Origin of the sequence: Kitasatospora azatica KCTC 9699, assembly GCF_000744785.1 — a bacterium.
Taxonomy (GTDB): Bacteria; Actinomycetota; Actinomycetes; order Streptomycetales; family Streptomycetaceae; genus Kitasatospora; species Kitasatospora azatica.
The window spans coordinates 3,996,381-4,111,723 of the sequence record NZ_JQMO01000003.1; the positions used below are offsets into that span (position 1 = coordinate 3,996,381).

94 protein-coding genes, 4 tRNA genes, 3 rRNA genes and 1 pseudogene (2 of these 102 cut by a window edge) are annotated in these 115,343 nt (G+C 71.1%); 79 read left to right on the forward strand and 23 right to left on the reverse strand.

The features are described 5' to 3' along the window. Positions 1 to 302, reverse strand: partial view of an ATP-grasp domain-containing protein gene (locus tag BR98_RS28430; RefSeq protein WP_035849075.1) — the start only. 634 nt of this gene lie to the left of the window's left edge; the window shows 302 of its 936 coding nt (coding positions 1–302); it begins with the start codon at positions 300 to 302; the stop codon falls past the left edge of the window. 185 nt (positions 303 to 487) lie between these two features. Between BR98_RS28430 and BR98_RS28435 the strand changes: the two genes are divergently transcribed. Continuing rightward, positions 488 to 997: an NUDIX hydrolase gene (locus BR98_RS28435; protein ID WP_035849078.1), complete on the forward strand. Its 510-nt coding sequence runs from the start codon at positions 488 to 490 to the stop codon at positions 995 to 997. Positions 998 to 1,035: 38 nt separating this feature from the next. Here the strand turns inward: BR98_RS28435 and BR98_RS28440 are convergent, their stop codons facing one another. Further along, positions 1,036 to 2,061: a hypothetical protein gene (locus tag BR98_RS28440; protein WP_157537964.1), complete on the reverse strand. Its 1,026-nt coding sequence runs from the start codon at positions 2,059 to 2,061 to the stop codon at positions 1,036 to 1,038. 122 nt (positions 2,062 to 2,183) lie between these two features. On the opposite strand from BR98_RS28440, the gene BR98_RS28445 reads away from it, so the two are divergent. From BR98_RS28445 to BR98_RS28505, 13 genes are all read left to right on the forward strand, one after another. Beyond that, complete coding sequence (locus BR98_RS28445) at positions 2,184 to 3,125, forward strand: S66 peptidase family protein (RefSeq protein ID WP_035849084.1); 942 nt, start codon at positions 2,184 to 2,186, stop codon at positions 3,123 to 3,125. Positions 3,126 to 3,202: 77 nt separating this feature from the next. Beyond that, positions 3,203 to 3,934, forward strand: a complete 732-nt coding sequence (locus BR98_RS28450; RefSeq protein WP_083977081.1) for a nucleoside/nucleotide kinase family protein — start codon at positions 3,203 to 3,205, stop codon at positions 3,932 to 3,934. A 524-nt stretch (positions 3,935 to 4,458) separates the two neighbouring features. After that, positions 4,459 to 5,980: ribosomal RNA gene (locus tag BR98_RS28455) — 16S ribosomal RNA — on the forward strand. A gap of 279 nt (positions 5,981 to 6,259) precedes the next feature. Continuing rightward, positions 6,260 to 9,379, forward strand: a 23S ribosomal RNA gene (locus BR98_RS28460). An 86-nt stretch (positions 9,380 to 9,465) separates the two neighbouring features. Then, positions 9,466 to 9,582 (forward strand): 5S ribosomal RNA (gene rrf / locus BR98_RS28465). Together the 16S, 23S and 5S rRNA genes form the textbook arrangement of a ribosomal RNA operon. A 176-nt stretch (positions 9,583 to 9,758) precedes the next feature. Then, a complete protein-coding gene (locus BR98_RS28470; protein WP_051970290.1) occupies positions 9,759 to 10,463 on the forward strand; it encodes an ABC transporter ATP-binding protein in 705 nt (234 codons plus the stop codon). A 199-nt stretch (positions 10,464 to 10,662) separates the two neighbouring features. Beyond that, positions 10,663 to 11,277 carry an LppU/SCO3897 family protein gene (locus BR98_RS39710; protein WP_157537965.1) on the forward strand — a complete coding sequence of 205 codons (615 nt, stop codon included), beginning with the start codon at positions 10,663 to 10,665 and terminating at the stop codon, positions 11,275 to 11,277. A gap of 496 nt (positions 11,278 to 11,773) precedes the next feature. Next, positions 11,774 to 12,784: an ABC transporter substrate-binding protein gene (locus BR98_RS28480; RefSeq protein ID WP_035849087.1), complete on the forward strand. Its 1,011-nt coding sequence runs from the start codon at positions 11,774 to 11,776 to the stop codon at positions 12,782 to 12,784. Continuing rightward, positions 12,781 to 13,635 carry an ABC transporter ATP-binding protein gene (locus BR98_RS28485; RefSeq protein WP_035849089.1) on the forward strand — a complete coding sequence of 285 codons (855 nt, stop codon included), beginning with the start codon at positions 12,781 to 12,783 and terminating at the stop codon, positions 13,633 to 13,635. Before BR98_RS28480 ends, BR98_RS28485 begins: the two co-directional genes overlap by 4 nt. Next, positions 13,632 to 14,519 carry an ABC transporter permease gene (locus tag BR98_RS28490; protein WP_035849091.1) on the forward strand — a complete coding sequence of 296 codons (888 nt, stop codon included), beginning with the start codon at positions 13,632 to 13,634 and terminating at the stop codon, positions 14,517 to 14,519. The genes BR98_RS28485 and BR98_RS28490 overlap by 4 nt, the downstream gene beginning before the upstream one ends. A gap of 14 nt (positions 14,520 to 14,533) precedes the next feature. After that, positions 14,534 to 15,649, forward strand: coding sequence for an FAD-dependent oxidoreductase (locus tag BR98_RS28495; protein WP_035849093.1), 1,116 nt, complete (start codon positions 14,534 to 14,536; stop codon positions 15,647 to 15,649). Next, complete coding sequence (locus BR98_RS28500) at positions 15,646 to 15,993, forward strand: 4Fe-4S dicluster domain-containing protein (RefSeq protein ID WP_035849095.1); 348 nt, start codon at positions 15,646 to 15,648, stop codon at positions 15,991 to 15,993. Before BR98_RS28495 ends, BR98_RS28500 begins: the two co-directional genes overlap by 4 nt. A gap of 20 nt (positions 15,994 to 16,013) precedes the next feature. Then, on the forward strand, positions 16,014 to 16,898 hold the full coding sequence (locus tag BR98_RS28505; RefSeq protein ID WP_035849097.1) for a TauD/TfdA dioxygenase family protein: 885 nt from the start codon (positions 16,014 to 16,016) through the stop codon (positions 16,896 to 16,898). 56 nt (positions 16,899 to 16,954) lie between these two features. Here the strand turns inward: BR98_RS28505 and BR98_RS28510 are convergent, their stop codons facing one another. Together BR98_RS28510 and BR98_RS28515 are read right to left on the reverse strand one after the other, a co-directional pair. Then, a complete protein-coding gene (locus tag BR98_RS28510; RefSeq protein WP_035849100.1) occupies positions 16,955 to 18,265 on the reverse strand; it encodes an LLM class flavin-dependent oxidoreductase in 1,311 nt (436 codons plus the stop codon). A 123-nt stretch (positions 18,266 to 18,388) separates the two neighbouring features. Continuing rightward, on the reverse strand, positions 18,389 to 19,606 hold the full coding sequence (locus tag BR98_RS28515) for an ROK family transcriptional regulator (protein ID WP_157537966.1): 1,218 nt from the start codon (positions 19,604 to 19,606) through the stop codon (positions 18,389 to 18,391). Between the two features lie 222 nt (positions 19,607 to 19,828). On the opposite strand from BR98_RS28515, the gene BR98_RS28520 reads away from it, so the two are divergent. The 4 genes from BR98_RS28520 to BR98_RS28535 are packed head-to-tail and all read left to right on the forward strand — an operon-like array spanning position 19,829 to position 24,350. Then, positions 19,829 to 22,423, forward strand: a complete 2,595-nt coding sequence (locus BR98_RS28520) for a sensor histidine kinase (RefSeq protein WP_035849102.1) — start codon at positions 19,829 to 19,831, stop codon at positions 22,421 to 22,423. Next, a complete protein-coding gene (locus BR98_RS28525) occupies positions 22,420 to 23,100 on the forward strand; it encodes a response regulator (RefSeq protein ID WP_035849105.1) in 681 nt (226 codons plus the stop codon). Before BR98_RS28520 ends, BR98_RS28525 begins: the two co-directional genes overlap by 4 nt. A 54-nt stretch (positions 23,101 to 23,154) precedes the next feature. Beyond that, complete coding sequence (locus BR98_RS28530) at positions 23,155 to 23,562, forward strand: OB-fold nucleic acid binding domain-containing protein (RefSeq protein WP_035849109.1); 408 nt, start codon at positions 23,155 to 23,157, stop codon at positions 23,560 to 23,562. Continuing rightward, the gene (locus BR98_RS28535; RefSeq protein ID WP_232247654.1) at positions 23,559 to 24,350 is read left to right on the forward strand and encodes a DUF3159 domain-containing protein; all 792 of its coding nucleotides are present in this window, start codon (positions 23,559 to 23,561) and stop codon (positions 24,348 to 24,350) included. The genes BR98_RS28530 and BR98_RS28535 overlap by 4 nt, the downstream gene beginning before the upstream one ends. Before the next feature lie 50 nt (positions 24,351 to 24,400). Here the strand turns inward: BR98_RS28535 and BR98_RS28540 are convergent, their stop codons facing one another. Both BR98_RS28540 and BR98_RS28545 read right to left on the reverse strand, forming a co-directional pair. Further along, a complete protein-coding gene (locus BR98_RS28540; protein WP_035849112.1) occupies positions 24,401 to 25,072 on the reverse strand; it encodes a potassium channel family protein in 672 nt (223 codons plus the stop codon). Then, complete coding sequence (locus tag BR98_RS28545; protein ID WP_035849114.1) at positions 25,072 to 25,737, reverse strand: potassium channel family protein; 666 nt, start codon at positions 25,735 to 25,737, stop codon at positions 25,072 to 25,074. The genes BR98_RS28540 and BR98_RS28545 overlap by 1 nt, the downstream gene beginning before the upstream one ends. Positions 25,738 to 25,979: 242 nt before the next feature. Here BR98_RS28545 and BR98_RS28550 point away from each other — a divergent pair, with 242 nt between their 5' ends. Both BR98_RS28550 and BR98_RS28555 read left to right on the forward strand, forming a co-directional pair. Continuing rightward, positions 25,980 to 28,049, forward strand: a complete 2,070-nt coding sequence (locus BR98_RS28550) for an APC family permease (protein ID WP_051970292.1) — start codon at positions 25,980 to 25,982, stop codon at positions 28,047 to 28,049. A gap of 404 nt (positions 28,050 to 28,453) precedes the next feature. Beyond that, entirely contained in the window at positions 28,454 to 29,755 is a 1,302-nt protein-coding gene (locus BR98_RS28555; RefSeq protein WP_035854196.1) for a class I SAM-dependent RNA methyltransferase, read from the forward strand. 7 nt (positions 29,756 to 29,762) lie between these two features. Here BR98_RS28555 and BR98_RS28560 read toward each other — a convergent pair whose 3' ends face one another. Beyond that, positions 29,763 to 30,419, reverse strand: coding sequence for a sirohydrochlorin chelatase (locus tag BR98_RS28560; RefSeq protein WP_198042296.1), 657 nt, complete (start codon positions 30,417 to 30,419; stop codon positions 29,763 to 29,765). An 11-nt stretch (positions 30,420 to 30,430) separates the two neighbouring features. Then, positions 30,431 to 31,558 (reverse strand): uroporphyrinogen-III synthase, encoded by a 1,128-nt coding sequence (locus tag BR98_RS28565; protein ID WP_035849116.1) that lies wholly within the window; start codon positions 31,556 to 31,558, stop codon positions 30,431 to 30,433. A gap of 192 nt (positions 31,559 to 31,750) precedes the next feature. On the opposite strand from BR98_RS28565, the gene BR98_RS28570 reads away from it, so the two are divergent. From BR98_RS28570 to BR98_RS42665, 11 genes and pseudogenes are all read left to right on the forward strand, one after another. Then, a complete protein-coding gene (locus tag BR98_RS28570; RefSeq protein ID WP_035849119.1) occupies positions 31,751 to 33,832 on the forward strand; it encodes a molybdopterin oxidoreductase family protein in 2,082 nt (693 codons plus the stop codon). Then, positions 33,829 to 35,034: an NAD(P)/FAD-dependent oxidoreductase gene (locus BR98_RS28575; RefSeq protein ID WP_198042297.1), complete on the forward strand. Its 1,206-nt coding sequence runs from the start codon at positions 33,829 to 33,831 to the stop codon at positions 35,032 to 35,034. The genes BR98_RS28570 and BR98_RS28575 overlap by 4 nt, the downstream gene beginning before the upstream one ends. Further along, a complete protein-coding gene (gene nirB, locus BR98_RS28580; protein WP_035849122.1) occupies positions 35,031 to 37,592 on the forward strand; it encodes a nitrite reductase large subunit NirB in 2,562 nt (853 codons plus the stop codon). The genes BR98_RS28575 and nirB overlap by 4 nt, the downstream gene beginning before the upstream one ends. Continuing rightward, complete coding sequence (gene nirD / locus BR98_RS28585; protein ID WP_035849124.1) at positions 37,589 to 37,954, forward strand: nitrite reductase small subunit NirD; 366 nt, start codon at positions 37,589 to 37,591, stop codon at positions 37,952 to 37,954. The genes nirB and nirD overlap by 4 nt, the downstream gene beginning before the upstream one ends. Further along, positions 37,954 to 39,306, forward strand: a complete 1,353-nt coding sequence (locus BR98_RS28590) for an MFS transporter (RefSeq protein ID WP_035849127.1) — start codon at positions 37,954 to 37,956, stop codon at positions 39,304 to 39,306. Before nirD ends, BR98_RS28590 begins: the two co-directional genes overlap by 1 nt. Before the next feature lie 101 nt (positions 39,307 to 39,407). Then, complete coding sequence (locus BR98_RS28595) at positions 39,408 to 39,653, forward strand: toxin-antitoxin system HicB family antitoxin (RefSeq protein WP_035854203.1); 246 nt, start codon at positions 39,408 to 39,410, stop codon at positions 39,651 to 39,653. Continuing rightward, positions 39,650 to 40,078, forward strand: coding sequence for a hypothetical protein (locus BR98_RS28600; protein WP_035849129.1), 429 nt, complete (start codon positions 39,650 to 39,652; stop codon positions 40,076 to 40,078). The genes BR98_RS28595 and BR98_RS28600 overlap by 4 nt, the downstream gene beginning before the upstream one ends. 26 nt (positions 40,079 to 40,104) lie before the next feature. After that, on the forward strand, positions 40,105 to 41,004 hold the full coding sequence (locus tag BR98_RS28605; RefSeq protein ID WP_083977083.1) for a putative RNA methyltransferase: 900 nt from the start codon (positions 40,105 to 40,107) through the stop codon (positions 41,002 to 41,004). Positions 41,005 to 41,088: 84 nt separating this feature from the next. After that, positions 41,089 to 42,507 (forward strand): AAA family ATPase, encoded by a 1,419-nt coding sequence (locus BR98_RS28610; RefSeq protein ID WP_051970294.1) that lies wholly within the window; start codon positions 41,089 to 41,091, stop codon positions 42,505 to 42,507. Further along, on the forward strand, positions 42,504 to 42,848 hold the full coding sequence (locus BR98_RS28615) for a nucleotide pyrophosphohydrolase (RefSeq protein WP_051970295.1): 345 nt from the start codon (positions 42,504 to 42,506) through the stop codon (positions 42,846 to 42,848). Before BR98_RS28610 ends, BR98_RS28615 begins: the two co-directional genes overlap by 4 nt. 176 nt (positions 42,849 to 43,024) lie before the next feature. Beyond that, positions 43,025 to 43,453, forward strand: a pseudogene (locus BR98_RS42665) (DUF6099 family protein); the annotation flags it as partial. A 230-nt stretch (positions 43,454 to 43,683) separates the two neighbouring features. On the opposite strand, the gene BR98_RS28625 reads toward BR98_RS42665, so the two are convergent. Then, positions 43,684 to 43,893: a hypothetical protein gene (locus tag BR98_RS28625; protein WP_035849145.1), complete on the reverse strand. Its 210-nt coding sequence runs from the start codon at positions 43,891 to 43,893 to the stop codon at positions 43,684 to 43,686. Between the two features lie 316 nt (positions 43,894 to 44,209). Then, the gene (dapD, locus tag BR98_RS28630) at positions 44,210 to 45,199 is read right to left on the reverse strand and encodes a 2,3,4,5-tetrahydropyridine-2,6-dicarboxylate N-succinyltransferase (protein WP_035854213.1); all 990 of its coding nucleotides are present in this window, start codon (positions 45,197 to 45,199) and stop codon (positions 44,210 to 44,212) included. A gap of 135 nt (positions 45,200 to 45,334) precedes the next feature. Here dapD and BR98_RS28635 point away from each other — a divergent pair, with 135 nt between their 5' ends. The 3 genes from BR98_RS28635 to argF all read left to right on the forward strand — a co-directional run bounded on the left by BR98_RS28635 (position 45,335) and on the right by argF (position 50,762). Beyond that, on the forward strand, positions 45,335 to 46,888 hold the full coding sequence (locus BR98_RS28635) for a 3' terminal RNA ribose 2'-O-methyltransferase Hen1 (protein WP_035849147.1): 1,554 nt from the start codon (positions 45,335 to 45,337) through the stop codon (positions 46,886 to 46,888). After that, the gene (locus BR98_RS28640; RefSeq protein WP_035849149.1) at positions 46,885 to 49,503 is read left to right on the forward strand and encodes a polynucleotide kinase-phosphatase; all 2,619 of its coding nucleotides are present in this window, start codon (positions 46,885 to 46,887) and stop codon (positions 49,501 to 49,503) included. Before BR98_RS28635 ends, BR98_RS28640 begins: the two co-directional genes overlap by 4 nt. Positions 49,504 to 49,760: 257 nt before the next feature. Further along, positions 49,761 to 50,762: an ornithine carbamoyltransferase gene (argF, locus tag BR98_RS28645; RefSeq protein ID WP_035849151.1), complete on the forward strand. Its 1,002-nt coding sequence runs from the start codon at positions 49,761 to 49,763 to the stop codon at positions 50,760 to 50,762. A 5-nt stretch (positions 50,763 to 50,767) separates the two neighbouring features. Here the strand turns inward: argF and BR98_RS28650 are convergent, their stop codons facing one another. Further along, positions 50,768 to 51,325 (reverse strand): superoxide dismutase family protein, encoded by a 558-nt coding sequence (locus BR98_RS28650; protein ID WP_035849153.1) that lies wholly within the window; start codon positions 51,323 to 51,325, stop codon positions 50,768 to 50,770. A 331-nt stretch (positions 51,326 to 51,656) separates the two neighbouring features. On the opposite strand from BR98_RS28650, the gene acnA reads away from it, so the two are divergent. The 6 genes from acnA to BR98_RS28680 all read left to right on the forward strand — a co-directional run bounded on the left by acnA (position 51,657) and on the right by BR98_RS28680 (position 60,294). Next, positions 51,657 to 54,317, forward strand: a complete 2,661-nt coding sequence (acnA, locus tag BR98_RS28655) for an aconitate hydratase AcnA (protein WP_035849155.1) — start codon at positions 51,657 to 51,659, stop codon at positions 54,315 to 54,317. A gap of 67 nt (positions 54,318 to 54,384) precedes the next feature. After that, positions 54,385 to 55,023: a maleylpyruvate isomerase family mycothiol-dependent enzyme gene (locus BR98_RS28660; RefSeq protein WP_035849158.1), complete on the forward strand. Its 639-nt coding sequence runs from the start codon at positions 54,385 to 54,387 to the stop codon at positions 55,021 to 55,023. A gap of 95 nt (positions 55,024 to 55,118) precedes the next feature. Then, positions 55,119 to 56,444: a glycoside hydrolase family 18 protein gene (locus tag BR98_RS28665; protein WP_051970296.1), complete on the forward strand. Its 1,326-nt coding sequence runs from the start codon at positions 55,119 to 55,121 to the stop codon at positions 56,442 to 56,444. 411 nt (positions 56,445 to 56,855) lie between these two features. Beyond that, the gene (gene ngcE / locus BR98_RS28670) at positions 56,856 to 58,253 is read left to right on the forward strand and encodes an N-acetylglucosamine/diacetylchitobiose ABC transporter substrate-binding protein (protein ID WP_035849160.1); all 1,398 of its coding nucleotides are present in this window, start codon (positions 56,856 to 56,858) and stop codon (positions 58,251 to 58,253) included. A 140-nt stretch (positions 58,254 to 58,393) separates the two neighbouring features. Beyond that, positions 58,394 to 59,326, forward strand: a complete 933-nt coding sequence (locus tag BR98_RS28675) for a carbohydrate ABC transporter permease (protein WP_035849163.1) — start codon at positions 58,394 to 58,396, stop codon at positions 59,324 to 59,326. Positions 59,327 to 59,340: 14 nt separating this feature from the next. Continuing rightward, positions 59,341 to 60,294: a carbohydrate ABC transporter permease gene (locus BR98_RS28680; protein ID WP_035849166.1), complete on the forward strand. Its 954-nt coding sequence runs from the start codon at positions 59,341 to 59,343 to the stop codon at positions 60,292 to 60,294. Positions 60,295 to 60,392: 98 nt separating this feature from the next. Here the strand turns inward: BR98_RS28680 and pepN are convergent, their stop codons facing one another. Beyond that, a complete protein-coding gene (gene pepN / locus BR98_RS28685) occupies positions 60,393 to 62,990 on the reverse strand; it encodes an aminopeptidase N (protein ID WP_035849169.1) in 2,598 nt (865 codons plus the stop codon). 74 nt (positions 62,991 to 63,064) lie between these two features. Further along, the gene (locus tag BR98_RS28690) at positions 63,065 to 64,456 is read right to left on the reverse strand and encodes an amino acid permease (protein ID WP_035854215.1); all 1,392 of its coding nucleotides are present in this window, start codon (positions 64,454 to 64,456) and stop codon (positions 63,065 to 63,067) included. Positions 64,457 to 64,727: 271 nt separating this feature from the next. Here BR98_RS28690 and BR98_RS28695 point away from each other — a divergent pair, with 271 nt between their 5' ends. Beyond that, positions 64,728 to 65,327: a biotin transporter BioY gene (locus tag BR98_RS28695; RefSeq protein WP_035849171.1), complete on the forward strand. Its 600-nt coding sequence runs from the start codon at positions 64,728 to 64,730 to the stop codon at positions 65,325 to 65,327. A 54-nt stretch (positions 65,328 to 65,381) separates the two neighbouring features. Beyond that, positions 65,382 to 65,870 carry a ribose-5-phosphate isomerase gene (locus BR98_RS28700; protein ID WP_035849175.1) on the forward strand — a complete coding sequence of 163 codons (489 nt, stop codon included), beginning with the start codon at positions 65,382 to 65,384 and terminating at the stop codon, positions 65,868 to 65,870. 61 nt (positions 65,871 to 65,931) lie between these two features. Here the strand turns inward: BR98_RS28700 and BR98_RS28705 are convergent, their stop codons facing one another. Continuing rightward, positions 65,932 to 67,170 carry a GNAT family N-acetyltransferase gene (locus BR98_RS28705; protein ID WP_232247655.1) on the reverse strand — a complete coding sequence of 413 codons (1,239 nt, stop codon included), beginning with the start codon at positions 67,168 to 67,170 and terminating at the stop codon, positions 65,932 to 65,934. Between the two features lie 262 nt (positions 67,171 to 67,432). On the opposite strand from BR98_RS28705, the gene BR98_RS28710 reads away from it, so the two are divergent. Further along, positions 67,433 to 68,665 carry a SpoIIE family protein phosphatase gene (locus BR98_RS28710; protein WP_083977087.1) on the forward strand — a complete coding sequence of 411 codons (1,233 nt, stop codon included), beginning with the start codon at positions 67,433 to 67,435 and terminating at the stop codon, positions 68,663 to 68,665. Positions 68,666 to 69,087: 422 nt separating this feature from the next. Next, positions 69,088 to 69,282, forward strand: a complete 195-nt coding sequence (locus BR98_RS28715) for a hypothetical protein (protein ID WP_035849179.1) — start codon at positions 69,088 to 69,090, stop codon at positions 69,280 to 69,282. 7 nt (positions 69,283 to 69,289) lie between these two features. Here the strand turns inward: BR98_RS28715 and BR98_RS28720 are convergent, their stop codons facing one another. Further along, positions 69,290 to 70,087: a DUF6348 family protein gene (locus BR98_RS28720; RefSeq protein ID WP_035849181.1), complete on the reverse strand. Its 798-nt coding sequence runs from the start codon at positions 70,085 to 70,087 to the stop codon at positions 69,290 to 69,292. 107 nt (positions 70,088 to 70,194) lie between these two features. Next, a tRNA-Gly gene (locus BR98_RS28725) sits at positions 70,195 to 70,268 on the reverse strand. 102 nt (positions 70,269 to 70,370) lie between these two features. On the opposite strand from BR98_RS28725, the gene BR98_RS28730 reads away from it, so the two are divergent. The 5 genes from BR98_RS28730 to clpX all read left to right on the forward strand — a co-directional run bounded on the left by BR98_RS28730 (position 70,371) and on the right by clpX (position 75,183). Then, a tRNA-Pro gene (locus BR98_RS28730) sits at positions 70,371 to 70,447 on the forward strand. A 238-nt stretch (positions 70,448 to 70,685) separates the two neighbouring features. After that, the gene (gene tig / locus BR98_RS28735) at positions 70,686 to 72,086 is read left to right on the forward strand and encodes a trigger factor (protein WP_035849183.1); all 1,401 of its coding nucleotides are present in this window, start codon (positions 70,686 to 70,688) and stop codon (positions 72,084 to 72,086) included. 214 nt (positions 72,087 to 72,300) lie between these two features. Continuing rightward, entirely contained in the window at positions 72,301 to 72,918 is a 618-nt protein-coding gene (locus tag BR98_RS28740; protein ID WP_035854219.1) for an ATP-dependent Clp protease proteolytic subunit, read from the forward strand. Positions 72,919 to 72,972: 54 nt separating this feature from the next. Then, the gene (locus tag BR98_RS28745) at positions 72,973 to 73,629 is read left to right on the forward strand and encodes an ATP-dependent Clp protease proteolytic subunit (RefSeq protein WP_035849186.1); all 657 of its coding nucleotides are present in this window, start codon (positions 72,973 to 72,975) and stop codon (positions 73,627 to 73,629) included. Positions 73,630 to 73,893: 264 nt separating this feature from the next. Further along, complete coding sequence (gene clpX, locus BR98_RS28750; RefSeq protein ID WP_035849188.1) at positions 73,894 to 75,183, forward strand: ATP-dependent Clp protease ATP-binding subunit ClpX; 1,290 nt, start codon at positions 73,894 to 73,896, stop codon at positions 75,181 to 75,183. A 79-nt stretch (positions 75,184 to 75,262) separates the two neighbouring features. Here the strand turns inward: clpX and BR98_RS36705 are convergent, their stop codons facing one another. Beyond that, positions 75,263 to 76,102, reverse strand: coding sequence for a hypothetical protein (locus BR98_RS36705; protein ID WP_051970298.1), 840 nt, complete (start codon positions 76,100 to 76,102; stop codon positions 75,263 to 75,265). A 142-nt stretch (positions 76,103 to 76,244) separates the two neighbouring features. Between BR98_RS36705 and BR98_RS28760 the strand changes: the two genes are divergently transcribed. The 11 genes from BR98_RS28760 (at position 76,245) to BR98_RS28810 (ending at position 90,365) form a co-directional block, all read left to right on the forward strand. Next, positions 76,245 to 78,875 carry a valine--tRNA ligase gene (locus BR98_RS28760; RefSeq protein ID WP_051971206.1) on the forward strand — a complete coding sequence of 877 codons (2,631 nt, stop codon included), beginning with the start codon at positions 76,245 to 76,247 and terminating at the stop codon, positions 78,873 to 78,875. A gap of 330 nt (positions 78,876 to 79,205) precedes the next feature. After that, entirely contained in the window at positions 79,206 to 79,712 is a 507-nt protein-coding gene (locus tag BR98_RS28765) for a hypothetical protein (RefSeq protein WP_157537967.1), read from the forward strand. Between the two features lie 79 nt (positions 79,713 to 79,791). Next, complete coding sequence (folC, locus tag BR98_RS28770) at positions 79,792 to 81,192, forward strand: bifunctional tetrahydrofolate synthase/dihydrofolate synthase (RefSeq protein ID WP_083977089.1); 1,401 nt, start codon at positions 79,792 to 79,794, stop codon at positions 81,190 to 81,192. 2 nt (positions 81,193 to 81,194) lie between these two features. Next, positions 81,195 to 81,533 (forward strand): DUF4233 domain-containing protein, encoded by a 339-nt coding sequence (locus BR98_RS28775; protein WP_035849198.1) that lies wholly within the window; start codon positions 81,195 to 81,197, stop codon positions 81,531 to 81,533. 89 nt (positions 81,534 to 81,622) lie between these two features. Then, on the forward strand, positions 81,623 to 82,036 hold the full coding sequence (gene ndk / locus BR98_RS28780) for a nucleoside-diphosphate kinase (RefSeq protein WP_035849201.1): 414 nt from the start codon (positions 81,623 to 81,625) through the stop codon (positions 82,034 to 82,036). 315 nt (positions 82,037 to 82,351) lie between these two features. Then, the gene (locus BR98_RS28785) at positions 82,352 to 83,377 is read left to right on the forward strand and encodes a rod shape-determining protein (protein WP_035854224.1); all 1,026 of its coding nucleotides are present in this window, start codon (positions 82,352 to 82,354) and stop codon (positions 83,375 to 83,377) included. 48 nt (positions 83,378 to 83,425) lie between these two features. Then, positions 83,426 to 84,313 (forward strand): rod shape-determining protein MreC, encoded by an 888-nt coding sequence (mreC, locus tag BR98_RS28790; RefSeq protein WP_051970299.1) that lies wholly within the window; start codon positions 83,426 to 83,428, stop codon positions 84,311 to 84,313. Between the two features lie 3 nt (positions 84,314 to 84,316). Further along, entirely contained in the window at positions 84,317 to 84,937 is a 621-nt protein-coding gene (gene mreD / locus BR98_RS28795) for a rod shape-determining protein MreD (RefSeq protein ID WP_035849206.1), read from the forward strand. 27 nt (positions 84,938 to 84,964) lie between these two features. After that, positions 84,965 to 87,160, forward strand: a complete 2,196-nt coding sequence (gene mrdA / locus BR98_RS28800) for a penicillin-binding protein 2 (protein ID WP_051970300.1) — start codon at positions 84,965 to 84,967, stop codon at positions 87,158 to 87,160. Further along, on the forward strand, positions 87,157 to 88,359 hold the full coding sequence (rodA, locus tag BR98_RS28805; protein ID WP_035849210.1) for a rod shape-determining protein RodA: 1,203 nt from the start codon (positions 87,157 to 87,159) through the stop codon (positions 88,357 to 88,359). Before mrdA ends, rodA begins: the two co-directional genes overlap by 4 nt. A 68-nt stretch (positions 88,360 to 88,427) precedes the next feature. Beyond that, a complete protein-coding gene (locus tag BR98_RS28810; RefSeq protein ID WP_035849214.1) occupies positions 88,428 to 90,365 on the forward strand; it encodes a TIGR03960 family B12-binding radical SAM protein in 1,938 nt (645 codons plus the stop codon). Positions 90,366 to 90,480: 115 nt separating this feature from the next. Here the strand turns inward: BR98_RS28810 and BR98_RS28815 are convergent, their stop codons facing one another. Then, positions 90,481 to 91,500 (reverse strand): hypothetical protein, encoded by a 1,020-nt coding sequence (locus BR98_RS28815; RefSeq protein ID WP_051970301.1) that lies wholly within the window; start codon positions 91,498 to 91,500, stop codon positions 90,481 to 90,483. A gap of 341 nt (positions 91,501 to 91,841) precedes the next feature. On the opposite strand from BR98_RS28815, the gene BR98_RS28820 reads away from it, so the two are divergent. The 10 genes from BR98_RS28820 (at position 91,842) to BR98_RS28865 (ending at position 103,890) form a co-directional block, all read left to right on the forward strand. After that, on the forward strand, positions 91,842 to 92,645 hold the full coding sequence (locus BR98_RS28820) for a TIGR03936 family radical SAM-associated protein (protein WP_035849218.1): 804 nt from the start codon (positions 91,842 to 91,844) through the stop codon (positions 92,643 to 92,645). Between the two features lie 380 nt (positions 92,646 to 93,025). Further along, positions 93,026 to 96,496: an Rne/Rng family ribonuclease gene (locus BR98_RS28825; protein ID WP_035849221.1), complete on the forward strand. Its 3,471-nt coding sequence runs from the start codon at positions 93,026 to 93,028 to the stop codon at positions 96,494 to 96,496. Between the two features lie 224 nt (positions 96,497 to 96,720). Continuing rightward, positions 96,721 to 97,035, forward strand: a complete 315-nt coding sequence (rplU, locus tag BR98_RS28830) for a 50S ribosomal protein L21 (RefSeq protein ID WP_035849223.1) — start codon at positions 96,721 to 96,723, stop codon at positions 97,033 to 97,035. Between the two features lie 16 nt (positions 97,036 to 97,051). Continuing rightward, a complete protein-coding gene (rpmA, locus tag BR98_RS28835) occupies positions 97,052 to 97,309 on the forward strand; it encodes a 50S ribosomal protein L27 (protein ID WP_030309712.1) in 258 nt (85 codons plus the stop codon). Positions 97,310 to 97,404: 95 nt separating this feature from the next. Then, positions 97,405 to 98,886 carry a GTPase ObgE gene (obgE, locus tag BR98_RS28840; RefSeq protein WP_035849227.1) on the forward strand — a complete coding sequence of 494 codons (1,482 nt, stop codon included), beginning with the start codon at positions 97,405 to 97,407 and terminating at the stop codon, positions 98,884 to 98,886. A gap of 88 nt (positions 98,887 to 98,974) precedes the next feature. Further along, positions 98,975 to 100,111 (forward strand): glutamate 5-kinase, encoded by a 1,137-nt coding sequence (gene proB / locus BR98_RS28845; RefSeq protein WP_035849229.1) that lies wholly within the window; start codon positions 98,975 to 98,977, stop codon positions 100,109 to 100,111. A gap of 101 nt (positions 100,112 to 100,212) precedes the next feature. Beyond that, positions 100,213 to 100,704 (forward strand): hypothetical protein, encoded by a 492-nt coding sequence (locus tag BR98_RS28850; RefSeq protein ID WP_157537968.1) that lies wholly within the window; start codon positions 100,213 to 100,215, stop codon positions 100,702 to 100,704. 64 nt (positions 100,705 to 100,768) lie between these two features. After that, positions 100,769 to 102,061: a glutamate-5-semialdehyde dehydrogenase gene (locus tag BR98_RS28855; protein ID WP_035849231.1), complete on the forward strand. Its 1,293-nt coding sequence runs from the start codon at positions 100,769 to 100,771 to the stop codon at positions 102,059 to 102,061. Positions 102,062 to 102,145: 84 nt separating this feature from the next. Beyond that, positions 102,146 to 102,736 carry an SCO2584 family spore wall biosynthesis protein gene (locus BR98_RS39715; RefSeq protein WP_157537969.1) on the forward strand — a complete coding sequence of 197 codons (591 nt, stop codon included), beginning with the start codon at positions 102,146 to 102,148 and terminating at the stop codon, positions 102,734 to 102,736. Positions 102,737 to 102,819: 83 nt separating this feature from the next. Beyond that, the gene (locus BR98_RS28865) at positions 102,820 to 103,890 is read left to right on the forward strand and encodes an SCO2583 family membrane protein (RefSeq protein ID WP_051970303.1); all 1,071 of its coding nucleotides are present in this window, start codon (positions 102,820 to 102,822) and stop codon (positions 103,888 to 103,890) included. Here the strand turns inward: BR98_RS28865 and BR98_RS28870 are convergent. Together BR98_RS28870 and BR98_RS28875 are read right to left on the reverse strand one after the other, a co-directional pair. Next, positions 103,868 to 105,307, reverse strand: coding sequence for a sensor histidine kinase (locus BR98_RS28870; protein WP_035849233.1), 1,440 nt, complete (start codon positions 105,305 to 105,307; stop codon positions 103,868 to 103,870). The two genes, BR98_RS28865 and BR98_RS28870, sit on opposite strands and share 23 nt — an antisense overlap. A gap of 34 nt (positions 105,308 to 105,341) precedes the next feature. Further along, complete coding sequence (locus BR98_RS28875) at positions 105,342 to 106,019, reverse strand: response regulator transcription factor (protein ID WP_083977091.1); 678 nt, start codon at positions 106,017 to 106,019, stop codon at positions 105,342 to 105,344. A gap of 160 nt (positions 106,020 to 106,179) precedes the next feature. Between BR98_RS28875 and BR98_RS28880 the strand changes: the two genes are divergently transcribed. After that, positions 106,180 to 107,508 (forward strand): DUF2079 domain-containing protein, encoded by a 1,329-nt coding sequence (locus BR98_RS28880; protein ID WP_035849237.1) that lies wholly within the window; start codon positions 106,180 to 106,182, stop codon positions 107,506 to 107,508. Between the two features lie 33 nt (positions 107,509 to 107,541). On the opposite strand, the gene BR98_RS28885 is transcribed toward BR98_RS28880, so the two are convergent. Next, entirely contained in the window at positions 107,542 to 109,026 is a 1,485-nt protein-coding gene (locus BR98_RS28885; RefSeq protein WP_035854243.1) for a sensor histidine kinase, read from the reverse strand. 127 nt (positions 109,027 to 109,153) lie between these two features. Next, the gene (locus tag BR98_RS28890) at positions 109,154 to 110,206 is read right to left on the reverse strand and encodes a M48 family metallopeptidase (RefSeq protein ID WP_051970305.1); all 1,053 of its coding nucleotides are present in this window, start codon (positions 110,204 to 110,206) and stop codon (positions 109,154 to 109,156) included. 194 nt (positions 110,207 to 110,400) lie between these two features. Here BR98_RS28890 and BR98_RS40560 point away from each other — a divergent pair, with 194 nt between their 5' ends. The 8 genes from BR98_RS40560 (at position 110,401) to BR98_RS28925 (ending at position 114,876) form a co-directional block, all read left to right on the forward strand. Beyond that, entirely contained in the window at positions 110,401 to 110,547 is a 147-nt protein-coding gene (locus BR98_RS40560; protein ID WP_198042300.1) for a hypothetical protein, read from the forward strand. 141 nt (positions 110,548 to 110,688) lie between these two features. Continuing rightward, positions 110,689 to 110,835, forward strand: coding sequence for a hypothetical protein (locus tag BR98_RS40565; RefSeq protein ID WP_198042301.1), 147 nt, complete (start codon positions 110,689 to 110,691; stop codon positions 110,833 to 110,835). A gap of 103 nt (positions 110,836 to 110,938) precedes the next feature. Next, positions 110,939 to 111,547, forward strand: coding sequence for a nicotinate-nucleotide adenylyltransferase (nadD, locus tag BR98_RS28900; protein ID WP_035849242.1), 609 nt, complete (start codon positions 110,939 to 110,941; stop codon positions 111,545 to 111,547). 32 nt (positions 111,548 to 111,579) lie between these two features. After that, a complete protein-coding gene (locus BR98_RS28905) occupies positions 111,580 to 113,415 on the forward strand; it encodes a LytR C-terminal domain-containing protein (RefSeq protein ID WP_051970310.1) in 1,836 nt (611 codons plus the stop codon). Positions 113,416 to 113,493: 78 nt separating this feature from the next. Next, on the forward strand, positions 113,494 to 113,937 hold the full coding sequence (rsfS, locus tag BR98_RS28910) for a ribosome silencing factor (RefSeq protein ID WP_035854247.1): 444 nt from the start codon (positions 113,494 to 113,496) through the stop codon (positions 113,935 to 113,937). Continuing rightward, a complete protein-coding gene (locus BR98_RS28915) occupies positions 113,934 to 114,581 on the forward strand; it encodes a histidine phosphatase family protein (protein WP_035849244.1) in 648 nt (215 codons plus the stop codon). The genes rsfS and BR98_RS28915 overlap by 4 nt, the downstream gene beginning before the upstream one ends. 112 nt (positions 114,582 to 114,693) lie before the next feature. Beyond that, positions 114,694 to 114,766: transfer RNA gene (locus tag BR98_RS28920), tRNA-Ala, on the forward strand. 37 nt (positions 114,767 to 114,803) lie between these two features. After that, positions 114,804 to 114,876, forward strand: a tRNA-Ala gene (locus BR98_RS28925). Positions 114,877 to 114,966: 90 nt separating this feature from the next. On the opposite strand, the gene BR98_RS28930 is transcribed toward BR98_RS28925, so the two are convergent. Further along, positions 114,967 to 115,343, reverse strand: partial view of a helix-turn-helix transcriptional regulator gene (locus tag BR98_RS28930; protein WP_051970312.1) — the end only. It continues 529 nt past the right edge of the window; 377 of the gene's 906 nt are visible here — the last part of the coding sequence; its start codon lies beyond the right edge, outside the window; the stop codon is at positions 114,967 to 114,969.

A 115,343-nucleotide genomic window follows, 5' to 3' on the forward strand; every position in this document is an offset into this window, starting at 1 on the left:
TCATGGGCCGTGGCATAGGCGGCTGCACTGGTGAGCAGGTGGCAGCCGCGATCGGCGAGGGCCTGGACGAAGGCCGTGTAGGCGGCCACCGGCAGCATCCAGCCCCGGTACCAGGCCGGGCCGGTGCCGGTCGGCACCCGGCGGACCGCCTCGGCGGCGTCCCCCGCGAGCAGCGCGTCGTGGTCCACCAGCGCGGTCTCGCCGCCCAGCCCACGGACCAACTGGGCCTCGTAGGAGTAGTGCGGGTCGACCCGGCGCGGGTTCAGCGGATCCTGTGGCAGCAGGATGGTCGGGGCTGGCATGGCCCACAGGTTAGCGGCGCGAGGGCGGCGGGGCGCGCGCTTTGCCGGCCTCGCGCGTCGGGCGTGCACGGCGACCGGTGCGCTGTGGCGCGCGTCGGGAGCACTTGGCGGCGCGAAGTCCGCAGGACGGGGCGCACAACGGACCGCTGTCGACACCGGCGGCGCCCGGCTGGCAGGCTGACGGCATGCGAACTCCTCGGCAGGCGGCCAGAACCGTGGTGCTCGACCCGGACGGTGCGGTCTTCCTGGTCCGCTCCGAGAACATCGAGGTCGGCGTGCACTGGAACCCGCCCGGCGGTGGCCTGGACGGCGGGGAGAGCCCGCTGCAGGCCGCGAGCCGTGAGCTGCGCGAGGAGACCGGCTGGCACGACCTGCGACCCGAGACCCTGCTCTGCACCTGGGAGCACGACTTCACCTGGCACGGCATTCCGGTGCGCCAGCACGAGCACATCTATCTCGCCCACGGGCCGAGGCGCGGCCCGGAAGGGGACGTCAGCGGCGCCCACGCCGCCGACGGGATCCTCGGCTGGCGCTGGTGGACCCCGGCGGAACTGGCCGACCCGAAGGCCGACCCGCTCTGGCCGCCGATCCTGCCCGCGTTGCTCGACGCCGTGCGCACCGCCCGGGCAGCTGGACAGCCCGGCCCTGCGCCGATGGACCTCGGGTACGTCCCGAACCAAAGGCCCACACGCTGACGGACGGACCGTCAGTCCTGTCAGCCCCGGCAGGCCCGTCAGACGGCGCGGCGCCAGTTCGGCGAGACCTGCCAGTCGCGCGGACGCAACTCCCGGTCGTGCAGCGCCTCCGTGTTGATCACCACGGTCAACTCGGCGTGCCTGAGCTCCTCGTAGCTCAGCCCCGTGGCGCCGAGCAGCAGCTCCGTCGGGACCGAGACGGCGATCGAGGAACGCCAGGACGGCAGTACGGCGAGTGTGGTGCCCCGGCCTGCCTTGACCACCTGGGCGTCGACCCGGCGATAGCGCTGCTCGTCCGGCCGAGGGCTCGGCGCGACCGGCTGCCGGGGGCTGCCGATCAGTACGCCGAGCGGCGGCGCGGGCCGAGCCGCCGCCGGGTCCGGATGCTGCTCCGCCAGGCCCTGGCCCGGCTCCGCCGAGCCGGCCGACGGCGCCGGGGCGGTCGGTGCAACGGGTGAAGCGGGCACCGACGGCGCTGCGGCCGGCTGCTCCTGGCCTCGCTCCGCCGCCGCCCCGGGGGTCCCCGGCGCGGTGAAGCCCGCCTTGGGCAGACGTCGTTGCGGCGCCTGCCGGCGGATCCGCGGCCGGGGGCGACCTGTGCTCGACACCCAGCCGCCCGGCGAGCCGTCCTTGGGTGCCTCACCCGGCAGACCCTCCGCCGCACCGTCACGCTGCAGCGGAACCGTCCCGCCCACGCCGACCCGGCCCACCGGGCGCTCCGCACTCGGATCGACCCCGGCGAGCGCCAACAACTCCCGCACTTCGGCCACCGACTGATGGCTCGCCACGGCAAGGTCGTCCAGCCTGGCGCCCTGCTCGTAGGCGGTACGCAGGCGCGAGGCCAGGCCGGTCAGCAGGTTCGCGGTGGTTGCCGCGCCCGCGTCGGGACGGTCGACCGACGGTGTGTCGGACGGTTCCTGGCCCAATCCGGCCGTCCCCGAGAGCGGTCCGTCGCCCGCCGGTTGGCTCGGCACGGCCGGTGGGCAGACCTGGGGCAGCTCGGCCGCGGCCCCTGCGGTCGAGGGCTGGTTAGGTGTGTCCATCGGTATGAACGACGAGCTCATCGGTGAGGTCCTCCGGTGTACAGTCCGCCCGAATCCTGCCGTACCGGAGGGGGAACGTCCATGGGACCCCGGGCGAACCGGACACGACGAACAGACGGCCACTCAGAAGGGACGATTGGTACATGACTGATTCAACCGTCACCGGCCTGACCCGCCCGCGCCGACTGGTCCCCGGCGACCGAGTGGCCCTGGTCGCCCCCAGCGGACAGGTCGACCCGCGCCGCCTGGACGCCGGCTGTGCCCTGCTGCGCTCCTGGGGTCTGGAACCGGTGGTCGGCCGACACGTCCTCGGTTCCCACCCCCGCCTGCGCCACTTCGCCGGAACCGACGCCGACCGCACCGCCGATTTCCAGGAAGCCTGGCTCGACCCCGACATCGCCGCCGTCATCTGTGCCCGTGGCGGCTACGGTGCGCAACGCGTCATCGACCTGCTCGACTGGGACGCGCTGCACACCGCCCCACCCAAGGTGCTGGTCGGCTTCAGCGACGTCACCGTGCTGCACGAGCAACTCGCCCAGCGCCTGGGCCTGGCCTCGCTGTACGGCCCGATGGGCGCCGGCGCGTCCTTCATCAGTGACCCGCCGACCGCCGAACACCTGCGCCGCACCCTCTTCGAGCCGGCCACCGTCCAGACCCTCACCGGCCCCGAGGCGGCACCGCTGGTCCCCGGCCGCGCCCACGGCATCACCGCCGGTGGCTGCGCGGCCGTCCTCGCGGCCGAGCGCGGCACACCCGGCGCCCGCGCCTCCTTCGCCGGAGCGATCCTGCTGCTGGAGGACGTCAACGAGCACCCCTACCAACTGGACCGGATCATCACCCACCTGCTGCGCTCCGGCGCACTGGACGGTGTTCGTGGGGTGGCGCTCGGTTCCTGGGAGGGCTGCGGCGACCCGGAGCGGGTGCGCGCGGTGATGCTGGAACGGCTCGGACCGCTCGGCGTCCCCGTGCTCTGGGAGCTCGGCTTCGGCCACGGCCCCTCCACCCTCACCGTCCCGCTCGGCCTCCCCGCCGTACTGGATGCCGATGCCGGCACGCTCACCCTGGACCTTCCGGCGCTCCTCTAGGGTGCGGTTAAGGTGCAGTGATGAGCGCGAGCCGAGCCGGAGCCCACTCTTCCACTGACGCCACTGACGCCACGGGCATGACTGGCATCAGTGAGGTCACTGATGCCACTCATGCCCGTCATGCCGCTCGTGCCAGTAATAGGGTGCAGCCGGCCGAGCTGGTGGCGGAGCTGCTCGGGAGCCTCAGCGCTGCACGTCACGGTGGTCGAACGCTGCTCGGTGTGACCGGTGCCCCCGGCGCGGGCAAATCGACGCTGGCCCGTCACCTGGTCAGCGAGGTCAACCGCGCCGCCGGCCCCGGCACCGCCGCCTACGTCCCGATGGACGGCTTCCACCTCTCCAACGTCCAGCTGGACCGGCTCGGCCTGCGCGACCGCAAGGGCTCGCCACCGAGCTTCGACGTCCACGGCTACGTAGCCCTCCTGCAGCGGCTGGCCGCCGACCGCTTCCAGGACATCTACGTCCCCGACTTCGACCGCGAGCTCGACGAGCCGGTGGCCGCCCGCCACCTGGTCACCCCCAGCACCCGCCTGGTCGTCACCGAGGGCAACTACCTCGCCGCGGAGGCCCCGGGCTGGTCCGCCGCTCGCGTGCTGCTGCGCGAGGTCTGGTACCTGGAGGCGGACGACGAGATCCGCGCCGAGCGTCTGATCAGCCGTCAGTTGAACGGAGGGCGCGACCGGCGCGGGGCGGTGGCCTGGGTAGACAGCAACGACCAGCCGAACGGTGAGTACGTGAAGCTCAGCCGGGAGCGGTGCACGCGCATCATCCAGCTGGCCGAGTTTGCCGCTGCCGCCGACGAGGAGTAAGGTTCACTAGTCGCTCGGCAGGGAGCACCGGACACGTGTCTACGCGGACGGTCCCGGGGCGGCCAATCCTTTGAACCACCACTTCTGATCTGTACTGGGTCGCGCTTTGTCGCGGGTCGGTGTCTATTTGGCGTGCACGTTTATATGGATTGTGGCTGGATTCGCCTTTCGGGGCGGGGATCGGCTAAAGTTCAACACGTCGGACGGGCCGTCAGGTCGCGGAAGACGAAAGCGAAGTCGGGAAAGAGCACAGACTCGGATCTGATAAGCTTTGCGAAGTAAGAACGAAGCACCCGGAGAGCTCGCTGGAAGGCAGCTTGAAGGAAGTGTCCGTTCCTTGAGAACTCAACAGCGTGCCAAAAGTCAACGCCAGATATGTTGACATCCCCGGCCTTGATCGCTTGATCGGGGTTGGAGATTCCTTTTGAAGTAAAACACTAGCGAGGACGCAGTGCACGGGGTCGGCCTATTCCGCTGATTGTCGTGCCGCTCTGCGCGGGTGTCGACCCGATTACGGGAAAACATTCACGGAGAGTTTGATCCTGGCTCAGGACGAACGCTGGCGGCGTGCTTAACACATGCAAGTCGAACGGTGAAGCCCTTCGGGGTGGATCAGTGGCGAACGGGTGAGTAACACGTGGGCAATCTGCCCTGCACTCTGGGACAAGCCCTGGAAACGGGGTCTAATACCGGATATGACCTGGGACCGCATGGTTCTGGGTGTAAAGCTCCGGCGGTGCAGGATGAGCCCGCGGCCTATCAGCTTGTTGGTGGGGTAATGGCCTACCAAGGCGACGACGGGTAGCCGGCCTGAGAGGGCGACCGGCCACACTGGGACTGAGACACGGCCCAGACTCCTACGGGAGGCAGCAGTGGGGAATATTGCACAATGGGCGAAAGCCTGATGCAGCGACGCCGCGTGAGGGATGACGGCCTTCGGGTTGTAAACCTCTTTCAGCAGGGAAGAAGCGCAAGTGACGGTACCTGCAGAAGAAGCACCGGCTAACTACGTGCCAGCAGCCGCGGTAATACGTAGGGTGCGAGCGTTGTCCGGAATTATTGGGCGTAAAGAGCTCGTAGGCGGCCTGTCGCGTCGGATGTGAAAGCCCGGGGCTTAACCCCGGGTCTGCATTCGATACGGGCAGGCTAGAGTGTGGTAGGGGAGATCGGAATTCCTGGTGTAGCGGTGAAATGCGCAGATATCAGGAGGAACACCGGTGGCGAAGGCGGATCTCTGGGCCATTACTGACGCTGAGGAGCGAAAGCGTGGGGAGCGAACAGGATTAGATACCCTGGTAGTCCACGCCGTAAACGTTGGGAACTAGGTGTTGGCGACATTCCACGTCGTCGGTGCCGCAGCTAACGCATTAAGTTCCCCGCCTGGGGAGTACGGCCGCAAGGCTAAAACTCAAAGGAATTGACGGGGGCCCGCACAAGCAGCGGAGCATGTGGCTTAATTCGACGCAACGCGAAGAACCTTACCAAGGCTTGACATATATCGGAAACGGCTAGAGATAGTCGCCCCCTTGTGGTCGGTATACAGGTGGTGCATGGTTGTCGTCAGCTCGTGTCGTGAGATGTTGGGTTAAGTCCCGCAACGAGCGCAACCCTTGTTCTGTGTTGCCAGCACGCCTTTCGGGGTGGTGGGGACTCACAGGAGACTGCCGGGGTCAACTCGGAGGAAGGTGGGGACGACGTCAAATCATCATGCCCCTTATGTCTTGGGCTGCACACGTGCTACAATGGTCGGTACAAAGGGCTGCGATGCCGCGAGGCGGAGCGAATCCCAAAAAGCCGGCCTCAGTTCGGATTGGGGTCTGCAACTCGACCCCATGAAGTTGGAGTTGCTAGTAATCGCAGATCAGCATGCTGCGGTGAATACGTTCCCGGGCCTTGTACACACCGCCCGTCACGTCACGAAAGTCGGTAACACCCGAAGCCGGTGGCCTAACCCTTGGGAGGGAGCCGTCGAAGGTGGGACCAGCGATTGGGACGAAGTCGTAACAAGGTAGCCGTACCGGAAGGTGCGGCTGGATCACCTCCTTTCTAAGGAGCACATAGCCGGTTGCGAGCGAATGTCTCGCACGGTTGCTCATGGGTGGAACGTTGACTATTCGGCACACTGGGTGATGGTTCGTGAGTACTGCTTCGGCGTGGAAAGCGTTCTTGAGTCTGGTGTGTCGGGCACGTTGTTGGGTCCTGAGGGAACGGCCGTATGGTCTGAACCTCGAGGATGCCGGTCCCACGGACAGTACTCGTTTTCGGGTGGTGTAGGTGGGTGTCTGGTCGTTGTTTGAGAACTGCACAGTGGACGCGAGCATCTGTGGCCAAGTTTTTAAGGGCGCACGGTGGATGCCTTGGCACCAGGAACCGATGAAGGACGTGGGAGGCCGCGATAGGCCCCGGGGAGCTGTCAACCGAGCTTTGATCCGGGGGTGTCCGAATGGGGAAACCCGGCAGTCGTCATGGGCTGTCACCCGCACCTGAACACATAGGGTGCGTGGAGGGAACGCGGGGAAGTGAAACATCTCAGTACCCGCAGGAAGAGAAAACAACCGTGATTCCGGGAGTAGTGGCGAGCGAAACCGGATGAGGCTAAACCGTATTGGTGTGAGACCCGGCAGGGGTTGCCGATACGGGGTCGTGGGAAAGTTCTTCAGTCGTCTGCCGGCGGCTGGGTGAGTCAGAAACCGTTGGTGTAGTCGAAGGACATGCGAAAGGTCCGGCGTAGAGGGTAAGACCCCCGTAGACGAAACATTAGCGGCTCACTTGAGCTTCTCCCAAGTAGCACGGAGCCCGAGAAATTCCGTGTGAATCTGGCGGGACCACCCGCTAAGCCTAAATATTCCCTGGTGACCGATAGCGGATAGTACCGTGAGGGAATGGTGAAAAGTACCGCGGGAGCGGAGTGAAATAGTACCTGAAACCGTGTGCCTACAAGCCGTGGGAGCGTCGTTCGCCAGCTTGCTGGTGGGCCGTGACTGCGTGCCTTTTGAAGAATGAGCCTGCGAGTTTGCGGTGTGTAGCGAGGTTAACCCGTGTGGGGTAGCCGTAGCGAAAGCGAGTCCGAATAGGGCGTTTGAGTTGCATGCCCAAGACCCGAAGCGGAGTGATCTAGCCATGGGCAGGTTGAAGCGCGGGTAAGACCGTGTGGAGGACCGAACCCACCAGGGTTGAAAACCTGGGGGATGACCTGTGGTTAGGGGTGAAAGGCCAATCAAACTCCGTGATAGCTGGTTCTCCCCGAAATGCATTTAGGTGCAGCGTCACGTGTTTCTTGCCGGAGGTAGAGCACTGGATAGGCGATGGGCCTCACCGGGTTACTGACCTTAGCCAAACTCCGAATGCCGGTAAGTGAGAGCGTGGCAGTGAGACTGTGGGGGATAAGCTCCATGGTCGAGAGGGAAACAGCCCAGAACACCGACTAAGGTCCCTAAGCGTGTGCTAAGTGGGAAAGGATGTGGAGTCGCAGAGACAACCAGGAGGTTGGCTTAGAAGCAGCCACCCTTGAAAGAGTGCGTAATAGCTCACTGGTCAAGTGATTCCGCGCCGACAATGTAGCGGGGCTCAAGCACACCACCGAAGTCGTGTCATTCACAGAATACGTCCAACGACGCTGTGGATGGGTAGGGGAGCGTCGTGTTCCGGGTGAAGCGGCCGAGGAATCGAGTCGTGGACGGGATACGAGTGAGAATGCAGGCATGAGTAGCGATACAAGAGTGGGAAACTCTTGCGCCGATTGACCAAGGGTTCCTGGGTCAAGCTGATCTGCCCAGGGTAAGTCGGGACCTAAGGCGAGGCCGACAGGCGTAGTCGATGGACAACGGGTTGATATTCCCGTACCCGCTTTGAAGCGCCAACGCTGAACCTCTGAATGCTAAGGCCGTGAAGCCGGCCCGGAGTCTTCGGACAAAGGGACGTGGTGGAGCCGCTGATCCGACAGGGTATTAGGTGAGCGATGGGGTGACGCAGGAAGGTAGTCCAGCCCGGGCGGTGGTTGTCCCGGGGTAAGGGTGTAGGCCGAGTGGTAGGCAAATCCGCCACTCTTTAAGGCTGAGACCTGATGCCGAGCCGATTGTGGTGAAGTGGATGATCCTATGCTGTCGAGAAAAGCCTCTAGCGAGTTTCATGGCGGCCCGTACCCCAAACCGACTCAGGTGGTCAGGTAGAGAATACCGAGGCGTTCGGGTGAACTATGGTTAAGGAACTCGGCAAAATGCCCCCGTAACTTCGGGAGAAGGGGGGCCGGAACTGGTGGAGGCACTTGCTGCCCGAGCTGGGGCCGGCCGCAGAGACCAGCGAGAAGCGACTGTTTACTAAAAACACAGGTCCGTGCGAAGCCGTAAGGCGATGTATACGGACTGACGCCTGCCCGGTGCTGGAACGTTAAGGGGACCGGTTAGCTTGGATTCGTCCGGGCGAAGCTGAGAACTTAAGCGCCAGTAAACGGCGGTGGTAACTATAACCATCCTAAGGTAGCGAAATTCCTTGTCGGGTAAGTTCCGACCTGCACGAATGGCGTAACGACTTCTCGACTGTCTCAACCATAGGCCCGGTGAAATTGCATTACGAGTAAAGATGCTCGTTTCGCGCAGCAGGACGGAAAGACCCCGGGACCTTTACTATAGCTTGATATTGGTGTTCGGTTCGGCTTGTGTAGGATAGGTGGGAGACTTTGAAGCCTTGACGCCAGTCTTGGTGGAGTCGTCGTTGAAATACCACTCTGGTCGTGCTGGATGTCTAACCTGGGTCCGTGATCCGGATCAGGGACAGTGTCTGGTGGGTAGTTTAACTGGGGCGGTTGCCTCCTAAAGGGTAACGGAGGCGCCCAAAGGTTCCCTCAGCCTGGTTGGCAATCAGGTGTTGAGTGTAAGTGCACAAGGGAGCTTGACTGTGAGACCGACGGGTCGAGCAGGTGCGAAAGCAGGGACTAGTGATCCGGCGGTGGCTTGTGGAAGCGCCGTCGCTCAACGGATAAAAGGTACCCCGGGGATAACAGGCTGATCTTCCCCAAGAGTCCATATCGACGGGATGGTTTGGCACCTCGATGTCGGCTCGTCGCATCCTGGGGCTGGAGTAGGTCCCAAGGGTTGGGCTGTTCGCCCATTAAAGCGGTACGCGAGCTGGGTTTAGAACGTCGTGAGACAGTTCGGTCCCTATCCGCTGTGCGCGTAGGAGTGTTGAGAAGGGCTGTCCCTAGTACGAGAGGACCGGGACGGACGAACCTCTGGTGTGCCAGTTGTCCTGCCAAGGGCATGGCTGGTTGGCTACGTTCGGGAGGGATAACCGCTGAAAGCATCTAAGCGGGAAGCCTGCTTCGAGATGAGCACTCCCACCTCCTTGAGAGGGTAAGGCTCCCAGTAGACGACTGGGTTGATAGGCCGGATGTGGAAGCCCAGTAATGGGTGGAGCTGACCGGTACTAATAGGCCGAGGGCTTGTCCTCAGTTGCTCGCGTCCACTGTGTTGTTCTGAAACAACGACCCCATCCCGTTTGGTCACGGGGATGGTGCGGCGACAGTTTCATAGTGTTTCGGTGGTCATAGCGTGAGGGAAACGCCCGGTTACATTCCGAACCCGGAAGCTAAGCCTTACAGCGCCGATGGTACTGCAGGGGGGACCCTGTGGGAGAGTAGGACGCCGCCGAACAATCATTCAGAAGAAGCCCCCACCATACTGTGTTTAATTAAACGCAGTATGGTGGGGGCTTCTTCGCGTTGGGCCTCGGTTTGGAAACCTTCGCCACCATGAGGGCGCAAACCGCGGACTCGGGGTTACCGTACTGGGGGTCCGGCCGCACGGCCGGTTGGAGGGGGGACTAGGGAATGAGCGAGCAACGGAGCACCAGCACCACTCTGGCGCCCATGGTCGAGGTCGAGGACGTCTGGCGCACCTTCGGGGGCGGCGCCACTGCCGTGCACGCGTTGCGCGGGGTCTCCTTCACCGCCCGGCGCGGCGAACTGACCGCGCTGCGCGGCCGGTCGGGCTCGGGCAAGACCACTCTGCTCAACCTGGTCGGCGGCCTGGACGCGCCCAGCTCGGGCCGGATCACCCTGGACGGCGCCGACCTGGCCGGGATGGACGAGGCGGACCGGCTGGCGCTGCGTAGGGACCGGATCGGCTTCGTCTTCCAGTCCTTCGGCCTGATCCCGATCCTGAGCGCCGCGGAGAACGTCGGGGTGCCGATGCGGCTGCGCAAGGTGCCGGCGGCCGTGCGCGAGGAGCGGGTCGCCACCCTGTTGGCGCTGGTCGGTCTGGCCGAGCACGCCGAGCAGCGGCCGACCGAGCTCTCCGGTGGGCAGCAGCAACGGGTGGCGATCGCCCGGGCGTTGGCCAACGAGCCTGCGCTGATCATTGCGGACGAGCCGACCGGGCAGCTGGACTCGGAGACCGGGCGCTCGGTGATGGAGCTGCTGCGTGCGGTGGTGCGCAGCGAGGGGGTGACGGTCCTGGTCGCCACCCACGACCAGCAGTTGATGGAGCTGGCGGACCGGGTGGTGGAGCTGCGCGACGGGCACATCGTCGACTGAGCGATCGATCGATCGAGCGACCGGTCGGCGGGCTGACGGGTGCCCAGCTGACATCCGGTCACAGCTCGGACACTGTTCGGCGACGGTGGCTTGTTGAGGGCCCATCCGGCTTTCGGCCGACGCCGTGCCCCCGATAGTCTCGCGGTTTGGCCGTGTCGTTCGGCCGTTCCTTGACGTCACCTCATCACGGGGGATCCGCTTGTCCACTCCGCCGCCGCCCCAGGGGCCGTACCCGCCGCAGGGCCCCGCCGGCCAGCCGCCGCAGGGTGGCTTCGGCCCGCCGCCCGCAGCATTCGGCCCGCCCGCCGGTGGGCCCGCGCCCGCCTACGGCGCTCCGACGCCCCCGCCGCAGCAGGGCTATGCCCCGCCCGCGCAGGGTTATGCACAGCCGCAGCCGGGCTACGCCCAGCCGGGTCAGGCTCCGTACGCCCAGCAGCCGCAGGGCTGGGGGGCGCCGCCGCCGCAGCCGAAGCGCCGCGGGAAGGTGATCCTGTTCGCCATCGTCGTGCCGGTGGTGGTGATCGCGGTCGTCCTCGCGGCGATCTACGGGTTCAAGCACGACCCGAAGTACGCCTCGGTCGGCGACTGCGTGCACAACAAGGGTGGTGCGGTGGCCGCCGGTGCCACCGACGACCACCCGGACGTCACGGTGATCGCCTGCTCGGACGCCTCGGCCGACGCCAAGGTGGTCGGCAAGGAGAAGGGCGCCTCGATGCCGGAGGAGACCTGCAAGAAGTACTCCGACGCTGACGGCTACTACACCGAGCAGCAGGGCTCCGACGCGATCACGCTCTGCCTGCACTTCTTGAAGTAAGCGCAGCTTGAAGTAAGCACGGCTTGAAGCAGGCCCAGCCTGAAGTAGGCCCAGCCTGAACCAAGCCCCGGTGCCGGGCCGCCCCTCGATGGGCGGCCCGGCACCGGCGTTTGCGCACCACCCCCCCCGTGCGGGTTTCTTCCGGCGGGGGAACATTCGTTGTACCGGCCCCGGCCACGCTGGGAACCTTGCACTCGTGAGCCACCGAGCCCTTGCCCTGGTCGCTCGCCTGCACGTCGATCTGCGACGGCACGCGAGCGCGCTCTGTGCTGTCTGCCGCTGAGCCCTCCGCTCTGCTCGGCCGGCCCCTCGCCGCTGCCCCCTTACGGGCACCCCTTGCAGCTGCCCCGCGCAGGCACCCCCGCCGCCCGCTCCGAGCTCGCGCCGCCGGCCCCTCGCCTCGCGTCACCCGCCCGCCCGTCCTCCCTCGGTACGCGTCGCCGTACGGCTGGATCTGACGGATCGTCAGCATGCTTGCACGCAAAGGACCACTGCCATGCCCAGAACCACCAGACGTCAGCTCCTCGTCCTCGCCGGCCTGGCCGCCGCGGCCGCCGCCTGCGGTCGGGCCACCGCCGAGGCAGGCAGCGGCCAGGAGACCAGGAAGCTCCGCTACCAGGGCTGGGCCGGCCAGGTCACACTGCCCGAACTCGCCCAGGACCTCGGCTACTTCGGTGATGTGACGCTGGAGTGGGTGGGCAACACGATCAGCGGCCCGCAGGACATCCAGTCGGCCGCCACCGGCCAGGTCGACTTCGGCGGCGCCTTCAACGGTGCGGTGGTCAAGCTGATCGCGGCCGGCGCCCCGGTCAAGGCGGTGATCAGCTACTACGGCGTCGACCAGCAGGTCTTCAACGGGTTCTACGTGCTCAACGACAGCCCGATCCAGTCCGCCCGCGACCTGATCGGCAAGAAGGTCGGGATGAACACCCTCGGTGCGCACAGCGAGGCGATGCTCGACATCTACCTGCAGCGCAACGGCCTCACCCCCGCCGAGATCGCCAAGGTGGAGCCGTTGGTGATCCCGCCGGTCAACACCGAGCAGGCGCTGCGGCAGAAGCAGATCGACGTGGCGGTGCTCGGCGGAGTGCTGCTGGACAAGGCGCTGGCCGGCGGCGGCATCCGGCAGGTGTTCAGCGACTTCCAGCTGCTTGGTGCGTTCAGCGCGGGCACCTTCGTGGTCACCGAGCGCTTCCTGAAGGCGAACCCGACCACCGCGAGGACCTTCGTCACCGGCGTGGCCAAGGCCATCGAGTGGGCCCGCAGCACGCCGCGCGAGCAGGTGATCGCCCGCAGCGTCGAGATCGTCAAGAAGCGCGGGCGCAACGAGGACGTCGCCGCCCTGCAGTACTGGAAGTCCACCGGGGTGGCCGAGACCGGCGGCCGGATCTCGGATGCGGAGTTCCAGCTCTGGATCGACTGGTTGGTCTCCCACGGTGACATCAAGTCCGGTCAGGTCAGGCCGGGTTCGCTCTACACCAACGACTTCAACGCGGGCCCGCGATGAGCGCCGCGATCAGCTTCCGTGGCGTGACCAAGAGCTTTCCGGTACGCGGCGGCTCGGCGATCACCGCCGTCGACGGGATCGATCTGGAGGTCGCCGCAGGCGAGTTCGTGGTCCTGGTCGGGCCCAGCGGCTGCGGCAAGTCCACCCTGCTCGACCTGCTCGGTGGGCTGACCACGCCGACCTCCGGCGAGATCCTGCTCGGCGGCAAGCCGGTCACCGGTCCCGGCCTGGACCGCAGCACGGTCTTCCAGCAGTACGCGCTGCTGCCCTGGCGCACCGCGCAGGGCAACGTCGAGTTCGGCCTGGAGCGCCTGGGTCTGCCGCGCCGCGAGCGCACCGCCCGGGCCCGCGAGTACCTCGCGCTGGTGGGCCTGACCGGCTTCGAGGACCGCCATCCGCATGAGCTGTCCGGCGGTATGAAGCAGCGGGTGGCGATCGCCCGCAGCCTCGCCTACGACCCCGAAGTGCTGCTGATGGACGAGCCGTTCGCCGCGCTGGACGCGCAGACCCGGGAGTCGCTGCAGGACGAGCTGCTGCGGATCTGGCAGCGCACCGGCAAGACGGTGGTCTTCATCACCCATGGGATCGACGAGGCGGTCTACCTCGGCCAACGCGTCGCGGTGCTCACCTCCCGGCCGGGCCGGGTCAAGGAGGTGGTCCCGATCGAACTCGGCGATCGATTCGGCGATCGGTTGGGTGACCGGCTCGGCGATCGGCCGGGTGACCGGCTGACTGTCCAGGACTTGCGCTCCAGTCCGGAGTTCGCCGAGCACCGGCACCGGATCTGGCGCCTGCTGCACGACGAGGTGTCCCGGGCCCAGCAGTTGGAGAAGGAGGCCGTCCCGTCATGAGCACCGACCTCAGGACCTCACCCGCGCCCGCACCGTCGGTGCGCGACCAAGCACCGCCGTCCCCGACCAGGCAGCGCCCGCCGTCGCGCCTTCCCCGCCTTCGCCGGCCGTGGCGCCTCCGTCGGCTGCTGCTGACCGGCCTGACCAAGTCCGTCGCGATCCTCGCCCTGCTCGCGCTGTGGGAGACCGCCCCGCGGGCCGGCCTGGTGGACGCCACCTTCCTGCCGCCGTTCTCCCAGGTCGCCCAGGCCTGGTGGCAGCTGCTGGGCAACGGCCAGCTCGCCACCAACACCGAGGCCAGTCTGACCCGTTCGCTCACCGGCTTCGGCCTGGCGGTGCTGATCGGGGTGCCGCTGGGCCTGTTGATCGGCTGGTACCGGCCGGTCGCCAACCTGCTCAGCCCGCTGCTCGAACTGTTCCGCAACACCGCAGCCTTGGCCCTGCTGCCGGTCTTCACGCTGATCCTCGGGATCGGCGAGACCTCGAAGATCTCGATCGTGCTGTACGCCTGCCTGTGGCCGATCCTGCTCAACACGATCAGCGCGGTGCGCACCGTGGACCCGACCCTGCTGCGGCTGGCCCGCTCGCTGGACCTGTCGCCGCTGCGGCTCTTCCAGAAGGTGATCCTGCCCGCCTCCGTCCCGGTGGTCTTCACCGGCATCCGGCTGGCCGGGGCGGTCTCGATCCTGGTCCTGGTGGCCGCCGAGATGGTCGGCGCCAAGGCGGGCCTGGGCTATCTGGTGAACGCCGCGCAGTTCAACTTCGCGATCCCGCAGATGTACGCGGGCATCGTGACGATCTCCGTCATCGGTGTGCTCTTCAACCAGCTGCTGGTGGCCCTGGAGCGTCGCTTCACCGGATGGCGTGCCCCGCTCAACGGCTGAGGGAGTAAACAGAGATGACTGATCGTCAGATAGTGGATGCGGATGTGGTGGTGGTCGGCGGCGGCCCCGCCGCCAGCTGGGCGGCGCTGACCGCGGCCAGGTCCGGCGCCGAGGTGGTGCTCGCCGACAAGGGCTACTGCGGCACCAGCGGTGCCACCGCTGCCGGCGGCACCGGGGTCTGGTACGTGCAGCCCGATCCGGCCGCCCGGGAGGCCGCGATGGCCTCTCGCGAAGCCCTCGGCGGCTACCTGGCCGACCGCCGCTGGATGGCCCGGGTCCTCGACCAGACCTACGCCAACATGAACGAGCTGGCCGAACGGGGCCGTTACCCCTTCCCCACCGGCCCCGACGGGCGCCAGCTGCGCAACGGACTGCAAGGCCCGGAGTACATGCGCCGGATGCGGATCGCGGTCCGCCGGGCCGGCGTGCGGATCCTGGACCACAGCCCGGTCACCGAACTGCTCACCACCCCCGACGGATCGGTGGCCGGGGCGGCCGGCCACCGGCGCCAGCAGGGCGTCGACTACCTGGTCCGCGCGGGCGCGGTGGTCCTCGCCACCGGCGGCTGCGCCTTCCTCAGCAAGGCGCTCGGCACGGACACCAACACCGGCGACGGTGCGCTGTTCGCGGCCGAGGTCGGCGCGGAACTGTCCGGCATGGAGTTCTCCAACGCCTACGGCATCGCGCCCGAGCACACCTCGGTGACCAAGACCGCCTTCTACTCCTTCGCCACCTTCTACCGCGCGGACGGCAGCGAGCTGGAGGGTGCGGGCAGCCAGGTCGGTCGCTCGGTGATCGCCCGCACGCTGCTCAGCGAGAAGGTGTACTGCCGAAACTACCTGCGCCACGGTGAGCGCCTCAGCGCGGCGTTGACCGTGCTGGACGCCGCCTGGGAGTCCGTCAGGTCCGGCCTGCACGGCACCGGCGCGCAGGCGCTCCGTACCCGGCAGGCGGCCGCGCTGGCCGCCCACGCCCGCTGGATGTACCGCTCCGCGCTGGCCCGCACCGAGACCCGGGGCATGGCCAAGCGCCTGGACCACCCCGAGCAGGACCCGGCCCAGCACCACCGGATCGCCACCGGCGGCCTGGACCAGGTCTGGACCCGGACGCTGACCGGGGCCGCCGCGTGATCGAACTGGTCTCCGCGGCCCGCTGCATCGGCTGCGACAAGTGCGTCAAGGTCTGCCCGACCGACGTCTTCGACCGCGGTCCGGACGGTATCCCGCTGATCGCCCGGCAGGAGGACTGCCAGACCTGCTTCCAGTGCGAAGCCAACTGCCCGGTCGACGCGCTCTTCGTCGCCCCCTACACCCACCCCCGCCCCGCCGACCCGGTCGTGCACGACGAGACCGCGTTGGCCGGCGCCGGACTGCTCGGCAGCTACCGCGAGCAGATCGGCTGGGGCCACGGCCGCACTCCGGGCGCCGCCCGGGCCGTCGGCCCCGCCTTCGGACCCTCGCCCATCACCTCGTGAGTTCCTGGAAGGACAACACCATGACCCTGGAGATCCGCAAGGTCGGCGGCCGGATCGGCGCCGAGGTGCTCGGCCTCGACCTGGCCGGCGCCCTCGACCCGCAGACCGTCACCGAGCTCAACACCGCGCTGCTCGCCCACAAGGCGCTCTTCTTCCGCGGCCAGCAGCTGGACGACGCGGCGCAGACCCGGTTCGCCGCCCACTTCGGCCCGCTCACCACCGCCCACCCGACGGTTCCCCCGCTGGACGGCCAGCCCAATGTGCTGCCGGTGGACAGCGCCGACGGCGGCCGGGCCAACCACTGGCACACCGACGTCACCTTCGTCCGCACCCCGCCCAAGGCCAGCACGCTGCGCAGCCTGGTGGTCCCGCCCTACGGCGGCAACACCCTGATCGCCAACACCCAGACCGCGTACCAGGACATGCCGCCCACACTGCGCGAACTGGCCGACCGGCTCTGGGCGGTGCACACCAACGACTACGACTACGCACAGGGCCGGGAGCTGGACGAGAAGGAGGCCGAGCGGCGCGCCGTCTTCACCTCCCGCACGTACCGCACCGCGCACCCGGTGGTGCGGGTGCACCCGGAGAGCGGCGAACGCGGCCTGTTCATCGGCGGCTTCGCGCAGCGCATCCTCGGCCTGCCCGGCCACGAGTCGCACGACCTGCTGCGCAGCCTGCAGGCCTACGTGACCCGGCCGGAGAACGTGGTCCGCTGGCGCTGGGCCGAGGGCGACCTGGTGCTCTTCGACAACCGTGCCACCCAGCACTACGCCCCGGACGACTACGACGACCTGCCGCGCCGACTGCACCGGGTGACGGTGGCGGGCGACGTCCCGGTCGGCGTCTCGGGCGAGCCGAGCTACCTGATCGAGGGTGACGAGGCCGCGCACTACACCGGCTGACCGCCGCACGCCTGAAGGGGGAGCGCCGGCCGGCGCTCCCCCTTCAGGCGTTCTGCTCAGCGTCGCGGCAGCCCGTAGTGGTCGCGAAGCGTCGTCCCCTCGTAGCCCTCGCGGAACAGGCCGCGCTTGCGCAGCAGCGGCACCACCTGGTCGACGAAGTCGGTGAGTACGGCCGGCAGCAGCGGCGGCATGATGTTGAAGCCGTCCGCCGCGCCCTGGGTGAACCAGGTCTCGATGTGGTCGGCCAGCTGCTCGGGGGTGCCGACCACCACCTGGTGCCCGCGCCCGCCGCCGAGCCGCCCGACCAGCTGACGCAGGGTCAGCCGGTCCCGCTCGGCCAGGTCCCGGATCAGCTCGAACCGGCTCTTCGCGCCGTTGATCTCGGCCAGCGGGGGCAGCGGCGGCAGCGGCTGGTCCAGCGGGTGGTCCGTCAGGTCCACCCCGAGCACGCTGGAGAGCACCGCCACCGACCGCTCCGGGGTGATCAGTTCGGTCAGCTCCTGGTCCAGCGCCCGGGCCTCGGCCTCGGTCGAGCCCAGCACCGGCACCACGCCGGGCAGCACCTTGATCCCGCGCGGGTCGCGCCCGGCCTCGGCGGTGCGGCGCTTCAGGTCGGCGTAGAAGGCCTGTCCCTCGGCCAGCGTCTGCTGCGCGGTGAAGACCGCCTCGGCCCAGCGGGCCGCGAAGCCCTTGCCGTCCTGCGAGGAGCCGGCCTGCACCAGCAGCGGGTAACCCTGCGGGCTGCGCGGGATGTTCAGCGGTCCGCGGACCTGGAAGTGCTCGCCGACGTGCCCGATCTCGTGCACCTTCTGCTGGTCGGCGTAGGTGCCGTCGGCCCGGTCGAGCAGCAGCGCGCCGTCCTCCCAGCTGTCCCAGAGCGCGGTGACCACCTGCAGGAACTCGTCGGCCCGCTGGTAGCGCACCTCGTGGCGCTGGTTGGCGGTGCGGTTGAAGTTCTGCGCGGACCGCTCTCCGGCCGAGGTGACGATGTTCCAGCCGGCCCGGCCGTGGCTGAGGTGGTCCAGCGAGGCGAACTGGCGGGCCAGGTTGTACGGCTCGGTGAAACCGGTGGAGACGGTGCCGATCAGGCCGATCCGCTCGGTCACCGCGGCCAGCGCGGCCAGCAGGGTGAACGGCTCGAAGTGGCTGACCAGGCCCCAGCCGCCGTCGGTGCGGGCCTCCACGCCGTCGGCCAGGAAGACCGAGTCGAAGGCGGCCGCCTCGGCGGCCTGGGCCAGGCGTTGGAAGTGTCCGATGTCGGCCGCCTGGGCGGGGTCGGTGCGCGGATGGCGCCAGGCCGCCTCATGGTGGCCGACACCCATCAGGAAGAGGTTGAGGTGCAACTGCCGCTGGTTGTCGCCGGGCATGGCAAAGCCTCCAAAAACCGTGGCTGAACTGGGATTACTTCGATTCTCCGACCGGTCGCGGGCCGCCACAACGATTCCTGACGGGGTGGAAGAAACCCCCGTCCCGCCTTTCCTGACCTTCCGTCAGCCGGCGGCGGCGCGCACCGTGCGCAGCTCCATCGGCCGCCGGTAGGCGGCGTCCAGCACGCCGGCGCAGGCGGCCACCGCCAGCACCTCGCGGCCGAACGCGGAGGCGGTCACCAGCTGCGAGGGCTCCGGCCGGACGCCGACCTGGTGCGCGAAGTACTCGGCCAGTCCCGGTACCAGCAGCAGCCCCAGCTCGTTCACGGCCAGCACCTCGGGGTTGAGCATGTCCAGCAGCAGCGCGGCGGCCGGGGCGACCAGCCGCAGCCGCTCCTCGAAGAGCCGTACCGCGCCGGGGTGGCCGGCGGCGGCCAGCGCCGAGAGCAACTCGATGTCGGGTCGGGCGATCAGCCCCTGCTGGTGGGCCCGCCGGGCCACCGTCCGTTCCGACACCGTGGCCTGCAGGCAGCCGGTCCGTCCGCACGGGCAGGCCTCGGTGGAGCCCCGCACCGGCAGGTGGGCGATCTCGCCGGCCCGCGAGCGGCGCCCGCGCAGCACCGTGCCGCCGGTGGCGATCGCCGCGTCCACCACGTTCCCGACGAACAGTTGCACCAGCTCGGTGGCCCCGGCGGCGGCCCCGAACAGCAGCTCCGCCTGGGCCAGCGCCCGGGCATGGCTGTCCACGTGCACCGGCAGCCGGCCCCTGGACGGGCCCAGCGCGCCGGCCAGCGGCTCGCGCAGCGGCACGTCCCGCCAGCCCAGCGCCGCGTTTTCGACCACGCTGCCGCGCTCGCTGTCCACCCAACCGCCGGTGACCACGCCCAGGCCGAGCAGCGAGCGCCCGGCGGCCCGGCGGGCGGTGAAGCCGGGCAGGTGGGCCCGGACCGTGGCGAGCACGGTCGACGCGTCGCCGGTGCGCGGCAGCCGTTCGTGCGCCACCACCCGCCCGCGCAGGTCCATCAGCGCGAAGGTCAGCCAGGGCACTCCGATGTGCACGCCCAGCGCCAGGTGGCGGCTGGTGTCGATGTCCAGCGGCAGCTGCGGCCGACCGGCCCGCGGCGGACCCGCCACCGGCGGCAGCTCACGCAGCAGCCCGATCCCGATCAGGTCCGAGGTGTGCCGGGAGACCGCCGCCGGACTCAGCCCGGTGGCTCGGCCGACGGCCGACCGGGCCATCGGGCCGCCGGCCAGCACCGCCCGCAGCACCGCGCCGGCCCCGCCGCCCGCGATCGGTGCGGGTTCGGGGCCGACCATCGGTGCGGCAACCAGTGAGAGCATGCGGACGAGTCTGACCGTGGCGTGTTGCACCACGGTGGCGGGGGCATGAAGCGGCTGTCCGAGTGAGCGTGGCGACTCGTCAAGATGCCGCTAAATCTGTCGTCCGACCAGTCTGATCGAAGGCGAACAGGCAGGTACCCCGTAGTCTCGACTGCGCGAACAACTGCGCGAACAGGTGTCCGGGAATGGTCCCGGGGCCGGGCTCGATCAAGAATGGGACGCATGGCACGCGGACGGCTGCGGATCTACCTCGGGGCAGCTCCCGGCGTGGGCAAGACCTACGCGATGCTCTGCGAGGCGCACCGCCGGCTGGCCCGCGGCACCGATGTGGTGGTCGGTTTCGTCGAGACCCACAACCGGGCCAACACCGCCGAGCTGCTGCACGGTCTGGAGGCGGTGCCGCGCCGCACCATGGAGCACCGCGGCGCCGAGTTCACCGAGCTGGACCTGGACGCGCTGCTGGCCCGCCGCCCGCAGGTGGCGCTGGTCGACGAGCTCGCCCACACCAATGTGCCCGGCTGCCGCAACGCCAAGCGCTGGCAGGACGTCGAGGAGCTGCTGGCCGCCGGGATCGATGTGATCTCCACCGTCAACATCCAGCACCTGGAGTCACTCGGCGACGTGGTGGAGGGCATCACCGGGGTGCGCCAGCGCGAGACGGTGCCGGACGAGGTGGTCCGCCGGGCCGACCAGATCGAACTGGTCGACATGTCGCCACAGGCGCTGCGCCGCCGGATGGCGCACGGCAACGTCTACGCGCCGGAGAAGGTCGACGCGGCGCTGTCCAACTACTTCCGCCCCGGCAACCTCACCGCGCTGCGCGAGCTGGCGCTGCTGTGGACCGCCGACCGGGTGGACGAGTACCTGCAGACCTACCGCGCCGAGCAGGGCATAGCCGACACCTGGCAGGCCCGGGAGCGGATCGTGGTCGGCCTGACCGGCGGCCCCGAGGGCGCCACCCTGATCCGTCGAGCCGCCCGGATCGCCGCCAAGGGCTCCGGCAGCGAGCTGCTGGCGGTGCACATCTCCAGCTCCGACGGGCTGGCCGGCGGCTCCCCGCAGGCGCTGATCGAGCAGCGGGCCCTGGTGGAGAGCCTGGGCGGCAGCTTCCACACCGTGCTCGGCGACGACCCGGCGGCGGCCCTGCTGGACTTCGCGCGCGGGGTGAACGCCACCCAGATCGTGCTCGGCTCCAGCCGCCGCAAGGCCTGGCAGTACATCTACGGCCCGGGGGTCGGCTCCACGGTGGCCCGTGACTCGGGCGACATCGACGTGCACATCGTCACCCACGAGCACGCCGCGCACGGACGCGGCCGGATCCCGATCCGCAAGGTCACCGACCTGGGCCGGCCGCGGGCGATCGCCGGCTGGCTGATCGGGGTGGCCGGGCCGCCGCTGCTGGCGCTGCTGCTGACCCATGTGCACGGCCCGGGGCTGCCCACCGACATGCTGCTCTTCCTGTCGGTGACGGTCTGCGCGGCGCTGGTCGGCGGCCTCTTCCCGGCGATCGCCTCCGCGCTGGTCGGCTCCACCGCGCTGAACTACTACTTCACCCCGCCGATCCACACCCTGACGATCAGCGACTCGCAGAACATCGTGGCCGTGGCGATCTTCACCGCGGTCGGGATCTCGGTGGCCACCGTGGTCGACGTCGCCGCCCGGCGGACCAACGAGGCGGCCCGTGCCCAGGCCGAGGCACAGACCCTGAGCGCGCTGGCCGGCACCGTGCTGCGCGGCGCACCCACCGGGGACGGGGTGCTCACCGCCCTGCTCGACCAGGTCAGGGAGACCTTCCAGGTGGACTCGGTCGCGCTGCTGGAACGCCGGCACGAGTTCGACCCCTGGCACGCCATCGCGGTCAGCGGCCCGAACCCGCCCGAGCACCCGGAGGACGGCCAGGTGGACGTCCCGGCCGGCAAGACCCTCGCGCTGGTGCTCTGCGGGCGGGTGCTGCCCGCCGCCGACCGGCGCCTGCTCGGGGCCTTCGCCGCCCAGGCCGCGGTGCTGGCCGAGCGCGAGCAGCTGGCCCGCGAAGCCGCCGCCGCCCGCCGCCAGGCCGAGGGCAACCGGATCCGCACCGCGCTGCTGGCCGCCGTCTCGCACGACCTGCGCACCCCGCTGGCCGGCATCAAGGCGGCCGTCTCCTCGCTGCGCGCCGAGGACGTCGAGTGGGACCCGGCGGACGAGGCCGAGCTGCTGGCCGGCATCGAGGCGGGCGCCGACCGCCTCGACCACCTGATCAACAACCTGCTGGACATGAGCCGTCTGCAGACCGGCACCGTCACCCCGCTGATCCAGCCGGTGGACCTGGACGAGGTGGTCCCGTACGCCCTCGGCGGGGTCCAGCTGGACTCGGTGCGCCTCGACATCCCGGAGTCGCTGCCGATGGTCCCGGCGGACGCCGGACTGCTGGAGCGGGCCCTGGCCAACCTGATCGAGAACGCCGTCAAGTACAGCCCGACCGGACAGAAGGTGCTGGTCAAGGCCGATGCGCTGGCGCCGACGACCGGTGGCGGCCGGGTCGAGCTGCGGGTGGTCGACCGGGGGCCCGGGGTCCCCGAAGAGGCCAAGGAGAAGATCTTCGCCCCGTTCCAGCGCTACGGCGACGCCCCGCGCGGCGCGGGCGTGGGGCTCGGCCTCGCGGTGGCCCGCGGCTTCGTCGAGGCGATGGGCGGCACCCTGACCGCCGAGGACACCCCGGGCGGCGGGCTGACCATGGTGGTCTCGCTGCCCGCCGTCGGGCAGCCGCCCGAGCCCGTTCCCGTCGAGCCCTCCCCGTTGACCTCCCTCGCCCCCCGAAAGGCGGAGCTCGCATGACCCGGGTCCTCGTCGTGGACGACGAACCACAGATCGTCCGCGCCCTGGTGATCAACCTCAAGGCCCGCAAGTACGAGGTGGACGCCGCCCATGACGGGGCCGGCGCGCTCGAGCTGGCCGCGGCCCGCCACCCCGACGTGGTGGTGCTCGACCTCGGCCTGCCCGACATGGACGGCGTCGAGGTGATCCGCGGCCTGCGCGGCTGGACCCGGGTGCCGATCATCGTGCTGTCGGCCCGGCACGCCTCCGACGAGAAGGTCGAGGCGCTGGACGCGGGCGCCGACGACTACGTGACCAAGCCGTTCGGCATGGACGAGCTGCTGGCCCGGATGCGCGCCGCGGTGCGCCGGGCCGAGCCGGTCGCCGGCGAGGACGACTCGCTGGTCACCACCGAGGCGTTCACCGTCGACCTGGCGGCGAAGAAGGTCAACCGGGACGGCGTGGACGTCCGCCTCACCCCGACTGAGTGGCACCTGCTGGAGGTGCTGGTGCGCAACGCGGGCCGACTGGTCAGCCAGACCCAGCTGCTGCAGGAGGTCTGGGGCCCGGCCTACCGCACCGAGACCAACTACCTGCGGGTCTACCTCGCCCAGCTGCGCCGCAAGCTGGAGACCGACCCCTCGCACCCGCGCCACTTCATCACCGAGGCGGGTATGGGCTACCGCTTCGAGCCGTGATCCGGCGCCGCCACGGCAGCCCACCGGAAGGGTCCCAGCCGGTACCCTTCCGGCATGAGTGGTAACAGCAGCGAGCAGCCGCAGGGCCGCCTGCGCCGGATGTTCAGCCGGCTCACCTCCAGCTCGGAGGAGCTCCAGGCCGCGGAACTGCGCCAGGACGCCGCGGTGTCCGGCTGCACGCCGATCGCCCTGGCCGGCGACCGCGAGGTGGTCACCGTCTCCGGCACCCTGCGCACCGTGACCCTGCGTCCCCGGGCCGGGGTGCCCGCGCTGGAGGCCGAGCTCTTCGACGGCTCGGACGCGCTGGACGTGGTCTGGCTGGGACGCCGCTCGATCTCGGGCATAGAGCCGGGCCGCCGGCTCACGGCCAGCGGCCGGATCAGCCACGCACGCGGGCGCCGCGTGCTCTTCAACCCTCGCTACGAGCTGCGTCCGGTGGGACAGGGGAGCGAATCAGCGTGACCAACCTTCCCGGCGGCGAGCACGCCGCCCGTACGGCCGACAACCTCGACGCCGACGTCGAACACACCCTCAACGAGGCGGTGGTCGACGTGGCCACCGAGCAGTTGGAGGCTGCGGAGGCGGCTCGCCGGAAGGCGGAGGAGGACGCGGCCGCCTCACGGGCGGCAGCCGACAGCGTCATGGAGGCCTTCGGCGGGGTCCGAGGCCTGATCGACACGACCGTGCCCGGACTGGCCTTCATCGCCACCTTCACCGTGACCCACAAGGTCTCGGCCGCCGCATGGGCCGCGGTGGGCCTGTGTGTGGTGTTCGTGGTGGTCCGTCTGCTTAGGCGGGAGACCCTCAAGCACGCCTTCTCCGGTGTTTTCGGCGTGGCGATCGGTGCCTTCTTCGCGATGAGGACCGGCAAGGCCCAGAACTTCTACCTGCCAGGCCTGCTCTACAGCGTCGGCTACTGTGTCGCGCTGGCCGTCTCGGCCCTGGCTCGCTGGCCCCTGATCGGCGTCATGCTCGGCCCGATCACTGGCGAGATGTTCACCTGGCGCACCAAGAACCCGGGCCGGCTGGCCGCCTACACCAAGGCCACCTGGGCATGGGTGGCGATCATGGGTATCAAGCCGTTGGTCCTGTTTCCGCTGTACTTCACGGGTGACGTCAATCTGCTGGGCTGGCTGAAGGTGGCCCTCGCCTATCCGCCGCTGCTGCTGGCGATGTACGTGACGTGGCAGATCCTGGTCAAGGCGCCGCCGCCGATCAAGGCCGAGGTCCCGCAGGACGAGGACGCCTGAGCTTGTGAAGGCCCGCCCCCCAACGGGAGCGGGCCTTCACGCATCGTGGCTTACTGCGCGCCGGCGTCCGCCGACAGCAGGGTCTCCAGCTCCTCCTCGCGCTCCTGCGCGGCCACGAAGAGCAGCTCGTCGCCGCCCTCCAGGGTGTCGTCCCGGGCCGGCACCAGCACCCGGCCCTCGCGGATGATGGTCACCAGCGCGGTGTCGGTCGGCCAGGCCACGTCGCCCACCCGGGTGCCGACCAGCTCGGCGTCCTCGGCGAGGGTGAGCTCCACCAGGTTGGCGTTGCCCTGGCTGAAGCGCATCAGCCGGACCAGGTCCCCGACGCTCACCGCCTCCTCGACCAGCGCCGACATCAGGCGCGGGGTGGAGACCGCGACATCCACGCCCCAGGACTCGTTGAAGAGCCACTCGTTCTTCGGGTTGTTCACCCGGGCGACCACCCGCGGCACGCCGTACTCGGTCTTCGCCAGCAGCGAGACCACCAGGTTGACCTTGTCGTCACCGGTCGCGGCGATCACCACGTGGCAGCGCTGCAGTGCGGCCTCGTCCAGCGAGGTGATCTCGCAGGCGTCGGCCAGCAGCCACTCCGCCATCGGCACCCGCTCCACCGAGATGGAGTTCGGGTTCTTGTCCACGAGCAGCACCTCGTGGCCGTTCTCCAGCAGCTCACCGGCGATCGAACGGCCGACCGCGCCCGCTCCCGCAATCGCTACCCGCATCAGTGACTCTCCTTCGGGCCGTTCGCGAACACGGCCTCGACCGCGGCCAGGTCGGCCCGACGCAGCATCACCTGCACCAGGTCGCCCTCCTGCACCACCATCTGCGGGGTGGGCAGCACGCCCTCGCCGAGCCGGGTGATGAAGGCCACCCGGGCACCGGAGGCCTCCTCCAGGGCGGACACCCGCTGGCCGACCCAGTGCGGGGAGAAGGCGACCTCGGCCAGCTGCACGGTGCCGCTCGGGTCCTGCCAGAGCGGCTCGGCGCCGCTGGGCAGCAGCCGGCGCAGCATCTGGTCGGCGGTCCACCGCACGGTGGCCACCGTCGGGATGCCCAGGCGCTGGTAGACCTCGGCGCGGCGGGGGTCGTAGATCCGGGCCGCGACGTGCTCGACGCCGAAGGTCTCCCGGGCCACCCGGGCCGCGATGATGTTCGAGTTGTCGCCGCTGCTGACCGCGGCGAAGGCGCCGGCCTCCTCGATGCCGGCCTCGCGCAGGGTGTCCTGGTCGAAGCCGACGCCGTTCACCCGGCGGCCGTTGAAGCCGGCCCCGAGCCGGCGGAAGGCGGTGGGGTCCTGATCGACCACGGCCACCGAGTGGCCCTGCTTCTCCAGGGCTCTGGCGAGCGCGGAGCCCACCCGTCCGCAACCCATGATCACGATGTGCACGGTGCTGTTACCTTACCCGGCTCGTTGGGCTCTTGACCTGCGCAAACACCGTTCGATCATCCTTCCGTGCCCGCCGGTCGGCGGGGCGATCTGCGCCGCCCCCGTCACTCGGGTGCGGCTCGGTAACGGGAGTGTTGCCCGTCAGCTGGTGCTCCGACACTATCCGGTCCGTAGAACAAGGTCTCGACGAACTGACGCACTGGTGGTAGCCGCAAAAGCAAGAGCCCCTACGATTCCTTAACGTGCCCAATCTGACCGACGTCCCTAAACGGATCCTGATCGGCCGCGCGCTGCAGAGCGACAAGCTCGGCGAGACGCTGCTGCCCAAGCGGATCGCGCTGCCGGTGTTCGCCTCCGACGCCCTGTCGTCCGTGGCCTACGCCCCGGAGGAGATCCTCCTCACCCTGTCGCTCGCCGGTGTCTCGGCGATCCACTTCTCATGGCAGATCGGCGTCGTGGTCGCCGTCGTCATGCTCGCGGTGGTTGCCTCCTACCGGCAGAACGTGCATGCCTACCCGAGCGGTGGTGGTGACTACGAGGTCGCCACCGTCAACCACGGACCGAAGTCCGGTCTGGTGGTGGCCAGCGCCCTGATGGTCGACTACGTGCTCACCGTGGCGGTCTCCACCACCTCGGGCGTGGCCAACGTGGTCTCGGCCGTTCCGGCGCTGCGCGGGCACGAGATGGGCCTGAGCGTCCTGCTGGTGCTGCTGCTGATGGGCATGAACCTGCGCGGTGTGCGCGAGTCCGGCTCGGCCTTCGCGGTGCCCACCTACGCCTTCATGATCGGCGTCATAGGCATGGTGGGCTACGGGTTGATCCGGCACCTGGTCTTCGGCAGCACCATGCACGCCGAGAGCGCCGGCTTCCACCTGCAGCCCACCCCCGGCAACGAGGCGGTGACCGGCTTCGCGCTGGTCTTCCTGCTGCTCAAGGCCTTCTCCTCGGGCTGTGCGGCGCTCACCGGCGTCGAGGCGATCAGCAACGGCGTGCCGGCCTTCCGCAAGCCGAAGAGCAAGAACGCGGCCACCACGCTGCTGCTGATGGCCTCGATCGCCGTCGCCATGTTCATGGGCATCATCTACCTGGCCCACCTGACCGGGACCCAGATGGCCGAGAACCCGGTCGAGCAGCTCGGCGGCGCCCCGGCGGACTACCACCAGAAGACGGCGCTCGCGCAGATCAGCGAGGCGGTGTTCTCCAACTTCACCCCGGGCTTCTACTTCATCGCCGCCGTCACCGGCCTGATCCTGGTGCTGGCCGCCAACACCGCCTTCAACGGCTTCCCGGTGCTCGGCTCGATCCTCGCCCAGGACCGCTACCTGCCGCGCCAGCTGCACACCCGCGGTGACCGGCTGGCCTTCTCCAACGGCATCATCCTGCTGGCGGGCGTGGCGATCGTCTTCATCGTGGCCTTCGGCGCCGACCCGAACCGGCTGATCCAGCTGTACATCGTCGGCGTCTTCGTCTCGTTCAACATGAGCCAGTCCGGCATGATCCGGCACTGGACCCGGCACCTGCGCACCGAGACCGACCCCAAGGCGCGGCGCCGGATGCAGCGCTCCCGGGCGATCAACACCTTCGGTCTGGTGATGACCGCGGCGGTGCTGATCGTGGTTCTGGTCACCAAGATCGGCCATGCCTGGATCGCGATCGCCACCATGTGCGTGCTCTTCGTGATGATGAAGGCGATCCGCCGGCACTACGACCGGGTCTCCCAGGAGCTGGCCCCGGCCGAGGACGCCGAGGACCTGGCGCTGCCCACCCGGGTGCACGCCATCGTGTTGGTCTCCAAGCTGCACAAGCCGGCCCTGCGGGCACTGGCCTACGCCCAGCTGGCCCGGGCGCACACGCTGGAGGCGATCACCGTCAACGTCGACCCGGCCGACACCGCCGCGCTGCGCGGCGAGTGGGACGAGCGCGGGATCGACGTGCCGCTCAAGGTGCTGGACTCGCCGTACCGCGAGATCACCGGGCCGGTGCTGGACTACGTCAAGAACCTGCGCCGCTCCTCGCCGCGCGACGTGGTCAGCGTCTACATCCCCGAGTACGTGGTCGGCCACTGGTACGAGCACCTGCTGCACAACCAGAGCGCGCTGCGGCTCAAGGGACGGCTGCTCTTCAAGCCCGGGGTGATGGTGACCTCGGTGCCCTGGCAGCTGGAGTCCTCGGAGCGGCGCAGCACGGTACGGGTCTACTCGGCCCCCGGCGACGTACGACGCGGCGAACCGCGGCGGCGCACGGTACCGTCGGGTTCCGTCGACAACCCGACCGCCGGGAACCCCGAAGCCAGCAAGGACGCCGTTACGTGAGTCGCAACACCCCGCCCCGCTCCTCCTCGGGCCAGCCTCGCAAGGGGGCGAAGGCCGGCAAGGTCGGTCAGGTCGCCAAGCCGCGCTGGTCGGCCAAGCCGGCCCGGCCGGCCGCCACCGACCGGGACGGCTACACGGCGCAGACCGCGCCGCTGGCCCCGGGGGAGCGGGCGGGGGAGGCCGCCGCCGAGCAGCAGTCGGCCGCCAAGGCCCCCCGCACGCCGCGTGAGCCGCGCGCCCCGCGGACGCCTCGCACGCCCCGGACGCCTCGCACCGCTCCTTCGGAGCGGGCGGAGCGTGCGGCGCAGGCGGGGCGCCCGGAGCGCAAGGAACGTCCCGAGCGCAAGGAACGTCCGGCCAAGGCCGCCGCCGCGCAGCAGGTCAAGGGCCCCGGCGGCGACCCGCTGGTCGGTGAGCGGTACGAGGTCGAGGTGGGCCCGGTCGCGCACGGCGGCGGCCACTGCGTGGCCCGGCACGAGGGCCGGGTGCTCTTCGTCCGGCACGCGCTGCCCGGCGAGCGGGTGATCGCCCAGGTCACCGAGGGCACCACCAAGTCCCGTTTCCTGCGGGCCGACGCGGTGGAGATCCTGGAGGCCGCCAAGGACCGGATCGAGGCGCCCTGCCCGTTCGCCGGCCCCGGCAAGTGCGGCGGCTGCGACTGGCAGCACGTCAGCCCCGGCGGGCAGCGCAAGCTCAAGGTCGCGGTGCTCACCGAGCAGTTGGCCAAGCTGGCCGGCCTGACCCCGGCCGAGGCCGGCTGGGACGGCAGCGTGGAGCCGGTCGGCGGCAAGCTGCCGGCCGGCCAGGTGCCCGCCTGGCGCACCCGGGTGCAGTACACGGTGGACGGCGAGAGCGGGCGGGTCGGCCTGCGCAAGCACCGCTCGCACGAGGTGCAGCTGATCGACCGCTGCCTGATCGCCGCCGAGGGCGTCACCGAGCTGGGCATCGAGGAGCGGGACTGGACCGGGCTGGCCTCGGTGGAGGCGATCGCCGCCAGCGGGTCCTCGGACCGCCAGCTGATCCTGCGCCCGCTGCCCGGCGAGCAACTGCCGCTGGTCGAGCTGGACAAGCCGGTGTCGATCTCCCGGATCGACGAGCAGGACCTCTTCCACCGGGTGCACGGGCGCACCTTCGTGCGTGAGCGGGCCGACGGGCGGACCTGGCGGGTCAGCAACGGCGGCTTCTGGCAGATCCACCCCGAGGCGCCGCAGACCCTGGTCGACGCGGTGCTCGACGGGCTCGACCCGCAGTGGGGCGAGAACGCGCTGGACCTGTACTGCGGCGTCGGCCTGTTCGCCGGCGCGCTGGCCGAGCGGGTCGGCGAGGACGGCGCGGTGCTGGGCATCGAGTCCGGCAAGCAGGCGGTGCTGGACGCCCGGCACAACCTGGCCGAGCTGGAGCAGGTGCGGATCGAGTGCGACAAGGTCGAGACCCTGCTGCCGCGCACCGGGATCACCGCCACCGACCTGATCGTGCTGGACCCGCCGCGGGCCGGTGCGGGCCGCGAGACGGTGCGCCACCTGGCCTCGCTGGCCGCCCGGCGGATCGCCTACGTGGCCTGCGACCCGGCCGCGCTCGCCCGTGACCTGGCGTTCTTCGCCGAGGGCGGCTACCGCCCGGTCTCGCTGCGGGCCTTCGACCTGTTCCCGATGACCCACCACTTCGAGTGCGTGGCGATCCTGGAGCCGGTCGAGCCGCGCGACTGACGCAGGATCAGCCGTCGAGGGCCTGGTCGTAGCGGGCCAGCACCAGCCGGGCCAGCTCGGCGTGCGCGCCGAGCGGGGCGGCGGTTACGCAGCCGCCGCTGCGCTCGGCCCGGCGGGCGAAGTAGCCCGGGGCCATCAGGTACGGCGCGACCGCTATCCGGCGGTGCCCGGCCGCGCGCAGGGCGGCGACCGCCTCGGCGGGGGTCGGCGCGGCCGCGCACAGGTAGCCGGGCGCGACCGGGCGTCCCAGCCGCGCGGCCAGCAGCTCGGCCATCCGCGCGGTGTCGGCGTTGCCCGCCGGGTCGGTGGAGCCGGCGGCGGCCAGCACCACCGCGTCGCCCGGCCCGCCCGCCTCGGTCAGCCGGGACTCCAGCGCGTCGGCCAGCAGTGGGTGCGGGCCGAGCGCCGGGGCGATGCGGGTCCGCAGGTGCGGCGCGGCGGCGGCCACGGCGGGCAGGTCGACCTGCAGGTGGAAGCCGGTGCTCAGCAGCAGCGGCACCAGCACCACCGTGCCGCGCAGCCCGGCCAGCAGCTCGGCCGGCCCCGGCTCGGCGTGGTCGAGGAAGGCCAGCTCGACGCGTGTCCCGGGGCGTTGCGCGCGCACCTCGGCCAGCAGCTGGTAGTAGCTGGCCACCCCCTGCGGATCGCGGGTCCCGTGCGCCACCGCGACCAGGGTCACAGCGCCGCCACCAGGCTGTAGCCCCGCTTCGGTACGGTCCGCACCAGCCGGGAGTGTTCGCCGAGGGCGGCGCGCAGGCGGGCGACGGCGGCCTCCACCGCGTGCTCGTCGGCGTGCGTGCCGACCCAGACCCGGCGCAGCAGTTCGGCCCGGCTGAGCACCCGGCCCGGCTGCTCGGCCAGTGCCCGCAGCACCGCCGCGAGCAGCGGGGGCAACTGCACGGGGGGTCCGTCGTCGATCAGCACGGCGTTGCCCTGCAGCGCCAACCGGTTGGCGCCCGAACGCAGTTCGCGCCGGTTGCGGGCGGGCAGCACGGACTCGATGGTGCGCACCATCGCGCCCAGGCGCCCGCGGTCCGGGCAGTGCGGGGTGATCCCGGCCTCCTCCAGCGGGCGGGCACAGACCGGCCCGACGCAGACCGGCAGCACATCGGTCCGCAGCCCGGCCAGCACCTCCTCGCGCAGCCCGAGTTCGTCGGCGGTGGCGAGGAAGGCGGTGATCGCGGGCGCGCTGGTGAAGGTCACCGCGTGTACCTCGCGGCGCGCTGTCTGCTCCACCAGCCGGCGCAGCGGCAGCGGGTCCTCGGGCGGGGCCCAGCGGTAGACCGGCACCACGATCACCTCGGCGCCGCGCTCCCGCAGGGCGGCCGAGAACTCGTCCAGCGGCGCGCCGTGCTCCTGCACCGCCACCCGGCGCCCGCGCAGCTCGCGGCCGAGCAGCCAGCCGAGCAGTTCCTCGTTGGCCTCGGTGGCCGGGGACCAGGTCTCGCTCAGCCCGCCGGCCCGGACCGCACCGGTGGCCTTGGGGCCACGGGTGAGCACCACGGCGTCGCGGCAGACCTCGGCCAGCCGGGCGCCGTACCCCCAGCCGTCGGCGGCGCTCAGCCAGCCGCGCCAGCCGACGCCGGTGGTGGCCACCACGTAGTCCAGTGGGGCGGTCAGGCAGAGCTCGGTGGCCCGGCGCAGCGCGGCGTCGTCGTCCAGCGGCATGATCCGCAGCGCCGGCGCCTCGACTACTCGGGCGCCGCGTCGGCGCAGCAGCGCGACGAGCTCCTCGCGGCGGCGCGCGGCGGTCACGCCGATGGTGTAGCCGACCAGGGGGCTCGAAGGCTGAAGTGCTGTCATGCCGTGCAGGGTCCGGCAGCGCTGTTTCCTTCCCGTTGCCGACCCATCACGTGGCGGTAAGCGGAATGGCGTCCGACGTTACGGCAGGTTTCCACCGCGTCACCTTGTACGGGTCGGTCGGTGAGGGGGACGTACCCTCGCCGCAACAATGGCGACCCGGACGCGAAACAGCCCTGGCGCACGCTCATCGGCATGACGACGACCGACACCCACTGCCCGTACTGCTCGCTGCAGTGCGGCATGCGCCTCGCCGCGCCGGCTGTGCCGGGCGGCGCGCCGCGGGTGCTGGAACGTCCCGACTTCCCGGTCAACCGCGGCGCGCTGTGCGGCAAGGGGCAGTCGGCCACCGTCCTGCTGGGCGAGGGCCACCGGCTCAGCTCGCCGCTGGTGCGCGACACCCGGGGCGGCGCGCTGCGCGGCGCGTCCTGGCAGGAGGCGCTGGACCGGGTCGCCGACGGGCTGCGCGGCGCCGCCGAGCGGCACGGCCGGGAGGCGGTCGCGGTCTTCGGCGGCGGCGGGCTGACCAACGAGAAGGCCTATCTGCTCGGCAAGTTCGCCCGGGTGGTGCTGCGCACGCCGAACATCGACTACAACGGCCGGTTCTGCATGTCCTCGGCGGCCGCCGCGCACCGGATCGCGTTCGGTCTGGACCGCGGGCTGCCGTTCCCGCTGGCCGACATCGCCGCTGCCGACTGCGTGATCCTGGTCGGCGGCAACCCGGCCGAGACGATGCCGCCGGCCCTCCGCTACTTCCGCGAACTTCGCGAGCGGGGCGGGACGTTGATCGTGGTCGACCCGCGTCGCACGCGCACCGCCGAGCAGGCCGACCTGCACCTGCAGCCGGTCCCCGGCACCGATCTGGCGCTCGCCCTGGGCCTGCTGCACCTGGCGGTGGCAGACGGGCGGGTGGACCAGGACTTCGTGGCCGAGCGCACCACCGGCTTCGAGGCGGCCCGCGCCGCCGCCATGGCGCACTGGCCGGAGCGGGTGGAGCGGATCACCGGCGTCCCGGCATCCCGACTCCGCGAGACGCTGGACCTCTTCGCCGATGCGTCGCGGGCGATCGTGCTCACCGCCCGCGGCCCCGAGCAGCAGAGCAAGGGGACCGACACCGTCGGAGCCTGGATCAACCTGTGCCTGGCGCTCGGCAAGGCCGGCCGGGAGGGCTCCGGCTACGGCTGCCTGACCGGCCAGGGCAACGGGCAGGGCGGGCGCGAGCACGGCCAGAAGGCCGACCAGCTGCCCGGCTACCGCTCGATCGAGGACCCGGCCGCCCGCGCGCACCTCGCAGCGGTCTGGGAGGTCGACCCCGCCGACCTTCCGGGCGCCGGCCGCTCGGCCTACGAGCTGCTCGACACCCTCGGTACCGAGGGCGGTGCCCGGGCGATGCTCCTGATGGGCTCCAACCCGGTGGTCTCCGCGCCGCGCGCCGCGCACATCACCGAGCGGCTGCGCGCGCTGGACTTCCTCGCGGTCAGCGATCTGGTGCTCTCCGAGACCGCCCAGCTGGCGGACGTGGTGCTGCCGGCCGCGCAGTGGGCCGAGGAGACCGGGACGCTGACCAACCTGGAGGGCCGGGTGATCCTGCGGCAGGCCGCCTTCGCCCCGCCGCCCGGAGTGCGCAGCGACCTCCACGTGTTGCGCGAGCTGGCGGATCGGCTGGGGGTGGCGAAGGGGTTTCCGGAGGACCCCGAGGAGGTCTTCGAGGAGCTGCGCCGGGCCTCCAGCGGCGGCCAGGCCGACTACGCGGGCATCAGCTACGACCGGATCCGCGCCGAGGACGGCGTCCACTGGCCCTGCCCCACCGAGGACCACCCCGGCACGCCGCGGCTCTTCCTGGACCGCTTCGCCACCCCGGACGGCCGGGCCCGCTTCGCCCCCGTCTCCTACCGCCCGGCCGCCGAGGAGCCGGACGCCGACTACCCGCTCTACCTGACCACCGGCCGGGTGCTGGCGCAGTACCAGAGCGGCGCGCAGACCCGCCGGGTGCCGGAACTGGCCAAGGCCGCACCGGGCCCGTTCGTCGAGCTGCACTCGCAGCTGGCCGAGCGGCTCGGGGTGGCCGAGGGCGAGGCGCTGACGGTGACCAGCCGGCGCGGCCGGGCCGTGGCCCCCGCCCGGGTGACCGACTCGATCCGGCCCGACACCGTGTTCATGCCCTTCCACTGGGCCGGGGCCGGCCGGGCCAACACCCTGACCAACCCCGCGCTCGACCCGGTCTCCCGGATGCCGGAGTTCAAGGTCTGCGCCGTCCGAGTGGAGCGGGTGCGATGAGGATCGCGGTGGTGGGAGCGGGACTCGCGGGCGCGCGGTTCGCCCAGCAGTACCGGGCGCTCGGCGGGCAGGGCGAACTGACCGTCTACGGCGCCGAGGAGCGCGTGCCGTACAACCGGGTGCTGCTCGCCGAGGTGCTCTCGGGGCGCTACGACCCCGAGGCGATCGCACTGCCGTACGGCCCCGGGGTCGCGCTTCGGACCGGCTGCGAGGTACTGGCCGTCGACCCGTCCGCCCGACGACTGTCGCTGGCCGGTGGCGAGTCGGCCGACTACGACGAGCTGGTGCTGGCCACCGGCGCCAACCCGGTGCTGCCACCGCTGCGCGGACTGCGCGGCTCCGACGGGCTCAAGGCGGGCGTGCACGCCTTCCGCACCCTGGCCGACTGCGCGCGCCTCGCCGAGGACGCCGCCACCGCCAAGCGGGCCGTGGTGATCGGCGGCGGAGTGCTCGGCGTGAGCGCCGCCCGGGCGCTGGCCGCGCTCGGCATGCCGGTGGAAATCGTGCACCAGGCACCGCATCTGATCGAGCGTCAACTCGACGAGCGGGCCGCCGAGGCGCTGCGGCTCGCGCTCGCCCGGCTCGGTGTGGAGAGCTACCTCGGCAACCGGGCCCGCGCGCTGCAGGGCGAGGACCGGGTGACCGGGGTCGAACTGGCCAGCGGCTACCTGCTGGACGCCGACCTGGTGGTGCTCGCCTGCGGGGTCCGCCCGCGCACCGGCCTGGCGCACGCCGCCGGCCTGGCGGTGCGCAGCGGCGTCCTGGTGGACGACCGGCTGCGGGCGAGTGCGCCCGGCAGCCACGCGATCGGCGACTGCGCCGAGCACCGCGGCAGCGTCCACGGCCTGGCCGAACCCGCCTACCAGCAGGCCGACCTGCTGGCCGCGCGGCTCTCCGGTGCCGACCCGACCGCCCGCTACACCGGCTCGCGCCCACTGGCCCGGCTGACCGCGGGGCCGCTGGAGTACGCCGCGTTCGGCGACACGGCCGAGGACCAGCCCGGCACCGACGTGCTTCGGCTGGCCGACCCGACCCGAGGCTCCTACAAGAAGCTCGTGCTGCGCGGCGACCGGCTCGTCGGCGGCATCCTGCTGGGCGACCTGGCCACGGTCGGCGCCCTGACCCGGGCGTACGAGCGGGACGACCCGCTGCCCCCGGACCCGTTGCCCTTGCTCACTACCCACCGAGGAGTCCGCCCATGATCTCGAAGGACCTGGTGCTGGTCGGCCACGGCATGGTCGGACAGCGTTTCCTGGAAGCCCTGTTCGAGCAGCCGACGACCGGGCAGTCGCACCGCTGGCGGGTCACCGTGCTCGCCGAGGAGCCCCGCCCGGCCTACGACCGGGTGCACCTGACCTCCTGGTTCTCCGGCACCACCGCCGAGGAACTCTCGCTCTGCTCGGCCGAGTTCGTCGAGCAGCACGGCATCGACCTGCGGCTCGGCGACCCGGCCACCGCGATCGACCGCGAAGCCCGCACCGTGACCACCCGATCGGGTTCGGTGCTCAGCTACGACGCGCTGGTGCTGGCCACCGGCTCCTACCCGTTCGTGCCGCCGGTGCCGGGCCACGACGCCCAGGGCTGCCACGTCTACCGGACCATCGAGGACCTGGAGGCGATCACCGCCGGCGCCGCGGGCGCGACGGTCGGCGCGGTGGTGGGCGGCGGCCTGCTCGGACTGGAGGCCGCCGGCGCGCTGCGCGCCATGGGACTGCAGACCCATGTGGTGGAGTTCGCCCCCCGGTTGATGGCGCTGCAGGTGGACGATGGCGGTGGCGCGGTGCTGCGCCGCAAGATCGAGGACCTCGGGGTGCAGGTGCACACCGGCGCCGGCACCCAGCGGATCGAGGCCGGCCCGGACGGCCAGGTCCGCAGCATGGCGCTCTCCGACGGTTCCGAACTCGCCGTCGACCTGGTGGTCTTCTCGGCCGGCGTGCGCCCGCGTGACCAACTGGCCCGCGACTGCGGCCTGTCGGTCGGCGAGCGCGGCGGCATCGCGGTGGACCGGCACTGCCGCACCTCGGACCCGCAGATCTGGGCGATCGGCGAATGCGCGCTGGCGGTCGACGGCCGGGTCTACGGCCTGGTCGCCCCCGGCTATGCGATGGCCGATACGGTGGCCCGCGAACTGACCGGATCCAGCGCCGAGTTCACCGGCGCCGACATGTCCACCAAGCTCAAGCTGCTGGGTGTGGACGTGGCCAGCTTCGGCGACGCGCTGGGCGCGACCGAGGGCTCGGTCGAGGTGCTCTACGCCGACAGTCGGGCCGGCGTGTACAAGAAGCTGGTGGTCAGCGCGGACGGCCGACTGCTCGGCGGTGTGCTGGTCGGCGACGCTGACTCCTATGCGACACTGCGCCCGCTCGCCATCAGCCGGGCCGAACTTCCCGCGCCGGCCGAGCAGTTGCTGCTCCCGGCGGCGGCCGGCTCGGGTGGCCCGCTGGTGCTGCCGGACGAGGCGGTGGTCTGTTCATGCCATAATGTCACCAAGGGCAGCATCCGGGCGGCGGTCTCCGAGCAGGGTCTGCACACCGTCCCGGAGGTCAAGAAGTGCACCAAGGCCGGTACCGGCTGCGGCAGTTGCATCAAGCTGCTGGACTCGATCGTGGCTGAGGAGCTGGCCGCCGGCGGCATCGAGACGGCCCGCGGGCTGTGCGAGCACTTCGTCCACACCCGCGCCGAGCTCTACGAGATCATCCGGGTCAAGGGCATCACCAGCTTCTCCCGGCTGATCGACGAGCACGGCACCGGCGAGGGCTGCGACACCTGCAAGCCGACGGTCGCCTCGATCCTGGCCAGCCTCGGCAACGGCCATGTGCTGGACGGCGAGCAGGCCGCCCTGCAGGACACCAACGACCACTTCCTGGCCAACCTGCAGCGCAACGGCTCCTACTCGGTGGTGCCCCGGGTGCCCGGCGGCGAGATCACCGCCGACGGCCTGATCACCATCGGCGAGATCGCCCGCGACTTCGGCCTCTACACCAAGATCACCGGTGGTCAGCGGATCGACCTGTTCGGTGCCACCGTCGACCAGTTGCCCGAGATCTGGCGCCGCCTGGTGGACGCCGGCTTCGAGTCCGGGCATGCCTACGGCAAGGCCCTGCGCACCGTGAAGTCCTGTGTCGGACAGACCTGGTGCCGCTTCGGGGTGCAGGACTCGGTGGCCCTGGCGATCGAACTCGAGCTGCGCTACCGGGGTCTGCGGGCGCCGCACAAGCTCAAGTCCGCGGTCTCCGGCTGCGCCCGCGAGTGCGCCGAGGCGCAGAGCAAGGACTTCGGCGTGATCGCCACCGCCGAGGGCTGGAACCTCTACGTGGGCGGCAACGGCGGCATGACACCCCGGCACGCCGACCTGCTGGCCACCGATCTGGACCACGACACGCTGCTCCGCACGATCGACCGGTTCCTGATGTTCTACATCCGCACCGCCGACCGGCTGGAGCGCACCGCGTCCTGGCTGGACCGGCTGGAGGGCGGTCTCGACCACCTGCGCGCCGTGCTGCTGGACGACTCGCTCGGCATCTGCGACGAGCTGGACGAGCTGATGGCCCGCCACGTCGAGACCTACCAGGACGAGTGGGCGGCCACCCTGGCCGACCCTGAGCGGGTGCGCCGCTTCGTCTCCTTCGCCAACGCCCCGGGGACCCCCGACCCCACAGTGCGCTTCGTTCCCGAGCGCGACCAGATCCGCCCCGCCCGTCCCGACGAGGACGGCCGCATCCTGATCAGCAGCCCCACCCTGGAGGTGCGTAGCCGATGAACACGGTAGAAGTCGACGACGGCCAGAACTGGACCCGAGTCTGCGAGTTCGACGACCTGATCCCCGGCCGCGGCGTCGCCGCGCTGCTGGCGGACGGCACCCAGGTGGCGGTCTTCCGCACCCGCGGCGGCGAGTTGTACGCGCTGTCCAACCGTGACCCGTTCAGCGGCGCCTACGTCATGTCGCGCGGCCTGACCGGCAGTCGCGGCGGGCTGCCGGTGCTGGTCTCGCCGATGCTCAAGCAGGTCTTCGACCTGCGCACCGGGCACTGCCTGGACGAGGAGATTACGCCGGACGGCAACTCGGCCCACTTGCGGGTCTGGCCGGTCCGGGTGGCTAGCGACGAGATGGCGGTGTGTTGATGAGCACGACGACGGCAACCAGACCGGACACCCGCCGGATCGAGGACTGGCAACCCGAGGACAGCGCCTTCTGGGAGCAGGCCGGCGCCCGGATCGCCCGGCGCAACCTGGTCTTCTCGGTGCTCTCCGAGCACATCGGCTTCTCGGTCTGGAGCCTCTGGTCGGTCCTGGTGCTCTTCCTCGGACCCAAGTACCACATCGACGCCGCCGGGAAGTTCACCCTCACCGCGCTGCCCACCGCGCTCGGCGCGGTGCTGCGGATCCCGTACACCTTCGCGGTGGCCGTCTTCGGCGGTCGCACCTGGACGGTGATCAGCGCGCTGCTGCTGCTGGTGCCGACCGTGCTGGCGGGGATCGTGCTCAAGCCCGGCGTCTCGTACAGCACGCTGCTGCTGGTGGCGGCCCTGGCCGGGGTCGGCGGCGGCAACTTCGCCTCCTCGATGGCCAACATCAACGCCTTCTACCCGCAGCGGCTCAAGGGCTGGGCACTCGGCATCAACGCGGGTGGCGGCAACCTGGGCGTCCCCGTGGTGCAGCTGCTCGGACTGCTGGTGCTGGCCACCGCCGGCGCGGCCCACCCGCGACTGCTGCCGCTGATCTACCTGCCGCTGATCATCCTGGCGGCGCTCGGCGCCGCGCTGCGGATGGACAACCTCGCCTCGCTGCGCAACGACCGGCGGGCGATGCGGGAGGTGGCCCGGGAGCCGCACACCTGGGTGGTCTCGCTGCTCTACATCGGCACCTTCGGCTCCTTCATCGGCTTCGGCTTCGCCTTCGGGCAGGTCCTCCAGGTGCAGTTCCACCACCAGTTCGACACCGCCGTGAAGGCCGCCTACCTGACCTTCCTCGGCCCGCTGCTCGGTTCGCTGGTCCGTCCGCTCGGCGGCCTGCTGGCCGACCGCTTCGGCGGCGCCAAGGTCACCTGCTGGACCTTCGTGGCGATGGCGGCGGGCGCCGCCCTGGTGCTCGAGGCCTCCAAGCAGCACTCGCTGGGGCTCTTCCTGGCCGGCTTCATCGCGCTCTTCGTGCTCAGCGGCCTCGGCAACGGCTCGACCTACAAGATGATCCCGGCGATCTTCCGGGCCAGGGCCGCCGCCTCGGTCGCGGCCGGCACCGATCCGGAGACCGCCGAGCGCACCGCCAGGCGCCGCTCCGCCGCGCTGATCGGCCTGGCCGGTGCGATCGGCGCCTTCGGCGGGGTGCTGGTCAACGTCGCCTTCCGCCAGTCCTTCCTCTCCTCGCACAACGGCGACGCCGCGTACCTGGCCTTCCTCGCCTACTACGCGCTCTGCCTGCTGCTCACCTGGGCGGTCTACCTGCGCCGCTCGCCGAACCGCCTGCCGGGGGTGTGACGGGCAGCTGTCCCCTGAGCATCCGGGGCGTGAACAGGGGCGTGCAAGCGCCCCCGTTCACGCCCTTGTCGTGCTAGCAGATGCGCGCTAGCTTCGATGGCATGGGTAAGAAGCAGCTCAACGTGCGGGTGGACGCCACCACCGCCGAGATGGCCCGCGAGCGGGCGGAGCAGCAGGGGATCAGCATGAACCAGTACATCGAAAGGCTCGTCCAGCAGGACATGGGCGAGACCGGGCTACGTTTCGTGGACGCGGCCGCGCAGTTCATGAAGGAGTACGAGAGCGAGTTCCTCTCGGAGTTCGGCGAGCGCGTTCCGGCCGACGACCGGCAGGGCGGACGCCGTTGAACCTGGAGGTCGACCTCTCCTGGCTGTTGATGACAGCCGAGCAGTACACCCCCGGCGACCCCCAGGTGACCGACTACGGCTCGTTGCTCGGCGCGATCGCCCGGCACCAGGCCGAGATCTTCGACATCGCCGTCTACCCCGAGCCGCAGGACCGGGCTGCCGCCCTGATGCACCAGCTGATCCGGGTGCCGGCCCTGGAACGCACCAACGAACTCTTCGCCACCGCCGTCGCCTACGCCTATCTGGTGGCCAGCGGCTGCCACGTCGCCACCACCGCCCGCGAGGTCCGCAGCCTGGCCCGCGCGATCCGGGAGGGCAAACTCGGCGTGGACGGGGTCGCCGAGCGGCTCAACGGCTGGATCGTGGACGAGGCCGAGGGGGAGGGGGTCGCGGGGGAGGACGGACCGGACTCCGACTCGGACTGAGACGGTCCGGCGGTCTAAGGTTTGGTGTGCTCCGGGACATCGCGCGGTACCTGACCTGCCCCCACTGTGCGCACGGCCTCGCCCTCGACGCGGCCGGGCGCACCCTGCGCTGCCCCGAGGGGCATGCCTTCGACGTCGCCAAGCAGGGGTACGTCAGCCTGCTGCCGGGTGACGCGCACACCGGGACCGGGGACACCGCCGAGATGGTGGCGGCCCGCGCCGACTTCCTGGCCGCCGGGCACTACGCGCCGATCGCCGCAGCGCTCGCCTCGGCGGCCGCCGGGTCCCAGGGCCTGGTGGTGGACCTGGGCGCCGGCACCGGGTACTACCTGGCCCGGGTCCTGGACGCCCTGGAGAACGGGGTCGGCGCCGCCCTGGACATCTCCAAATTCGCGCTGCGCCGCGCCGCCAAGGCACACCCGCGGGCCGGCGCGGTGGTCTGCGACGCCTGGCGCCCGCTGCCGCTCGCCGACGGCTGCGCCGACCTGGTGCTCAACGTCTTCGCGCCGCGCAACGGCCCCGAGATCCACCGGGTGCTGCGCCCGGGCGGCCGACTGCTGCTGGTCTCCCCGACCACCCGTCACCTGCGGGAACTGGTCGATGAGTTGGGCTTGCTGGCGGTGGACGAGGAGAAGGACCGGCGGATCGAGCAGAAGCTCAGCCCCTGGCTCACCCCGGTCGGGCGCGAGGAGGTCGAGTTCGAGCTGCGGCTGACGCACCGGGACGCGGCCGCCGTGGTCGGGATGGGGCCGAACGCCTGGCACACCGAGCCGGGCAGGCTGGCCGCCGCGCTGGCGGCGCTGCCGGAACCGGTGACGGTGACCGGGTCGGTGCGGGTGGCGGTGTACCAGCGATCGGACGAGGGGTCGGACGAGCGGGCGGACGAAAGGGCGGACGAGGGGTCGGCCGCGCCGGACCGGGGATGAGCCGCGCCCCGATGGGGTGAATCGTCGGACGAAGGCACGTTTCTCCTGGTCACGGGCTGATACCTGGTCAGTAGCGTCGGCTCAGTGACCAGCGAAGTCGTTCCGCGTCCTGCCCCCGCGCCCGCCTCCCCGGGTGAAGCCGACCTCCGCCCCGCGCTTCGGCCCACCGTCGAGGAAGTCCGCCTCACCTCGTTCAAGTCCTTCCGCCGCGCCACCCTGCCGCTCGCCCCGCTCACCGTGCTTCACGGGCCGTCCGGCGTCGGCAAGTCGAACGCGCTGGACGCCCTCGCGGTGCTCTCCCGGCTGGCCCTCGGCGAGGAGATCGGCCCCTCGCTGGACGGCATCGGCGGCATCTCCGGGCCGCTGGCCGCACCGGTGCGCGGCGGGCTGCAGGGCTGCGTGCCGCACGGGCGCAACGCGATCATCCTGGGCTGCACGGTCCGCTCCTGCGCCGGGCCGATCCGGCTGGAGCTGGTGATTCGCACCGACGGGCGGGTCCGGGTGGCCCGGGAGTGGCTGGTCTGCGACGGGCAGACCCTGGTGGAGACCGGCGAGCAGGACGTCGCGGGCGGCCGGGTCAACGTCAGTTGGCACAACGACACCCGTCAGGGGGACATCCGCGCGCCGTTCCCCAGTGGCAGCCTGATCACCACTCAGCTCCCGCTCCGGGTGGCCGGCTCCTCCCCGGGCGAGCGCAAGGTGCTGGCCGCCGTCGAACAGCTGCTCACCGCGCTGCGCGAGGTGTTCCCGGTACACCCGGTGCCCGCGCTGATGCGCGGCTGGGTCCGGCCGGACCCGCAGGCCCGACTGCTGCCCACCGCCGCCAACATGTCCGCCGTGCTGGCCCGGCTGCAGGGCGAGTGCCAACGACGCTACGGCCGCCTGCTCAAGGCCGTCCAGGCGGCCGCCCCGCACCCGCTGCTCGGCCTGGACGTGGACCGGCGCGGCAGCCGGGCCCAGGAGCGGCTGCTCGCCGTCTTCGACGAGGGCGTGCTCGGCCGCACCGGCGCCGACCAGGCCTCGGACGGCATGCTGCGGCTGCTCGCGCTCGCCGCCGTGCTGCTCACCGGCGCCGGCGTGCTGGAAATCGAACCGGCCGCTGAGATCCCTTGGGCACAGCGGCAGTTGACCGTGCTCGCCGAGGACCTGGGCGCCGGGCTGGCGGACGAGCAGACCGCCGCGCTGCTGCGGCTGGCGCGCGAGATGTGCGACAAGGAGCACCTGCGGCTGCTGGCGGCGCTGCAGGACCCGGGGCCGGCCCGGCTGGTGGAGGGGGTGCGGCTGGTGGAGTGCCGGCGGGACCCGGTGAGCGGGCACAGCGTGCTGGGGGCGGCGGCGCCGCGGGTGCCGGTCCAGCCCGCGCGGGATCGCGGGGTCGGTGCGGGTGGTGTTGGTGGTGCGGGTGGTGTAAGTAGGGCCGGTGCCGGTGCCGGTGCGGGTGCGGCCGGTGCGGCTGGGGCCGGTGCCGGTGGGTCCGGGGATGCGGTAGACCTGGAGCGGTGACCGAACAGCCCGAGCACCAGCTCACCCTCGACGACCTGGCCCAGCGCCTGTCCGACTTCGCCGCGGCGCGGCGCTGGCAGCCCTTCCACACGCCGAAGAACCTGGCCGCCGCGCTCACCGTGGAGGCCGGTGAACTGCTGGAGATCTTCCAGTGGTTGACCCCGGACCAGGCCACTGCGGTGATGGCCGACCCCGAGCGCGCGCACCGGGTCCGGGACGAGGTGGCGGATGTGCTGGCCTACCTGGTGCAGTTCTGCACGGTGCTCGGGATCGACCCGCTGGCGGCGCTGGCGGCCAAGATCGACCGCAACGAGCTGCGCTTCCCGGTGCCGGAGGAGTAGCCGCGGCAGTATGACTGTCGGACTCATGCTCGGCGGCTTTTCCACACCCCCGGGGTTGTCCACAGGTTCCGAACCAGCGCGTGCACGGGCCTCGCCAGTGGCGCACTCTCCTGCTGACGGGCCGGTCGCCGGACCGGCCCGAGGACCAGTCAGCACAGGAGAGGGGAGTCCCGGGCATGGACGCACTCCGTTTGATCAAGACCTCCCGGCACGCGCTCGCCGAGGCCAGGACGGTGCCGGACCTGCTGTCCGAGGCCTGGCAGACCGCGGCACTCACCGAGGCCGTGGCCGCCTGGCTGAGCGACCATCAGGACGGTGAGGTGGCCGCCGTCGCCCAGCTGCTCGCCGCAGCCGGGGCGCATGCCGCCGACCGACTGGAGGACGCGGTCGACCGACCCGAGCAGTGGGACTGGCCGGCGGCGGGCCGGGCGGCCCGGCTCAGCGAGGTGGGCGAGCCGGAACCGGCTCTGCAGCAGCTGCGCCAGCTGCTCTCCGAATCGGCGCAGGCGCTGATCGCCATCGGCCACACCGCCAAGACCATGGGCGTCTACTGGGTGGCCAACGACGGGTTGGACGCCCATGCCGAGTGCCGGGACCTGGTGGTGGAGTTGCTCCGGATCCTCCGCCGCCGGGCCGGCAGGACGTCGCCGGGGAGTGACTGGCCCGACGGCTGCGGCGAGGACGGCGAGGACGGTTACGACGCCGATCCGGCCGAGCCCGAGCTGCGCCTGGTGGTGGCGCTCAGCCCGCCGCCCGGGCTACCCGAACTGCCCGGGCTACCTGAACGGCCCGGGCAGTCCCCGGGCCGGCAGTCCCCGGTGCGGCAGCCGTCGGTTCACCGGGCCCCGGCACCGCTGGGCGTCTCCGGGACACCGTTGCGGTCCACCGCGCGGGCGCCGGACGCCTCCAGGTCCGAGCCCAGATCGGCCAGGTCCGCGTTGACCGAGGCGAGCAGCTCCTGCATCTGGTCCAACAGGCTCTTGGGGGCGGGTGCGGCAGGCTGCTGCGGGGGTGCGACGGGTGCCTCGTACCTGGGCTCGGACATGAGGGGGACCCTCCAGCTCGGGAGCGCGATGTGCTGCGTTCGGACGGTGGCGCCACTCGTCCAGTGGACGCCACAGGACCCAGACGGCCCCGTCGTCCCAACGACCTCCCGTGCTTCCGGTCACCACCGACCACTCGATGAGGTCCAACCACCGCCACCCCTCAGCCCCCCGAGTCACCCCGCATTTGCCGCCGCCTCGCCCCCTGGGCTACGGACGCCGGGCTACGCACGCCCGGGCACCGCCCCGCGGACGGCAAGGGCCCGGGTCGCGCGGGGAGCGCCACCGGGGCCCGAGGAGCCGCTGTTCGACAGGAGGTCAGTTGTGCGCGTGCAGCTCGGCGTTCAGGCCGCCCCAGGAACCGGAGCGGGCGATCACCTCGACTGCGCCCGACTGCGAGTTGCGGCGGAACAGCAGGTTGTCCTGGCCGGACAGCTCGACCGCCTTGGCGACGGCGCCGTCCGGGGTGGTGACCCGGGTGCCCGCGGTGACGTACAGGCCGGCCTCGACCACGCAGTCGTTCCCCAGCGAGATCCCGATGCCCGCGTTGGCGCCCAGCAGGCAGCGCTCGCCCACCGAGACGACCTGCTTGCCGCCGCCCGACAGGGTGCCCATGATCGAGGCGCCGCCACCGATGTCGCTGTGGTCGCCGACCAGCACACCGGCGCTGATCCGGCCCTCGATCATCGAGGTGCCCAGCGTCCCGGCGTTGAAGTTGACGAAGCCCTCGTGCATCACGGTGGTGCCGACGGCCAGGTGCGCGCCGAGCCGGACCCGGTCCGCGTGCGCGATCCGCACCCCGCTCGGGGCCACGTAGTCGGTCATCCGCGGGAACTTGTCGATCCCGTAGACGGCCAGCTGGCCGCCCTCGGCGCGGACCGCCAGCCGGGCCTGCTCGACCAGCTCCACCGGCACCGGACCGATGCTGGTCCACGCCACGTTCGCCAGCAGGCCGAAGATGCCGTCCAGGCTCAGCCCGTGCGGCTGGACCAGCCGGTGGCTCAGCAGGTGCAGACGCAGGTAGCCGTCGTGGGCGTCCAGCGGCTTCTCGTCCAGCGAGCCGATCGTGGTCCGCACCGCGACGACCTCCACCCCGCGGCGGGCGTCGGTGCGCAGCGCCTTGGCGGCGCCGGCCCCGAGCTCGGCCTCGGCCTGCTCGGCCGACAGCCGCACGGTGCCGGACGGGCCGGCCGCGTCGGTCAGGGCGGGGGCGGGGAACCAGGTGTCGAGAACGGTGCCGTCGGCGGCGATGGTCGCGAGACCGGCGGCGACAGCGCCACGGGCGAGGGAGGAGGTCGTTTCAGTCACATCGAGCACGGTAACCAATTCCGGCTCGACCTGCCGAAACGGCTCAGGGTGCGGACGCCCCGGCGGTTGCCGGCCGTGCTCGCGGTGGCCAAAACCAGGTGCTCAGCGGCCGGCAGAGCCGGGATACTCGCTCGGGTGTTCATCTCGATCTCCACCACAGGAACGGCCGAGCAGCCGGCCACCGACCTGGGCTTCCTGCTGCACAAGCACCCGGCGAAGGCGCAGCGCTTCAGCACCTCGCACGGTGAGGCGCACGTCTTCTACCCGGAGGCGGGCGAGCAGCGCTGCACGGCCGCGCTGCTGCTGGACGTCGACCCGATCGCGCTGGTTCGGCGCGGCCGGGGCCGGGGTCGCGCGGGTTCTCCGACAGCATCGACAGGAGCCGGCGCCCTCTCGCAGTACGTCAACGACCGGCCGTACGCGGCCTCCTCGCTGCTCGCGGTGGCCCTGCGCACGGTCTTCCGGACGGCGATGAAGGGCGTCTGCGAGCAGCGGCCCGGTCTGGCCGAGCAGCCGCGCCCGCTGACGGTCCGGCTGCCCGCCGTGGCGACCGGCGATGGTGAGCAGCGCTCGCCCGAGGAAACGCCGCTGGTCAACCGGCTCTTCGAGCCGCTCGGCTGGCAGGTGAGCAGCACCGCGATCCCGCTGGACGAGACCTTCCCGGCCTGGGGCGACTCGCGCTACCTCAGCCTGGAGCTGACCGGCACACTGCGGCTGGCCGACGCGCTGCAGCAGCTCTACGTGCTGCTCCCGGTGCTGGACGGCGCCAAGCACTACTGGGTGGCGCCGGACGAGGTGGACAAGCTGCTGGACGCGGGGGAGGGCTGGCTGGCCGACCACCCGGACCGGGCCCTGATCATCCGCCGCTACCTGCACCGTCGCTGGTCGCTGGCGAACGAGGCGATGCGCCGGCTGGAGCTGGCCCGCCTCGCCGAGGCCGACGACAGCGAGCCCGAGGAGCTGGACAACGCCGTCACCCCGGAACCCGAGACCGGCGCCGAAACAGCCGCCGACGAGGCCGCTGCCAAGGCAGAGGCCGAACCGGAGGCCGAGCCCAAGCCCCCGTCCCTGGCCCAGCAGCGCCGCGAGGCCATCCTCGCCCTGCTGCGCGAGCACGGCGCCGCCCGGGTGCTGGACCTCGGCTGCGGCCAGGGCGAGCTGGTGGCCGCGCTGCTCAAGGAGAAGCAGGTCATTGAGATCCTGGGGGTCGACGTCTCGGCCAACGCCCTCGCCACGGCCGCGCGCAAGCTCCGGCTGGACCGGCTGTCGGAGCGTCAGGCGAGCCGGGTGCGGCTGGTGCAGGGCGCGCTGACCTACACCGACAGCCGGCTCAAGGGCTATGACGCGGCCGTCCTGTGCGAGGTGATCGAGCACCTGGACCTGCCCAGGCTGCCGGCGTTGGAACACGCGGTGTTCGGCGCCGCCCGCCCGCGCACGGTGATCGTCACCACGCCCAACGCCGAGTACAACGTCCGCTGGGAGACCCTCCCGGCGGGCCACCACCGGCACGCCGACCACCGCTTCGAGTGGGACCGCGCGCAGTTCCGGGCCTGGGCCGAGCGGGTCGCGGGGCTCTACGGGTACGCCGTGGACCTGCGGCCGGTCGGCCCGGACGATCCGGAGGTCGGCTCACCCAGCCAGCTGGCCGTCTTCCACCTGACCACGTCCTCCGAAGGGAGCTCTCGATGACCGACCTCACCCCGACCGACCGGACCCAGGCTCCCCGTAGCCTGCCCGTCACCGATCTCTCCCTGGTCGTCCTGGTCGGCACCAGCGGCGCGGGCAAGTCCTCGTTCGCCCGCAAGCACTTCGCCCCCACCCAGGTGATCTCCTCGGACTTCTGCCGTGGCCTGGTCTCGGACGACGAGAACGACCAGTCCGCCTCCGCCGCGGCCTTCGAGCTGCTGCACTACATCGTCGGCAAGCGGCTGGCGGCCGGCCGGCTCACCGTGGTCGACGCCACCAACGTGCAGCCCGGCGCGCGCAAGCAACTGGTCGCCCTGGCCCGGGCCCATGACGTGCTGCCGATCGCGATCGTGCTGGACGTGCCGCCGAGCGTCTGCGCCGAGCGCAACCGGACCCGCCCCGACCGGGACTTCGGCGCCCATGTGATCCCACGTCAGCACCGCGAGCTGCGCCGCTCGCTGGCCGGCCTGGAGCGCGAGGGCTTCCGCAAGGTCCACCACCTGCGCGGGGTGGCCGAGGTGGACGCCGCCGAGATCGTGCTGGAGAAGCGCTGGAACGACCTGCGCGACCGCACCGGCCCGTTCGACATCATCGGCGACATCCACGGCTGCCGCGCCGAGCTGGAGACCCTGCTCACCCGGCTCGGCTACCAGCTGGTCCGGGACGAGCTGGGCCGCCCGGTGGACGCCGTACCGCCGGCCGACCGCACCGCGGTCTTCGTCGGCGACCTGGTCGACCGCGGCCCGGACACCCCGGGCGTGCTGCGCCTGGTGATGGGCATGGTGGCCGCCGGCCACGCGCTCTGCGTGCCCGGGAACCACGAGAACAAGCTGGGCCGGGCGCTGAGCGGCCGCCAGGTGACGGTCTCGCACGGCCTGCAGGAGTCGCTGGACCAGCTGGCCGCCGAGCCCGCAGAGTTCGTCGCCGAGGTCCGGGCCTTCATCCGCGGCCTGGTCAGCCACTACCTGCTGGACGGCGGCCGGCTGGTGGTCTGCCACGCGGGTCTGCCGGAGAAGTACCAGGGCCGCAACTCCGGCCGGGTCCGCTCGCACGCCCTCTACGGCGACACCACCGGTGAGACCGACGAGTACGGCCTGCCGGTCCGCTACCCGTGGGCCGAGGAGTACCGGGGCAAGGCACTGGTGGTCTACGGCCACACCCCGGTCCCGGTGGCGAGCTTCCTCAACAACACCATCTGCCTGGACACCGGAGCCGTCTTCGGCGGCAGCCTGACCGCGCTGCGCTACCCCGAGCGCGAGCTGGTCGGCATCCCGGCCGAGCAGGAGTGGTACGCCCCCGTCCGTCCCGTGATCACCGACGCGCCGGGCGCCCGCGAGGGCCGTCCGCTGGACCTGGCCGACGTGGCCGGGCGCCGGGTGGTGGAGACCACGCTGCACGGCCGGATCGCGGTCCGGGAGGAGAACGCCGCCGCCGCGCTGGAGGTGATGAGCCGTTTCGCGCTGGACCCGCGGCTGCTCGCCTACCTGCCGCCGACCATGGCCCCCAGCGCCACCTCCCGCCGCGAGGGCTACCTCGAACACCCCGAGGAAGCCTTCTTCGCCTACCGCGCCGACGGTGTGCGCCAGGTGATCTGCGAGGAGAAGCACATGGGCTCGCGGGCCGTGGTGCTGGTCGCCCGGGACTCGGCCGCGCTGGAGCGCCGGTTCGGCCTGGCCGGGCCCGGTGCGATCTGGACCAGGACGGGCCGCGCCTTCCTCGGCGACGAGGAGCTGACCGCCGCCCTGCTCGACCGGGTGAGCGCGGCGGCCGAGGGCGCCGGCCTCTTCACCGAGCTGGCCACCGACTGGCTGCTGCTCGACGCCGAGCTGCTGCCCTGGTCGCTCAAGGCGCTCGACCTGCTGCGCCGGCAGTACGCGGCCGTGGGCGCCGCGGCCCGCACCGCGCTGCCCGAGGTGCTCGCGGCCCTGGAGCAGGCGAGCGGCCGCGGCATCGAGGGCCTGGCCGAGCTGACTGAGCGTCACCGGCGCCGGACGGCCGACGCCGAGGCGTTCACCGCCGCCTACCGGAAGTACTGCTGGCCCACCGAGGGCCTGAACGGCATCCGGCTGGCCCCCTTCCAGCTGCTCGCCGCCGAGGGTGCCAACCTCGCCGTGCGCCCGCACGACGAGCACCTGGCCTGGCTCGACCGGCTGGTCGCGGCCGATCAGGCGGCGCTCACCGGATCGGGCGCGGAGCCGCTGCTGCGGGCCACCGGCCGACTGGTCGTCGACACCGAGGACGAGGAGTCGATCAAGGCCGGCATCGCCTGGTGGGAGGAGCTCACCGCCGACGGCGGCGAGGGCATGGTGGTCAAGCCGCTGGCCTCACTGGTGCGCGGCGCACCGGGGGAGGGGCGCCCGGGCGGGCTGGTCCAGCCGGGTCTGAAGGTCCGCGGCCGGGAGTACCTGCGGATCATCTACGGCCCGGACTACACCGAGCACCTCGGTGTGCTGCGCCAGCGGGCGCTGGGCCACAAGCGCTCGCTCGCGCTGCGCGAGTACGCGCTCGGGATGGAGGCGCTGGACCGGCTGGCCGGCGGTGAGCCGCTCTGGCGGGTGCACGAACCGGTCTTCGCCGTGCTCGCGCTGGAGTCGGAGCCGGTGGACCCGCGGCTCTGAGCCCCAGCGGTCCGGGCAGTGACCCGGGCAGCGGTGCGGTCCGGCCTGTACACGCAGGCCGGACCGCACCGGGCTGGCGACAGATCGGGTTGCAGTCGCCGCCCCCGCCTCCGCCGCCCCCGCCACCGCCGCCCCCGCCACCGGGGCCGGCGCCGGGGTGGCCGTTGGCGGAGCTCACTGATATGAAGCCATGCATATAAATTCTGCATCGCGTATACTATTGCCGTCCCCGCATCCCGTCACCCCAGGAGCCCGGCATGGCCTTCAACCTCCGGAACCGGCACTTCCTCAAGGAGCTCGACTTCTCGGCTCAGGAGTTCCGCTTCCTGATCGACCTCGCCGCGCAGCTCAAGGCCGCCAAGTACGCGGGCACCGAGCAGCCCCGGCTGCGCGGCAAGAACATCGCGTTGATCTTCGAGAAGACCTCCACCCGGACCCGCTGCGCCTTCGAGGTGGCCGCCCACGACCAGGGTGCCGCCACCACGTACCTGGAGCCCTCGGCCTCGCAGATCGGCCACAAGGAGTCGGTGAAGGACACCGCCCGGGTGCTCGGCCGGATGTTCGACGGGATCGAGTACCGAGGGCACGGCCAGGCCGTCGTCGAGGAGCTGGCCGCCCACGCCGGCGTGCCGGTCTTCAACGGGCTGACCGACGAGTGGCACCCGACCCAGATGCTCGCCGACATGCTGACCATCCAGGAGCACAGCAGCAAGCCGCTGACCGAGGTCTCCCTCGCCTACCTGGGCGACGCCCGCTTCAACATGGGCAACTCGCTGCTGATCACCGGCGCGCTGCTCGGCCTGGACATCCGGATCGTGGCGCCCGAGGCGTACTGGCCGGGCAAGGAGGTCCGGGAGTCGGCCGAGCAGCTCGCGGCGGTCAGCGGCGCCCGGATCACCCTCACCGAGGACGTGGCCGAGGGCGTGGCCGGCGTGGACTTCCTCTACACCGACGTCTGGGTCTCGATGGGCGAGCCCAAGGAGGTCTGGGTGGAGCGGATCGAGCAGCTGAAGGCCTATCAGGTCTCCATGGACACGGTCCGGGCCACCGGCAACCCGCAGGTCAAGTTCCTGCACTGCCTGCCGGCCTTCCACGACCTGGGCACCGCCCTGGGTCGGCAGCTCTTCGAGAGCACCGGCATGGCCGAATTGGAATGCACCGACGAGCTCTTCGAGTCGGCGCACTCCATCGTCTTCGACCAGGCGGAGAACCGCCTGCACACCATCAAGGCCGTCCTGGTCGCCACCCTCGGTAGCTGACCGGCTCAGAACGGCACGTTCAGGCACGCCACCCGCTCGCCGGCGGCGTGCTGCCCGGCCGCGCTCCCCGCGTGCAGCACCACCGAGTTCGCCTCGCCCGGCCGGAAGGTCCAGTCGACGTCCGCCACCGCCTCACCGTTCCCGTCCTGGTCCGTGCTCAGCAGCAGGTGCAGCTCGTTGCGCTCGTTGGCGTAGCCGGGGTCGGTGGACGGCTGCACCGGGTCGACCCGGTCCTGGTAGTGCGGTCCCGAAGCGGTCGGCACCGCGTCGCAGGCCCTGGTGTGCACATGGGCGGGGAAGCTGTGTCCGGGAGCCAGGCCGGTGGCCGTCAGCCGCACCCGCGTGTGACCGTCCACCTGGAGGACCACCGCCCGCAGGGTCGACCCGTACGGGACCAGGTCCGGTGCAAAGCTCACCGCGGCCGGCGGCACGAACGCCGAAGCGGGGGCGAACCGTTCGCTCACCACGGTGAAGGGACCGGCCGCCCCGGCCCCGGGCGCGCTCAGCGCGACCAGGGCCAGGGCGGCCGTGAACGAGGAACCGGCGAGCAGGGGAGCACGCATGGCAGGGCCTTTCCGGAGCGGCTGACACTCCCGCCAACTGTCCCGCCCCCGGCCCGCCCCACCTGCCGGGCATGCCGAGCGCGCCGCAGCGTCACCCGTTCGGGAGCCGGATGCGGGGGCGGGTGCGCGCCCGAGAATGCCTGGCGCGCCAGGGGGTGCCCGAGAGCACTCCCAGTCCGCCCATGCACTATGGTTTATCTCGACATCGAGATAACTCGACGCTATGATTTATCTCGACATCAAGATACTTGCCGAGAGGCGATCCCCGGGCTTCCTCGTGTGGTCCACCCAAACCCCACGTACCGCACGAAGCACCTAGAAGGAGTCAGTCGTGTCCGCGAACAGCTTCGACGCCCGCAGCTCGCTGCAGGTGGGCGACGAGTCGTACGAGATCTTCAAGCTCTCCGCCGTCGAGGGTTCCGAGCGGCTGCCGTACAGCCTCAAGGTGCTGCTGGAGAACCTGCTCCGCACGGAGGACGGCGCGAACATCACCGCCGACCACATCCGCGCCCTCGGCAGCTGGGACGAGAACGCCCAGCCGAGCCAGGAGATCCAGTTCACGCCGGCCCGCGTGATCATGCAGGACTTCACCGGCGTGCCGTGCGTGGTCGACCTCGCCACCATGCGTGAGGCCGTCAAGGAGCTGGGCGGCGACCCGGCCAAGATCAACCCGCTGGCCCCGGCCGAGCTGGTCATCGACCACTCCGTCATCGCCGACAAGTTCGGCACCCCGGACGCCTTCGTCCAGAACGTCGAGATCGAGTACGGCCGCAACAAGGAGCGCTACCAGTTCCTGCGTTGGGGCCAGACCGCCTTCGACGAGTTCAAGGTGGTCCCGCCGGGCACCGGCATCGTGCACCAGGTCAACATCGAGCACCTGGCCCGCACCGTGATGGTCCGGGGCGGCCAGGCCTACCCGGACACCTGCGTCGGCACCGACTCGCACACCACCATGGTCAACGGCCTGGGCGTGCTGGGCTGGGGCGTCGGTGGCATCGAGGCCGAGGCGGCCATGCTCGGCCAGCCGGTCTCCATGCTGATCCCGCGGGTGGTCGGCTTCAAGCTCAACGGCCAGCTGCCGGCCGGTGCCACCGCCACCGACCTGGTGCTCACCATCACCGAGATGCTGCGCAAGCACGGTGTGGTCGGCAAGTTCGTCGAGTTCTACGGCGCCGGCGTCACCGCGATCCCGCTGGCCAACCGCGCCACCATCGGCAACATGTCGCCGGAGTTCGGCTCCACCTGCGCGATCTTCCCGATCGACGACGAGACCCTGCACTACCTCCGGCTCACCGGCCGCGACGAGCAGCAGCTCGCCCTGGTCGAGGCGTACGCCAAGGAGCAGGGCCTGTGGCACGACCCGTCGGTCGAGCCGGTCTACTCCGAGTACCTGGAGCTGGACCTGGCCACCGTCGTCCCGTCGATCGCCGGCCCGAAGCGCCCGCAGGACCGCGTGATCCTGGCCGAGTCGGCCGCCAAGTTCGCCGAGGTGCTGCCGTCCTACGCCGCCGAGGCCAGCAAGCCGACCCCGGTCAGCGCGCCTGACGGCACCTCGTACGAGATCGACAACGGCGCGGTCGTGATCGCCTCGATCACCTCCTGCACCAACACCTCCAACCCCTCCGTCATGCTGGGCGCGGCCCTGCTGGCGAAGAAGGCCGTGGAGAAGGGCCTGCACGTCAAGCCCTGGGTCAAGACCACCCTGGCCCCCGGGTCCAAGGTCGTCATGGACTACTACGAGAAGGCCGGCCTGCTCCCGTACATGGAGAAGCTGGGCTTCAACCTGGTCGGCTACGGCTGCGTGACCTGCATCGGCAACTCGGGCCCGCTGCCCGAGGAGGTCTCGGCCGCGGTCAACGAGGCGGACCTCGCCGTGGTGTCGGTGCTCTCCGGCAACCGCAACTTCGAGGGCCGGATCAACCCGGACGTCAAGATGAACTACCTGGCCTCCCCGCCGCTGGTGGTCGCCTACGCCCTGGCCGGCAACATGAAGGTCGACATCACCCGCGACGCCCTGGGTCAGGACGCCGACGGCAACGACGTCTTCCTCGCCGACATCTGGCCGTCGGAGCAGGAGGTGGCCGACGTGGTCGCCAACTCCATCGACCAGGCCATGTTCACCAAGGACTACGCGGACGTCTTCGCCGGCGACCACCGCTGGCAGTCGCTGCCGGTCCCGACCGGCAACACCTTCGAGTGGGACGCCGAGTCCACCTACGTCCGCAAGCCCCCGTACTTCGAGGGCATGGCCAAGACCCCGAGCCCGGTGACCGACATCGCCGGCGCCCGCGTGCTGGCCAAGCTGGGCGACTCGGTCACCACCGACCACATCTCCCCGGCGGGCAACATCAAGGCCGGCACCCCGGCCGCGCAGTACCTGACCGAGCACGGTGTGGAGAAGCGCGACTTCAACTCGTACGGCTCGCGCCGTGGCAACCACGAGGTGATGATCCGCGGCACCTTCGCCAACATCCGCCTGCGCAACCAGATCGCGCCGGGCACCGAGGGCGGCTACACCCGCGACTTCACCCAGGCCGACGCGCCGGTGTCGTTCATCTACGACGCCTCGCAGAACTACCAGGCCGCCGGCATCCCGCTGGTCGTCCTGGCGGGCAAGGAGTACGGCTCCGGTTCGTCCCGTGACTGGGCCGCCAAGGGCACCGCGCTGCTCGGCGTCAAGGCCGTCATCGCCGAGTCCTACGAGCGCATCCACCGCTCGAACCTGATCGGCATGGGCGTCCTCCCGCTGCAGTACCCGGAGGGCCAGAACGCCGACAGCCTGGGCCTGACCGGCGAGGAGACCTTCTCCATCGCCGGCGTGACCGAGCTGAACGAGGGCCGCACCCCGGCCACCGTCAAGGTCAAGGCCGTGGCCGCCGCTGGGAACACTGTCGAGTTCGACGCGGTCGTGCGCATCGACACCCCCGGCGAGGCGGACTACTACCGCAACGGCGGCATCCTGCAGTACGTGCTGCGCAGCCTGATCGGCTGATCAGGGCTTTCAGCCGGCAGACCGCGCTCCTCCTGTGGAGGGGCGCGGTCTGTGCTATTCCGGAGGTATGGAGGCGCGATCCGACACCTGGTCGCTGATCCACGCCGAGCGGCGCGCGCTGCTCGCCGACGTGCAGCAGCTGGCCCCCCAGCAGTGGACGGTGTTCTCGCTCTGTGCGGGACGCACCGTCCGCGACGTCCTGGCGCACATGGCCGCCACCGCCCGGATGACGCCCCGGGACTTCTTCGTGAAGATGGCCAAGGCGCGCTTCAACTTCCAGACCATGACCGACCGCGAGATCCACGAGCTGACCCGCGGCCGCCCGGTCGGCACGGTGGCCGCCTTCGCCGAGCTGGTGGACGCCACCGACCATCCGCCGGGACCGGTGGAGAGCTGGCTCGGCGAGACCGTGGTGCACGCCGAGGACATCCGCCGCCCGCTCGGCATCGCGCACGACTACCCCACCGAGGCGCTGGTCCGCTGCGCCGACTTCTACCGCCTGTCCAACCTGCTGATCGGCGGCAAGAAGCGGGTGGCTGGCCTGTCCCTGCGGGCCACCGACGCCGACTGGTCGGCGGGGGAGGGCCCCGAGGCGGCGGGGCCGATGCTCGAGCTCCTGCTGGCGATCACCGGCCGTCCGGCCGGGTTGGCGGCGCTGACCGGCGAGGGCGTGGAGACCCTCACCGAGCGGATCCCGCACCGCTGACCCCTTGTGCGCGACGACCCTGATGGACTAAACCTCTGTCTCAGCTTGGTCCAGACCATTTGACGCTGTCTCAGAGAGAGCCACAGGTCTCCCGCATGCGCATCCCCCGTCGTACCTCGGCCGTTCTGGCCGCCACCGTGCTGGCCTCGTTGGCCGCCGCGCCGATCGCCCAGGCCGAGCCCCAGGAGCACCACCGCCTGCCGGGCCAGCGGGTCGGCTACTTCACCCAGTGGGGCATCTACAGCGGTTTCTCCGCCAAGAAGGTGCAGACCTCCGGTCAGGCGAGCAGGCTGACCGTGCTCAACTACGCCTTCGGCAACGTCTCCGCCGACGGCACCTGCTTCGAGGCCAACGCGGCCGGCGTCGGCGACGCCTGGGCCGACTTCCAGCGCCCGGTCTCCGCCGAGGAGTCGGTGGACGGCGTGGCCGACACCGCGGCCCAGCCGCTGAAGGGCAACTTCAACCAGCTGCGCAAGCTCAAGGCCGCCAATCCGCAGCTCAAGGCGGTCATCTCGCTCGGCGGCTGGTCCTGGTCCAAGTACTTCTCGGACGCGGCCGCCAATGACGCGTCGCGCAAGAAGTTCGTCTCCTCCTGCATCGAGCTCTACCTCAAGGGCGACCTGCCGCAGCTCGGCGGCGCCGTCGAGGGCGGTGCCGGCGCGGGCGCGGGTGTCTTCGACGGGGTCGACATCGACTGGGAGTACCCGGGCGGTGGCGGTGACGCGGGCAATGTGGTGCGCCCCGAGGACGGCCGGAACTACACCCTGCTGATGCAGGAGTTCCGCCGCCAGCTCGACGCGCTCGGCAGGCAGCAGCACAAGCACCTGCTGCTGACCGACGCGGTGCCCTCCGGCGAGGGCAAGCAGCAGCAGCTGGAGGTCCGCAAGGTCGCCAGGTCGGTGGACTGGATGAACCTGATGACCTATGACTTCCACGGTTCCTGGGAGGCCCAGGGGCCGACCGACCACAATGCCAACCTCTACTCCGACCCGGCCGACGCCGCCCCCGACAACAAGGGCTACAGCGTGGACCGGGTGGTCCAGGACTACCTGGACCGCGGGGTGCCGGCCAGCCGCCTGGTGCTCGGCGTGCCGTTCTACGGCTACGGCTGGACCGGTGTGCCGGCCGGCGCCAAGAGCGGCCTGTACCAGCCGGCGACCGGTCTGGCCCAGGGCGGCAACCTGCCGTACAACCAGATCAAGGACCTGCCGGGCACGGTCGTCTACGACCGCGAGCACGGCGCCAGCTGGAAGTACGACGGCAGCAACTTCTGGAGCTTCGACACCCCGCAGCTGCTCGCCCGCAAGGCCGAGTACGCCCGGTGTAACGGGCTGGCCGGGGTGATGGCCTGGGCGCTGGACAACGACGACGCCCAGGGCAGCCTGGTCAAGGCCCTGGACAAGGGGCTGCGCGAGGACTGAGGCTGAGCCCCGAGAACACCCTGCGCAGCTTCGCACAACCGCTTCCCCGGTTGCGCGAAGCTGCGCATTTCTATGTTCAAACGTGCAGAATCACGCTAATCTGCTCCACGCACAGGCAATGTTCAGCCAGTCGGCAGATATACGCAGGCTTCCTGAGCATTGCACATGCTGCACCGCCGACAACGCTTTGAGTGCTGCGGGCCGTTATCGACGGGGAGACTATTGCCGCCGAATGAACAGTGGACTATACCTTTGCCCATCGACGAGACCCCTTCTGACCGGCACCTTCGCCGCGAGGCACGGTTAAGGCACGGTTGAGGAGCGCTAGTTGACGGGCCGTCAGACCACGTTTTGAGGCCGCACGTCGGTTCACCTCTGCATCACTTGGACACTGAGGGGTTAGGGCACCAGATGGGCTCTGCAACTGAGTACAACCGCCGCGACATCTTCAAGCGCGCGGCCGCTGTCACCGTTCTGGCGGCCGGTAGCGGCTCGCTGCTCGCGGCCTGTGCCGGCGGGACCGGCAGCAGCAGCGACAACAACAGCGCTGCACCGGGCACCGGCGGCAACGCCGCCAACCCGTTCGGGGTCAAGGCGGGCGACCCGCTCGACGTCGTGATCTTCAAGGGCGGCTACGGCGACGACTACGCCAAGTCCTTCGAGGACATGTACAAGAAGACCTACGCCGGGGCCAACATCAGCCACCTGGGCACCCAGGACATCAGCCCCAAGCTGCAGCCGCGCTTCAACGCGGGCAACCCGCCGGACGTCATCGACGACTCGGGCGCCCAGCAGCTGAAGATCGACGTGCTGGCGGGCGCCGACCAGCTCACCGACCTGACCAAGCTGCTCGACGCGCCGTACCTGGACGACCCGTCCAAGAAGATCCGCGACGTGCTGCTGCCGGGCACCATCGAGCAGGGCACCATCGGCGGCAAGATGGTCTCGCTCAACTACGTCTACACCGTCTTCGGCCTCTGGTACTCCGCCAAGCTCTTCAAGGACAAGGGCTGGGCCGTCCCGAAGACCTGGGACGAGTTCATCACGCTCTGCGGCACCATCAAGGCCGCCGGCATCGCGCCCTTCGCGCACCAGGGCAAGTACCCGTACTACGCCAACTACGTGATCCTGGACCTGATCGCCAAGCAGGGCGGCCTGGACCTGGTCAAGAAGATCGATGCCTGCGACGCGACCGCCTGGGACGACCCGGCGGTGCTGGCCGGCGTCACCGCCTTCTACAAGATCATGGACGGCGACTTCCTGCTCCCGGGCACCAACGGCATGACCCACACCGAGTCGCAGACCGCCTGGTGCCAGGGCAAGGCCGCCTTCATCCCCTCCGGCTCCTGGCTGGAGAACGAGATGATCAAGGTCACCCCGGCCGACTTCGACATGGCCTTCCTGCCGATCCCCTCGCTCTCCGGCGACAAGCTGCCCGCCACCGCCGTGCGCGCCGGTGCCGGTGAGCCCTTCATCGTCCCGAGCAAGGCCAAGAACCAGGCCGGCGGCCTCGAGTTCCTGCGGATGATGCTGACCAAGGAGGGCTCCGGCAAGTTCGCCGCGGCCGCCAACTCGCTCACCGTGCTCAAGGACGGCATCGGCGCGGACGTGGTGCTCAAGCCGGGCACCAAGTCCTCCTCGGTGGCGGTCACCGCGGCCGGCAGCAACACCTTCAACTTCTCCTACCCGGACCTGCAGACGGCGTTCGACACCGAGCTGCAGAACGCCACCAACGAGCTGGTCAACAAGCGGATCGGCCCGAAGGACTGGGTGGCCCGCGGCAAGGCCGCCACCTCCAAGAAGGTCTGAGACCCCCTCAGGCCCGACGGAACCATCACCGGACACCGGGGCCCGTGCGCGGGCCCCGGTGCTTCCACGCGGCCCCCAGGATTCAACCCCGCGCAGTTAGAAGCCTGTCTGACGCAGGCTGTGGCGGACAGGAGCAGTTCATGCGTCACCGCAAATACCCCTTCATCGTGGGGTTCCTCATCGTTCCGGTCGTGCTCTACGTGGTACTGGTCATCTGGCCGTACCTGCAGACCTTCGGCTACTCCCTGACCGACTGGTCGGGGGCCTCGCAGAAGATGAACTTCATCGGACTGCGCAACTACGCCAAGCTCTTCGGCGACAACGTCTTCATCTCGGCGGTCGGGCACAACCTGCTGCTGCTCCTGGTGCTGCCGGTGGCGACCATCCTGCTGGCGCTCTTCTTCGCCTTCATGCTCAACGTCGGCGGCCGCAGCGGCACCGGCGGCGTGCAGGGCGTCCGCGGCGCGGCCTTCTACAAGATCATCTTCTTCTTCCCGCAGGTGCTCTCGGTCGCCATCCTCTCGGTGCTCTTCCAGGGCGTGTACCGCACCGACCAGGGCGGTCTGCTCAACGGCATCCTGGTCAAGCTGGGCCTGGAGGACGCCGGCCACCCCTGGCAGTGGCTGGCCGACCCGGACCTCGGCCTCTGGTGCGTGACCGGCGTGCTGATCTGGTCCGGGGTCGGCTTCTACCTGGTGCTCTTCTCGGCAGCCATGCAGTCGGTGCCCAAGGACATCTACGAGGCCGCCCTGCTGGACGGCGCCAAGCGGGCCCAGACCTTCTTCAAGATCACGCTGCCGCTGCTCTGGGAGACCATCCAGACCGCCTGGGTCTACCTGGCGATCGCCGCCATGGACGCCTTCGCACTGGTCTCCACCATGACGCCCGGCGCCTACTACGGCGGTGGTCCCGACCACCACAGCGAGATCATGGCCACCTACCTGATGCGTAACTTCATCACCTTCGGCAAGGCCGGTTACGCCTGCGCCATGGGCGTGGTGATCTTCTTCATCACCCTCATCCTGTCCGTCGTCTCGCTCCGGGTCACCCGGCGCGAGAAGATCGAGTTCTGAGCGGGGCACCCGGCATGAGTACCAAGACTGACGCGACCAGCACGGTCCCGGCCCAGCGCGAGGTCGGCGGCACGCCGCCCCGCAAGCCCGTCAAGGAGCAGCGCTTCGCCGACGGCGGGGGCATCCTCAACGTCTTCTCGCACGGCTTCCTCGCCCTCTGGGCGCTGATGATCGTGGGCCCGCTGATCTGGATCGTCCTCGGCTCGTTCAAGACCAACGCGCAGATCGGCGGCAGCGCCTGGGCCTGGCCCTCGCACTGGCACTTCGACGCCTTCTCCCGCGCCTGGAGCAAGGGCATCGGCAGCTTCTTCGCCAACACCGTGATCGTGCTGGCGGGTTCGCTGACCCTGACGATGCTGCTCGGCGCGATGGCGGCCTACGTGCTGGCCCGCTACGAGTTCCGCGGCAACCGGGTCATCTACTACTTCTTCGTGGCCGGCGCGATGTTCCCGGTCTACCTGGCCCTGGTGCCGCTCTTCTTCATGGTGAAGAACCTCGGACAGGTGCTGCCCTGGCTCGGCCTCAACCAGTACGCGGGCCTGATCCTGGTGTACACGGCCTACTCGCTGCCGTTCACCGTCTTCTTCCTGTACTCCTTCTTCCGCTCGCTGCCGACCGCCGTGCACGAGGCGGCGATGATCGACGGCTGCTCGCACACCCGGGCCTTCTTCCAGGTCATGGTGCCGATGGCGAAGTCCGGGCTGATCAGCGTGCTGATCTTCAACGTGCTCGGCCAGTGGAACCAGTACCTGCTGCCGGTCACCCTGATGCAGCAGCAGAGCGGCACCGACCCGGACCGCTCGATGCTCGCCCAGGGCCTGATGAACCTGGCCGTGCAGAGCGGTTACGCGAGCGACTTCCCCGGCCTGTTCGCCGGTATGACGATCGCCATGCTGCCGGTGCTGGTGGTGTACCTCTCCTTCCAGAAGCAGGTCCAGGCCGGTCTCACCTCGGCCACCCTCAAGTAGCGCCCGCGCGCCGGACTCAGCACCCACCAGGCCCCACGCACGGCAACGGCCCCTCCTCCTGCCCCCACGGGAGGAGGGGCCGTTCACCGCTTCTCGCCTCAGCCCCGGTCGGCCGCCTGCGCGCGCAGCGCCCGGGCCAGCTCGTCACGGCACTCGATCACCAGTCGGCGCAGCGCCGGCGCCGCCTGCTGGTGCCCCGTCAGCCAGGCGTCGGTGGCCGCCAGCGTGGCCTCGTCGGTCTGCAGCCGGGGGAAGAAGCCGCCGACGAAGCGGATCGCGATCTCGATGCTGCGCTCGGCCCAGATGCTCTCCAGCAGCTCGAAGTACCGCTCGGTGTACGGCGCGGTGAGTTCGCGCTGGCCGGCCTGGGCGAAGCCCGAGGTCTGCGCGCTGACCATCGCGTTCGGCAGCTGGTCGGAGTCGGCCACCGCCGACCAGGCGGCCGCCTTGGCCTCGGCGGACGGCCGGGCGGCCATCGCCTGGGTGGCCTTCTGGCTGCCGCTCGCGGTGTTGTCCCGCTTCAGCTCGGCGCCCACCTGCGCGACGGTGGCCCGGCCCGCGGCGGCCAGCGTGATCCACAGCGACCAGCGCAGGTCCTGGTCCACCTCCAGACCGTCGATCCTGGCGGTGCCCGCCAGCAGGCCCTCCAGCAGCTGGAAGTCCGCCTCGCTCTCGGCGGTGGCGGCTAGGAAACGCGCCCAGGCGAGCTGGTGGTCGCTGCCGGGGGCGGCGGCGCGCAGCTCGCGCAGCGCGCACTCGGCCAGCAGTCGCCCGCCCTCGGCGCGGTAGCCGGGGTCGACGAAGAGGTCGAGGGCGCCCTTGGCCTGGCTGTGCAACGACTGCAGCACGCCGATGTCCGACTCCCGACCGGCGAACCGCAGCACCAGGGCCAGGTAGTCGCGGGCCGGCATCAGGCCGTCCCGGGTCAGGTTCCAGCAGGCCGACCAGGCGAGCGCCCGGGCCAACGGCTCCTCGATGTCGCCGAGCGAGGTGCGCAGCGTCTCCAGTGAGTCGGCGTCGAACCTGATCTTGCAGTACGTCAGGTCGTCGTCGTTGACCAGCACCAGCGCCGGGCGCGGCTGGCCCACCAGCTCCGGGACCACGGTGCGGGCGCCGGTCACGTCCAACTCGATCCGGGCGCTGCGCAGCAGGCTGCCGTTGGCCTCGCGCTCGTAGAGGCCGACCGCGATCCGGTGCGGGCGCAGGCCACGCGGCGGAGCCGCGGAATCGTCAGGTGTGCCGTCCTGCAGCACCGCCAGCTCGGTGATCCGCCCGTCCGCGTCCACGGTCAGCTGCGGGGTGAGCGAGTTGACGCCCGCCGTCTGCAGCCAGGCCTGCGACCACTCGGCCATCGCCTGCTCGCCGCGACCCGAGGTGACGGCCAGCACCTCCAACAGGTCGCCCAGCGCGGTGTTGCCGAACGCGTGCTGCTGGAAGTAGCGGCGGGCGCCCTCGAAGAAGGCGTCCCGGCCCGCGTACGCGACCAGCTGCTTGAGCACCGAGGCGCCCTTGGCGTAGGTGATCCCGTCGAAGTTGAGCTTGGCGTCCTCGACATCGCGGATGTCCGCGGTGATCGGGTGGGTGGTCGGGTACTGGTCCTGCCGGTAGGCCCAGGCCTTCCGCTGGTTGGCGAAAGTCACCCAGGAGGCCTGGTACTTGGTGGCCTCCTGCTGGGCGAAGTGGCCCATGAAGTCGGCGAAGGACTCCTTCAGCCACAGGTCGTCCCACCACTTCATGGTGACCAGGTCGCCGAACCACATGTGCGCCATCTCGTGCAGGATGACATTGGCCCGCGCCTCGTAGGAGGCCTCGGTGACCTTCGAGCGGAAGACGTACTCCTCGCGGAAGGTCACGCAGCCCGGGTTCTCCATCGCGCCGATGTTGTACTCCGGCACGAAGCACTGGTCGTACTTGCCGAACGGGTACGGGTAGTCGAACTCCTGGTGGAAGAAGTCCAGGCCCTGCTTGGTGACGGTGAAGATCTCGTCGGCGTCGAAGTACGGTGCCAGCGACCTGCGGCAGGTCGCCGCGAGCGGGATCTCCAAGGTGCTGCCGTCCGGCAGTTCACGGCTCCAGTGGTCGCGCACCACGTGGTAGGGCCCGGCCACCACGGCGGTCAGGTAGGTGGAGATCGGCTTGGTCTCCAGGAAGCGCCAGGTCCTGGAGCCGCCGTCCTCGCTGACGGTCTCCTCGGCGGCGTTGGCGTACACGTCCCAGGCGGCGGGGGCGGTCACGGTGAACCGGTAGGGCGCCTTGAGGTCCGGCTGCTCGAAGTTGGCGAACACCCGGCGGGCCTCGGCCGGCTCGTAGTGGGTGTAGAGGTAGGTCTCGCCGTCCGCCGGGTCGGTGAAGCGGTGCAGGCCCTCGCCGGTCCGGCTGTAGGCGCAGTCCGCATCCACCACCAGCACGTTCTCGGCAGCCAGCCCCTCCAGGGCCACCCGGGCCCCGTCGTAGACCGCCGCCGGATCCAGCTGCCGCCCGTTCAGGGTGACGGCCCGCACCCTGGGCGCCAGCAGATCGGCGAAGCTCGCCGCCCCCGGCGTCGCGCAGCGGAAGCGGATCGTGGTGGTGGAACGGAAGGTGGCGGCGGCAGCGTCCGGAGCGCTCGTCACGTCGAGATGAATCTCGTACCCGTCCACACTGAGAATGCCGGCACGCTGCTGTGCTTCGTCCCGGCTGAGGTTCTTGCCCGGCACTGCGGTACTCCTTTGTCCGGCTCGCACGGTGCTGTGCAGGTCATGGGGCAGGTCTTGCCCCGTCCCGCATCCTTTCACGCACGTGTTGCAGGACGCTGGCGCCAGTAGCCGACCGCGCTCAGTGCCGCCACCAGCACGCCGGCGGCGTAGAGCTGCTCGCGGTCGCCCGCGGTGGTGGTCATCAGGCCCAGGATTGCGACCACTGCGGCGATCGCCAGCCAGGTCAGGTAGGGGAAGCCCCACATCCGGACCGTGAGCAGTTCGGGGGCCTCGTGCTCCAGGCGGCGGCGCATCCTCAACTGGGCTGCGCCGATGAAGAGCCAGACGACCAGGATGGCGACGCCGGTGGTGTTCATCAGCCAGGTGAAGACGGTGTCCGGCCACCAGTAGCCGGCCAGGACGGCGGCGAAGCCGAAGGCGCAGGAGGCCAGCACCGCCGGGCGCGGTACCCCGCCGCTGACCTTCGCGAGCGCCTTGGGGCCCTGGCCGCGAGCGACGAGCGAGAAGGCCATCCGGGAGGAGCCGTAGATGTTGGCGTTCATCGCGCTGAGCAGGGCGATCAGCACCACGGCCTTCATGACCACGGCCGCGCCCGGGACGTGCAGGAGCTGAAGGACCGTCACGTAGGGGCCGAGTTTGACCACGTCCGGGCTGTTCCACGGGACCAGGGTGACGACGAGGGCCATCGAACCGATGTAGAAGACGGCGATCCGCCAGACGGCGGTGCGCACGGCGTTGGCCACGTTGCGGCGCGGGTCGTCGGACTCGGCTGCCGCGATGGTCACCGTCTCCAGGCCGCCGTAGGCGAAGACCGAGGCGAGCAGGCCGGTGACCAGACCGCCGGTGCCGTTGGGCAGGAAGCCGCCGTGGCCGGTGAGGTTGGCGGTGCCCGGCGCGCTGCCGCCCAACACCCCGCAGACGCCCAGTACGCCGAGCACCAGGAAGGCCACGATGGCGGTGATCTTGATGGCGGCGAACCAGAACTCGAACTCGCCGAAGTTCTTCACCGCCGTCAGGTTGCCGGCGCAGAAGAAGGCCATGAACACCCCGACCCACGCCCAGCCCGGCACCCCGGGGAGCCAGGAGTTCATGATCGCCCCGGCCGCCGTGGCCTCCGCCGCGACCCCGCAGCAGAGCATCACCCAGTACATCCACCCGGCCGTCAGCCCCGCCCAGGGCCCGATCTCCCGCTCGGCATGCACGGAGAAGGAGCCGGAGGCCGGATGCGCCGCTGACATCTCGCCGAGCATCCGCATGATCAGCATGACGAGGAGCCCGGAGGCGGTGAAGGCCAGGATGATGGCCGGCCCGGCCGCCGCGATGCCCGCGCCCGACCCGACGAACAGGCCGGCGCCGATCACGCCGCCGAGCGCGATCATCGACAGGTGACGCTGCTTCAGGCCGTGGCTGAGCTGCGGACCTCCCGGGGGAGCGGGGGCGGGAGCGGTCCTGGTGGTGGTGGGCATCGTGGGCATCGGGGGCATCCAGACGTTCGCAGAGCGGACAACCCGATCCACTATCCGGGACACCCCGAGGCGCTCCCAGTGCGGTTCACGATCTGGACCGTCCGATCACGTTGGGTAATCGGATCGATGCTCCTGGCTGGAAATCGAAGAGTGAACCCCACAAGCCAAGGTGGGGAGCTTTGTCGCTCTTTGGATCGAAACTCAAGTGGCGAGGAGTTAAGTTCACAAACGATCACTGACTGTTCGGCACCGAGCCTCCTGGAGATCTTCGATGGCCCTCGCCACCCCGCTGCCGCCCCGCACCGTCCTCGCCGACCTGCTGCCCGCCGCCGACAGCCGGCTCGGTGCCGCCCTGCGCGAGCTGGCCCTGGTCGGGGGTGGCGCGGCGCTGACGGGTCTGGCCGCGCAGTTCTCCGTCCCGGTCCCCGGTTCGCCGGTCCCGGTCACCGGCCAGACCTTTGCCGCGCTGCTGGTCGGCACCGCGCTCGGCGCCCGGCGCGGGGCGGCCTCGCTCGCCCTCTACCTGCTGGCCGGCGCGGCCGGTCTGCCGTGGTTCGCCCAGGCCGGCTCCGGCTGGGGGCTGCCCACCCTCGGGTACGTCCTCGGTTTCGTGCTCGCCGCCGCGCTCACCGGCCTGCTGGCCCGCCGGGGCGCCGACCGCACCGCGCTGCGCACCGCCGCCGCCATGGTGCTCGGCAATCTGGCGATCTACGCGGTCGGCGTGCCGTACCTGGCGGCCTCGCTGCACGTCCCGCTGGCCAAGGCGGCCGATCTCGGGTTCTACCCGTACCTGTTCGGCGACGCCGTGAAGCTGGTCCTCGCCATGGGGGCACTGCCCCTGGCCTGGAAGCTGATCGGCGACCGGACCTGACGCATTGTGGGGCCTTCGCGGGTGCCGGGCCGGGCGCATGCCACACTCGTGCCCATGCGCGTTTACCTGGGTTCCGACCACGCCGGATACGAACTGAAGAACCACCTTGTCGAGTGGCTGACCAAGGCCGGCCACGAGCCGATCGACTGCGGCCCGCACATCTACGACGCCGAGGACGACTACCCGCCGTTCTGCCTGCGGGCGGCCGAGCGGACCGCCGCCGACCCCGAGGCGCTGGGCATCGTGATCGGTGGCTCGGGCAACGGCGAGCAGATCGCCGCCAACAAGGTCAAGGGCGTGCGCGCGGCGCTGGCCTGGAGCGAGCAGACCGCCGCGCTGGGCCGTGAGCACAACAACGCCAATGTGATCAGCATCGGCGGCCGGATGCACACCGAGGCCGAGGCGACCAAGTTCGTCGAGATCTTCCTCGCCACCCCGTACAGCAACGAGGCCCGGCACACCCGCCGGATCGAGATGCTGGAGGCCTACGAGGCGACCGGCGAGCTGCCCCCGATCCCCGCCCACCACCCCCAGCAGGGCTGACCGGCGCGAAGCTGGGCGAAGACGCGAAACCGGGCAGGGCCCTGGCCGGCCGCACGGGTCGTCAGAATCCGTGCGGCAACCAGGGCGCCACGTCCCAGCCGAAGGCGCGCGAGGCCTCGGCCAGGGCGCCCGGCCGCAGTTCGCGGACCAGGCCGGCCCCGGCGAGCGAGGACAGCTCGGTGCCGCCGAGGTAGGCCGCGCCCAGCTCCCGCACCGACAGCGCGAGATCGGCCGGCGCCTCGGTCGGCTCGCAGGCCGCGCCCTTGTCGGGGCCGGTGCTGTGCAGGTGCCAGCGCCCGCTGTTCCACGGGCAGAACTCGTCCGTCACCTCGAGCACCACGTCGACCGGAGCCGCGTACCGCCGCGAGCGCAGCGCGTCGCCGACCTCCACCAGCCGTACGTAGAGCGCGTCGACCAGCTTCGGCTGCAGTCGGCGCGGGTCCGAGACCAGGTGCTGGAGTGGGTCGTCGAGCGGCAGGCTCGGGGCCAGCACCGTCTCGGTCAGGTCGAGGTCGAGCAGGAAGCCCCAGAGCGCGGCGCGGGCCCCGGGGTCGGCGGCGGTCACCTCGCGGACCAGGACCTCGCTCGCCGCGTTCGCCTCCTGCCACCGGTCGGCCATCGTGTAGCGGGCGTAGCCGAGCAGCGAGCCGTCCGCACGGTCCTCGGCCAGCACGCACTGCAGCGGGCCGTGGCCGTTGCGCTCGCTCGGCGGGTCGAGCACCGGCAGCCGCTCCCAGCCGGGCCGGCGGGCCAGCATCCCCGGGCGCAGCGGGACCTGCTGCGCGTAGAGCCGCTCGCAGTCCGCCAGCGCGCCCGCCGGGTCGACCAGACGCAGCCGGATCCGGCCGTCTTCGTCATCGGGGCTCAGCACCCGCACCCGGGCCCGGGCGATCTGGACGCGCAGCCGCCAGGTGCCCAGGCCGTAGCCGTACCGGCCGTAGATCGCCGGCTCGGAGGCGGTCAGCACCGCCAGTGACTCGCCGCGTTCGTGGATCTCGTCCAGCTGATGGCGCATCAACGCCTTCAGCACCCCGCGCCGACGGTGGGTGGGCAGCACTCCGACCATGGTCACCCCTGCGGTGGGCAGCACCGCACCGCCGGGTACCGCCATCCGGAACGAGAACGCACTGGCCGAGCCGACCGGCAGCTCGCCGTCCCAGACGCCCAGCGAGCGGTCCAGTTCGGTCAGGGCTCGCCACATGGCCCGTCGCTCGGCGGACTCCACCGAGCCGAAGGCCGTCTCCAGCGCGTCGTACCAGGCGTCCCACTCCTCGGCCGCGAGCGACCTCAGGGACAGCACCTCGTGGGCATCGGCAGGGTGTGTCATATGCCACAGCTATCATCCGTGCGCGCCGACCGCGAGGCTTTTGTCCCGCGGCGCGCCCCGGCCCGCACCTCCGAGCACCGGCGCGGGCCCCTTACCTGCACCTCAACTAGCCCCAGTCGGAGGGCCGGTGAGCCCGGCGTGCGCCCCGGCGGTCCGGCCGGAACCGGTCGGCCGTCGGATGTCTGCGTGAACGCCCGTCGACGCAGGACCGTCCCGGTGGATAGGGTCAAGCCCCATGGCTGGCAGCACGCCGGGCGATCCGCCCCAGACGACTGCGATGGGAACCGCCGCGATCACGGCCGCGGATCCCCTCACGGCCCGGTTGCGCAAGCGCCTCTACCGGGTCCGGCGCTCCCTGCGCCGGACCGGGGTGGACTACTTCCGCGGCGACGCCGCGGACTGGCTCGCCTTCGCCGTGCTGCTCCTGCTGGTGCCGCTGCTGGTGGCTTTCAACGTCTGGCTGCCGGCCTGGGTCCCGCCCACCGCGCTGGTGCTGCCGATCCTGGCCGGCTCGCTGCTGCTGCGCCCGGTCTCGCTGGTGCTGCTCTACGCCACCGCCGCGCTGGGCCTGTCCACCGAGTCGGTGATCCACACCGGCGAGCGGGCCGCCAGCGACCACCCCGACGCCTATGTGTTCGGAGTCACCCCCGGCGCCGCCCTGGTGGTCGGCGCGGTCGGGGTGGCCGGACTGCTGCTGGCTCAGTTCCGCAGCCGGGTCGGAGTGCCCTGGCGCAGTGGCGGCTCGATGCTCTTCGACCTGCGCGAGCGGCTCAAGGTGCAGAGCCAGGTGCCCGCGCTCCCGGCCGGCTGGCACGCGGACATGGCGCTGCGCCCGGCCGGCGGGCAGTCCTTCTCCGGGGACTTCGTGGTCGCGGCCCGCACCGGGCCGGGCCGGCGGATGCTGGAAGTCGTGCTGGCCGACGTCTCGGGCAAGGGGATGGACGCGGGCTCGCGGGCGCTGCTGCTCTCCGGCGCGTTCGGCGGGCTGCTGGGCTCGCTGCCGCCGCACGAGTTCCTGCCGGCCGCCAACGGCTACCTGCTGCGCCAGGACTGGGAGGAGGGCTTCGCCAGCGCCGTCCACCTGGCGCTCGATCTGGACAGCGGGGAGTACGAGTTGCTCTCGGCGGGCCATCTGCCGGGCATGCAGCGGCTGGCGGGCGCCGGGCGGTGGGAGAGCAAGGAGACCACCGAGGGGCCGCTGCTCGGCCTCTACGACGGCGCCAAGTTCGAGGGCGTGCGCGGGCGGCTGGGTCGCGGCGACGTGCTGATGCTCTGCACCGACGGCATGGTCGAGGCGCCGGGCCGGGACCTCGCCGAGGGCATGGACCGGCTGATGGGCGAGGCGGACCGGCTGGTGGCCGGTGCCCAGCTCGGCAGCAGCACCGGCGGTGCGGCGGTGCGCCTGATCGAGACGGTGGCCAAGGACATCAACGACGACCGTGCCGTGCTGCTGCTCTGGCGCGAATGAGCACCTGCGGATGAGCGCCTGCGAGTGAGCACCCACGGATGACCACTCACGGATGACCATCCACGAATGACCACTGCGGGCGCTGCCCTGTCAACCACCACTGGTGATCTTCAGCCAATTTGCGCCACCGGGCCCACCGGACGCTCGGTCCACGAACGGCCCGCTCAGCCGCCCCCGCCGACGGTCCGTCAAGGCCTGTCCGCTATCGTCCCGGTCGGCGGAAACTCGTCTCACATCGCAGGACTTTTGGCATGGGTCAGCGGCAAGTCCTTTACGCAGTCGGCACGGTCGACCACACTGAGTCGGGGCGGGACTGGCCGGAACTCGGGGGAAGTCGGGTGCGTGACGGTCGGCGGGTTCCTCCCCGGGACCGTCGGGCAGGCCGTGGTCCGCTTCACCATGACATGAGGAAGTGAGTCCAGGTGCTCTCCGTTTCCGCGCTGGTCCTGTTCGGGATCATTCTGGTGATCTTCATCCGAGGCAAGCAGATCAAAGTGCCGCACGCCGTCGTGGCCGTGCTCTTCGGCTTCATGCTCAACCAGTCCGCGCAGCTGTCGAAGCCGGTCCAGGACTTCCTCACCCAACTGGCCAAGACACTGAGCAACATCACCAGCTGACGCCGGTTCACTGGCCGGCGCGCCGTGTCTGCCACCAGCGGCTGAGTCGACCGCCTCGGACCGCCAGCGGGTCGGGCCCCGCCGGCGCAGCCTGCGGTGTCGGCGGCCTGGTCTCGGCAGCCCTGGCCGCCTCCAGTGGGCTGCCCTCGGCCGCCAGCAGCACGAACAGCCGCGCCCAGCAGAACCGTTCGCCGCGCGGCCAGTCCAGTGCGCCCAGCGCCCTGGAGGCGCCGTGCGCGACCGTGCCGTTCACCCGGACCTCGGCCACCTCGTCACCGGTCCGCCCGCCGAGGAAGATCTTCACGCCGTTCAGCCGAGGGTCGGTCAACTCCGGCGTCAGCTCCGCCGCCAGCTCGGGGAGCAGCTCGTGCTCGCCCAGCCAGCCGGACAGCCGCGCGCTCTGGAAGCCGAAGACGGTGGCCGGGCCCTGCACCGCGTGCCAGCCGGCCAGTTGGGGCAGCCTCAGGTGGTCGCCGTAGCGGCCCTGGTGGTCCAGGAGTTCGATCACCGTGGCGGCCGTGGTGCCGGCCCACATCCGCACCGCGTTGTCGAGCTTCTCCTCCTCGGTGGTGCCGAGGCCGGCCGCGCAGTCCCAGACCACCGGAGCCTCCGCGTTGCCGAGGCCGAGCACGAAGCCGAGGTCCACGTGGCCGCCGCCGGCCGCGTCGGCATGCTCGCGGAACGCCACCGCGGTGCTGCCGGGGCCGCGAAGCACGGTGTCGTCGAGGGTGAACTCCCGGCCGTAGCGGGCCAGTTCCCGGATCACACCGCGCTGGATGACCGCCAGCCGCTGCTCTGGGTCCACCCGACCTCCTTCGCCCCGTATTCGAACAACGTCCGAGGCTATCGGTTTCGGGCCGGATCGGCGGAAACGCCTGTGGCCCCGGCTCGAAAGCCGGGGCCACAGAAGCATGGAGCGGGTGACGAGAATCGAACTCGCGTGACTAGTTTGGAAGACTAGGGCTCTACCATTGAGCTACACCCGCCGGTGTGGAACGGGAACAGCGTACCCGATCCGCGCAGCTGCTCAATGCCGAATTTCGGCGAGCCGGGGATGATCTGGCGTGTACGCTTCCTCTCGCGAAGTACGGGGTGTGGCGCAGTTTGGTAGCGCGTCCGCTTTGGGAGCGGAAGGCCGTCGGTTCGAATCCGGTCACCCCGACCAGTCAGTTTCGTGGTACCCGGTAGGATGGGCCGCTGGTGGTGCTGGCTCCCGAGCCGACCACCCAGGGTGACAGAGCCCCCGCCCAGCCTCTCTACCGGAGGCCGGGTCGCTCGCCGTCCACCCCATACGGGAGATGCCGCACTCAGGTGGCTCATCACCCGTCTGCCCGGCCCGCGGCCCGTGAGGGACTCGGTCCGGAACAGACAAGCCGACCGCAAGCCCCATAGGAGACCTAACCGTGAAGAGCGCCGTCGAGACTCTGAACCCGACCCGGGTTCGACTCACCGTCGAGGTGCCCTTCGAGGAGCTCAAGCCCAGCCTCGACGCGGCGTACAAGAAGATCAACCAGCAGGTCACGGTTCCGGGTTTCCGCAAGGGCAAGATCCCGAACCGCGTCATCGACCAGCGGTTCGGCCGCGCCGCGGTGCTGGAGGAGACCGTCAACGACGCGCTCCCGCGCTTCTACACGCAGGCCGTTGACGAGAGCAAGATCGAGGTCCTCGGCCAGCCCGACATCACGGACATCAAGGGCGTCGAGGACCTCGACGCCAACGGCCTGACCTTCACCGCCGAGGTGGACGTCCGTCCGGAGATCACCCTGCCCGACTTCAGCGAGATCTCGGTCGAGGTCGACCCGATCTCGGTCGAGGACGAGGACGTCGAGAAGTCGCTGCAGCAGCTGCGCGAGCGCTTCTCCTCGGTCAAGGACGTCGAGCGCGCCGCCGCCGAGGGCGACATCGTGGTCGTCGACCTCGAGGCCAAGGTCGACGGCGAGGTGCCGGAGGACGGCACCGCCGAGGGCGTCAGCTACGAGATCGGCTCGGGTCGCCTGCTGGACGGCATCGACGAGGCCGTGGTCGGCCTGTCGGCCGGCGAGTCGAAGACCTTCACCACCGAGCTCAAGGGCGGCACCCAGGCCGGCAAGAGCTCCGAGGTGACCGTCACCGTCACCGCCGTCCAGGAGAAGGAGCTGCCCGAGCTGGACGACGAGTTCGCCCAGCTGGCCAGCGAGTTCGACACCCTGGAGGAGCTGCGCGCCGACTCGGTCAAGCGGCTCGGCCGGATGAAGGAGTTCGACCAGGCCACCCAGGCCCAGGAGCGCGTCCTGGACGCCCTGCTGGAGAAGGTCGAGATCTCCTTCCCGGAGAAGCTGCTGGCGGACGAGATCGAGACCCGCAAGCACAACCTGGAGCACCACCAGCTGGAGCCCATCGGTCAGACCCTGGAGAGCTACCTCGTCGCTCAGGGCAAGACCCGCGAGGAGTTCGACGCGGAGACCGAGGAGCAGGCCAAGAAGGGCATCAAGACCCAGTTCGTGCTGGACGAGATCGTGGCCAAGGAGGAGGTGGGCGTCAACCAGGAGGAGCTCACCGAGCACCTGATCCGCCGCGCCGCCGGCTCGGGCCTGAGCCCGGACCAGTTCGCCCAGCAGATCGTCCAGCAGCAGCAGGTCCCGCTGCTGGTCGGCGAGGTCGCCCGCGGCAAGGCGCTGGCGCTGGTGGTCGAGGCCGCCACGGTGACCGACACCAACGGTGAGGTCATCAACTTCGACGAGGACGAGGAGGAGGGCACCGAGGCCGCCGAGGCCGCCGCCTCCGACGAGACCCCCGCCGCCGAGGCCGAGGGCACCGAGGCCTGAGTCCAGGCCCGAGTCACCCGTAACGCCCTGAGCAGGCCCGGACGCATCCGCGTCCGGGCCTGTTCGCGTAGGGCGTCAGTCGCTCGGGGCCACCCTGCGCTCACAGCGAACAGTTCTGCGTGGGGGATGGTCGGGCCCGGCCTGCGCGTTAGGGTCAACGAAAGCAAGCTAAACCGACTGAGCAGGTGGCTAAGTGACGTTCCCGCAGATGCAGATGCCCGGCCTGACGACGCCGCGCGCCGCCGGTGGCGACGTGCTCGGGGGACTGGGCGACCAGGTCTACAACCGGCTGCTCAACGAGCGCATCATCTTCCTCGGGCAGCAGGTCGACGACGACATCGCCAACAAGATCACCGCCCAGCTGCTCCTCCTGGCCGCCGAGCCGGAGAAGGACATCTACCTGTACATCAACTCGCCGGGCGGCTCGATCACGGCGGGCATGGCGATCTACGACACCATGCAGTACATCAAGAACGACGTGGTCACCATCGCGATGGGCATGGCGGCCTCGATGGGCCAGTTCCTGCTCACCGCGGGTACCCCCGGCAAGCGCTTCTCGCTGCCGAACGCCAACATCCTGATGCACCAGCCCTCGGCCGGTCTCGGCGGCTCGGCCACCGACATCCGGATCCAGGCCGAGCAGCTGCTCCGCACCAAGCAGCGGATGTCCGAGCTGATCGCGCACCACAGCGGCCAGACCTTCGACCAGATCACCAAGGACTCCGACCGCGACCGCTGGTTCACCCCGGAGGAGGCCAAGGCGTACGGCCTCATCGACGAGATCATGCACAGCGCCGCGGACGTCCCCGGCGGCGGCGGTACCGGCGCCTGAGCGCCCTCGCCCGCACCCCAACACGTCGGAACGCTTCCGGAGGACAGACCCGCAATGAACACCCTTTACACCCCTCGCGGCGAGTACGAGGGCGCCCGCGCTGAAGGCCGCTACATCGTCCCGCGCTTCGTCGAGCGCACCTCGCAGGGCATCCGTGAGTACGACCCGTACGCCAAGCTGTTCGAGGAGCGCATCATCTTCCTCGGCTCCCAGGTGGACGACGTCTCGGCCAACGACATCATGGCCCAGCTGCTCTGCCTCGAGTCGATGGACCCGGACCGCGAGATCCAGATGTACATCAACTCGCCCGGCGGCTCGTTCACCGCGCTGACCGCGATCTACGACACCATGCAGTACGTCAAGCCGGACATCCAGACCGTCTGCATGGGCCAGGCCGCCTCGGCCGCCGCGGTCCTGCTGGCGGCCGGCACGCCCGGCAAGCGGATGGCGCTGCCGAACGCCCGGATCCTGATCCACCAGCCGTACACCGAGACCGGCCGCGGCCAGGTCTCCGACCTGGAGATCCAGGCCCGGGAGATCTTCCGGATGCGCGAGCAGCTGGAGGAGATGCTCTCCAAGCACTCCAACAAGCCGATCGAGCAGGTCCGCGACGACATCGAGCGCGACAAGATCCTCACCGCCGAGGAGGCCCTGGAGTACGGGCTGATCGACCAGATCATCTCGACCCGCAAGGCCTCGCTCACCGACTGAGTACCCTTGGACAGCGACATGGCACGCACAGCGTGACCCAGGGCGGGGCGTACCGACGAGTGCGCCCCGCCCGGCTCCTCGCCCGAGGCATCTGTTCGGTATCAATTCGCCCAGGGCGTAGGGCAGAGCTGTCGAAGGCGGCGGATTCTGCGGGTTGGCAGAGTACCGTCGGATACCGAGACCTGACCGCCGATGCCGGCGGCTTCGGTCCACAGCACCAGGCCCCGGACCCCCGCGGGGCCCCTGGCGAAGGGGAAGCACCTCGTGGCACGCATCGGAGACGGTGGCGACCTGCTCAAGTGCTCGTTCTGCGGCAAGTCGCAGAAGCAGGTGAAGAAGCTGATCGCCGGCCCAGGCGTGTACATCTGCGACGAGTGCATCGACCTGTGCAACGAGATCATCGAGGAGGAACTCGCCGAGTCCTCCGAGGTGCGCTTCGAGGAGCTCCCGAAGCCGCGCGAGATCTACGAGTTCCTGGACCAGTACGTGGTCGGCCAGGACCTCGCCAAGAAGGCGCTCTCGGTCGCGGTCTACAACCACTACAAGCGGGTTCAGGCCGGCGAGGCCGGGCGCAGCGGCGGCAATGGCCGCGAGGACGCCATCGAGCTGGCCAAGTCCAACATCCTGCTGCTGGGCCCCACCGGCTCCGGCAAGACGCTGCTCGCCCAGACCCTCGCCCGGATGCTCAACGTCCCGTTCGCGATCGCCGACGCCACGGCGCTGACCGAGGCCGGCTACGTCGGCGAGGACGTCGAGAACATCCTGCTCAAGCTGATCCAGGCGGCCGACTACGACGTCAAGAAGGCCGAGACCGGGATCATCTACATCGACGAGATCGACAAGGTCGCCCGCAAGAGCGAGAACCCGTCGATCACCCGCGATGTCTCCGGCGAGGGCGTCCAGCAGGCGCTGCTGAAGATCCTGGAGGGCACCACCGCCTCGGTCCCGCCGCAGGGCGGCCGCAAGCACCCGCACCAGGAGTTCATCCAGATCGACACCACCAACGTGCTGTTCATCGTGGGTGGCGCGTTCGCGGGTCTGGAGCGGATCATCGAGGGCCGCTCGGGTGCCAAGGGCATCGGCTTCGGCGCCAACATCCGGTCCAAGCGGGAGAGCGACGCCAGCGACCACTTCCGTCAGGTGATGCCGGAGGACTTGGTCAAGTTCGGCATGATCCCGGAGTTCATCGGCCGACTGCCGGTGATCACCAGCGTGCACAACCTGGACCGCGAGGCGCTGCTGCAGATCCTCACCGAGCCGAAGAACGCGCTGGTCAAGCAGTACCGCAAGCTCTTCGAACTGGACGGCGTGGAGCTGGAGTTCAGCCGGGACGCGCTGGAGGCGATCGCCGACCAGGCGATCCTGCGCGGCACCGGCGCGCGCGGGCTGCGGGCCATCATGGAGGAGGTGCTGATGTCCGTGATGTACGAGGTCCCGTCCCGACAGGACGTCGCCCGCGTGGTGGTCACCGGAGACGTGGTCTCCAAGCACGCGATCCCGACCCTGGTCCCGCGCGACATGATCAAGCGCGAGCGGCGCGACAAGAGCGCCTGACCGCAGGTCAGCAGCAGATCGGCGGCAAAGCCGAAGGGGCCCGCGGCAGCGGGCCCCTTCGGCATGTCCGGAACGTCTGCTACTTGGCCACCTCGGCGACGGCGCGCAGGTCGCGGGAGTCCTGGGCGACCTTGTCCACCGACGGCGCGGTGCCCTTGAGGGTGGTCTCCATCACGACCGTCAGCACGCTGTTGTCCACCCACATGCAGACCACGTCGGTCTCGCGCGGGGCGACCGCGTTCTCGCAGCTCATCCGGCCGCCCAGCGGGCCGGCGTCGGGGTGCGTGCGGGGGCCGAAGGTGGGGTTGTTGCCGCTCGACTTCGCGCTGGCCTCGAAGCTGGTCCAGAAGCTGGTCTCCTCGGTGGCGGGCGAGGAGATCTTGCCGTAGCCGCCGTAGACCACCATGACCCGGTCCGAAGTGAGGGAGTGGTAGACCGTGCTGGCCGTGCCGGTGAACGACTTGGCGGTCTCCGGGTTGCTGGTCATGCTGTCCTGCAGCTGCTGGGCGATCTTGTTGCTGGTGTCGCTGCTCAGCCCCTGGAAGGTCTGCGGCAGCACCAGCTTGTGGGTGCCCTCCTTGGAGACGGTGTCGGCGACGGTGGCGACCAGCACCACGACGGCCACCCCGATGGCACCGACCACGGCGGCCAGGGTGATCCACAGACCCTTGCGGGACTTCTTCGGCGGTGCGGGCGGGAAGCCGAAGGCCTGCTGCGCGGGGATCTGGCCGTAGCCGGGCGGCTGTCCGTACCCGGGCGCCGGCGGCGGCGCCTGTCCGTATCCCGGGGTCTGGCCGTATCCCGGGGTCTGGCCGTAGCCCGGCGCCTGCCCGTACCCCGGCGCCTGACCGTATCCGGGAGCCTGTCCGTAGCCCTGGCCGGGCGGCGTGGGCGGGCCGTAGGGGTTCTGCTCGGACATCGGCGTTCCCTTCCGGAACAATGGAGTCGCAGTGGGCTCGTCCGATGATCAGATGGTCCGTCCGAGCATCGGGCACGCTACCGTACGCCACCGACGTCCAAACCGGGCTTCCCGGTTCCGTAAACTGTGCGTCGTGACCGACATGACGAACCAGCGCCCCACCGACCTCGCGTCCGGGGACCATGCAGCCGCCCTTCCGACCACCTACGCCCCGAGCGAGGTAGAGGGCGAGCTGTACGAGCGCTGGGTGGACCGCGGCTACTTCACCGCGGACGCGAAGAGCGACAAGCCCGCGTACACCATCGTCATCCCGCCGCCGAACGTCACCGGGGCCCTGCACCTGGGCCACGCCTTCCAGCACACCCTGATGGACGCCCTGACCCGTCGTAAGCGGATGCAGGGCTACGAGGCGCTCTGGCTGCCCGGCATGGACCACGCCGGCATCGCCACCCAGAACCGGGTCGAGCAGCAGCTCGCCGGCTCCGGCCTGTCCCGCCACGACCTGGGCCGCGAGGCCTTCGTCGAGAAGGTCTGGGAGTGGAAGGAGAACTACGGCGGCCAGATCCTGGGTCAGATGCGCCGCCTGGGCGACGGCGTGGACTGGGGCCGCGAGCGCTTCACCATGGACGAGGGCCTGTCCAAGGCCGTCCAGACCATCTTCAAGAAGCTCTTCGACGACGGCCTGATCTACCGCGCCGAACGCATCATCAACTGGTGCCCGCGCTGCCTGACCGCGCTCTCCGACGTCGAGGTGGAGCACGAGGACAGCCCGGGTGAGCTGGTCTCGATCCGCTACGGGGACGGCGAGGACTCGATCGTCGTCGCCACCACCCGCGCCGAGACCCTGCTCGGCGACACCGCGGTCGCGGTCCACCCGGACGACGAGCGGTACGCCCACCTGATCGGGCGCACCATCGCGCTGCCGTTGACGGACCGTCGGATCCCGGTGGTCGCCGACACCCACGTGGACCCGGAGTTCGGCACCGGCGCCGTCAAGGTGACCCCGGCGCACGACCCCAACGACTTCGCCATCGGCCAGCGGCACAACCTGCCCAACCTGACGGTGATGGACGAGCACGGCGCGATCACTGTGCACGGCCCGTTCCTCGGCCTGGACCGGCTGGAGGCCCGCTCGGCCGTGGTCGGCGAGCTGCGCGAGCAGGGCCGGATCGTCGCCGAGAAGCGCCCCTACGTGCACGCGGTGGGCCACTGCTCGCGCTGCCACACCATCGTCGAGCCGCGGCTGTCGCTGCAGTGGTGGGTCAAGGTCGCGCCGCTGGCCAAGGCGGCCGGCGACGCCGTCCGGGACGGCCGGGTCAAGATCCACCCGAAGGAGATGGAGGGCCGCTACTTCGACTGGGTCGACAACATGAACGACTGGTGCATCTCGCGCCAGCTCTGGTGGGGTCACAGGATCCCGATCTGGTACGGCCCCGACGGCGAGATGGTCTGCGTCGGACCGGACGAGCAGCCGCCGACGGGCGAGGGCTGGACCCAGGACAGCGACGTGCTGGACACCTGGTTCTCCAGCGGCCTGTGGCCGTTCTCCACCCTCGGCTGGCCGGAGCAGACCCCGGACCTGGAGAAGTTCTACGCCACCGACGTGCTGCTCACCGGGCACGACATCATCTTCTTCTGGGTCGCCCGGATGATGATGTTCGGCCTCTACGCGATGGACGGCCAGGCGCCGTTCCACACCGTGGCGCTCACCGGCCTGGTCCGCGACCAGTTCGGCAAGAAGATGTCCAAGTCCAACCCCAACGCGGTGGACCCGCTGGACTGGATGAACGAGTTCGGTGCCGACGCCGTGCGCTTCACCCTGGCCAACGGCGCCAACCCCGGTGCGGACGTGCCGATCGGCGAGGACTGGGTCAAGGCCTCGCGCAACTTCTGCAACAAGATCTGGAACGCCACCCGGTTCGCGCTGATGAACGGCGCCACCGTCGAGGGCCCGCTGCCGGCCGCCGAGACGATGACCGCGGCCGACCGCTGGATCCTGGCCCGGCTCAACGAGACCGTCGCCCAGGTGGACGCGCTCTACGAGGACTACCAGTTCGCCAAGGTCTCGGACGCGCTCTACCACTTCGCCTGGGACGAGGTCTTCGACTGGTACGTCGAGCTCTCCAAGACCACGCTGGCCAAGGGCGGCCCGCAGGCCGACGCGGCGCGCCGGGTGCTCGGCGAGGTGCTGGACGTGACGCTGCGACTGCTGCACCCGATCGTCCCGTTCGTCACCGACGCGCTGTGGACCACGCTGACCGGCGGCGAGTCGCTGGTGATCGCCGAGTGGCCGAAGGACAGCGGGTTCCGTGACCCGGCCGCGGAGGCGGAGATCGCCACCCTGCAGCAGGTGGTCACCGAGGTCCGCCGGTTCGGCGTGACCCAGGGCCTGAAGCCGGGTCAGAAGGTGCCGGCCTCGCTGGACCTGGCGGGCACCGCGCTGGTCGTCCACGAGGACGCGATCCGCTCGCTGCTGCGGCTGACCGTGCCGGCGGAGGGTTTCGCGCCCACTGCCTCGCTCGCGGTGGCCGGGGCGACGGTGGCACTGGACCTGTCCGGCACCATCGACGTGGCGGCCGAGCGCAAGCGCCTGAGCAAGGACCTCGCGGTGGCCGAGAAGGAGGCGGCGCAGACCGCCGCCAAGCTCGGCAACGAGGGCTTCCTGGCCAAGGCGCCGGAGGACGTGGTGGTCAAGATCCGGGCTCGTCAGGCGGCCGCCGAGGCCGACATCGTCCGGATCACCGCCCAGCTGGCCGCCCTGCCGCAGGGCTAGACCAGCGGTTCCGCAGGTGCGACTACGCGGTCTGTTCGGCCGCGTGGTCGCACCGCGCGCAGCGGTGCGGGTGGCCGGTCCTGGCGAGCAGGCCGGCCACATTTTTTCTCCACGGTGCGCGGCGAGATGGAGAGCCGCTCGGCGGTCTCCTGGTTTCCCAGCCGGGCCGATTAACGTGAGATTTCCGGGGATTGCCAAGAATCGATCAGGTTCGCATTCTTTCAAGCACAAGCTGCGGCCATGTCCGATGACCAAAGAAGGTGCGCCGTATACGGTGTTGTGCAGTTCCGGGTTGTTCCGGTCAAAAGGGCGGCGACGGGAAGGCATGGCATGACGCGAGTGCACACTACGGCCGGCGAACTCCCTGCGCAGCGGGTCGAGGAGGCCAAAGGCCGGGCCGCGAACCTGCTGCTCGCGTTCCGGCACGGCAATCAGCTCGCATTCGACGAAGCGCTGGACCGGCTGCTCGCCGAACAGGACGAGCGGACCATGGTGACCATGCTCGCCTGGATCGCGGCCGAGGCGGTCCGCAAGGCCTACGCGCCCGAGGTGGGCGACCGGGTGCTGCGCGCGCTGGCCCGCCGGGCGCCGCAGAGCGGGATCGGGGTCGCGGTGGACGAGGACTCGGCGGACGCCGCCCGGCTGATCGCGGCCGTGCGCGGTGGTGACGTGGCCGGGGTGCGCGAACTGGTGGCCGCCACCGCCGACACCACCTTCCTGCTCGGCGGGCTGCTGCAGGGCGTGGCGATGCTGCTGCCGCTGGTGCCGGATGAGGAGATCGACCAGGTGATCGACGAGCTGCGGCTGCGCCAGGCGGCGGTGCCCGCCGGCGTCTGAACCCCAGGTCAGGGGCGCTGTCCGGGGAGCGGTGGCCCGGCGCGGGGAGGGCGCCGGGACACTCCGTAGACTTGGCGGCGTGAGCAGCAGCGCCGGGCCGAACCCGTACACCATCCGCCCCAACAGCGCGGACTCCGCCGAGCAGCCGACCGGTCTTCGCGAGATAGAAGCCGAGCTGGCCAAGCGGTGGCCGGAGAACAAGATCGAGCCCACCCTCGACCGGATCAACGCCCTGATGGACATCCTGGGCCAGCCCCAGCGGTCCTATCCGTCGATCCACATCACCGGCACCAACGGCAAGACCTCCACCGCTCGGATGGTCGAGCAACTGCTCAACACCTTCGAGCTGCGCACCGGCCGGTACACCAGCCCGCACGTGGAGTCGGTGACCGAGCGGATCAGCCTGGACGGGCAGCCGATCAGCGTCGAGAAGTTCGTCGCGACCTACCAGGACATCGAGCCCTACATCCGGATGGTCGACGAGCAGCAGCCGATCGCCCTCTCCTTCTTCGAGGTGCTCACCGGCATGGCGTACGCGGCCTTCGCCGACGCGCCGATCGACGTCGCGGTGGTCGAGGTCGGCATGGGCGGCAGCTGGGACGCCACCAACGTGATCGACGCCGCCGTCGCGGTGATCACCCCGGTCTCGCTGGACCACACCGACCGGCTCGGCTCCACCACCGGCGCGATCGCCACCGAGAAGGCCGGGATCATCAAGCCCGGCGCCCTCGCGGTGGTCTCGCAGCAGCCGCTGGACGCCGCCCAGGCGATCCTCGAGCACGCCGTCAAGGTGGACGCCACGGTGGCCCGCGAGGGCATGGAGTTCGGCGTGCTGCACCGCGAGGTCGCGGTCGGCGGGCAGCTGGTCACGCTGCGCGGGCTCGGCGGCGGCGAGTACTCCGACATCTTCCTTCCGCTGCACGGGGAGCACCAGGCGCACAACGCGGCCATGGCGCTGGCCGCGGTGGAGGCGTTCTTCGGCGTCGGCGCGGCCCGCGAGGGCCAGCTGGACATCGACAAGGTGCGCCAGGCCTTCTCCGGCGTCTCCTCGCCGGGCCGGCTCGAGGTGGTCCGGCGCAGCCCCACCATCGTGCTGGACGCCGCCCACAACCCGGCCGGCGCCGAGGTGACGGCCGCCGCGATCAGCGAGTCCTTCGCCTTCACCCGGCTGATCGGCGTGATCGCCGCCAGCGGGGACAAGGACGTGACCGGCCTGCTGGAGGCCTTCGAGCCGGTGCTGGCCGAGGTCGTGGTCACCGAGAACTCCACCCACCGGGCGATGCCGGTGGACCGGCTGGCCGCCCAGGCGGTGGAGGTCTTCGGCGAGGACCGGGTGGTGGTCGAAGCGCGCCTGGACGACGCCATCGAGGCCGCGGTCACGCTGGCCGAGGAGGGCGGCGACCTCGGCGGTGCCGGGGTGCTGATCACCGGCTCGGTGATCACCGTGGGCGAGGCCCGCCTGCTGCTCGGGAGGAAGTGACCATGCGCACGCTCTGCTCGTCCACGCTGATCGGTGAGGTCTTCGTGGTGCTCTTCGCGGCCTGTGTCGCGATGCGGATGACGGATGTCTCCACCGCGTTGATCTGGACGGTGAGCGGGGTGGCGATGCTGCTCTGCGTGCTGCTCTGCGGCGTGATCACCAGGCCCGGCGCGGTGGCGGTGGGCTGGGCGCTGCAGCTCGGGCTGATCGCCGCCGGGCTGCTGCTGCCGACCATGTACGGGCTGGGCGTGATCTTCGCCGGACTCTGGTGGTGCTCGGTGCACTACGGCCGGAAGATCGACGTGCTGAAGGCCCAGCGCGAAGCCGCAGCCCAGGCCTGAGCATTCGCTTACGCAAGGTAACCTCTGGGGCGGTGGTATACGCCAGTCAGGGGTATCCCGTTCCGTCCCATAAACCGTGGAGCCGCACCGTGTCCCAGCGCACTCTCGTCCTGCTCAAGCCCGACGCCGTTCGCCGCGGCCTGGCCGGCGAGATCATCAGTCGGATCGAGCGCAAGGCCGGCTGGCGGCTGACCGCGGTCGAGCTGCGCACCTTCGACCGGGCGACGCTGGAGCAGCACTACGCCGAGCACGTCGGCCGGCCGTTCTACGAGCCGCTGCTCGAGTTCATGACCTCCGGCCCGTCGATCGCGCTGATCGTCGAGGGCGAGAACGTCGTCCCGGGCATCCGCGCGCTGGCCGGCGCCACCGACCCGCTGGCCGCCGGCGCCGGCACGATCCGGGGCGACTACGCCACGATCACCCGGGAGAACCTGATCCACGCCTCGGACTCGCCCGAGTCCGCCGAGCGCGAGATCAAGATCTTCTTCCCGGCGCACGCCTGACGGTCGATCACGGCTGAGCCGGCGGCGGTCCGGCTCAGCCAACCGTGGGAATCTGATCCTCAAATATGGAACTGGGTGTGCCGACACGGCGTCCAATGCCAGGAGAACTGGTTCGGCGACGGAGAATGGACGCCATGCCCACCCCGCCGACCAGCTCAACCCGGTCGCTCCGGGCGTGGCTACGATGGTGGCACCCAGCGGGCCCGAGCGGGTTCGCAGGTCGTCCTCACACGTTTGCGGAAACCAGTGTGAGGATCAACTCCCTGCCCAAGACATCCAGTTCGGGAAGGCGTTCCACACTCCATGGCCAACAATCTGTCGTTCATCGGCCGTGACCTGGCGATCGACCTCGGCACTGCCAACACGCTGGTGTACGTCAGGGGCAAGGGGATCGTCCTGAACGAGCCGTCAGTCGTGGCGGTCAACACCAACACCGGCGGCATTCTCGCAGTGGGCTCCGAGGCGAAGAAGATGATCGGGCGCACGCCCGGAAACATCATCGCGATCCGCCCGCTCAAGGACGGCGTGATCGCCGACTTCGAGATCACCCAGCGGATGCTGCGCTACTTCATCCAGAAGATCCACCGCCGCCGCTACCTGGCCCGCCCCCGGGTCGTGGTCTGCGTGCCCAGCGGCATCACCGGCGTGGAGCGCCGCGCCGTGGTCGAAGCCAGCCACCTGGCCGGCGCCCGCCAGGTGCACATCATCGAGGAGCCGATGGCCGCCGCGATCGGCGCCGGCCTGCCGGTCCACGAGGCCACCGGCAACATGGTGGTGGACATCGGCGGCGGCACCACCGAGGTGGCCGTGATCTCGCTCGGCGGCATCGTCACCGCGCAGTCCATCCGGGTGGCCGGCGACGAGCTGGACAACGCGATCGTCCAGCACATCAAGAAGGAGTACTCGCTGCTCCTCGGCGAGCGCAGTGCCGAGCAGATCAAGATGAGCATCGGCTCCGCCTACGGCTCCGAGAACGAGAAGGACGAGCACGCCGAGATCCGCGGCCGTGACCTGGTCAGCGGCCTGCCGAAGACCGTGGTCATCTCCGCCGCCGAGGTCCGCGAGGCGATCGACGAGCCGGTCAACTCGATCATCGACGCCGTCAAGACCACCCTCGACCAGTGCCCGCCGGAGCTGGCGGGCGACGTGATGGACCGCGGCGTGGTGCTCACCGGCGGCGGCGCGCTGCTGCGCGGCCTCGACGAGCGGCTGCGCCGGGAGACCGGCATGCCGATCCACATCGCGGAGAACCCGCTGGACTCGGTGGCACTCGGCGCCGGCCGCTGCGTCGAGGAGTTCGAGGCACTGCAGCAGGTACTGGACGCCCAACCGCGTCGTTAGAACCACCGAACTCGAAGTTTCCTGAAGAAGAGGGGCAGCGCCAGCGCCGTGAGGGACACACGAGAGAGCCGACTGCTGCTCATCCTGCTGGTGGCTGTCGCCTTCGCGCTGATCACCGTGGACATCAAGGGCGGCGAGAGCTCCCCGCTGAACGGCGCCCGCAAGGCCGCCGCCGGCGTGCTCGGCCCGGTCGAGCGCGGCGCCGCGGGGGCCGTCGACCCGATAGCCCGCACGATCCGGGCGATCCGCGACTCCGGCACCCAGCAGCAGCGGCTGGACCAGATCGGCGCCGAGAACACCGAGCTGCGCCAGCGGCTGGCCTCCTCCGACATGGCCACCGGCCGGACCAAGCAGCTGGACAGCCTGCTGCGCACCGCCGGCACCGGCGGCTACACCGTCAAGGCCGCGCAGGTGATCGCCATCGGCGCCGCCCAGGGCTTCTCCTGGACCATCACCATCGACGCGGGCAGCGACGACGGCATCCAGCGGGACATGACCGTGATCAACGGCGAGGGCCTGGTCGGCCGGGTCACCACGGTGGCCCGGACCACCGCCACCGTGCTGCTGGCCACCGACCCCGGTTTCACCGCCGGGACCCGGATGGAGGGCAGCGGCGAGATCGGCTTCGCCGCCGGTCAGGGCGGCAGCCCGATGAAGGTCCAGCTGCTCAACGGCAAGGCGCAGGTCAAGGCGGGGGACCGGCTGGTCACCTTCGGCTCGCAGAGCGGGCGCCCGTTCGTGCCGGGCGTGCCGGTGGGCAAGGTGCTCCAGGTGCAGGCCACCCCCGGTGAGCTGACCAAGACGATCCTGGTCGAGCCCTTCGTCTCCTTCACCCGCCTCGACCTGGTCGGCGTGGTCGTGGTGCCGCCGCGCACCGACCCCAGGGACGCCGTGCTGCCGCCCGCACCGACCGCCTCGCCGTCAGGGGGGAACTGACCGATGGTCATCAAGCGCTTCGTGCTCTCCGCCGTGCTGATCCTGCTCGCCCTGGTGGTCCAGGTCAGCGTGCTGGGCCGGCTCCAGCTGCCCGGTGCCACCCCGGACCTGCTGCTGCTGGTGGTGGTCGGCCTGGCGCTGGTCTGGGGACCGGGCGGCGGCTGCCTGACCGGCTTCGCGGCCGGCCTGCTGGCCGACCTGGCGCCGCCCTCCGACCACGCGATCGGCCGCTACGCGCTGGTGCTCTGCCTGATGGGCTACGCCGCCGGCGTGCTGCGCGCCGAACCGGGCCGCCAGCGCTCGGTGCTGGTGCCGCTGCTGGTGGTGGCCGGTTCGGCCGTGGTCTCCACGACGCTGTACGCGGCGGTCGGCGCGCTGGTCGGCGACACCGCCGCCCGGCACGTCGGGCTGACCGGCCTGGTGGCCAGCGCCCTGCTCTACGACCTGCTGCTCGCGCCCTTCGTGGTGCCCGCCGTGATGCTGCTGGCCCGCCGCTTCGACCCCGGCGCGCTGGGCGCCGAGGTGACCGGCCCGGGCCTGGGCACCATCGCCCGCTACCGCACCACCCGCGAGCCGTCCTCGGTCGGCCCGTCCGGCCGCAAGAAGCGCCTCCCCGGCCTCTGACGTCCCGCTATCCAGGAGTTCCGTCACGTGAGCAACATCCCGGAGACCGGCCGCACCCGCCGGGTGACGATCCGTCTGGTGGTGCTGCAGATCCTGGTCCTCTCGCTGCTCGCCACCCTCGGCGGGCGGCTGTGGTACCTGCAGATCCGCAACGGCAGCGAGTACACCGCCAAGGCGTCCAACAACCACATCCGCGAGGTGGTCGACCCCTCGGTGCGCGGCGAGATCCTGGACGCCAACGGCAAGGTGCTGGCCGGCAACCAGACCAAGCTGGTGGTCTCGGTCAGCCGCACCTCGCTGCTCCAGCAGAAGGACCACGGCAGGGCAGCGCTCACCCGGCTCGCCCAGGTGCTCGGGATGAACCCGAAGGACGTCCAGGACAAGGTCCGGCTCTGCGACGCCAAGACCGCGCAGCCCTGCTGGAACGGTTCGCCCTACCAGCCGATCCCGGTGACCGACCAGGCCACCACCCAGCAGGCGATGCAGATAATGGAACGCCGCGAGGACTTCCCCGGCATCACCGCCCAGCCCACCGCGGTGCGCCAGTACCCCGCCCCCGACGGCGCCAACGCCGCCCAGGTGCTCGGCTACCTCTCCCCGGTCACCGACGACGAGGTCAGCAAGACCGCCGACCGGACCGGCAAGGACAAGTACCTGCCCTCCGACCAGATCGGCCGGGCCGGCCTGGAGTCGGTCTACGACGGCGACCTGCGCGGCACCACCGGCGTCGACCGGCTCGAGGTGGACAACCTCGGGCGGGTGATCGGCAGCGCCGGCACCACCCCGGCCCAGCCCGGCAACAACGTGGTCACCAGCATCGACTCCCGGGTCCAGAAGGTGGTCGAGGACAACCTGGTGCAGGCCATGAACGACGCCCGCACGCAGTTCGACAAGGAGACCAACAAGAACTACGTCGCCGACTCCGGTGCGGCCATAGTGATGGACGTGCACACCGGCCGGATCGTCGCGATGGCCAGCGCGCCGACCTACGACCCCAACCTCTGGGTCGGCGGCATCTCCGCCAAGGACTACGCCAACCTGACCAACCAGGACAGCAACGTCCCGCTGCTCAACCGGGCCATCCAGGGTCAGTCGGCCCCCGGCTCCACCTTCAAGGTGGTCTCCACCTCGGCCGCCGTGGCGGCCGGCTACTCGCTGGACGGCCACTACCCGTGCCCGAAGAGCATGACCATCGGCGGCCGCGAGTTCAAGAACTTCGAGGGCGAGCAGTTCGGTGACATCTCCTTGGAGAAGGCACTGGAGATCTCCTGCGACACCGTCTTCTACGGCCTGTCCTACGACCAGTGGATGAAGGACGGCGGGATCCACCCGAAGAACCCGGCCGACTGGTTCTACAAGACCGCCCACCAGTTCGGCCTCGGCGCCAAGACCGGCGTCGACCTGCCCAGCGAGGTCACCGGCCGGGTGCCGGACCGGCAGTGGAAGCAGGACTTCTACACCGCCAACAAGGACGCCTGGTGCAAGCAGGCCGACGGCGGCGGCACCGACTTCGCCACCCAGATCGCCCGCGAGAACTGCGTCGACGGCAATGTGATGCGCGCCGGTGACTCGGTCAACTACGCGATCGGCCAGGGCGACACCCTGGTCACCCCGATCCAGATGGCCCGGATCTACGCGGCCCTGGCCAACGGCGGCACGCTCTACCAGCCGAGCGTGGCCAAGGCCGTGGTCACCCCCAGCGGCCAACTGGTGCGCGAGATCGCGCCGGTGGTCTCCGGCAAGCTGCCGGACGACCAGAAGACCCTGCAGTACATCGACCAGGCCACCGCCGGCGTCATCACCGAGGGCACCGCGGCCTGGAAGTTCACCGGCGCCGGCTGGCCGCAGGACAAGATCCAGCTGCACGCCAAGACCGGTACCGCCGAGGTCTACGGCAAGCAGACCACCTCCTGGCTGACCACCTACAGCAAGGACTACGCGGTGGTCATGACGATCAGTCAGGCCGGTACCGGTTCCGGTGGTTCCGGTGACGCGGTCCGCAAGATCTACCAGGCGCTGTACGGCGTGGACGACAAGGGCGGCATCGACAACACCAAGGCGCTGCTGCCCACCCCGCAGACCGAGCTGCCCAAGTTCAACCCGGACGGCACCGCGGTGCTCAAGGTGAGCTGGAGCCGCCCGACCCCGGTCCCGGCGCAGCCCGCCCTCGCCACCGACCTGGTCGCGCTGGAACCCCGCACCTCCGGAAGGAGCCGCACATGACCTCCTCCTACGGGTCCTACCGGCCGCTGCGGTTCTCCCCGCAGCGCAGCCCGCTGGCCCGGGCGCTGGCCAAGGACGCCCCGCTGCGCCGGCTCGACTGGATACTGGTGCTGGCCGCGCTGGCGCTCTCGCTGGGCAGTTCGCTGCTGGTCTGGTCGGCCACCCGGGGCCGCGAGTCGCTCACCCACGGGGACCCGCAGTACTTCCTCTACCGGCACCTGACCAACCTGCTGATCGGCCTGGTGCTGTTCGGGTCGGCGGTCGCGATAGGGCACCACCGGATCCGGGCGGCGGTGCCGATCCTGTACGCGGTGGCCGTGCTGATGCTCTTCGCCACCCTCAGCCCGCTCGGCTCGACCATCAACGGCGCGCACTCCTGGATCCAGTTCGGCGGCGGCTTCTCGATCCAGCCCGCCGAGTTCGCCAAGCTGGCGATCGTGCTGGGGATGGCCATGGTGCTCTCCTCCCGGGTGGACTCGGGAGAGCGCGAACGCCCCGGTGACAAGACCGTGGTGCAGGCGCTGCTGCTCGGCGGCTTCCCGATGGCCGTCGTCATGCTGATGCCCGACCTCGGCTCGGTGATGGTGATGGCCGTGACCATCCTGGGCATCCTGCTGGCCTCCGGCGCCCCCAACCGCTGGCTGTTCGGCCTGATGACGGCCGGCGGCCTGGGCGCCGCCGCGATCTGGAAGCTCGGCGTGCTGAGCAAGTACCAGGTCGACCGGTTCGCCGCCTTCGCCAACCCGAAGCTGGACCCGGCCGGGGTCGGCTACAACACCGCGCAGGCCCGGATCGCGATCGGCTCCGGCGGCCTCACCGGCAAGGGGCTCTTCCACGGCACCCAGACCATAGGGCAGTTCGTCCCCGAGCAGCAGACCGACTTCGTCTTCACGGTGGCCGGCGAGGAGCTCGGCTTCGTCGGCGGACTGGCGATCATCCTGCTGGTCGGCGTGATCCTCTGGCGGGCCTGCAAGATCGCCCGCCAGGCCACCGACCTGTTCGGCACCATCGTCTGCGGCGGCGTGATCGCCTGGTTCGCCTTCCAGTCCTTCGAGAACATCGGCATGACCCTGGGCATCATGCCGGTGGCCGGCATCCCACTGCCGTTCGTCAGCTACGGCGGCTCCTCGATGTTCGCCGGCTGGATCGCCATCGGCCTGCTCCAGGCCGTCCGCACCCAGCGCCCGATAGCGGGTTAGCCCAGCACGGCGCGGGTCAGGCTACCCTTGAGGGTCATCCCCTCCGCTCTCACAAAGGGTTACGCCGCATGCCAGTCGAATCGGTCTTCCCACGCCTGGAGGCCCTCCTCCCGCACGTCCAGAAGCCGATCCAGTACGTGGGCGGCGAGCTCAACTCGACCGTCAAGGAGTGGGACTCCTGTGACGTGCGCTGGGCGCTGATGTACCCGGACGCGTACGAGGTCGGGCTGCCCAACCAGGGCGTCATGATCCTCTACGAGGTGCTGAACGAGCGCGAGGGCGTGCTGGCCGAGCGGACGTACAGCGTGTGGCCGGACCTCGAGGCGCTGATGCGCGAGCACGGCGTGCCGCAGTTCACGGTGGACGCGCACCGCCCGGTGAAGGCCTTCGACGTCTTCGGGCTGAGCTTCTCCACCGAGCTCGGCTACACCAACATGCTCGCCGCCCTGGAGCTCGCGGGCATCCCGCTGGACGCCAAGGACCGCACCGACGAGGACCCGATCGTGCTGGCCGGCGGCCACGCCGCGTTCAACCCCGAGCCGATCGCGGACTTCATCGACTGCGCGGTGGTCGGCGACGGCGAGCAGGCCGTGCTGGACATCACCGAGATCATCCGGGCCTGGAAGGCCGAGGGCCGCCCGGGCGGCCGGGACGAGCTGCTGCTGCGCCTGGCCAGGACCGGTGGCGTGTACGTCCCGCGCTTCTACGACGTGGAGTACCTGCCGGACGGCCGGATCGCCCGTGTGGTGCCGAACGCCCCGGGTGTGCCGTGGCGGGTCTCCAAGCACACCGTGATGGACCTGGACGAGTGGCCGTACCCCAAGCAGCCGCTGGTGCCGCTGGCCGAGACGGTGCACGAGCGGATGTCCGTGGAGATCTTCCGCGGCTGCACCCGCGGCTGCCGCTTCTGCCAGGCCGGCATGATCACGCGCCCGGTGCGGGAGCGGAGCATCACCGGCATCGGCGAGATGGTCGAGCGCGGCCTCAAGGCCACCGGCTTCGAGGAGGTCGGCCTGCTCTCGCTCTCCTCGGCCGACCACACCGAGATCGGCGACATCGCCAAGGGTCTGGCCGACCGCTACACCGAGGACAAGATCGGCCTCTCGCTGCCCTCCACCCGGGTCGACGCGTTCAACATCGACCTGGCCAACGAGCTCAGCCGCAACGGCCGCCGTTCCGGTCTGACCTTCGCCCCCGAGGGCGGCTCGGAGCGCATCCGCAAGGTGATCAACAAGATGGTGTCCGAGGAGGACCTCATCAACACGGTCGCCACCGCCTACGGCAACGGCTGGCGCCAGGTGAAGCTGTACTTCATGTGCGGCCTGCCCACCGAGACCGACGAGGACGTGCTGCAGATCGGCACCATGGCCAAGAACGTGATCCAGAAGGGTCGCGAGGTCACCGGTCAGAACGACATCCGCTGCACCGTCTCGATCGGCGGTTTCGTGCCCAAGCCGCACACGCCCTTCCAGTGGGCCCCGCAGCTGAGCGCCGAGGAGACCGACGCCCGCCTGGCCAAGCTGCGCGACTCCATCCGCGGCGACCGCAAGTACGGCAAGAACATCGGCTTCCGCTACCACGACGGCAAGCCCGGCATCGTCGAGGGCCTGCTCTCCCGCGGCGACCGCCGGATCGGCGCCGTCATCCGCGCGGTCTACCAGGACGGCGGCCGCTTCGACGGCTGGCGCGAGCACTTCTCCTACGACCGCTGGATGTCCGGCGCCGAGAAGGGCCTGGTCGGCACCGGCGTCGACGTCGCCTGGTACACCACCCGCGAGCGCAGCTACGAGGAGGTCCTGCCCTGGGACCACCTGGACAGCGGCCTCGACAAGGACTGGCTCTGGGAGGACTGGCAGGACGCCCTGGAGGAGGTCGAGGTGGACGACTGCCGCTGGACGCCGTGCTTCGACTGCGGCGTGTGCCCGCAGATGGACACGCAGATCCAGATCGGCCCGACCGGTCAGAAGCTGCTTCCGCTGACGGTCCTCAACGGCGCCGGCCAGTAGGAACGACCGCGGGCCCGTCTCCCTCGAGTGGGGGACGGGCCCGCTGGGTTGGTCTCGACAGAGAAGGCCTTCTCGGGCCCCTCCTCGTTCTGGAGGGGCCCGAGCGGCGTTCGGGTCAGAACTCGGGGACGTTGCCGCCGAGCGAGGCCCAGCCGGACCAGCCGTTGTTGGGTGCGGTCTGCCAGATGTGCCAGATCGCATTGTCGTTGCCGCGGGCGAACACCTCCAGGCGACCGTCCTGGTTCTGGTAGGGCACCGGATCGCCCGGCAGGTTGCCGCCGAGCGAGGCCCAGCCGGACCAGCCGTTGTTGGGTGCGGTCTGCCAGATGTGCCAGATCGCGCTGTCGTCGCCGCGGGCGAACACCTCCAGCCGACCGTCCTGGTTCTGGAAGACTCCGGGCTGCGTGGGGATGTTGCCGCCCAGGCTCTCCCAGCCGGACCAGCCGTTGTTGGGTGCGGTCTGCCAGATGTGCCACAGCGCGTTGTCGTCGCCGCGGGCGAAGACCTCCATCCGGCCGTCCAGGTTGGCGTAGACAACCGGATCGGCGGGGATGTTGCCGCCGAGCGAGGCCCAGCCGGACCAGCCGTTGTTCGGCGCGGTCTGCCAGATGTGCCACAGCGCGTTGTCGTCGCCCCGGGCGAAGACCTCCATCCGGCCGTCCTGGTTGGCGTAGACGGTCGGAGCGCCGGCCAGGTTGCCGCCGAGCGAGGCCCAGCCGGACCAGCCGTTGTTGGGTGCGGTCTGCCAGATGTGCCACAGCGCGTTGTCGGTGCCCTTGGCGAAGACCTCCAGCCGGCCGTCCTGGTTCTGGTAGACCGTGGGGTCGCCCAGAATGATGCCGCCCAGGCTCTCCCAGCCGGACCAGCCGTTGTTGGGTGCGGTCTGCCAGATGTGCCACAGCGCGTTGTCGTCGCCGCGGGCGAAGACCTCGAGGCGCTGGTCGGCGTTCTGGAAGACGACCGGACGGCCCGGCAGGTTGCCGCCGAGCGAGGCCCAGCCGGACCAGCCGTTGTTCGGCGCGGTCTGCCAGATGTGCCACAGCGCGTTGTCCTCGCCGCGGGCGAAGAGCTCCAGGCGACCGTCCTGGTTCTGGGCCTTCGCGGCATTCCTTCGTACACTATCGATCAACGTCATGGTGGTGCCTCCTCGGATGTTTCTCGGCTGATCGTCGCGGTAGGCAGGGGCTGTCAACGCACTGCTGTACTCGCCCTGTCCGCGTCTTCAGTGAAGAACCGCTCCGCGCCCCCGGCAACCTCGCTACCCGGAAGTCGAAGATCGCACCGGTCCCGAGGACCACGCAGGCAGTGGTGAGGGCGCTTCGGGTTAGCGCGTACCCTTTGTCATTGACAGAGTCCTGACCGGGCCCCGAGCACCAACCCCCCGGTACGCCAGCTCGTGCCAGGACGCGGCTTCTCACGAAGGACTGAGCGACCCTGGCACGCCGCACGCCCGACGGTCCGCCTCCCGCGCCGACGGTGCAGCGCATTCGCCTGCGCTACACCAAGCGGGGCCGTCTGCGCTTCACCAGCCACCGCGACTTCCAGCGCGCCTTCGAGCGGGCGCTGCGCCGGTCCGCCGTTCCGATGGCGTACTCGGCCGGCTTCACCCCGCACCCCAAGGTGTCCTACGCCAACGCCGCCCCGACCGGGGTGGCCAGCGAGGCCGAGTACCTGGAGATCGGCCTGGCCGACTTCCGGGACCCGCAGGCGCTGCGCGCTCAGCTGGACGAGTCGCTGCCGACCGGGCTGGACATCGTGGACGCCGTCGAGGTGCGCACCCCGCACTTCGTGGAGCGGCTGGAGGCCTCGCTCTGGGAGCTGCGCCTGCCCGAGGTGACCGAGTCGGAGGCGGCCCGCGCGGTCGCGCTCTTCCTGGCCGCCGACGAGGTCCAGGTCGAACGCCAGACGAAGAACGGGCTACGGGTCTTCGACGCGCGCGGGGCGGTGGCCCGCCTGGAACTGGTCCCTGCGCAGGTCGGCGTTGGTCCGGTCGGGGAATCCGCGGCCGCCTCCGATGTTCGTACTGGTCGAGCCTGTGCGATACTGCGCCTGGTAGTACGACATGCCACACCCGCCGTACGACCAGACGACGTCTTGTCCGGTCTCCGTGCGACGGCCGACCTGGCGCTGCCGGTCCCCGCTGAGGTGACCAGGCTGGCGCAGGGGCCGCTCGATGAGGAGACCGGCACGGTGACCGACCCGCTGGCGCTCGACCGCGCTGCGGCCCCGGCCGTCCCATCGGAGACGGCCGTAGAGCCGCAGGCAGCAGCGTCCGCCTAGCGGGCGGAGGCAGGAACCGGATTAACCGCCCGGCTCCGCGCACTCCAGGTTCCCGCAGCTCCCCAGGGGAGCGAGCGTCGTCGCGCACGGGCCTTTCACCCCGCCGCCCTCGTGGGCCGGCGGGGCCCACCTTGGGAGCCACCCTGGGTTGTGGGGCCGCGCAGCTTGGGAAAACCTGAGAACACTGGTCAGAACCAGAAGACTTTTCGACACCCCGCACCGTGCGGGGCGCCGAGCGAGACTACGAGCCCCTGTGCGGCCTCGCGTCCGTACGGCGGCACCGTGGAGAGTCGGCCGGACGCCGAAGCGTCCAGGCCGGCCACCGGTGCCCGGCCGTGCCTGGGTGCGGAGCCCGGGGGCCTGACGGGAGATCCACCCGCATGCCTGAGAACGAGAACAGCGATTCGCAGCAGAGTTCGATCGGGGAACCGGTCGCAGACGCTGCCCCGCCGCGCCGCCGTCGCCGCGCGGTGTCCCGCCCGGCCGGTGCCCCGCAGGGTGCCGAGGGCGCCGAGACCGTGATTCCGGTCGAGTCGGCCGCGGCCACCTCGGCCGCCGAGCCGGCTGCCGAGCCGGCCGTTGCCACCGAGGCCCCGGTCCGGGCCCGTCGTACCCGCAAGCGGGCCGAGGCCCCCGCCGGTGCGCCCGCCGCGGTCGAGGCCCCCGCGGAGCCCGCTGCCGAGGCCGCCCCGGTGGCCGAGGAGGCGCCGGCCGAGAAGCCGGTCCGAGCCCGCCGCGCCCGCAAGCGCGCCGAGGCCCCGGTCAGCACGCCCGCCGCCGAGGAGGCCGCCGCAGTCGAGGCCCCCGCGGAGCCCGTCGCGGAGCAGCCCGCGGTCGAGGAGGCGCCGGTCGAGAAGCCGGTGCGGGCTCGCCGGGCCCGCAAGCGCGCCGAGGCCCCGGTGACCAGCCCGGTCGTCGAGGAGCCCGCCGCCGAGGAGGAGGCCGAGGAGGCCGCCGCCGAGCAGCCCGCTCAGCCCGAGCAGCCCGTGGCCGAGCCCGAGCAGCCCGCCGAGGGCCCGCGGAGCCGCCGCCGCGCCGTCCGCCCGGCCACCGCCGTCTTCCAGGCCCCGGTCTTCCAGGAGCCCACCGCCTACGTCGCTCCCGCCCCGGTCCAGGCGCCGGCGCCCGCCGCGGAGCCGGCCGCCGCCGCTCCGGCAGCGCCCGCCGGCCGCGAGGAGGAGGACGAGTACGAGTACAGCGGCGTCGGCCGTCGCCGCCGCGGTGGCCGCGCCGCCGTTCGGGTCACCCCGTCGGCGGGCCGCCCGGCTCGCCCGGCCCGCCAGGCAGCCCCGGCCGCCGCCCCCGCCGCGGTCGAGGCGCCCGCCGAGCCGGCCGCCGTGGAGCCCGCGGCTGCCGCCGGGCCCGAGCAGGAGGGCGAGTGGGAGGAGGACGGCCGTCCGTCCTCGCGCCGTCGCCGTCGCGGTGGCCGTCGTCGCCGTCGTGGTGAGGCCGAGGAGTTCGAGGCCGAGACGCCGACCGCCGAGGAGGCCGGTGAGCCGACCGCCGTCGAGCAGCTGGAGTCGGCCGAGGAGGAGGGCGAGGAGGACGAGGACGAGCTGGCCTCCGGCCTGGCCTCCTCGCGTCGCCGTCGTCGTCGCCGCCGTCGCAGTGGTGAGGGCCCGGCCGAGCCGGCCGAGGCCGCCGAGGACGGTGTCCGCACGGTCGTGAAGGTCCGCGAGCCGCGCCGCCGCTCCACCGAGCCGTCCTTCGACCCGGACGAGGTGCAGTCCATCAAGGGCTCCACCCGCCTGGAGGCGAAGAAGCAGCGCCGCCGCGAGGGCCGCGAGCTGGGCCGTCGCCGGGTGCCGATCATCACCGAGGCCGAGTTCCTGGCCCGCCGGGAGTCGGTCGAGCGGGTCATGGTGGTCCGTCAGAACGGCGAGCGCACCCAGATCGGCGTCCTGGAGGACGGCGTCCTGGTCGAGCACTACGTCAACAAGGAGCAGGCCACCTCCTACGTCGGCAATGTCTACCTGGGCAAGGTCCAGAACGTGCTGCCGTCGATGGAGGCCGCCTTCGTCGACATCGGCAAGGGCCGCAACGCGGTGCTGTACGCCGGTGAGGTGAACTTCGGTCAGCTCGGCCACAGCGGTCCGCGCCGGATCGAGTCGGTGCTGAAGTCGGGTCAGTCCGTGCTGGTGCAGGTCTCCAAGGACCCGATCGGCCACAAGGGCGCCCGCCTGACCAGTCAGATCTCGCTGCCCGGCCGCTACCTGGTCTACGTGCCCGAGGGCTCGATGACCGGCATCAGCCGCAAGCTGCCCGAGAACGAGCGGGCCCGCCTCAAGCAGATCCTCAAGAAGATCGTCCCGGACGACGCCGGCGTGATCGTGCGCACCGCCGCCGAGGGCGCCAGCGAGGACGAGCTCACCCGCGACGTGCAGCGGCTGCAGGCGCAGTGGGAGGAGATCCAGAAGAAGGCGGCCTCCGGCAACGCGCCGACCCTGCTCTACGGCGAGCCGGACATGACCGTCCGGGTGGTCCGCGACATCTTCAACGAGGACTTCACCAAGGTCATCGTCTCCGGCAGCGAGGCGTGGAACACCATCCACGAGTACGTCGGCGGGGTGGCTCCGGACCTGGTGGACCGGCTGCAGAAGTGGACGTCCAACGTCGACGTCTTCGCCACCTACCGGATCGACGAGCAGCTGATGAAGGCGCTGGACCGCAAGGTCTGGCTGCCGAGCGGCGGTTCGCTGGTGATCGACCGGACCGAGGCGATGGTCGTGGTCGACGTCAACACCGGCAAGTTCGTCGGCCAGGGCGGCAACCTCGAGGAGACCGTCACCCGCAACAACATCGAGGCGGCCGAGGAGATCGTCCGCCAGCTGCGGCTGCGCGACCTCGGCGGCATCATCGTGATCGACTTCATCGACATGGTGCTGGAGTCCAACCGGGACCTGGTGCTGCGCCGCCTGCTGGAGTGCCTGGGCCGGGACCGGACCAAGCACCAGGTGGCCGAGGTCACCTCGCTGGGCCTGGTGCAGATGACCCGCAAGCGGGTCGGCCAGGGCCTGCTGGAGTCCTTCTCCGAGTCCTGCGTGCACTGCAACGGGCGCGGCGTGATCGTCCACATGGAGCAGCCGACCGCCCCCGGCGGCGGTGGCGGCCCGGTCGGCACCGCCGGCGAGGCCGCGGGCTCGAGCAAGCGCCGGCGTCGGGGCAAGGGCGGGGCCGCGCACGAGGAGGCGCAGCCGCACCTGATCGCCGACGAGGCCGCCGAACACGAGCACGAGGAGTTCGAGCTGATCGTGCCGGAGGCGGCGGAGCCGGTCGAGGTCGCCGAGGCCGCTGCGGTGGTCGAGCCGACCGAGGCGCCGCAGGCCGCCGAGCAGCCGGTGGTCGAGCAGCCCAGCCTGGTCGAGATCCCCGCCGCCGCCGCGCCGACGGCCGGCCGCACCCGCCGCCGTGCGGTGCGCAGGGCCGCCGCCCCGGCGGGCGCGCCGGACCAGGCCGAGATCGTGGTCCTGCAGTCGCGCGCCGACGCCGCGATGGAGGCGGCGCTGGCCGCCGCCGCGCAGCCGGCCCCGGCCGCCGAGGTCGCCGAGACCGAGGTCACGGTGGCCGAGGCCGCTGCGACCGAGGCCGCGGAGCCCGCCGAAGCCGCGGAGCCCACCGAGGCGCCCGCCGCCGAGGAGGCCCCGGTGGCCGAGACCGAGGCGGCGGAGGCCGAGGAGGCCCCCGCCCCGAAGAAGCGCGCTGCTCGCAAGACCGCCGCGAAGAAGACCACCGCCGCCAAGAAGACGACGGCAGCGGCAAAGAAGACCACCGCCCGCAAGACCGCCACCAAGCGGACCAGCGCGGCGGCCAAGAAGGCAGCCGCCGCCGAGGGTGATTCGGCAGCGGAGTGAGCCCGGTGGGTAGGGGGCGGGCGCAGGCCCGTCCCCTACCCCCGTAGGGTCCGGTTTGCCCCATGGGCAGCCAGTCCGTATTCTTGACCCTCGGCGTGTCTACGCCATGCTCCCGAGCAGATCACCTCCCGAACCTTCGCGAGAAGGAGCGGGGGAGGCCCCTGTGTCCATACCCAGGTGGCTGGCATCGAGAGTTCCGACCGAGTTAGGAAAGCAGGTACCGCATGTACGCGATCGTTCGCGCCGGCGGCCGCCAGCACAAGGTCGCCGTCGGCGACGTGCTGGAGATCGACCGTGTTGACGTCAAGCCGGGTGACTCGGTGGAGCTCTCGACCATCCTGGTCGTCGACGGCGAGGCCGTCACCTCCGACCCGTGGGTGCTCGCCGGCGTGAAGGTCCACGCCGAGGTCGTCGACCACACCAAGGGCGAGAAGATCACGATCCTCCGCTACAAGAACAAGACCGGCTACCGTCGGCGCCAGGGTCACCGCCAGCGCCACACCGCCGTCCGCATCACGAGCATCGACTCCGCGAAGTAAGTAAGGGGATAGCGAGATGGCACACAAGAAGGGCGCAAGCTCTACCCGGAACGGCCGCGACTCGAACGCCCAGCGCCTCGGCGTGAAGCGCTTCGGTGGCCAGGTCGTCAGCGCCGGCGAGATCCTGGTCCGCCAGCGTGGCACCCACTTCCACCCGGGTGCGGGCGTCGGTCGCGGTGGCGACGACACCCTGTTCGCGCTGACCGCCGGTGCGGTGCAGTTCGGCACCCGTCGCGGCCGCAAGGTCGTCAACATCGTGGCCGTCGAGGCCTGATCCAGTCCTAACTGGATCCTGCGCAGGGTGGATCGGGTCTTCCGGTCCACCCTGTGCTTTTTGGCTCAACCAACCGCCATCTGGAGGCATCCGTCATGACCACCTTCGTGGACCGCGTCGAACTGCACGTCGCCGCGGGTAACGGGGGCCACGGCTGCGCCTCCGTACACCGGGAGAAGTTCAAGCCGCTCGGCGGCCCGGACGGCGGAAACGGCGGCGAGGGCGGCAGCGTCACCCTGGTGGTCGACGCCAACGTCACCACGCTGCTGGAGTACCACCACTCGCCCAAGCGCAAGGCCGGCAACGGCAAGCCGGGTGCGGGCGGCCACCGCACCGGCGGCAACGGCGAGGACATCGTGCTGCCCGTGCCGGACGGCACCGTGGTGCTCGACAAGCAGGGCAACGTGATGGCCGACCTGGTCGGTCACGGCACCACCTTCATCGCCGCGGCCGGCGGTCGCGGCGGCCTGGGCAACTCGGCGCTGGCCTCGTCCCGTCGCAAGGCCCCCGGCTTCGCGCTGCTCGGCGAGCCGGGCGAGGCCCGCGACATCGTGATGGAGCTCAAGTCCGTCGCCGACGTCGCCCTGGTGGGTTACCCGAGCGCGGGCAAGTCCTCGCTCATCTCGGTGCTCTCGGCGGCCAAGCCGAAGATCGCCGACTACCCCTTCACCACCCTGATCCCCAACCTCGGCGTGGTCACCGCCGGCGAGACCGTCTACACGGTCGCCGACGTCCCCGGTCTGATCCCGGGCGCCAGCCAGGGCAAGGGCCTGGGTCTGGAGTTCCTGCGCCACGTGGAGCGCTGCAGCGTCCTGGTGCACGTGCTGGACTGCGCCACCCTCGAGCCGGGCCGCGACCCGCTCACCGACCTCGAGACGATCGAGGACGAGCTGGCCCAGTACGGCGGTCTGGAGGACCGGCCGCGGCTGGTCGCGCTCAACAAGGTGGACGTGCCGGACGGCCAGGACATCGCCGACCTGACCCGCGAGTCCCTGGAGGAGCGCGGCTACCGGGTCTTCGAGGTCTCCGCCGCCTCCCGCAAGGGCCTGCGCGAGCTGAGCTTCGCGATGGCCGGCATCGTCTCCGAGGCGCGGGCCGCCAAGCCGATCGAGGAGTCCACCCGGATCGTGCTGCGCCCGGCCGCCGTGGACGACGAAGGCTTCACCGTCATCGAGGAGGACGGCGCCTACCGGGTGCGCGGCATCAAGCCGGAGCGCTGGGTGCGCCAGACCGACTTCTCCAACGACGAGGCCGTCGGCTACCTCGCGGACCGGCTGGCCCGGCTCGGCGTCGAGGACAAGCTGTGGAAGGTCGGCGCGCACGAGGGTGACACCGTCATCATCGGCCCCGACGAGAACGCCGTGGTCTTCGACTGGGAGCCCACCATGGCCGCCGGCGCCGAGATGCTCGGCCGCCGTGGCGAGGACCACCGGATGGACAGCCCGCGTCCGGCCGTGGACCGCCGCCGCGAGAAGCAGAAGGGCCGGGACGCCGCCGAGGCCGAGTTCCTCGCCTTCGAGGCGCTCTCCTCCGGCCGCGCCGCCGCGCTCGACGAGGGCGACGACGAGGACTTCTAGTCCACCGGATGAAACTTGGTGCCGACCGGCCCGGGATTTCGCGTAGATTGCGCGAGAACCCGGGCCGGAAGAGCGTGAAGGACAGTCGATGACCGAGCAGACCCTGCGTCAGGACGTCCTGACCGCCCGCCGGATCGTGGTCAAGGTCGGCTCCTCCTCGCTCACCACGGCGGCCGGCGGGCTGGACGCGGACCGGGTCGACGCGCTGGTCGACGCGCTCGCCACCCGGCTCGGCGAGCCCGCGGCGCCGGAGATCGTGCTGGTCTCCTCCGGTGCGATCGCGGCCGGCCTGTCCCCGCTCGGGCTGGAGAAGCGCCCCTCGGACCTGGCCCGCCAGCAGGCCGCCGCCAGCGTCGGCCAGGGCCTGCTGGTGGCCCGCTACACCGCCTCCTTCGCGCGCTACGGCCGCCGGGTCGGCCAGGTGCTGCTGACCGCCGAGGACGCCAGCCGCCGCGCGCACTACCGCAACGCCTACCGCACCCTGGACCAGCTGCTCGCGATGGGCGCCGTGCCGGTGGTCAACGAGAACGACACGGTGGCCACCGCCGAAATCAAGTTCGGGGACAACGACCGGCTCGCCGCGCTGGTCGCCCACCTGGTCCGGGCCGACCTGCTGATCCTGCTCTCCGACGTGGACGGCCTCTACGACGGCGACCCGAGCAAGCCGGGCAGCAAGCGGATCGACGAGGTGCACGGCCCGCAGGACCTGGCCGGCGTCGAGATCGGCAGCGTCGGCAAGGCGGGGGTCGGCACCGGCGGCATGGTGACCAAGGTCGAGGCGGCCCGGATCGCCACCGGCGCGGGCATCCCGGTGGTGCTGACCGCCGCCCGGCACGCCGCCGCCGCGCTGGCCGGCCGCCGTACCGGCACCCTGTTCACCCGGACCGGCTCGCGCACCGCCGACCGGCTGCTCTGGCTGGCCCACGCCAGCAGCCCGCGCGGCGCCCTGCACCTGGACGCCGGTGCGGTGCACGCGGTGGTGGAGGGCGGCAAGTCGCTGCTGCCGGCCGGGGTCACCAAGGTGGACGGGGAGTTCGCCGCGGGTGATCCGGTCGACCTTCTTGGCGAAAACGGCAACATCGTGGCCCGTGGCCTGGTCAACTTTGATGCGAGGGAGCTGCCGCGCCTGCTCGGCCGGTCGACGCGGGACCTGGCTCAGGAGCTCGGTGCCGCGTACGAGCGCGAGGTCATCCACCGGGACGACCTGGTCGTGCTGCGCGGCTGACGGTCCGTCCGACTGACGGTCCGTCCGATGGGTGCCCCCGGCCCGGTTGTCGGGCGGCGGGCGCCGACCCGGCACAGGCCAGCGTCGAACAGGAGGCCGCGGTGGGACTCAGGCGCGACCGAGCGCTGCCCGGAGCGAGGGTGGGGGAGCAGCGGGCCACCGTCCGGCAACTGCATCCCAGGAGCGCCCAGGCCGAGGAGGCCCAGTGCGAGGAGGCCCCGAGCGAGGAGGTCCAACGTGAGGAGGTCCAGTCCGGCCGGCTCTGGCACGTGGTGCTCAGCCTGGCGGGCGAGGTGACCCCGCTCGGGACGCTGCGGGCCGGCCTCGAGCGGCTGGCGCACGACCACTCCTTCTTCCTGACCGCCCGGTACGCCGCCGACCACGCCGAGATCCGCTACTGGGAACAGGCCCGCGACCTGCACGACGCCGCCGCCATCGCGCTGCGCCTGTGGGGCGAGCACAAGGCCAGCGCCAAGCTGCCGCCCTGGGAGATCGTCGGCCTCGAGGTGGTCGACCGGGCCACCTACCACCAGCGGATGGCCGAGGGCTTCGGCCAGCCCACCTCGCAGCTGGGCGGCGTGCACCCGTATTGACCAGGCGTCTCACCGGGTGAAAAGCGCGTCGGGAAAGCGCCCGGCAGTCGCTACCCTTCAGGGCATGAGCATCGACAGCCCCGTCCTCGCCACCGCGCGCCGCGCCCGTACGGCGGCCGCGGCACTCGCCCCGCTGCCGCGCTCGGCCAAGGACGCCGCGCTGCTGGCGATCGCCGACGCGCTGACCGCCCGGGCCGGCGAGATCACCGCGGCCAACGCCGAGGACGTCGAGCGGGCCCGCGCCGCCGGCACGCCCGAGTCGGTGATCGACCGGCTCACCCTGACCGAGGAGCGGATCGCCGCGATCGCCGCCGATGTGCGCAGCGTCTGCGGGCTGCCCGACCCGGTGGGCGAGGTGGTGCGCGGCTACACGCTGCCCAACGGCCTGGACGTGCGTCAGATCCGGGTCCCGCTGGGCGTGGTGGGCATCATCTACGAGGCCCGCCCGAACGTCACGGTGGACGCCGCCGCGCTCTGCCTGAAGTCCGGCAACGCCGTGCTGCTGCGCGGCTCCGCCTCCGCGTACCGCTCCAACACCGCGCTGGTCGCGGTGCTGCGGGACGCGGTCGAGGCGGCCGGGCTGCCCGCCGACGTGATCCAGCTGGTCCCGGGCGAGAGCCGGGACTCGGTGACCGAGCTGATGCGGGCCCGCGGCCTGGTCGACGTGCTGATCCCGCGCGGCGGCGCCTCGCTGATCAAGACCGTGGTGGAGGGCTCCACCGTGCCGGTGATCGAGACCGGCACCGGCAACTGCCATGTCTACGTGGACGCGAAGACCGATCTGGCGATGGCGGTGGGCATCCTGCTCAACTCCAAGGCGCAGCGGGTCAGCGTCTGCAACTCCGCCGAGACCCTGCTGGTCCACCAGGACGTGGCCGAGGAGTTCCTGCCGCTCGCGCTGGCGGCGCTGGCCGAGGCCGGGGTGACGGTGCACGGCGACGAGGCGGTGCTCAAGCTGGCCGAGGGCTCGCCCGCGACGGTCGTCCCCGCCACCGAGGAGGACTGGGGCACCGAGTACCTCTCCTACGACCTGGCGGCCGCCGTGGTCCCCTCGCTGGAGGCCGCCGTCGCGCACATCCGGGAGTGGTCCTCCGGTCACACCGAGGCGATCGTCACCACCTCGCAGGCCGCCGCCCGGCGCTTCACCCAGCTGGTCGACTCGACCACGGTCGCAGTCAACGCCTCCACCCGGTTCACCGACGGGGGTGAGTTCGGTTTCGGTGCCGAGATCGGCATCTCCACCCAGAAGCTGCACGCCCGCGGCCCGATGGGCCTGCCGGAACTGACCTCCACCAAGTACATCGTCACTGGTGACGGGCATGTCCGCGGCGAGGCCACCCAGACCGTCGGCGGCTGACCGGAGCAACCTGACGCACCGTCGGGCCAGGCCAAGTGCCGGGAGGCACAGACAAATCGCGCGCCCGGTAATACGCTGATTCCCGTGGCTGAGGAAGTGGGGGACTCGCCGTACTCCGACGGCGACGACCACGGTGCAGCGGACGACGAGTTCGCCACCGTGGTCCTTGACGAGGCTTTCGTCCGTTCCGCCGCCGTGCACGAGCCGAGCGCCAGAGAGCGCCAGCTGGCCGCCGCCGAGACCCGCAACGAGCCCGAGCCGGGGTCGATCGGCTGGGTGGCGCGCGAGCTCGGCTCCGAGCACTACGACGGACTTCCGCTGGAACTTCGCCCGCACCCCTCCGGTGTGGAGGACGACCGGATCTACACCGATCCGTGGGTCGGTTCAGGTCTGGGCCGGCGCCGGGCGGTGCGCTGGCCGGGCTACAGCCCGCGCCCGGAGGTCGGCGGCCGGCAGCAGGTGGCCCAGCAGCGCTGGCACCGTCCGCTGGCCTGGGTGCTGGTGATCGTGATGGGCGTCAGCCTGGTCGCGGTCGCGGTGGCTGCGGTCTACCGGGGCGGCGGCGCGCTGCCGGGGAAGCGGCCGGTGGTGGGCACCAGCGGCCCGGCCTCACCGGCGCCGACGGCGGTCCGGGCGGACCCGGGTACGGTCGCCGTCCCGCAGCCCGCCGGCTGACGTCCGGGTGCGGATCCCGAGCGGACCGGGAAGTTGCCTCCCGGGCCTCGTTTCCGGGCTGCCCCGCGCTCTACTCTTGATTTATGGGTGACCCGGGTGAGCCTCCGGAGGGTGCGCCCGAGGGCGGTTCCGGAAGCGATGACGAATACCGATCCGTCGTCTTCGACGAATCCTTCGTCCGAGCTGCCCGGATCACCGAACTCTCGGCCAGCGAGCGGCTGGGCGGGGGCGCCCCGCGCGCGGTCCGGCGCAAGCTGGGCCTGGGGACGCTCGCCTCGCTGCCCCGCCAGGCGCTGACCCTGCTGCTGCTCATCGTGCTGGCCTTCGGCGCGGCGGTGTACTTCGGGATCACCTCCCCGCAGCGCGAGGCGGCGCACGGCGGCCTGCAGCTGACCTCGCAGCTGACCGCGCTGACCACGGCCTCGGGGACGGTCCCGAGCGTCGACCCGAACAGCCCGTTCGCCTCACTCGCGGCCGCGGCGGGCTACGCGGACGGCAGCGCGGGCCTCGGCCTGCCTGCCGCCCGTACCGCGACCGCGCACTTCAACCAGGCCCAGGTGAACGCGGCGGTGGACACCGCGCGCCGCTACCTGGAGGCCTCCGAGCTGACCCCGGCGGTACTGGTGCAGGGCGAGACGGCGCCGGTGCGGGCGCTGGTGGCGCCGGCCGAGCAGGCCCAGTTCGACCAGAGCGCGACCTCCCCGAGCGACGACCAGCACCATGCGCTGACCGGCTGGATGGTCCGCTTCGACCCGATGAAGGTCGCGCTGGCCAGTGACACCGTCAAGGTGGCCGGTTCGGTGGCCGTCACCGAGCTCGACCCGTCGACCCTGGAGATCACCAGCGACCACACCCTGGTCTACGCGCTGCGCCCGGCCGGGGCGGCCGGCGCCCAGCCGGTGAGCCTCTACACGGTCCGCCGCGAGGTCCGCTTCGACCTCGACCGCACCGATGTCGCGGTCGCGCAGCTGAAGGTGGTGGACACGGTCGAGCAGGCCGGCCCGTCCCCCTGCGGCGTGGCCCAGGGCGAGTACCTGCAGCCGCTGGCCTACGCCGCCGGTCAGCCGGCCGGCCGGCCCGGCCCGGTCGACCCGGCCGACCGGGCGAACCCGGCCTGGCAGAGCTGCGCGGTCATGGCGACGCCGAAGGGCTGACGGTCGGCAGCCGGACCAGCAGCTCGGCGCCCCGGCCGGCGGCGGGTTCGACGGCGTGGGCGGTGCCGCCGAGGGCTTGGGCGATGGTGCGGACCAGGGCGAGGCCGAGGCCCGCGCCGCCGGTGCTGCGGTTGCGGTCGGTGTCCAGCCGGACGAAGCGCTCGAAGACCCGTTCCCGGTCGGGCGCCGGGATGCCCGGTCCGTCGTCGGCGATGGTCAGCGCGGCCCAGCCGTCCGCCGTCCGCAGGGCGACCTCGATCCGGCCGTCGGCGTGCCGGGCGGCGTTGTCCAGCAGGTTGCGCACCAGCCGCCCGACCAGCACCTCCCGGCCGGCCGCGGTGGCGGGTGCCAGGGTGGCGGCGAAGACCAGTGCCGGGTCGGTGTGGGCCCGTTCGGCGAGCTGTTCGGCGAGCAGGTCGTGCAGCTCCACCGTGCTGTCGAGGCAGCGGCGGTCCTCCTCGGTGCGGGCCAGCAGCAGCAGGTCGTCGGCGAGTTCCTGCAGCCGTTCGGTGTCGGTCAGCGCGCCGGCCACCACGGCGGGCCAGGCGACGCCCTGCGGGTGGGCCAGCGGGACTTCCAGGGTGCTGCGCAGGGCGGCCAGCGGGCTGCGCAGCTCGTGCGAGGCGTCGGCGACCAGCCGGCGCTGCTCGCCCAGCGCCTTCTCCAGCCGACCGAGCGTGGTATTGGTGGTCTCGGCCAGCCTGGCGATGCCGTCCCGGGCCGCCGGCACCGGGACGCGCTCGTGGAAGGCGCCCTCGCCGATCCGGGCCATCCGCCGCCGGATCGCCTCCACCGGGCGCAGCGCGAGCCCGGTGACCAGCCAGGCCATCGCGGCGACGAAGACCGAGCCGCAGGGCGCCACGTACCAGCCGAGGATCCGGGTCACGGTGGCTGTCGCCTGGTCGGCGTCGCGCGGGTCGATCAGCACGTAGATGGTCAGCCGCTGGTCGGGCAGCCCGTTGATCCCGGAGTACTGCGCCAGCTGGGCGCTGGTGTACACCTGGCCGGTGAGCTGCTGGTAGAAGTGCACGCTCCGCCCGGCCAGTCCGTTCCGGCCGCCCGGCAGGGTGGTCGGCAGCGGCACGACGACCTCGGTGGCGTTGTGCCCCGGCTCCCAGTGCGTCGGCGGGGTGGCTGCGGGGAGCGGGACCGGCGGCGACAGCGGGTCGGACCAGGTGAAGAGGTTGCTGCGGCGCAGCCAGTGCCCGTCGGCGGCCACCACCACGTAGGAGGCGTCCAGGTAGGCCTCGTCGGGGGAGCCGGGGATCTTGCTCCAGACGTTCTCCACGGCGGTGGACGCCCGCGTCTGGGCTCGCCGCATCATCGCGTCGTGGACGGCCTGGCCGACCCACACCGTGCCCAGGCCGAAGGCCAGCGCCGCGGCGACCGCGGCGCCCAGCGCGGCGCGGGTACGCACACCGGGGCGCCACCGCCACCGGCGTGGCGGCCGGTCAGCTCGCAACGGGCACCAGCCGGTAGCCGATGCCGCGGACCGTCTCGATCAGGCAGTGCGCGCCGGCGCTGTCCAGTTTGCGGCGCAGCGCCGCGATGTAGACCTCCACGATGTTCACGTCGCCGCGGAAGGCGGAGTCCCAGACCGCGTCCAGGATCTCGGTCTTCGGTACCGCCTGGTCCGGGCGCCGGGCCAGGCACTCCAGCACCCCGAACTCCTTGACGGTCAGCCGCAGCTCAGTGCCGGCGATGGTGCAGCGCCGGGCCGCCGGGTCGATCCGCAGGTCGGCGAGGGTCAGCACCGAGGGGCGGGCGGCCGCGCCCCGGCGCAGCAGTGCGCGCAGCCGGGCGGTGAGCACCACGTAGGAGAACGGCTTGCTGAGGAAGTCGTCGGCGCCGCAGTCCAGCGCCTCGGCCTCGTCGTACTCGCCGTTCTTCGCGGTGAGCATCAGGATCGGCACCGGGTTCTCCTCGCGGCGCAGCTCCTCGCAGACCCGGAAGCCGTTGATGCCGGGCAGCATCAGGTCCAGCACGACGGCGGCGTAGTCGCCGCACCGGGCGCGTTCCAGGCCGCTGATGCCGTCGCCGACCACGTCCACCGCATAGCCCTCGGCCCGCAGGCCCTGGCTGAGCGACTGCGCGAGCCGCTCCTCGTCCTCGACCATAAGAAGGCGCACCGGCTGATCATAAGTCAATTCCAGGACGGCTGAAACACGTTGTCCGATGTGCCGGGAAGATCCGTGCTGAACGGATTTTCAGGTTCGTTCAGAATCCCTTCAGGGAGATTTTCCTAGCGTCGCCGAGGTGAATAGCCGACGCTTCGACATCCCGAATTCCGTGTTTTCCTGGCTGCCGGTTCTCCCGGCCGCGCTGTTCGACCTGGCGCTCTCGCTGCCCCGGCAGTGGCGGATGGAGACCACCGGCTTCGACCTGGGCATCTTCGAGCAGGCGGTGCGCGGCTACGCCGGACTCGGGGCGCCGGTGGCCACCCTCAAGGCCACCGGGTTCGACCTGCTGGGCGACCACTTCAGTCCGCTGCTCGCCGTGCTGGCGCCGGTGTACCGGCTCTTCCCGGGGGCCGCCACCCTGCTGGTGGTCCAGGCGCTGCTGCTGGCCCTGTCCTGCGGGCCGGTCACCGGGCTGGCGGTGCAACGGCTGGGGCGCGGCCGGGGAGTGGCGATCGGGCTGGCCTACGGGCTCTCCTGGGGGCTGTGGACGGCCGACCGGTTCGACTTCCACGAGGTGGCGCTGGCCGTCCCGCTGGCCGCCTGCGCGACGGTGGCGCTGGCCCGTGAGCGGTACCGGACGGCGGTCAGCTGGGCGGTGCCGCTGCTGCTGGTGAAGGAGGACCAGGGGCTGCTGCTGGCCGGGATCGGGGTATACCTGTGCTGGCGGGGGCAGCGCCGGCTCGGCGCGGCCACCGTCCTGCTCGCGGTGGCGGCCACCGCGCTGACCGTGCTGGTGCTGGTGCCGGCGCTGAACCCGGGCGGGGAGTACAGCTACGGCGCGAACGGCGCCTGGCACGGCGAGAACCCGCTCGGCCGGCTGCTGCTGCCCGGCCTCAAGTGGCAGACCGTCGCGCTGCTGCTGGCGCCCACCCTGTTCCTGGCCCTGCGCTCCCCGCTGAGCCTGCTCGCGGTGCTGCCACTGGCCGCGCGCTTCTGGTCCCCGTCCGAGACCTACTGGGAGCCCACCCACCACTACAACGCGGTACTGATGCCGGTGCTCTTCGTCGCCCTGGTGGACGGGCTGCACCGGCTCCGCGACCGGCGGTGGCTGAGCCGTCGGGCACCGGCCGCGGCGCTGCTGCTCGCACTCGCCTGGGCGCCGCTGCCCTGCCTGAGCCCGCCGGGCCCGCAGCTGGCGGTCGCCCGGCAGACCCTGGCGGTGATACCGGACGGGGCGAGCGTCGCGGCCGCCAACCGGCTGGCGCCGCAGCTGACCAACCGGTGCACCGTCTCGCTCTTCCCCTTCCTGACCGCCCCCGGCGCGGCCGGCCCGAGTTGGCGGCCGGTCGCCGAGTGGGTGGCGGTGCTGGACGACCCGGATGGCTTCCCGGTGCCGACGGACCAGCAGCGGGCCGCCCAGGACGGGCTGCCGCAGGCCGGCTACCGCGTGGTGGCGGTCGGCGGCGGCGTCACGGTCTACCACTGGCGGGCCGGCTGACGGTCCGTCGGTCGAGCGGGTCGGCCGGCCCGGTCAGCCGACCAGGGGCAGCCGCACCACCAGGCGCGCACCGCGCCCGTCCGGCGGCTCCTCGGCCGTCGCCGCGCCGCCCAGCGAGCGGGCGATGGTGCGCACCAGGGCCAACCCGAGCCCGGCGCCGCCGGCGCGGCGGTTGCGGTCGGTGTCGAGTCGGACGAAGCGGTCGAAGACCCGGTCCCGGTCGGCGGCGGGGATCCCGGGACCGTCGTCGGCCACGGTCAGCACCGCCCAGCCCTCGGCGGCCTCCAGAGTGACCGTCACCTCGGCGGCGGCATGCCGCGCTGCGTTGTCCAGCAGGTTGCGCAGGACCCGGCCGATCAGCAGCTCGCGCCCGCGCACGGTGGCCTCCTGCGCCGAGGAGCGGAAGAGCAGCCCCGGATCGGTGAGCGCACGCTCGGCGAGCTGCTCCGCGACCAGGTCGTGCAGCTCGACGCCGCCGACCTCGACGCCGCGGTCCTGGTCGGTACGGGCCAGCAGCAGCAGGTCGTCGGCCAGGTCCTGCAGCCGCTCGGTGTCGGTCAGGGCGCTCTCCACCACGCTGGGCCAGGCGACGTCCTGCGGGTGCGTCAGCGGCACCTCCAGGGCGCTGCGCAGCGCGGCGAGCGGGCTGCGCAGCTCGTGCGAGGCGTCCGCGACCAGACGGCGCTGCTCGTCCAGTGCGCGCTCCAGCCGTTCCAGGGTGGCGTTGGTGGTCTCGGCCAGCCTGGCGATGCCGTCCCGGGCCGGCGGCACCGGGACGCGCTCGTGGAAGGCCCCGTTGCCGATCCGTGCCATGCCGCGCCGGATCCCCTCCACCGGGCGCAGCGCCAGCCCGGTGACCAGCCAGGCCATGGCGGCGACGAACAGGCAGGCGGCGGGCGCGAGGTACCAGCCGAGCAGCCGGCTGACCCGGTCCTGGGCGAGGTGCGCCTCGACGGTGTTGACCAGGACGAACGTGGTGATCCGCTGGGCCGGCAGGTCGGTGCGACCGCCGGAGCTGCTCCCGGGCCCGGCGAACAGCTCCGGACGGCCGGTCAGCTCGTTCAGCTGGGCGCTGCTCAGGGCCATCCCACCGATCCTGCGGACGAAGGTGACGGTGCGGTCCGTCGGGTTCGGCCCGACCGGGGTCGAGACCTGGTAGCCCACGTCGGCCGGCAGCCGGAGTGTGACGGTGTCCGAGAAGCCCCCCGGGCTGGTTTGCGGCAGCGGGGGCAGGAAGCCGGTGGTGCGCCCGCTGATCCGGTCGTGCTGCGCCCAGGAGCCGTCCGCCAGCACCAGCACGTAGGCGGACTGCCGGTAGTCCGCGGGGGCGAGCGGGGTCGTCGCGACCTCGTCCAGCGCGGTGGCGTCGTGCAACGCGTTGGCCCGGGCGGTCGGCAGCCACTGGTCGTAGGCCGCCTGGCCCACCCAGACGGCGGCCAGGCCGAAGGCGAGCGCGGCGGCCAGCGCCGCGCCGATCGCGGCGCGGGTCCGCACGGATATCCGGTGCCAGAGCTGCATGGCGATCAGCATAGGAAAATTGCTGACAGCCCGTCGGCCGGGTGCCCGGAAAACGCCGGATACTTCCTTCCTGAAAATTCTTCAGAACGGAAATACCCGGCGTTTCGGCGAACCTGTTTCGACGTTTCTATTCCGCCTCGGACTTCGCGCCGCTCTTGGCGCCGTTGAAGGTGTCCCGCAGCTTGCCGCCGACCGAGCCCGCGCCGTCCGCGATGTCGCGCAGCAGACTGAAGAGCGGGTCCTTGCTCTCCTTGATCGACTTGCCGTAGGAGTCGGCGGCCGCGCGCCACTGCTCGGAGACGGTGGCGTCGGGGTCGTCCTCGCGGCGCGGGTAGGCGCCGGCCAGGATCGAGCGGTACTCCTCGCTCTCCGACCACTGCTTGAGCTTGGCCACCCGGACCACCGCGAACGGGTGGGTCTGCGGCAGCACCTGAAGCAGCTTCAGCACGCTGTCGCGCAGGTCGCCGGCCTTGTCGTACTCGGCGGCCTGCTCGAGGAACGCGTCCACGTTCATCTCGCCCAGGTTGTGGCCGCCGGCCAGCTTCATCAGGCCGCGCATCGAGGCCTGCGGGTCCTGACCGGCCAGCAGACCGGCCCGGTCGCAGGAGAGCTCGGCCTTGCGGAACCACTCCTTGAGCGCGGTGACCAGCGCCATGATCGCCAGGTTGCCGAGCGGGATCCAGCCGACCCGGGTGGCCAGGTTGGTGAGGATCAGCAGCATCGTCCGGTAGACCGCGTGGCCGGACATCGCGTGCCCGACCTCGTGGCCGATCACGGCCCGCAGCTCCTCCTCGTCCATCAGCTCGACCAGGCCGGTGGTCACCACGATCACCGGGGCGTCCATGCCGATGCACATCGCGTTGACGTTCGGATCCTGCGTCACATACAGGTCCGGGACCTTCTCCAGGTCGAGGACGTAGGCCGCGTCCCGGACCATGTTGTAGATCTCGGGGTACTGGCGCTCGGAGGCCTTCACCGCGGTGGCCAGGAACATCAGCCGCACGCTGCGCTCGGAGACCAGGCCGGCCAGCTTCTTCAGGATGTCGTCGAAGCCGGTCAGCTTGCGCAGCGCGACCAGCGCCGAGCGGTCGGCCGGGTGCTCCCAGGCGCGGCTGGAGATCCCGGGGAACCGCTGCCGGCGCCGGCTGGGCGTGCCGGCAGCCTGATTCGAATCGGTCATGGTGCTGAGTACCTCCTGCTCGACGCCGGTCCCGGCCCTTCGCCGGCCCCCGCTGCTCGACTCTTCAACGCCTGCTCGTGCGCACTCGTCCCCGGCCACAGCGTACGGCGGGCCAGGGGCGGTGCGAACCGTCCGGTATGACCCGGCCTAAGCTGGTATCCCCGAGTCACCACCTTGCACGAGGAGCCCAGCCGATGTCCCACGCCGCCTTGGTGAACCTGGCCGGACCCGTCTCCAACGAGAGCGGCCCGGGCCTCTTCCTGCGCCTGATCGTGATCGGCTCGATCGTCGGCGTCGGCCTGCTGGCCTGGGTGCTGCTGCGCGCCGGGCGCAACAACTGACCGGCCTGCCTCACCTGTAGTCAGACGCGGGGAGCCGCCGCGCGGTTGCACGACCGGGCCCCGTACGATGAGCGCGCGGGCCGACCCGGTCGCCGGGACCCGCCTCCTGGCACCCACCGAGTCGAGAAGGCCCTGCCGATCATGACTTCCAGCACCCTGCCCGCCCTGACCACCCTGGCCGAGGGAAGCAACCACGAGAGCCTCAACCCGCTGCTGACCGGTGGCAGCGCGCTCTTCATCCTGCTGCTGCTGCTCTTCCTGACCACCCGTTTCAACCGGGACCGCTGAGCCGACCGGGCCGACCGGGCAGACTGCTGAGGGAGCGCCCCGTGGCCACGGGACGCTCCCTTCGATGTCGACCCGATCCGCACGTCGGCTAGGGTGTGGCGCCATGGGAGAGAGCACGAAGGGACGCAAGCGGCTCGGTGTGATGGGCGGCACCTTCGACCCGATCCACCACGGCCACCTGGTGGCCGCCTCCGAAGTGGCCAGCGCCTTCCATCTGGACGAGGTCGTCTTCGTGCCGACCGGGCAGCCCTGGCAGAAGACCGGCCGGGTGGTCTCCACCGCGGAGGACCGCTACCTCATGACGGTGATCGCCACCGCGGAGAACCCGCAGTTCTCGGTCAGCCGGATCGACATCGACCGCACCGGCCCCACCTACACCGTGGACACGCTGCGCGACCTGCGAGCCGAGCACCCGGACGCCGACCTCTTCTTCATCACCGGCGCGGACGCGCTCGCCCAGATCCTCTCCTGGCGTGACGTCGAGGAGCTCTTCGCGCTCGCCCACTTCATCGGCTGCACCCGGCCGGGGCACACTCTGACCGACGCCGGGCTGCCGGCCGGCGGAGTCTCGCTGGTCGAGGTACCGGCGCTGGCCATCTCCTCCACGGACTGCCGGCTGCGGGTCGCCAAGGGCGAGCCGGTCTGGTACCTGGTCCCGGACGGCGTGGTGCGCTACATCGACAAGCGGGCGCTCTACCAGGACGCCGGCTGAGCCGGCTCGAACGGAATACCTGGAGGGACGGCGTGACCGGAACGGCAGACCGTACTGGGCCCGAGGACGGCGACTGGTCCACCGGGCACTACCCGCACGCCTACCAGCAGCAGCCGTACGAGAACGGCTACGAGCAGCAGCCGTACCAGGCGTACCCGCCGCAGGGCTACGCCGAGCCGTACGAGCAGCAGCCGTACGAGCAGCAGTACGGCTACGAGCAGCAGGGCTACCAGCCGCAGGGGTACCAGCAGCACGGCTACGAGCAGCACGAAGCCGGCCAGCAGCCGTACGGGCAGCAGCAGGGCTACCAGCAGCCGTACCAGGAGTCGGTCTACCAGCAGCCGGCCTACCCCCAGGGCTACCAGCAGCCCTACCAGCAGCAGCCGTACGAGACCGGCTACGAGCAGCAGCCCTACCAGGCCGCACCCCCGGCCGCTCCGGCTCCCCCGGCCGCTCCTGCCGCGCCGGCCGCCGCGCCGCCGCGTCCCGTCCCGCCGCGCCCCCGTCCCGCGCCCGCCGCGGCCGCAGCTGCCACAGTCCCCGCGCCCGCCGAGCACTCCGAGCAGGTCGGCGGCCGCCGCGCCGCCGCCCGGCCCGCCGCCCAGGAGGGCGACCAGGACCCGTACCAGACGGGCGAGTTCACCTTCGTCGACGAGCCGGCCGAGGAGTCCGAGGACGTCATCGACTGGCTGAAGTTCGCCGAGTCCCGCACCGAGCTGCGGGCCGAGCGCCGCCGCCGGCTGAAGAACCGGCTGATCGGCGGCGCGGTCGCGCTGGCCCTGCTGGCCGGCGGTGCGACCGGCTACCTCTGGTACACCGGCGCGCTCGGCAACGGGCAGTCCGCCGCCGCGGCGGCCGGCGGCCGCAGCGTCGTGGTGGTCCACCTGCGCGACCTGCAGGGCAAGGTGAGCTCGGCGCTGCTGGTCAACGACGCCTCCGGGAACAAGGCCTCGATCCTGCTGCTGCCGGACGGCCTGCTGCTGCCCTCGTCCGGCGACTCGTCGACCACCCCGCTGAGCGGCGCGATGGACTCGCTGGGCCCGGCCTCCACCCGTGCCGCGCTCAACACCCTGCTCGGCGCCCCGGTGACCGGCACCTGGCGCCTGGACACCCCCTACCTCAAGCTGCTGGTCGCCCAGCTGGGCGGCGTGACCATGGACACCGACACCCAGATCACCGCCGCGGACGGCAAGGTGCTGGTGGAGAAGGGTGCCAAGCGGATGGTGAGCGGGGACGGGGCGGTGGCCTACGCCACCTACCAGGGCCCCGGCGAGAGCCGGGACGCGCAGCTGGCCCGGTTCGGCCAGGTGCTGGCCGCGGTGATCCGCACCATGCCCGGCTCGCTCAACGACGCCACCGACGACGTGCACCGGATGGGCGCGGTGCTCGACCCCTCGCTGCCCGAGAAGGCGCTGGCCGGTCTGCTGGTCCAGCTCGGCGGCCAGGCCGGAGCCGGCCGGCTGACCACCACGGCGCTGCCGGTCCGGCCGGACGGCACGCTGGACGAGGCCAAGGCGGGCCCGCTGGTCAAGGACGTGCTCGGCGGCACCGTGCACACCGCGGCCGCCACCAGCCTGCCCGCCCGGGTCAGCATCGTGGACGCCAGCGGCAGTGACGCGGCGGCCCAGGCGGCCCAGGTCCAGGTGATCAACGGCGGCCTGAACTTCGTCCCGGGCGGCGGCAAGGCCACCCCGCAGGCCACCAGTGAGATCCGTTACTTCGACGACGGACGCGCCGACGCCGCCAAGGCGCTGGCCGCCAGCCTGGGCCTGCCGGCGACCTCGGTGAAGAAGGTCCCGGACGCGCAGACCGCCGACCTGGTCCTGCTGCTCGGCAAGGACTACCAGGCGCCCAAACCGCAGCAGTAGCCCGACTCCGGCCGGGCCGGTCGCGGTGGCGTGAGATCCTGGATGAGGAAATTCATGTCACCAAGCCGGAAGAACACCGTGACCGCAACCGAACGCTCGCAGGAACTGATCACCGTCGCCGCCCAGGCGGCGGCCGACAAGCTCGCGCACAACGTGATCGCCTTCGACGTCAGCGACGTCCTGTCGATCACCGACGCCTTCCTGATCGCCTCCGCGGCCAACGACCGCCAGGTCAAGGCGATCGCCGAGGAGATCGAGGACAAGCTGCGCGAGCAGCTGGACGTCAAGCCGGTGCGCCGCGAGGGCGAGCGCGAGGGCCGCTGGATCCTGCTCGACTACCTGGACATCGTGGTGCACGTCCAGCACTCCGAGGAGCGCTCCTTCTACTCGCTGGACCGGCTCTGGAAGGACTGCCCGGAGCTGCCGCTGCCCGCCGACGCGCTGGCCACCCGCAACCGCCCCGAGGACGCCGCCACCGACGAGGCCGGCAACGCCGTCGGCTTCATCCAGGACTTCAGCTGACCAGCCGCGCGGGGGGACCGCGGATCGTCTTCTGGCGGCACGGCCAGACCTCCTGGAACCTCGAGTCCCGGTTCCAGGGCAGCACCGACATCCCGCTGACCGAGACCGGCCTCGGCCAGGCCAAGCGGGCCGCCCGGCTGCTCGCCGGCCTGCGCCCGGACCTGCTGATCTCCTCCGACCTGCAGCGGGCCGCCGACACCGCCGCCGAGCTGGCCCAGCTCACCGGCCTCGAGGTGCAGCACCACGAGGGCCTGCGGGAGACCTACGCGGGCAGTTGGCAGGGCCTGACCCACGCCGAGATCAAGGCCCGCTTCCCCGAGGAGTACGCGGCCTTCGGCCGGGGCGAGCCGGTGCGTCGCGGAGGCGGTGAGCTGACCTCCGAGGTGGCCGACCGCTCCGTCCCGGTGGTGCTCGAGGCCTTCGAGAAGCTGCCCGAGGACGGCACCCTGGTGGTGGTCAGCCACGGCGGCACGATCCGCACCATGCTCGGCCGGCTGCTCGGCCTGGACCCGAGCCTGTGGGAGTGCTTCGGCGGCCTGTCGAACTGCTGCTGGTCGGTGCTCGGCCGGGGCGCGCGCGGCTGGCGACTGCTGGAGCACAACGCGGGAACCCTGCCGGAGCCGGTGATCGGCGACGACACCTGAGACCGACCCCGCGTTTCCCCGGGATTTCGTCATTCCGGGCCTGACCAGCTAGAGTCTTCCTCGTTCGCAGGAGAGAACGTCGCCCACCGGGCAGCGGGAAACCTGGGAGTGCGGGGCTGTAGCTCAGTTGGTAGAGCGCTTGCATGGCATGCAAGAGGTCCGGGGTTCAATTCCCCGTAGCTCCACTCCGCACCAGCGGTCCGTCAGGATCACGCGTGTCGCGGGGCTGTAGCTCAGTTGGTAGAGCGCTTGCATGGCATGCAAGAGGTCCGGGGTTCAATTCCCCGTAGCTCCACAACGAGTCGAAGGGCCGTCTCCCAGTCGGGAGGCGGTCCTTCGGCGTTGTGGCGCAGCCGTGGCGGCCGTGGCAGCCGTAGCGGTCGGCTCAGCCGTGGACGTGGTCGGACACCGGGGCGTCGGGATGCGCGGTCACCCACTCCAGCTTCGCCCGGTCCTGCTCGGCCTCCGGGGTGTAGACGACCAGGTAGAGCTCGGGCGCGCCGGGCACCGTCAGGTAGGCCGCCTGGACCCGGATCACGCCGACTCCCGCGTGCCGGAACACCTTGAGCGTGGTCACCGTGGGCGCCACCTGCTGGCCCGCCCACAGTTCACGGAACCGGGGGCTGGCCGCCGACAGCTCGCGCACCCAGTCCTCCCAGGCCGGCTCGCCCACGTGCGAGGCGTAGGCGGCCCGCATCACGCCCACCATCCGGGGCAGCTCCTCCTCCCGGTTGAGGAAGGGGTTGCAGCAGTCCGGCACGG

What these genes read in the sequence shown, in the direction of transcription:
- BR98_RS28660 (WP_035849158.1), top strand. Translation starts at nt 54,385, where the DNA reads ATGGAGGCGCGATCCGACACCTGGTCGCTGATCCACGCCGAGCGGCGC.
- nadD (WP_035849242.1), top strand. Translation starts at nt 110,939, where the DNA reads ATGGGAGAGAGCACGAAGGGACGCAAGCGGCTCGGTGTGATGGGCGGC.
- BR98_RS28825 (WP_035849221.1), top strand. Translation starts at nt 93,026, where the DNA reads ATGCCTGAGAACGAGAACAGCGATTCGCAGCAGAGTTCGATCGGGGAA.
- BR98_RS28760 (WP_051971206.1), top strand. Translation starts at nt 76,245, where the DNA reads ATGACGAACCAGCGCCCCACCGACCTCGCGTCCGGGGACCATGCAGCC.
- rplU (WP_035849223.1), top strand. Translation starts at nt 96,721, where the DNA reads ATGTACGCGATCGTTCGCGCCGGCGGCCGCCAGCACAAGGTCGCCGTC.
- BR98_RS28765 (WP_157537967.1), top strand. Translation starts at nt 79,206, where the DNA reads ATGACGCGAGTGCACACTACGGCCGGCGAACTCCCTGCGCAGCGGGTC.
- BR98_RS28690 (WP_035854215.1), bottom strand. Translation starts at nt 64,456, where the DNA reads ATGCCCACCACCACCAGGACCGCTCCCGCCCCCGCTCCCCCGGGAGGT.
- BR98_RS28745 (WP_035849186.1), top strand. Translation starts at nt 72,973, where the DNA reads ATGAACACCCTTTACACCCCTCGCGGCGAGTACGAGGGCGCCCGCGCT.
- proB (WP_035849229.1), top strand. Translation starts at nt 98,975, where the DNA reads ATGACCGAGCAGACCCTGCGTCAGGACGTCCTGACCGCCCGCCGGATC.
- rpmA (WP_030309712.1), top strand. Translation starts at nt 97,052, where the DNA reads ATGGCACACAAGAAGGGCGCAAGCTCTACCCGGAACGGCCGCGACTCG.
- BR98_RS28710 (WP_083977087.1), top strand. Translation starts at nt 67,433, where the DNA reads ATGGCTGGCAGCACGCCGGGCGATCCGCCCCAGACGACTGCGATGGGA.
- BR98_RS28565 (WP_035849116.1), bottom strand. Translation starts at nt 31,558, where the DNA reads ATGACAGCACTTCAGCCTTCGAGCCCCCTGGTCGGCTACACCATCGGC.
- BR98_RS28640 (WP_035849149.1), top strand. Translation starts at nt 46,885, where the DNA reads ATGACCGACCTCACCCCGACCGACCGGACCCAGGCTCCCCGTAGCCTG.
- BR98_RS28575 (WP_198042297.1), top strand. Translation starts at nt 33,829, where the DNA reads ATGAGGATCGCGGTGGTGGGAGCGGGACTCGCGGGCGCGCGGTTCGCC.
- BR98_RS28650 (WP_035849153.1), bottom strand. Translation starts at nt 51,325, where the DNA reads ATGCGTGCTCCCCTGCTCGCCGGTTCCTCGTTCACGGCCGCCCTGGCC.
- nirD (WP_035849124.1), top strand. Translation starts at nt 37,589, where the DNA reads ATGAACACGGTAGAAGTCGACGACGGCCAGAACTGGACCCGAGTCTGC.
- BR98_RS28530 (WP_035849109.1), top strand. Translation starts at nt 23,155, where the DNA reads ATGAGTGGTAACAGCAGCGAGCAGCCGCAGGGCCGCCTGCGCCGGATG.
- BR98_RS28490 (WP_035849091.1), top strand. Translation starts at nt 13,632, where the DNA reads ATGAGCACCGACCTCAGGACCTCACCCGCGCCCGCACCGTCGGTGCGC.
- BR98_RS28505 (WP_035849097.1), top strand. Translation starts at nt 16,014, where the DNA reads ATGACCCTGGAGATCCGCAAGGTCGGCGGCCGGATCGGCGCCGAGGTG.
- BR98_RS28855 (WP_035849231.1), top strand. Translation starts at nt 100,769, where the DNA reads ATGAGCATCGACAGCCCCGTCCTCGCCACCGCGCGCCGCGCCCGTACG.
- BR98_RS28680 (WP_035849166.1), top strand. Translation starts at nt 59,341, where the DNA reads ATGAGTACCAAGACTGACGCGACCAGCACGGTCCCGGCCCAGCGCGAG.
- BR98_RS28665 (WP_051970296.1), top strand. Translation starts at nt 55,119, where the DNA reads ATGCGCATCCCCCGTCGTACCTCGGCCGTTCTGGCCGCCACCGTGCTG.
- BR98_RS28810 (WP_035849214.1), top strand. Translation starts at nt 88,428, where the DNA reads ATGCCAGTCGAATCGGTCTTCCCACGCCTGGAGGCCCTCCTCCCGCAC.
- BR98_RS28775 (WP_035849198.1), top strand. Translation starts at nt 81,195, where the DNA reads ATGCGCACGCTCTGCTCGTCCACGCTGATCGGTGAGGTCTTCGTGGTG.
- BR98_RS28625 (WP_035849145.1), bottom strand. Translation starts at nt 43,893, where the DNA reads ATGTCCGAGCCCAGGTACGAGGCACCCGTCGCACCCCCGCAGCAGCCT.
- BR98_RS40565 (WP_198042301.1), top strand. Translation starts at nt 110,689, where the DNA reads ATGACTTCCAGCACCCTGCCCGCCCTGACCACCCTGGCCGAGGGAAGC.
- BR98_RS28740 (WP_035854219.1), top strand. Translation starts at nt 72,301, where the DNA reads ATGCCCGGCCTGACGACGCCGCGCGCCGCCGGTGGCGACGTGCTCGGG.
- argF (WP_035849151.1), top strand. Translation starts at nt 49,761, where the DNA reads ATGGCCTTCAACCTCCGGAACCGGCACTTCCTCAAGGAGCTCGACTTC.
- mreD (WP_035849206.1), top strand. Translation starts at nt 84,317, where the DNA reads ATGGTCATCAAGCGCTTCGTGCTCTCCGCCGTGCTGATCCTGCTCGCC.
- BR98_RS36705 (WP_051970298.1), bottom strand. Translation starts at nt 76,102, where the DNA reads ATGTCCGAGCAGAACCCCTACGGCCCGCCCACGCCGCCCGGCCAGGGC.
- BR98_RS28515 (WP_157537966.1), bottom strand. Translation starts at nt 19,606, where the DNA reads ATGCTCTCACTGGTTGCCGCACCGATGGTCGGCCCCGAACCCGCACCG.
- BR98_RS28590 (WP_035849127.1), top strand. Translation starts at nt 37,954, where the DNA reads ATGAGCACGACGACGGCAACCAGACCGGACACCCGCCGGATCGAGGAC.
- BR98_RS40560 (WP_198042300.1), top strand. Translation starts at nt 110,401, where the DNA reads ATGTCCCACGCCGCCTTGGTGAACCTGGCCGGACCCGTCTCCAACGAG.
- nirB (WP_035849122.1), top strand. Translation starts at nt 35,031, where the DNA reads ATGATCTCGAAGGACCTGGTGCTGGTCGGCCACGGCATGGTCGGACAG.
- BR98_RS28890 (WP_051970305.1), bottom strand. Translation starts at nt 110,206, where the DNA reads ATGACCGATTCGAATCAGGCTGCCGGCACGCCCAGCCGGCGCCGGCAG.
- BR98_RS28435 (WP_035849078.1), top strand. Translation starts at nt 488, where the DNA reads ATGCGAACTCCTCGGCAGGCGGCCAGAACCGTGGTGCTCGACCCGGAC.
- BR98_RS28695 (WP_035849171.1), top strand. Translation starts at nt 64,728, where the DNA reads ATGGCCCTCGCCACCCCGCTGCCGCCCCGCACCGTCCTCGCCGACCTG.
- BR98_RS28440 (WP_157537964.1), bottom strand. Translation starts at nt 2,061, where the DNA reads ATGAGCTCGTCGTTCATACCGATGGACACACCTAACCAGCCCTCGACC.
- BR98_RS28485 (WP_035849089.1), top strand. Translation starts at nt 12,781, where the DNA reads ATGAGCGCCGCGATCAGCTTCCGTGGCGTGACCAAGAGCTTTCCGGTA.
- BR98_RS28520 (WP_035849102.1), top strand. Translation starts at nt 19,829, where the DNA reads ATGGCACGCGGACGGCTGCGGATCTACCTCGGGGCAGCTCCCGGCGTG.
- BR98_RS28865 (WP_051970303.1), top strand. Translation starts at nt 102,820, where the DNA reads ATGGGTGACCCGGGTGAGCCTCCGGAGGGTGCGCCCGAGGGCGGTTCC.
- BR98_RS28450 (WP_083977081.1), top strand. Translation starts at nt 3,203, where the DNA reads ATGACTGGCATCAGTGAGGTCACTGATGCCACTCATGCCCGTCATGCC.
- ngcE (WP_035849160.1), top strand. Translation starts at nt 56,856, where the DNA reads ATGGGCTCTGCAACTGAGTACAACCGCCGCGACATCTTCAAGCGCGCG.
- BR98_RS28885 (WP_035854243.1), bottom strand. Translation starts at nt 109,026, where the DNA reads ATGCAGCTCTGGCACCGGATATCCGTGCGGACCCGCGCCGCGATCGGC.
- BR98_RS28815 (WP_051970301.1), bottom strand. Translation starts at nt 91,500, where the DNA reads ATGACGTTGATCGATAGTGTACGAAGGAATGCCGCGAAGGCCCAGAAC.
- BR98_RS28540 (WP_035849112.1), bottom strand. Translation starts at nt 25,072, where the DNA reads ATGCGGGTAGCGATTGCGGGAGCGGGCGCGGTCGGCCGTTCGATCGCC.
- BR98_RS28470 (WP_051970290.1), top strand. Translation starts at nt 9,759, where the DNA reads ATGAGCGAGCAACGGAGCACCAGCACCACTCTGGCGCCCATGGTCGAG.
- BR98_RS28480 (WP_035849087.1), top strand. Translation starts at nt 11,774, where the DNA reads ATGCCCAGAACCACCAGACGTCAGCTCCTCGTCCTCGCCGGCCTGGCC.
- BR98_RS28570 (WP_035849119.1), top strand. Translation starts at nt 31,751, where the DNA reads ATGACGACGACCGACACCCACTGCCCGTACTGCTCGCTGCAGTGCGGC.
- rodA (WP_035849210.1), top strand. Translation starts at nt 87,157, where the DNA reads ATGACCTCCTCCTACGGGTCCTACCGGCCGCTGCGGTTCTCCCCGCAG.
- BR98_RS28700 (WP_035849175.1), top strand. Translation starts at nt 65,382, where the DNA reads ATGCGCGTTTACCTGGGTTCCGACCACGCCGGATACGAACTGAAGAAC.
- BR98_RS28510 (WP_035849100.1), bottom strand. Translation starts at nt 18,265, where the DNA reads ATGCCCGGCGACAACCAGCGGCAGTTGCACCTCAACCTCTTCCTGATG.
- obgE (WP_035849227.1), top strand. Translation starts at nt 97,405, where the DNA reads ATGACCACCTTCGTGGACCGCGTCGAACTGCACGTCGCCGCGGGTAAC.
- BR98_RS28595 (WP_035854203.1), top strand. Translation starts at nt 39,408, where the DNA reads ATGGGTAAGAAGCAGCTCAACGTGCGGGTGGACGCCACCACCGCCGAG.
- BR98_RS28445 (WP_035849084.1), top strand. Translation starts at nt 2,184, where the DNA reads ATGACTGATTCAACCGTCACCGGCCTGACCCGCCCGCGCCGACTGGTC.
- BR98_RS28675 (WP_035849163.1), top strand. Translation starts at nt 58,394, where the DNA reads ATGCGTCACCGCAAATACCCCTTCATCGTGGGGTTCCTCATCGTTCCG.
- BR98_RS28525 (WP_035849105.1), top strand. Translation starts at nt 22,420, where the DNA reads ATGACCCGGGTCCTCGTCGTGGACGACGAACCACAGATCGTCCGCGCC.
- BR98_RS28495 (WP_035849093.1), top strand. Translation starts at nt 14,534, where the DNA reads ATGACTGATCGTCAGATAGTGGATGCGGATGTGGTGGTGGTCGGCGGC.